The following is a 115,034-nucleotide window of genomic DNA, read 5'->3' on the forward strand; positions in this document are numbered from 1 at the left end:
ACGGCGAAGACGAGGAAGATGATCGCGATCGCCCACCCGCGCTTCACATTGTGCTTGCCGAGCCATTTGATCACCGGATCCAGGCCAAGGGCCGCGAACGCAGCCAGTCCGATGTAGACGAGGATCGTGGCGATGTTGGTCAACGCGATTCCGAAGAGGATCGCGACCAGTCCGCCAAGGGTCAGCAGCAGTCCGACGGTGAAGGGATGGTCCAGGCGCGCCCACAACGGCCGGTCCTGTCCGTTCTCGACGGCGGCGCCGCCGGGCGCCGGCACGACGGCGGGGAGGCCGCCGCCGCTGGGCGGTCCGGCGGCAGTGCCCGCCGCCGGATCTGCGGCGAGCGGCGTGAGATCGTCTGTCCCGTGGGCGCCGGGCGAGATGGACGCGTCAGTCATGGTGACACTCTAGGGCTCGTGCACTCGAACCCGTTCGAGGCCTGCCCGGCGTGACACGTGGCGCCCGGTGGCCGCGCGGTATCGTCGAGGCACGAGGGGGACGCCATGACCGATGCATCACCGTCGTCCGGCGAGGACGATCCGTTCGAGACTCTGCTGAGCTTTCGCGCGACCATCGACAACATCGATGCCGCGCTGGTCTATCTCCTCGCCGAACGATTCCGCGCGACCAAGCAGGTGGGGCGGCTGAAGGCGAAGCATGGGATGCCGCCGTCCGATCCCGCACGCGAGGAACAGCAGCTCGAACGCCTGCGTGCGCTCGCCATCGACGCCGACCTCGATCCGGAATTCGCCCAGAAGTGGTTCACATTCGTGGTGGCCGAGGTCATCCGTCACCACACCGAGGCCGCCGACGGTGTCTGAGGACGCACTTCGCCAACGTGAACTCCCGTTTCGGGACGCAGGACCGGCCTACGGCACCGCGCGCCGGAGGGTGAGGAAGGCGGAGCCGGCGAGCACGACCGCGAGAACCAGCCCCCACAGCGACAGGCCCGTGACTCCCTGGGTGGCGATCCATTCGCCGACCACGCCCCACGCGTCCAGGCGGCCGATCGCCCACAGTCCGAGGACGAACAGGGCGCCGACGCCGACGAGCACGGCTGTCAGCCAGATCGATCCGAACCGCTTGTAGATCGTGGCGCACCAGAACCCGACCACGAAGAACAGCATCGCCAGCACGAAGTTGACGAGGAAGGCGCCGAGAGGCCCGTTCTCCCAGATCCACGGCAGTCCGAAGAACCACCCGTTCACTCCCCACCCATTCGTGGCGCGTTCGATGAGGCCGCCGACGACCGCGATCGCCGCGAGGATGGCGGAGGTCAGGGCTGCCGTGAGGAGCGTGCCGAGGTAGAACTCGCGCCGGCTCACGCTCATCGCCTGCGAGAACGGGAAGGTCAGCGTAAGGGCCTGGATGCCGACGATGCCGAAGTACCACAGCGGAGCCTGGGCGCCGCCCCCGTAGAAGGGACCGGGCACCCCGGAATTGGCAAGGATCACGTAGATCGCCAAGGCGAGGAAGAACGCGCCGCCCAGGATGATGAGCGGGATCCAGATGTAGGTCTGCTTGTTGATCAGCTGCATGCGGACGACACCCAGCGTGCGGTTGGCATGAGTCTGCGCGCCGGGGGTTCGGGGCGGAGCCCCATCGAGATGAGAAGTGCTCATGACAGTGCCCCTTCGTCGATCGCGGTGGCTTGGTCGTGGTCGTCCACGCCCGCCGCCGCGGCGTGCTGGGTGGTGCGGACGATGAGCTGCTGCAGCGACACCGGAGCGACTTCGAGGCCCGCCGCCGCGAGCCGTTCATGGTCAGCGGCGGTGAGTGCACCGAGGACGGTGACGGATGCCACGCGCCCGAGGCTCTCGCGGTGGATGACCTCGCGGCCGGCGACGAAGGCGTCGACGGCGGCGGCGTCGCCGACGATGTTCGCGGCGCGGTCGCGGACGGCATCCGTGTCTTCGTCCATGATGATCCGGCCGCGGTCGATCACGAGCACCTTCTCGATGAGGTTCGCCACCTCGTCGATCAGGTGGCTCGAGAGGATCACGGTGCGCGGGTGCTCGGTGTAGTCCTCGAGCAGCCGGTCGTAGAAGATCTGCCGAGCGACGGCATCCAGTCCGAGATAGGGCTCGTCGAAGAAGGTGATCTCGGCGCGGGAGGCGAGGCCGATGATCACGCCCACCGCCGAGAGCTGGCCGCGCGAGAGCTTCTTGATCCGGCGCTTCATGGGCAGCTGGAAGTCGTCGACGAGCCGCTCCGCAAGCTGCTGGTCCCAGTTCGGGAAGAACAGTCGCGCGGTGGCGAGAGCGTGCGACGGCTTCGCGTCGTCCGGATACTTCTGGCTCTCGCGCACGAAGCACATGCGCTGCAGGACTTTGGTGTTCTCATAGGGCTGCTGGCCGAACACCCGCATTTCGCCGCTCGTGGCGAAGTTCTGCGCGGTGAGTATCGACATCACGGTCGTCTTTCCGGCGCCGTTGCGGCCGAGCAGCCCGTAGATCGTGTCCTTCTCGATCGTGAAGCTCACGCGATCGACCGCGAGTGCGTCGCGATAGCGCTTGGTGAGGTTGGTCACCTCGATCACGCCGGTCATCGCTCGGCTCCTTCCGTGGGGGTGGCGATCGGCGCCGTGGCGGCGCGATCGCGGATGAGGCGGGTGAGGTCATCCGGCCCCAGCCCGAGCTTGCGTGCCTCGGCGAGGAGTGGGTCGACGAAGCGGTCGGCGAACACCGTGCGGCGCTCTTCCAGCAGCAGGTCACGGGCGCCAGGGGCGACGAACATGCCGATGCCGCGCCGCTTGTAGAGCACCCCCTTGTCGACGAGCATGTTGACTCCCTTGGCAGCGGTGGCGGGGTTGATCCGGTAGAAGGCAGCGAGCTCGTTCGTCGACGGCGCCTGGCCCTCTTCGGGCAGGCTCCGTTCGATGATGGAGTCCTCGACGCTCTCGGCGATCTGCAGGAAGAGCGCTCTGCCTTCTTCGATCACTGTCTCTCCGCCTGGTTGGTTAATTACTTGACTAACTAACCATGCAACGGTTCCACCGCGCTGTCAATACCCGATCTGGCGCATGCGGTCCGCGCCGCACATGATGGAGGCAGCCGGACGGCGGAACGGGTGGTGACAGATGGACTCTCCCGTAGCGTTCGTCCTCGGCGGCGGAGGAATCCGCGGTGCGGTGGAGATCGGGATGATCCAAGCGCTCTTGGAGGCCGGCATCCGGCCGGATGTCGTCGCCGGCACATCGATCGGCGCGATCAACGGCGCGCTGGTCGCCGCCGATCCCACACCGACCGTCGTCGACACGCTGATGCGCGCCTGGACCTCGCCAGAGGCGACCGCCGTGTACGGCGACTCGCTGGGCGCACAGGCATGGCGACTCATCAAGACCCAGACGCACCTCAACTCGCCCGCGCCGCTTCAGCGCATCCTCGAGCGCTCCCTCGGAGTTGACGCGCGGTTCGAGGACCTCGCCGTGCCGCTCCGCGTCGTGGCCGCGAACATCGAGCGGGCGGCCGAGCACGTGTTCGACTCCGGTCCGCTCATCCCGGCTGTGCTGGCCTCGGCCTCGGTGCCTGGGCTGCTGCCGGCCACCCGCATCGGAGACGAGCACTTCATCGACGGCGGCGTGGTCAATTCCATCCCGATCGATCAAGCGCTCGCGGCCGGCGCCCGCACCGTCTTCGTGCTGCAGGTGGGGCGGGTCGAGACGCCGCTCGAGGCGCCGACGTCGGCGGTCGGCGCGGCCCGCGTCGCGTTCGAGATCGCCAGACGTCATCGGTTCGCGCGTGACCTGGCGACGCTGCCCGACGGCGTCGTGCTGCATGTGCTGCCGAGCGGCGGCGCGCTCGAGGGGGACGACTCGCTCATGGCGTTCCGGCGCATCGAGACGGTGCATCGCCGGATCGATCAGGCCTACGTCGCCGGCAAAGGGTTCCTGCGAGACCACGGACTCGTCGGCTACAGCACCTCGACCGGTCCGGCGGGCACGGAAACTGGCTCCCGCTGATGCGGCCGCCGCCCCGGTGGGTGAGACGCCTCGTCATCGCGCCGATCGTGGTCGTGCTCGGCATCGTCGCGCTGGTCGCGACACCGCTCGCGTTCCTCATCTTCCTCGCGCTCATCGCGCTGGTGCCCCGTCACATCCGCGCGCTCCGGGTGGTCTGGCTCGCTTTCGTCTACCTGGTGTGGGATGCCGCGGTGCTCGTCGCGCTGTTCCTGCTGTGGATCGCATCGGGGTTCGGGTGGAAGCTGCGCGCGCCCGCGTTCCGGCGCGCTCACTACGGTCTCGCCGGACTGGCGCTACGGGTGCTGTTCTGGGTGTTCGGCTCGTCGCTGCGCCTCAAGATCGAGACTGCGCAGGCGGATGCCCGTGAAGAGGCCTATGCGTCGGTGGCGAGTGTCTTCTCCACCGGGATACCGCTCATCGTGGCGAGCCGTCACGCGGGTCCCGGGGACTCGTTCATCCTGATCCACGTGCTGCTCAACGCGGCGCATCGGATGCCCCGCATCGTGCTCGCGCAGAAGCTCCAGTGGGATGCCGCCATCGACGCGATGCTGAGCCGCATCCCTTCGCGCTTCATCGCGCCTGCAGGCTTCGGGCCCGGCAAGACGGGCGGTGGATCGGCGGTCGAGGCCGAGATCGGCGACCTCGCCCGGGGGATGGCCGCAGACGACGCGCTCGTGATCTTCCCCGAGGGAGGCAACTTCACGACCCGCCGGCGGCGGAGCCGCATCGATCGGCTGCGGGGCGCGGGGCGCGAGGAGATGGCCGAGCGCGCCGAAGCGCTCACTCACGTCATGGCGCCGCATCCCGGCGGTGTGCATGCCGCCCTGTGCGCGAGCGACTCGGACGTCGTCTTCGTCGCCCACACCGGGCTCGAGCGGCTCGTCACGCTCGGCGACATCTGGCAGGCGCTGCCCATGGACAAGCGCATCACGATGCGCGCATGGCGCGTTCCGCGGGCCGAGGTCCCCGAGGGCCTCGACGCACAGGCGGCATGGCTGTTCGACTGGTTCGCGCGCATCGACAGGTGGATCGAGGCGCATTCCGATCCTGAGCCGGGGAACCCTCACACAACGGGCTGAGGACGGCTCAAGGTCGGGGCTTGGGGTGCACCACGCGGCCGGGAGTCGTGTCAGCGCTTCGCGCCGGCACCGGCCAGGGCGCTGCTTTCGAGTCGTGCGGTGTGCTGGATGCCTGCTGAGACGGCGTCGACGGCTGCGGCGGCGTCGTGCTCGGTCGCGGCGGTGAGCTCTGGCCCGTAGGTGCCGGCTTCGAGGTGTCGGATGACGGGGCACCGGGCGTCTGCGGGGCGCTCCGGGTGATCTCGAGCATGACCTGCGACTCGAGCACCTCGATGGCGCCGTCCGAAAGCGAAATGAGACCGTCGAGCTCCTCGCGCACCCGCCGGTACGCGAGCTGGCGCTCCGCCGGGGTGGCCGCCTCGTCGATCGCGACGGTCAGCAGCTGCTTGGCGGTGTCGAGCCGCTTGCGCTCCACCTCGGTGAAGCTCGAGTCCTTGATCCGCCGCGCATCGCGCTCCGCGACGTCGAACGCGACCTCGTAGTCGGCGACCGCATTCCGGTACTCGGCCAGCTGCTCGCGCGTGAGCCGTGCCTTCGCCGAAGCGGGCCGCAGGCCGTCGGCGATCCGCTTCGCTCGAAGGAAGGCGGCCGTCAACGGCTGCCTGCCATCGCTCATCGCGGGAAAGGCGATGGTCTTGGCGACATCCAATTCGTACTCGAGCCAGCGCGAGGTGACCTCGTCATGTGACGCGAACAGGCGTTCGAGCTGCGAGCCGGTGGGGACCGAAGTGGGGTTCTTCCACGGCGTCATGTCGGCCATGAGAGAGTTCTGCGCCGGCGCCTGCTGAGTGATCGGCACGGGGCCGGTGACTCCGCGGGCCGCCGCTTGCGCCGACTTGAGCTCGGCCTTGGCCTTCAGAACTTCGAGCCGCCGACGGTGGCGTCGCCGGGCGCCGCGCTCCCAGGCGCTGCCGACGCTGGCCACCACACCCATGACGGGGAAGATGAGCCACCAGAAGTTCCCGAGGAACGTGAAGAAGGGCTCCACCCTGTCATGGTAACGGGCGTGCGGCGCCGCGGTCTCGGGGAGGTAGCTGAGTGACCGGGCCCGGGGAACCGCGGGCCCGCCGCCGTCAACCCTGTGGTGGCGGCGCGGAGCGCCAGGCGGGTGCCGGCCAGGTGGGTCGGGGAGGCGTCGGCGGGTCGGTGCTCCGCGGCGCGGATGGCGAGGGTGGAGACTCCACGGGGCCGGTCATGGTGCGGAGCATCTCGGCAGCGCGTGGCAGCCACGGCGGGATCGAGATCGTCACCGGCCCCCAGGACAGATCGGAGACGTTGTCGCGGGCGATCCCCAGCGCGTCGCGCTCCGCCTCTTCGAAGGCGGCCTCGGCTGAGCCCACCGCGTCGCGATAGGCGAGATACGTCGTCGGCGTGACTCGATCGCTCGTTGCGGCGCTGCGCAGCTCCTGCGCGTCCCGCTGGGCGCGAAGGAATGCCAGCGTCGTGGGATGCTGCGCATCGAGCATCTGCGGAAAGGCCAGAGCCTTCGCGGGATCCGTCTCATACGAGAGCCACCGTGCCGTCACCGCATCTTGGCGCGCGACGAGCACCTCTATCGGGAGCGGGGCACCGGGGGTTCGGGAGTGATACTGCACCCGCGCCGCCTGGATGCGGCTGCGGGCGGCGCGAAGGTTCAACGACGCGGACCACTCGCGATCCTTCATGGCAGCCGCCCGCCGCCGCGCCTCGGCGAGCACCGAAGCGGGGGCGTCTCGACGAGCCTTCGTGGCCAGCACATCGCCCTTCGCGGCGCGGGAGTCGGCGCGAGCGGCGAGGAGGCTGCGGTAGGCGAGCCGCTCCTCGTACTGCGCAGCGTCGAGTTCGAGTCGCCTTGCCCGGCGCCGGTTCGTCGTCACGGCGCGGTATCCCGCCGCTCCGGCGCCCGCGGCGACCGGTGCGGCCCACCACCATGACTCGACGAAGAGCAGGAAGGCCTCCACCCTGCCATGGTAGCCGCGACGCTCATCCGCTGGCTCGGCTCGAAGACGACTGTCAGCCGAAGAGGAGAGCGAAGACCGTGGCACCGCCGCCGACGATGATCAGCGAGATGATGACGACCCACGCGATGACCTTCACACGCTTCTGCCGGGCCTCGTGGTAGTCGCCGTACTCGTCCTCGTTCGCCATGGTGCAATCCTACGGTCAGGCGGGTTCGACGACCGTCGGCCCGAAGGCCGCGGGCAGCGTCGAGCGTGACAGGCCGCGCAGTTCGGCGAGCGGCACCGTGAACAGGCCCTGCACCTCGAGCGCCGGCTCATCCCCATCAGCGGCGGCATCGGTCACGCCGATCCGCAGCACCGGGTAGCCACGGCCCTCGCACAGCCCGCGGAACTTCACGTCATCCTCACGGGGAACCGACACGATGACGCGTCCGGTGGACTCCGAGAACAGGGCGGATGCGGCATCCACCCCGTCACGGTCCATCAGCTCGGTGAGCCACACTCGCGCGCCGACTCCGAACCGCATGACCGCTTCGGCGAGTGCCTGGGCGAGTCCGCCCGACGACAGGTCGTGGGCGCTCGAGACGAGTGACTGCAGGGATGCCGCGTGCAGCAGCCCGGCGAGACGCTTCTCGTGTGCGAGGTCGACCGCGGGCGGGCGGCCGCCCAGGTGCCCGTGCACCGTGCCCGCCCAGGCGGATCCGCTGAGCTCGGCCGATGTCACGCCCAGGAGGTAGATGTTCTCACCCGGATCCTGCCACCCCGACGGCACGCGACGGGCGACGTCGTCGATGATCCCGAGCACGCCGACCACCGGGGTCGGGAAGATCGGCTGGTCGCCGGTCTGGTTGTAGAACGAGACGTTGCCGCCGGTGACCGGGATGCCGAGCTCGAGGCATCCGTCCGACAGTCCCTCGACCGCGCGCGAGAACTGCCACATCACTTCGGGGTTCTCGGGGCTGCCGAAGTTCAGGCAGTCGGTGACCGCGGTCGGCACCGCCCCCGTGACGGCGACGTTGCGGTACGCCTCGGCCAGGGCGAGCTTCGCGCCCTCGTACGGGTCGAGCTGGCAGAACCGGCCGTTGCAGTCCGTGGCGATCGCGAAGCCCAGGCCGGAGTGCTCGTCGACGCGGATCATGCCGGCGTCGTCGGGGAACGACAGCGCGGTGTTGCCCATCACGAAGTAGTCGTACTGGTTCGTCACCCACGAGGTGTCGGCGAGGTTCGGGCTCGCGACCAGCTGCGTGAACTGCCGGCGGAGCGTATCGGCGTCCACGTCGCGCACCAGCGCGGCCGCGGAATCGTCGCGCAGCGCGTCGATCCAGGTCGGGTACGCGACGGGCCGTTCGTAGACGGGTCCGTCGACGGCGACCGTCGAGGGGTCGACATCCACGATCTGCTCGCCGTGCCAGAAGATCTTGAGGCGCCCGTCGCCGGTGACCTCGCCCAGCACGCTGGTCTCGACATCCCACTTCTCGACCACCGCGAGGAAGGCGTCGAGCTTCTCGGGAGCCACGATCGCCATCATGCGCTCCTGGCTCTCGCTCATGAGGATCTCCTCGGGGGTGAGCGTGGGGTCGCGAAGCAGCACTTTCTCGAGGTCGACGCGCATGCCGCTGCCGCCGTTCGCGGCCAGCTCGCTCGTCGCGCACGAGATGCCGGCGGCGCCGAGATCCTGGATCGCTTCGACGAGTTCACGCTGGTAGAGCTCGAGGCAGCACTCGATGAGCACCTTCTCGGCGAACGGGTCGCCGACCTGCACCGCCGGGCGCTTGGTCGGGCCGGTCGAGTCGAACGAGTCGGATGCGAGAATGGATGCTCCGCCGATGCCGTCCCCGCCGGTGCGGGCTCCGAACAGGACGACCTGGTTGCCGGCGCCGGATGCGTTCGCGAGCTTGAGGTCTTCGTGGCGGAGGACACCGACCGCGAGGGCGTTCACCAGCGGGTTGCCCTGGTAGACGGCGTCGAACACGGTCTCGCCGCCGATGTTCGGCAGGCCGAGGCAGTTGCCGTAGAACGAGATGCCGCTCACGACGCCGTGGACGACGCGCGCGGTGTCGGGATGGTCGATGGCGCCGAAGCGTAGCTGGTCCATGACGGCCACCGGCCGGGCGCCCATGGAGATGATGTCGCGCACGATGCCGCCGACACCGGTCGCAGCGCCCTGGAACGGCTCGATGTAGCTGGGGTGATTGTGGGACTCGACCTTGAACGTGACGGCCCAGCCCTCGCCGATGTCGACGACGCCGGCGTTCTGGCCCATGCCCACCATCAGGCGGGTCTTCATCTCATCCGACACCTTCTCGCCGAACTGGCGGAGGTAGATCTTGCTCGACTTGTAGGAGCAGTGCTCCGACCACATCACCGAGTACATCGCCAGCTCGCCGCTGGTGGGGCGCCGACCGAGGATCTCGCGGATGCGGGCATACTCGTCGGGTTTGAGTCCGAGCGCCGCGTACGGCTGCTCCTTCTCGGGCGTCGCCGCCGCATTGTCGACGGTGTCGGCGGCAGGTCGCGCCGCGGTGGTCTGAGAGGGGGTGGTCACGCGGCTGAGCTCCAGGATCGGGCGGATGCAGAATCGGGTGCCGGACGACATCCATCCTATCTGCGCGGCTCGGTCGCGCCGGGCGGTCGCCCCTTTCGCTGCGTGATGTCCGTCTGGTGTCGCTGTGACGTCAGATAGTGGCATCCGAGGATTGACATGACGTCAGAGTAGTGTCAAAGTGGTGTCATGCAGATCTCATCACACATCGAGGCGCTGCAGCGCCAACTGCTGTCCGCGGCCGCGGCGGGCGGGCCGGAGACCGAAGAGGTCGCGGGCCGCCTGGCCGCCGCTCTCGAGGCGGCCGCGCGGTTGGCGATCCTCGACGCGTTGACCGACGCGGCCGGTGAGATCTCGCGAGACCTCGCTCCAGGCTCGGTCGACGTGCGCCTGCGGGGACGCGACGTCGAGTTCGCCGTCACCTCACCCGCCGTGATCGAGGCCGCTCCGGTGGATCGGACCGCTCCCACGGCGACCGCCCGGCAGCCTTCGGCCGCTGACGCCGTGGACGACGCGGAGGATGCGTCGACGTCGCGCACGACCCTCCGACTGCCCGACGCGTTGAAGCTCCGCGCCGAGGCAGCCGCCGCGAGCGAGGGCGTATCGCTCAACACGTGGCTCGTGCGGGCGATCGGCACGGCGCTCGAGCCCAAGCCGGACCAGCCCGCGTCGCGGTCTTCGCAGTACTCCGGATGGGTGCGCTGACATGACCGTCTATCCGGTCGCCGGCCCCGCCTCGTGCCGCATCGAGGTGCAGATGGGTCGCGTCGAGGTCATCGCCGAACAGCGCGACGACGTGAGTGTCGAGATCGCACCTGCGAATCCGCGCCGCTCGGGTGATCGGAGTGCCGCAGAGGGGGTTCGGGTCACGCACGCCGGCGCCGACGTCAGCATCATCGGACCGTACCGGCTGAATCTGTTCGGGCCGGGCGACTCGGTCGAGGTCGTGGTGCGCGTGCCAGAGGCGTCCGATGCGTCGGTGTCGGTGAAGTACGGCTCGACGCACCTCTCGGGAAGCCTCGGCACCGTGCGACTGGCCCTCGACTACGGCGATGCCACCATCGAGCGCGCGGGGCGCGCCGATCTCGGGCTCGGTCACGGCGAGCTTCGCGTCGAGAACATTTCGGGCGACGCGGATGTGACGCTCAAGTCGGGGCGGGCCCGCATCCGTCATGTCGGCGGGGCGCTGCGGCTCAAAGGCTCGGATGCCGGCATCGACGTCGGCACGGTCGTCGGCATGGCCGACATCGCCACGTCGAGCGGCGTCGTGCAGCTGGGCGACCCCGGTCCGGCGCTGACGGTGCGATCCGCCTACGGACCCGTCCGCATCCGCGAGCTCACACGCGGCGCCGCGCGCATCGAGGCCTCGTATGGCGCGGTGACCCTCGGGGTGCGCCGAGGGACGCCGGTCTGGCTCGACGCATCGAGCAGGCATGGCATCGTGCGCAACGACCTGTCGGCCGACCCCGGACCCGCCGACGGCGAAGACACCCTCGAGGTGCACGCCCGCACCGGCTACGGCGACATCAGCCTGCATCGCGCGTCACCCGGAGCCGCCGAGAGTCTCTGACGCACGCGCTCCACCACCGCCGGGTCACGTGCCCCGTCGGTCTCTCCACCAACCGAAAGAAGGGGAACGACGATGACCGCTGCCATCGAGACGACACGGCTCACGAAGTCGTTCGGCGACCAGGTCGTGCTGGACCGCATCGATCTCGACATCCCGTCGGGCGGCGTGTTCGCTCTGCTCGGACCGAACGGCGCCGGCAAGACGACCATGATCCACATCCTCTCCACCCTGCTGCGACCCGACGCGGGAACAGCACGCGTCGCCGGCCACGATGTCGTGCGCCAGGCCGAAGCCGTCCGCGCCGCGATCGGCGTGACCGGTCAGTTCTCGGCCGTCGACGCCCTCATGACGGGCGAGGAGAACCTGCGCCTCATGGCCGACCTCCGTCACCTCGGACGCAGCGAGGGCAGGAGGCGCGTTGCGGAGCTGCTCGAGCGTTTCGAGCTGACGGATGCCGCGCGCAAGCCGCTCGCGATCTACTCCGGGGGCATGCGCCGCCGACTCGACCTGGCGATGACCCTGATCTCGCGGCCGGCGATCGTCTTCCTGGACGAACCGACCACCGGCCTGGATCCCCGCAGCCGCGCCGAGATGTGGAGCATCGTGCGCGAACTCGTCGCAGCCGGCACGACGATCCTGCTGACGACGCAGTACCTGGAGGAGGCCGACCAGCTCGCCGACCGCATCGCAGTGATGAACGCGGGCACGATCGTCGCCGACGGGACACCGGCCGAACTGAAGCGGGTCGTGCCCGGTGGCCGCATCCGTCTCGAGTTCGACGATTCGGAGTCGGTGGATGCGGCGGCCCGCGCGTTCGCGGACGCCACCCGCGACGACCAGGCGCTGGCGATCGATGTGCCGAGCGACGGCGGGTTCGCCTCGCTCCGTTCATTGATGGACCGCCTCGACCACGACGGGCTCGAGGCCCGTTCGCTCAGCATCCACACTCCGGACTTGGACGACGTCTTCTTCAGCCTGACCGGCCGAGCGGGCGCCGCCGGAACCGCTGAGAAGGAGGTGGCATGATGAACGCCCTGCTGTACACCGTGACCGACGCGCTGACGATGTCGCGCCGCAACCTCGTGCATGCGTTGAGGTACCCGCTCATCGCGTACCTCATCGCGCTGCCGGTCGTCTTCCTGCTGCTGTTCGTCTACGTGCTCGGCGGCACGCTCGGCGCGGGCCTTCCCGGTGCCGGCCTCCCCGCCGGCGGCACGGCGTCGTACCTCCAGTACGTCGTGCCGGGAGTGCTTCTGCTCTCTGTCGCAGGCGGCGCCACGGGGCCTGCGATCTCGGTCTCGCAGGACATGACCGAGGGGATCATCGCGCGCTTCCGCACCATGAACATCTCGCGATCGGCGGTGCTCGGCGGCCACGTCATCGGCAACCTCATCCAGCTCATGCTCGCGACGATCGTGGTGATCGGCATCGCCGTGCTGATCGGGTTCCGCGCACCCGCGAATGTCTGGGGTTGGCTCGGCACTGTCGGCGTGCTCACCCTGATCGCCTTCGCCATGTGCTGGCTCGGGGTCGCGTTCGGCGTCTACGCCAGGGGCGTCGAGAGTGCGAGCAACCTGCCGATGCCGATCATGATCCTGCCGCTCCTCGGCAGCGGCTTCGTGCCGACCGACTCGATGCCTGCGTGGCTGCAGTGGTTCGCCGAGTGGCAGCCGTTCACGCCGTTCACCGAGACGGTGCGGTCGCTGCTGTTCGGCACGCCGATGGAGATGAACGGATGGCTCACGCTGGCGTGGTGCGCGGGCATCGCGATCGTCGGCTGGGTGTGGGCCCGCTACCTGTACGAGCGGAAGTCGGTGCGCCCGTAGCCCACCGATCGCTGAGCCGCAGGCCGGTCGCATCGGCCCTTCGACAAGCTCAGGGACCGGGGATCAGGATGCCGGAGGGGCGGACGTTATCGGCACCGACGGGTCGGGATCCTCGGCGGTCAGCCCACCACGCTCCTGACCCGGAAGCGGACGCGAGCGGCGGCCGTAGATGAGCTCCGACGAGTCGAGCAGCCACGGCACGAGGTTGATCGACACCCCGTGGATGAGCATGAGCTGGTTGGCGATGCGCCGCGAGCGGCGGTTGTGCAGGATCGTCTCCCACCAGTGGCCGACGATGTACTGCGGCAGGTAGACCGTCACGATCGACGATCCGTGCGACGCCCGATATTCGCGGATGAACTGCGCCACCGGACTCGCGAAGGTGCGGTACGGCGACTCGATGATCACCAGCGGAATCGGGATCTCGTGCTTCTGCCACTGACGCTGCAGGGCCTCGGACTCCTCCTTGCTCACTGCGACATGGATGGCGAGAGTCTTGTCGTGCGTCGCGGCCAGAGCGTAGTCGATGGCCTTGATCACCGGCTTCTGCAGCCGATTGACGAGGATGAGGGCGACATCCCCCTCCGACCCGAAGTGCGTCTGGTCGTCTACCGCGATCTCGTGCTCGACGTCGCGGTAGTAGCGGTTCACGCCGATCATCAGGGTCGCGAGGATCGGGATCATGATGAAGACCAGATACGCACCGTGCGTGAACTTCGTGATGGTGACGATCACGAGCACGAAGACGGTGAGCGTCGCTCCGACGGAGTTGATGACGAGCCCGATCTTCGCGCCTCGCCGCTCGCGGCGGATGCCCTGCGGCGAGATGGGCGTGAAGCCAGGCACGGCGCGCGATGCGACGGCCGACGGACCGTCCTGCGGCAGGGTGCTCAGCGAGGTCCAGGCGGCCGTGTCGACGGCGGTCGCGGCGACCTGCTCGGTCGTGGCGAGGTCTCGCAGCAGCCGTCGCCAATGGCGCACCATGCCGATCTGACCCAGGGAGAACGAGATGAAGACGCCGATGATGTAGAGCTGGATGAGAGTGGTGAGATTCGCCTGGAAGATGACCAGGATGCCGATCGCCGCGATGCCCAGGATGACCATGCCGTTCGAGAACACGAGTCGGTCGCCGCGGGTGTTGAGCGCCTTCGGCGCGTAGCCGTCGCGGGCGAGGACGGAGCCCAGCAAGGGGAACCCGTTGAACGCCGTGTTCGCGGCGAGCAGGAGGACGCAGGCCGTCGCCGCCTGGATGACGAAGAACGGGATGGACCCGACGCCGAAGGTCGCACCCGCGACCTGCGCCATGAGGCTCGGCTGCGGCTGATTCTCGCAGTCGAAGCCCTGCAGGTTGCAGGGGTCCTCGGAGTAGTGGACTCCCGAGTACAGCGCCAGGGCGGTGAGCCCGGCGAACAGCAGGACCGCGATCGTGCCCATGAGCACGAGCGTCGCCTGCGCGTTGCGCACCTTCGGCTTGCGGAACGCCGGCACGCCATTGGCCACCGCTTCGACGCCGGTCAGTGCCGAGCATCCGCTCGAGAAGGCACGCAGCACGAGCAGGATGAAGGCGGCCTGGGTCAGAGATTGCCCCTGCACCGTGTAGTCGGCGCTCGACGCCACGGGTGGGTCGCCGAGGGCCGTACGTGCGAGACCGATGACGATCATGAGCGCGACAGACCCGATGAAGATGTAGGTCGGCAGCGCGAACACGAGTGACGCCTCGCGCACGCCGCGAAGGTTCACGATGACGATCACGATCACGAAGCCGACCGCGAGCTCGACCCGCCAGGGGTTCAGCTCGGGCACCGCGGAGATGATGTTGTCGACTCCCGATGCGACCGAAACAGCGACGGTCAGCACGTAGTCGACCAGCAGCGCCGAGGCCACGACCACGCCGGGGATCTCACCCAGGTTCTTCGAGGCGACCTCGTAGTCTCCGCCGCCGGAGGGGTAGGCCTTGATGAGCTGGCGATAGCTGATCACGACCACCGCCAGGACGATGACGACGGCCAGTGCGATCCACGGCGCGAAGACGAGGAACGCAAGTCCTCCGGTGAGGAGGATCATCAGCAGCTCCTGCGGAGCGTAGGCCACCGAGCTCAGTGCGTCCGACGCGAAGATCGGCAGAGCCATCTTCTTCGGCAGCAGCTGGTCGTCGAGTTTGTGCGAGGTGAGCGGGTCGCCGATGATGAGGCGCTTGGCGATCGGGGGCTCATCCCGCGGCTCGCGACTTTCAGTTGTCACGGCGGGCGACACTACGCCTGTCGGGGGCACTGTGCAATCTGGATCGCCGCGAGAGTGAACACATCGCGCAGACGTCCACTGCGGGTGCGCGGGGAACGACGGTGGCGCGGGCTCAGCGCGAGCCCAGGAACTCCCTCGCCGCGACCACGAGCGCGTCGACGCCGCGCGTCAGCGTGGGCTGCAGCACGGGTGCGAAGAAGGGCGAGTGGTTCGTCGGAACGTCTCGCTCGATCGTGCCGGCGGCTGCGGCATCCGCGTACTGCTGCGGGTCGACCCCTCCCCAGAACCAGAAGACGAGCGGAACGCCGGCCTCGCGGGCGAACCACGACACGTCCTCGCTGCCCGTGAACATGCCCGGGTCGATGACGGTGCCGGCACCGAACTCGCGGTCGAACGCGGCCGTCACACGCGCCGTGGCGTCGACGTCGTTGATGGTCGGCGGGAGGGTGTGGTCGACGACGATCACAGGCTGCTCTTCGGCTCCGGATGCCGCGGCCTCCGCCCGGACGACCCGCTCCACCTTGGCCATCACCCGTTCGCGCGCCTCCTCGTCGGGGTAGCGAAGGCTCAGTTCGAGCTTCGCCTCGGCGGGGATGATGTTGTTCTTGAGCCCGGCGTGGATCGATCCCACGGTGACCACCGCGACATCCCGCGGGTCGACCTCGCGAGAGACGATCGTCTGCAGCCGCATCACTGTCGCGGCTGCCATGACGACAGGATCGATCGTGGAGTGGGGGCGTGAGCCGTGCCCGCCGCGGCCGTGAAGCGTGACGGTGAGGCCGTCGGATGCCGCCATCTGGGTGCCGGGGCGGACGCCGATGACGCCGGAGGGCAGGGGTGTGACGTGCTGGCCGAGCACGACGTCGGGCCTGGGGAAGCGATCGAGCACGCCGTCTGCGATCATCGCCTGCGACCCGGCGCCGTACTCCTCGGCGGGCTGGAAGATGGCCACGAGCGTGCCCGACCACTCGTCGCCCACCGCGACCAGGCGTTCGAGCGCACCCAGCAGAGCCGTGACGTGCATGTCGTGCCCGCACGCGTGCATCACGGGCACATCGGTGCCCGAAGGGTCGGTCCCGCGTGCCGTGCTCGCATATTCGAGGCCGGTGCGCTCCTCGACCGGAAGGGCATCCATGTCGGCGCGGAGCCACACGACCGGGCCCTCGGCCCCTGAGCTCGTCGTGCCCTCGGTCCCTGAGCTTGTCGTGGCCTGCCCAGAGCTTGTCGTGGCCTGCCCAGAGCTTGTCGAAGGGTTTCGGATGACGGCGGCGACGCCGGTCTTGCCGATGCCCTCTTCGAACTCGATGCCGAGGTCGGTGAGGTGGCGCGTGATGATCCCCGCGGTCCGCGTCTCCTGGAACGACAGCTCGGGATGCCGGTGCAGGTCGATGTAGAGGGCTTCGAGGTCGATCGTCATGACCCCGAGCCTAACCGCGTGCTCGCCGCGGTTCCGTCCGGCCGGCTCGCCTCACCTCCCCCCCAACCGGTTACGGACGCGACGCGCCGCGGCGCGCACCGCGGCGACGGCGTGTCGCGTCCGTAACCGGTTGGGGGTCAGGGGCGGTGGCGGGCCGTCGAACCCCGCACGGTCAGCTCGTAGGGCAGGCGCGCCGGCTCGACGTGCGGCGCATCGGGGCCGGCGGGCTCGAGCTCCGCGAGGATCGCGTCGGTCGCACGCTCGCCCTGCCGGCGCGGGAACTGGTCGACCGTGGTCAGGCGGAAGAACTCGCCGAGCTCGTGCCCGTCGATCCCCATTACCGACACGTCCTCCGGGACGCGATAGCCCAGCTCTCGGGCGGCCAGGATCGCGCCGATCGCCATCTCGTCGGACGCCGCGAAGATCGCACTCGGCAGTCCCCCGGGCCGGCCCAGCAGCTGCTTCGCGGCACGGAACCCGCCTTCGATCGTGAAGTCGGCGGGCTCGTAGCGAGCCGGTACGGCCGGGATGCCGGCATCCGCCAGCGCGATCTCGAACCCTTGGCGCCTGCGAGTCGGGATGTGGAAGTCGACGTCGAACTCGTGGCTGGCGCCGATGTGCGCGATCTCGCGGTGGCCCAGCGCGAGGAGGTGCTGGGTCGCGAGTCTGGCGACCTCGACATCGTCGACGGTCAGCGTCGTCAGGCGCGCGTTCGGGCCGCCTATCGCGATCACCGGGAGGCCGAGCTCCAGCAGCCGATCGGTCTCGGACTCGCCGAGCTCGATCGAGATCGCGATGACGCCGTCGACTCGCTGTCGGCGCAGGAAGGTCTCGAAGACGGTCTCGCGCTCGGTGCGATCGGCGGTGAGGCTGTAGAGCGTGATGTCGTAGCCACGGCGCATCAGGGCCGCCGCGATGCCGCTGAGCACCGTGCTGAAGAACCAGCGGTCGAGGAACGGCACGAGCACGCCGATGTTGCGGGTACGACCCGAGGCGAGACTCGATGCGGAGGCCGAGACCACATAGCCGAGGGTCTTGGCCGCCGCCTCGACGCGAGCCCGGGTCGAGTCCGAGACAGGGCCGCGACCGCTGAGCGTGCGCGAGACGGTCGCCGTCGAGACGCCCGCGTGACGCGCGACCTCGTCGATGCTCACCACGTACGTCACCCCACTTCGGGCTCGCCCCGCACCCGCGGGCTGCTCAGCCTCGCGCCATCCATACGGTCGTGTCCGCGGGCAACCGACGCCCGGCGAGCGGACCGCTCGCCGCGATCACGATACCGTCAGGCAGCGCGATCGGCGTCGAACCCAGGTTGGCCAACACCGTCACATTCCCGTTGCGGAATGCCACGGCATCCGTTCCGAAGCCGCCCAGCCACGCCACCGTGCCGGCCCCGAGGGCATTGCGACGGCGCTCGAGGAGCAGCGTGCGGTAGAGCGACAGCGTCGACGACGGGTCGGCCCGCTGCGCGTCGCGCGCGAGGCCGGCCCACTCGACGGGCTGGGGGAGCCACGCGAAGCCGCTCGGGCTGAATCCGTACGCCGCGGCGTTCTGACGCCACGGGATCGGCACGCGGCATCCGTCCCGGCCGTAGCGCTCGCCGTTCGTTCGGAACCACGTCGGGTCCTGACGAGCATCGTCGGGAAGATCGATCACTTCGGGCAGCCCGAGCTCCTCGCCCTGATACAGGTAGCTCGAGCCGGGCAGCGCGAGCATGAGCGCGGTGGCCGCCCGTGCGCGGCGGAGCCCCAGAGCGGGGATCGGCTTGCCCGGTGAGGACGGACCGATCCCGTGACCCTGCGGGTTCTCCGCCGTGAGGGCCAGACGCGAGGCATGTCGCACGACGTCGTGGTTCGACAGCACCCACGTGCTCGGGGCCCCGACCGCGCCGTAGGCCGCGAGCGACTCGTCGATGACGGCGCGAAGGGCGCCGGCATCCCACTCGGTCTCGAGGTAGGCGAAGTTGAAAGCCTGGTGCATCTCGTCGGGTCGAACCCACATCGCGGTCTGCTCGGGGGTGGGCAGCCACGCCTCCGCGCACAGTGCGCGATCGCCGTCGTACTCCGCCAGCACGAGATGCCAGTCGCGGTAGATCTCGTGCACGCCGTCGCGGCCCCAGTAGGGCACGCCGGACTCCCCGCCACCCATGGACCCGGCGTCGGTCGGCGGCACGTAGTCCGGCAGACCGTCCTGCTTCACCAGCCCGTGCGCCACGTCGACGCGGAAGCCGTCGACACCACGGTCGAGCCAGAAGCGCAGCACGCGCCGGAACTCCTCGCGCACCTCTTCGTTCGACCAGTCGAAGTCGGGCTGCGACGAGTCGAACAGGTGCAGATACCACTGGCCCGGCGTGCCGTCCGCCTCGACGACACGCGTCCAGGCGGCGCCGCCGAACACCGATTCCCAGTTGTTGGGCGGCACATCGCCGGTCACGCCGTCGCCGTCGCGGAAGAGGTAACGGGCGCGCTCGCGGCTGCCTGGACCGGCGGCCAGGGCCTCCTGGAACCAGTCGTGCTGATCGGAGGAATGATTCGGAACGAGATCGACGATGACCCGGATGCCGCGCGCATGCGCCGCGTCGAGCATCAGGTCGAAGTCGCTCAATGTGCCGAAGAGGGGATCGACGTCGCAGTAGTCGGAGACGTCGTAGCCCGCATCCTTCTGGGGTGAGCGCTGGAACGGGCTCAGCCAGATCGCGTCCACGTCGAGTTCCACCAGGTCGTCGAGATGGGCGGTGATGCCCGGGATGTCGCCGATGCCGTCGCCGCTGCTGTCTGCGAACGAGCGGGGGTAGATCTGGTAGATGACGGCGGTGCGCCACCACTCCCCTCGGGTGGGGTCGGAAAGCAGGTCGGTGCGCTCGGCGAGGTCGGTCGAGGTCATGCGACCAGTGTAAGTGCAAGCGCTTACATGAATTGCCGAGAGGCCATGGATGCGGACTCGGGCAATAGGGTTGGCCGGTGTCCTCGCTTGCGTACGCCGAGTCCCTCATCCGCACGATCCCCGACTATCCCGAGCCGGGCATCGCGTTCCGCGACATCACGCCCCTGCTGGCGGATGCCGGCGCATTGCGCGCCGTGATCGACGCTCTGATCGAGCCGTTCGCCGGAGAGTTCGACGTGGTGGCCGGGATCGAGGCGCGGGGCTTCCTCCTCGCCGGAGCGATCGCGATCGCGGCGGGGGTCGGTCTGGTGCCGATCCGCAAAGCCGGCAAGCTGCCCCGGCCGGCGGCATCAGTCTCGTACGCACTGGAGTACGCCGAGGCGACGATCGAGGCGCACGACGACGTCGCCCCCGGTGCGCGGATGCTGCTCGTGGACGACGTGCTCGCCACGGGCGGCACCCTCGTTGCGGCCCACCGGCTCGCGGCGAAGCTCGCGATCACGGTCGTCGGCACCGCCGTGCTGATGGAGCTCCCCGCGCTCGGTGGCCGCACCCAGGTCGGCGACGTGCACGCGGTGTTCACGGCCTGACGCTCCATGGCTCGGGCGGACCCGTATTTCGGGCTCGTTGCGGCGTGTAAAACCTCTGCGCCAGTCGGGCTGCGGGCCTTCCCGTCGGGTGGCGGGCGCTTCTAGCGTCAGGGCAAGCAATGGTGCGCTCGCTCGCCCGTGCGCCCTCCATCAGGCAGGAGCACGAGATGGCAACGACCGAGAAGTCGCCACGGGCCGACGCGACGTCAGCCCGAAAGGCGTCGCGCAAGTCCGACAACAGCGTCGACGCGATCCCGCCGATCGCCCGGCTCTTCCCCCTCGGACTGCAGCACGTCCTGGCGATGTACGCGGGGGCGGTGGCAGTCCCCCTCATCGTCGGAGGTGCGCTCGGCTACTCAGCGGGCGATCTGGCGTTCCTGATCAGCGCGGACCTGTTCGTCGCCGGCATCGCGACGATCATCCAGTCCGTGGGGTTCTGGAGATTCGGCGTCCGGTTGCCCCTCATGCAGGGCGTCACGTTCGCCGCCGTCGGCCCCATGATCGCGATCGGCCAGAGCGAGGGCATCCAGGCGGTGTTCGGCGCGACCATCGCCTGCGGGCTGTTCATGATCATCGTCGCGCCGTTCTTCTCGCAGCTGCTGCGCTTCTTCCCGCCGATCGTGACGGGCACCGTCATCCTGATCATCGGTCTGTCTCTGATGCGCGTCGCCGCGGGGTGGATCGTCGACAACAACGAGGATGGCGCCCCGCCGATCAACGTCGGCTTCGCCTTCGGCACGCTGCTGCTGATCATCCTCATCGAGCGGTTCGCGCCGCCCGCCCTGCAGCGGGTGTCGATCCTGCTCGGTCTCGTGCTCGGCACGATCGCGGCGCTGTTCGTGCCGGGAATGGTCGATTGGTCGGGCGTCGGAGATGCCGCGTGGTTCGCTCTGGTCACCCCCTTCCACTTCGGGCTGCCGACCTTCCAGGTGGCGTCCATCGTCTCGATGCTGATCGTGGGGCTGGTCATCATGACCGAGACGACCGGCGACATGATCGCCGTAGGCGAGATCGTCGAGAAGCCGGTCTCGCGCAAGCAGCTCGCCGACGGTCTGCGTGCCGACGGCCTGGGCACCGTCATCGGCGGTGTCTTCAACACCTTCCCGTACACGGCGTTCGCGCAGAACGTCGGGCTCGTCTCGCTCACGGGCGTCCGCTCGCGGTTCGTCGCGACCGCGGCCGGAGTCATCCTCATCGTGCTCGGCCTGATCCCCAAGGTCTCGGCGATCGTCGAAGGCGTGCCCAGCGCCGTCCTCGGCGGCGCCGGCATCGCGCTGTTCGGAATGGTCGCGGCATCCGGCATCCGCACTCTCACGAAGGTCAAGTTCAACAACAAGAACGTGCTGATCGTGGCGATCTCGGTCGGCGTCGCGCTGCTGCCCACGGTGGCCCCGACGATCTACGACCAGTTCCCGCAGTGGTTCACCCTCATCTTCGATTCGGGCATCAGCGCCGGTGCGATCACCGCGATCCTGCTCAACCTGCTGCTGAACACCGAGCAGATGCGCGAAGCGCGGCTCTCGGACCCGTCGATCGGCGCTTCGGACGCCGTGCGCGGGCCGGCGGCTGCGGCTCTCGTTCACCCGGATGCCGAGGGCACCGGCCTCATCCCCACCCAGGTGCTCTCCGATGAGCTGGCCGCCGAGCAGGGCGGCGACGGGATGCCCGTCGATGTCTCGCGGATCGAGCTCGCCGAGGAGGACCCGAAGGCCTGAGGGGGCGGGCCGCGGCTCGCCTGGCTCACCTGTCACGATCGGCGGGTGCGACCCGCGGTTTACGACAGGCGAGCGGGGGTTTGAGCTGAGGCGGGCGGGGGTTGCGTGAGGCGAGCTGGGGGTGCGCGGAGGCGAGCGGGGGTGCGCCGCACCGCGGCTAGACGAACGAGGGGAGCCCGAGCCAGGCGTCGGGGGCCGGAGCCGCGCCGTCGCGCGTCACGGTGCCCTCGATGAGCCCGTAAGGGCGGTCGGCTGCGTAGAAGACCTCGCCGGGGTTGTCCAGACCGAACGCCGTCAGGTCGTAGACGAAGTGGTGCTTGTTGGGCATCGCGAAGCGCACCTCGGCGATCTCGGGCCGGGCCTCGATCGCCGCCTTGCCCATCGCGAACAGAGTCTGCTGCAGCGCGAGCGAGTGGACCGTGGCGAAGGTCGACAGCAGCACGCCCAGCACCTCGGTGTAGAGGCCGTTGTAGTCGATGCCGGCATCGACGGCCTCGGGGAGGAAGCGCCACCGGCCGGTCACCGAGGTCGCCATGATCCGGTCATCGGTCTCGATGAGTGTCGTGTACCTGTCGCGGGGGAACCCGGCGAACTCGCTTCCGGTCGACTTGAGCACGGTCAGATCCTTGACCCCGCCGGTGACGTGGGTGGCACCGTCGATCGTCTGCACCGCCGCGAGCCGGGTGCCCTGGCCCTTTCGCACGAAGGAGTGGTCGTGCGGCGTGCCGTCGACCAGAATGCGCTCCCACTCGTACTGCTCGGCCTGCCACAGGCCGCCGTCGATCCAGTCGAACTCCGAGACGAAGTGTGCGCCGAGCTTCAGCAGGTACTCCTCGGGAGACGGGATGCCGTGCTCCTTCGCGAACGCGAACGCCGTGTTCTTCTGCGTGTCGGTGGCGACGACGAGGGAGTTGTCGCCCGTCAGATACGAGTCGACGAGGGCCGCGCCACGCAGCTGGGACGAGACGTTCAGATCCACGATCTCGTGGCGGGCGGTGTCGCGATAGATCCGGACGACGCGGTTCTCCGCCTTGCCGTACTTGTTCGCGCCCAGACTGACTGAGACCATGACTAGCTCCCCCGGTAGGTCGAAAAGGCGAAGGGACTGAGCAGCAGCGGCACGTGGTAGTGCCGACTCGAGCCGTCGTCCGCGACTTCGACGATGAAGGTCACGGTGATGAAGGGGTAGAAGGTCTCGACTCCGCGCGCGGCGAAGTACTCGCCCGTGAGGAAGGTCAGGGTGTAGGTCCCCGCCGGGAGGTGCTCGGGTCCGATGGACAGTCGACCGTCGGCATCGGTCGCTCCGTGCGCGATGATCGCGCCCGAGGTCTCGGCGACGACGGAGTCGCCGGATGCGCCTGCGAGGACGACACCGACGGATGCCGCGGGCGCGCCGGTCGCGGTATCCAGCACGTGGGTGGTGAGGTGACTGGTCATGAGGGCACTCCCGTCTCCGTCGGCGTCGACGTCGACGCCGTCTCGATCACATCGCCGCGTGCCCGAAGGAGCGCGATCTCGGCGAGCTGCGCCAGGGCCTCGCCCACTTCGGCGTCTGGGTCGTTCGAAAGGCGTCGCTTCAGCTCGGCGAGCATCTCCTGCGGCGTCCGACCTGCAGCGCGGATCAGGAACACACGCCCGAATCTCTCCTCGTAGACGCGGTTGCCCGCCGCGATCAACGCCGTGACATCGTCATCCGCGTCGGTCATGCCCGCCTGCTCGGTGCGGGATGCCGCTGCTTCGGCGCCGGTGCCGGCGGGCCGCTCGCCGATCCTCGGGTGATGGGAAAGCGCCGCATCGAGGTCTGCCCGGGTCCAGTCGCGCGCCAGGCCCTCCGCGACGGCGACGAGCTCGTCGACCGTGCGGTACGGACGTCCGTCGACAACGGACTGCACCCACTCGGGAATCGCCGCCCACACGCCGACCACGCGGGCAGACTCGGCCGCATCCAGCGCGTTGAACTCGGCGAGCTCCATGACGACACGCTAGCGGCCGCTCGTTTCACCCGAGTTACGACTTCAGCGCGACGAGCACTCGTCCGCGATGGGTTACAAGACCGAAACGCCGGCGCCTCCCGTGGGAGATCTCGGTGGGACAAGCTGGGAGCGACGAAGGGAGCGTCGGATGGCGCACGCCAGGGCCTCGGTCATTCGCGCCGGTCGCGCATGGATCGGCGGAGCGTTCCGCCCCGCCGACGTCACGATTCAGGGCGGCGTCATCGTCGGCGTCGACGATCCGGGGCGCTCAGCGCGCGGCACGACGCTCGTACCGGATGACGCGGTGCTGCTGCCGGGCCTCGTGGACTCCCACGTGCACGTCAACGAGCCGGGCCGCACGGAGTGGGAGGGATTCCGGTCCGCGACCCTCGCCGCCGCGGCCGGCGGCGTGACGACCATCGTCGACATGCCGCTGAACTCCCTGCCGCCCACCACGACGGTCACTGCGCTCGAGATCAAGCGGGCGGCCGCAGCCCCCTCGGCGTACATCGACGTCGGATTCTGGGGCGGCGCGGTACCCGAGAGCCTCGGCGCGCTCGCACCCCTCCACGAGGCAGGGGTGTACGGGTTCAAGTGCTTCCTGTCGCCCTCGGGCGTCGACGAGTTCCCGCACCTCGATCGCGCCCAGTTGCTCGCGGCGGCCGAAGAGGTGGCGGCCCTCGACTCGCGGCTCATCGTGCACGCCGAAGACCCGGCCCTGCTGCACGAGCACGGTGCGCTCGGCCGAGGGTATGAAGCGTTCCTCGCGTCGCGGCCGCCCGAGAGCGAGGCATCCGCCATCGACACCGTGATCGATGCGGCACGCCGGACCGGGTGCCGGGCCCACATCCTGCACCTGAGCGATGCCCACTCCCTTCCCGCGATCCGTGCCGCCAAGGCCGAGGGAGTCGCGCTCACCGTGGAGACGTGCCCGCACTACCTGACGATCGCCGCGGAGGACATCCCCGACGGGGCGGCCGAGTTCAAATGCTGTCCCCCGATCCGTGAAGCCTCCAATCGCGACCTGCTGTGGCAGGGCGTCGTCGACGGCACCATCGATGCGATCGTCAGCGACCACTCGCCGAGCACGGTCGATCTCAAGAGATCCGGCAGCGGCGACTTCGGACTCGCGTGGGGAGGCATCGCGGGACTCCAGATCGGGCTGTCGGCCGTGTGGACCGAGGCACACAGCCGCGGCATCCCGCTCGAGACCCTCGTCCCGCTGTTCACCACCGGACCGGCCCGCGTCGCCGGCGTCGCACGCGCCGGTGTCATCGAGCCGGGCGTCCCGGCACACCTCACCGTGTTCGGCGTCGACGACCCGCTCGTCATCGACGCGACCCGGCTGCTGCACAAGAACCCGATCACGGCTTACGACCACCGGGTGCTCAGCGGGAGGATCCGCCGGACGTGGCTGCACGGCAAGGCGATGTACAACGTCACCGAGGGTGGCGCGGGCGAGGCGCCGCGGTTCCGCGGCAAGCCGCGCGGACGGCTGCTCTCGGCTGCTTCGGCTCGGGTCGTCTGACCCGCGGACACCTGGGCGAAACCTCAAATGGGCTTGGATGGGGACATGCGGACCGCGTTCGAGATCCTCCAGCCCGGCACGGGAGACATCCCGGGCGAGCACTATCTGCGCTCCACACCGGTGACGGTGATGTGGGGGCGGCTCCCCTGTCAGACGGATGCCGCGGTCCTCACGATCGCCTCGGGCCAGACGGTCACGATCGACACCGTGAGCCACGAGGGCATTCTCGAAGACCAGGGAAAGGATCCGCTCGCGTACTTCGGCGCGCACGGTGTGGATGCGGCATCCGTCCTCGAGGATGCCGTCGCGATCGCGGAGGAGATGTCGCGGGACCCCGCGTCCGCCGGGCCGCACGTCGTCACCGGGCCGATCTTCGTCGAGGATGCCGAGCCTGGCGACCTCCTGAAGATCACGGTGGAGCGGCTGGTGCCGCGCGTTCCATACGGCGTCATCTCGAACCGGCACGGCAAGGGCGCACTCGCGGGCGTGCTGCCCCGCTCCGAGGGGACCGTGAGCGTGTTCACCCCCGTCGAGGACCGGGATGCCGGACGCGTCGGCGTACTGCCGCTGCGGCAGGACGGCGAGCGCGTCGTCGAGTTCCCGCTCGCGCCGTTCCTCGGCACGATGGGCGTCGCCGTCGCATCGGACGAGCGACCCCACTCGGTGCCGCCCGGCTCCCACGGCGGGAACATCGACATCAATCTCCTCACGGAGGGCTCCGTGCTGTACCTGCCGGTGCAGGTGACCGGCGCCCTCGCGTACGTCGGCGACCCACACTTCGCGCAGGGCGACGGCGAGGTGGCGCTCACCGCCCTCGAAGCCTCGCTGCGGGCGACGCTGCGGTTCGAGGTCGTGCCCCGCACCGAGGCCCTCGCCGAGTTCGGAGAGGTCGCCGGTCCGCTGGTCCGCACGGCCGAGTACCTCGTGCCCACGGGTCTCGATCCCGACCTGAACGTCGCGATGCGCAAGTGCGTGCACGCGGCGATCGAGTTGATCTCGGCCCGCTGGGGCATGGATGAGCATCTCGCGTACGCCTACCTCAGCGCCGCCACGGACTTCGACATCTCGCAGGTCGTCGACATCGTGTGCGGCATCCATGCCCGGATCCGGGAAGCAGATTTCGACAGGGCGGGCGTTCGGCGCGCCACTCGATCCGAAGACGTCGCGGGGGTGGACCGTGGCTGAGCCCGACCCGATTCCCGACGACCTCTTCACGGCGTTCGAGGACTACGAGCGCGCCATCCTCTCGAACGACCTCGATGCCCTCGACGCGGCCTTCGCCGCGCGGACGGGCACTCTCCGCGGCGACGGCGCCGGTCTGCTCGTGGGCCATGACGCGATCAGCGCCTTCCGCGGCGTGCGAGGGGGAGTGCCCGCGCGCACGATCGAGCGGGTCGAATACCGCCCGCTCGGTGCGGATGCGGCGCTGCTCGTCTCGGTCTCGCGCTATCTCGGCGGTGGCACCGGCCTTCAGACGCAGGTGTGGGAGCGGATCGGAGGGCGCTGGCTCATCACAGCGGCGCATGTGACGCCCCGGGCGCAGGCGCTCGACCGGTCGGTGTGGCGCACGGTCGGCGATCCGCTGTACCAGGGGGCGTGGGAGGGTCCGCTCGTGGGGCTGAACGTCGCCGTCAAGGACCTGTTCGCCATCAAGGGCTACCGGATCGGCGCGGGCAATCCCACGTTCCTCGATGAGGCGCGCGCCGAGACCACGACGGCGCCGGCGGTCGGCGACCTGTTGCGCGGCGGAGCTTCGCTGCGAGGCATCGCGCGCACCGACGAGTTCGCGTACAGCATCGCCGGCGACAACGTGCACTACGGCACCCCGCCCAACGGCGCGGTGCCCGGAGCGCTCCCCGGTGGCTCGTCGAGCGGACCCGCATCCGCCGTCGCAACCGGGCAGGCCGAGGTCGGCCTCGCCACCGACACGGCCGGATCCGTGCGTGTGCCCGCGTCGTATCAGGGGCTGTGGGGCCTGCGGACGACGCATGGGCTGGTTCCGCGGCAGGGCCTCCTGCCGCTCGCGCAGTCCTTCGACACCATCGGCTGGCTGACGCGAGACGGGGCGACCCTGCAGCGGGTCGTCGACTGGTGCCTCAGCTACGACGGATCCGAATCGACCGAGAGCGTCTACGGCGAGTCGGGCGCCGACCTGCCGTGGCGCTTCCTCGTGCCCGAAGAGGTGCTCGCCGCCGTCGAGCCCGACACCCGGGCGGCGTTCGACACGCTCCTCGTCAGGCTGGCGGCGTCCGACGATCCGCCCGCCTTCGCACGGGTCTCGATCGGAAGCCTCGACGACTACTTCGAGCCCTTCCGCACCGTGCAGGCCGCCGAGGCGTGGCGGAACAACGGCGACTGGGTTCGCGCTCATCCCGATGCCGTCGGCGCCGCCGTGGCCAAGCGCTTCCGGCTCGCAGCCGACGTCACGGCAGAGGCCGAGGCATCCGCTCGCCGCGCCCTCGAGCCGCTTCGGGAGCATCTGCAGCAGTATGTCGGCGGGGCCGCGCTGCTCATGCCGACCGTGCCGGGACCCGCGCCGATGCGCACCCACGGCGGCGAACGCGTCGACGTGGTGCGACAGGCGACGCTCCGGATGACGACACCCGCCGCCGTCGGCGGGCTGCCGGCGATCTCGGTACCGCTGCTGACGGTGCCGTCGCAGCTCGGCCCCGCGCCCGTCGGCGTGTGCCTGGTGTCTCGCGCCGGCACCGACATCGCGCTCGTCCGCCTCGCCCGCCGGCTCGCCCGCCTGGTCGCCGACCCGACCACTCCGGAGGACCAGCTGTGACCCCGCCGGCGTCGCCAACCCACTCGTTCACCTCCGACCCCTTCGGTTGGAGCGCGCCGATCGCGTGGGTTCGGACCGATCGCGTGGGTTCGGCGACACGAGACGGCCGGATGCCGCCCGCCCCGCAGCACCCCGCACGGGTGGCACGCCACCACGAAGGAGGCACCGGATGGTGACGATCCCCGGTCCGATCGACCCGCCACCGCGGCTGCTCATGGGGCCGGGTCCGATCTCGGCATACCCGAGCGTGCTGCGCGCCATGTCGGCGCCGCTCGTCGGGCAGTACGACCCGTTCATGACCGCGGCGATGGCCGAGACGCAGGAGCTCTACCGCGGCGTGTGGGCTACCTCGAACGCGGCGACGCTCCTCGTCGACGGCACCTCGCGCGCCGGCATCGAGGCGGCGATGGTCTCGCTCATCCGCCCCGGTGACCGCGTGCTGGTCCCCGTCTTCGGTCGCTTCGGGCATCTGCTGGCCGAGATCGCCGAGCGGGCGATGGCCGAGGTGCACACGATCGAGACGGACTGGGGGCAGGTGTTTCCGCCGTCGGTCATCGAAGAGGCGATCGTGCGGGTCAAGCCCGCGCTCCTCGGCCTGGTGCAGGGTGACACCTCCACGACGATGAATCAGCCGCTCGACGAGATCGGCGCGATCTGCTCCCGTCACGGGGTGCTGTTCTACTCCGACGCCACGGCGTCCCTCGGCGGCAACGACTTCGAGGCGGATGCGTGGGGGCTGGATGCCGCAACAGCCGGCCTGCAGAAGTGTCTCGGCGGCCCATCCGGGTCATCGCCCATCACGCTGTCGGAACGGGCCGTCGCCGTCATCGAGTCCCGCAAGAAGATCGAGGCCGGCATCCGCGAACCGGGCGATCCGGCCTCGCCCGATTTCGTGCGCTCGAACTACTTCGATCTCGGCATGATCCTCGACTACTGGGGCCCGCGACGACTCAACCACCACACCGAGGCGACGTCGATGCTGTATGCCGCCCGGGAGTGCGCGCGCATCATCCTCCTCGAAGGACGGGATGCCGTCATCGAGCGCCATCGGGTGGCGGGGGCCGCCATGCTCGCAGGCGTCGAGGCGCTGGGCCTCGTGGTGTTCGGCGATGTCGCGCACAAGATGAGCAACGTCGTCGCGGTCGAGATCCCCGAAGGCGTGCCGGGCGACATCGCACGCGCGGCGCTGCTCGACGACTTCGGCATCGAGATCGGCACGTCGTTCGGCCCGCTGCACGGGCGCGTCTGGCGCATCGGCACGATGGGCTACAACGCGCGCAAGGACGCGGTGCTCACGACGCTCGCCGCCCTCGAGACCGTGCTCGCGCGGTTCGGTGTCGCCGTGCCCGCCGGCGGCGGGGTGGATGCGGCGACCGGGGTGTACGCGGAGGCGCCGTGAACGCACGGCTCGATTCCTCTCCCGATCAGCTCGCGGCTGCCGCCCACCGCGTGATGGCGCGCTGCGACGAGCTCGCCCGGGTCTCGTCGGCGCCGGGACAGATCGAGCGCGTCTACCTCTCGCCCGAGCACGCGCGCGTCAACCGGCTCGCAGCGGAGTGGATGCGCGAAGTGGGCATGTCGACAAGGCAGGATGCCGCGGGCAACCAGGTCGGCAGGCTCGACCCCGGCGGCTCCGCCGGGCGCGACGCGCCCGCCCTGCTGATCGGGTCGCATCTCGACACCGTGCCCGATGCCGGACGCTACGACGGGATCGTCGGCGTGCTCATGGCGCTCGAGGTGGTGCGCCTGCTGCGAGCGCCGATCGAGGACGGCGGATGGCGCTCGCCGCTCCGCTTCGCCCTCGAGGTCATCGCATTCTCGGATGAGGAGGGCACCCGGTTCGGCAAGGCGCTGCTCGGCTCGTCGGCGGTTGCGGGCATCTGGGATGACGAATGGTGGACCCTGACGGATGCCGAGGGCACCACCGTCCGCGAGGCCTTCCTCGACTTCGGACTCGACCCCGGTCGCCTCGGCGAGGCGGCACGCCGTCCGTCTGAGCTCGTCGGCTACCTCGAGGCGCACATCGAGCAGGGCCCCGAGCTCGACCGCCGTGGCGAGTCGCTCGCAGTCGTCTCATCGATCGCAAGCGCCCGTCGGTTCCAGCTGCGTGTCGACGGGCTGGCGCGTCACGCCGGTGGCACTCCCTACGACATGCGTCGCGACGCGCTCCTCGGCGCGAGTGAGGCGGCGCTCGCCGTCGAGCGCATCTGCCGGTCGGAGCACCACATCATCGGTACGGTCGGCCAGCTCGAGGCATTTCCGGGCGCGGTGAACATCGTGCCGGGCGAGGCGCGGTTCAGTCTCGACCTGCGCGGCGAGTTCGACGACGAGCGCGACCGGGTATGGCACGCGATCTCACGCGATCTCGACGAGATCATGGGCCGGCGGGGTCTGACCTGGAGCGGGCGGGAAGTGCACAGCGCGCCCGCCGTCTTCTGCGCGCCCCTGCTGCAGGACGTCATCCGCCAGGGCATCCTTTCGACGCTGGATGCCGGGGCGCGCGTCAGCAAGCCGGGGGTTCGGGGCGGAGCCCCATTGAGCACTGACGATCCAGCGACCATCTTCAGCCGGGCGGGTCACGATGGGATGGCGATCGGTGCGGTGACGGATGTCGGGATGCTGTTCCTGCGCAACCCCGACGGCATCAGCCATCACCCCGACGAGGCCGTCTCGACCGGCGACGTCGAGCTCGGCATCCGCGCCCTCGCCGAGGCGGTGCTGCACCTCGCAGCCGAGCCTGCCTCCTGACGTCGCGCCTTTGCCGAGACCCGGCTCTTCCGCCGACACCCGCCCGCACACCGCGGGGTCTCGGCGCGAACGCGGGGTCTCGGCGCGGAGGGCGGGCCCGGCGGATGTGCTCCTCGCGGCGGATCGACCTCGTTCATCGACACGTTTTACGCCCAGGAAACACCAGCGCCAGTGTTGGTGAAATCTGCATCCCCTACTTTCAGGAACAGCGCGGTTCGCCGAGCCCTTGGGCGCGCGTGTACATCCACCCGAATGCACCACCCGCTTCCTGGAGACACAGCCCATGACACATCTTTCCTCTCGGCGCGCGTCGCGCGTCGTGACGGCCCTGGCAGGGGTCACCCTCGCGGCGCTCGCCCTCGCCGGCTGCGCGTCCGCTGAGGGCTCGACTCCGTCCGAGTCCTCCGCCGGAGACGCGGCCGGTTTCGGCGACCTGACGGTCCAGCTCAGCTGGATCAAGAACGAGGAGTTCTCGGGCGAGTTCTTCGCGGACTCCGAGGGCTACTACACCGACGCCGGCCTCGGCACGGTGACGCTGGTCCCGGGACCCTCGACCGGAGCCGCCGAGCTCATCTCGGGCAGCGCCGACGTCGCGCTGTCGGACGCGGTCTCGATCGGCGGGGTCGTCGCATCGGAGGGCGCACCGCTGAAGATCATCGGCACGACCTTCCAGAAGAACCCCTTCACGGTGCTCTCGCTCAAGGACGGCGGTGACATCGCCACGCCCGAGGACCTCATCGGCAAGAAGATCGGTGTGCAGGACTCCAACACCGCGCTTTTCAAGGCGCTGCTGGCGGCCAACGGCATCGACGAGTCCGAGCTGACCATCGTTCCGGTGCAGTACGACCCGGCCCCCCTCACCAACGGCGAGGTCGACGGCTTCATCGCCTACCTGACCAATGAGGCCATCACCGTCGCAGCGTCCGGCGTCGAGACGACGAACCTCCCGTTCGCCGACAACGGCCTCCCCTTCGTCGCCGAAACGATCACGGTGACCGACGACGCCATCGCGAACGACCGCGACAAGCTCAAGGCGTTCCTGCTGGCTGAGATCCAGGGCTGGACGGACGCGGTCAACGACCCGGCGGCCGGTGCCGCTCTGGCGGTCGACGACTACGGCAAGGACCTCGATCTGAACCTCGAGAACTCCGTCGCCGGTGCCACGGTGCAGGCCGAGGAGCTCGTCGTCTCGGAGGAGACCGAGGCCAACGGCCTGTTCACGATCTCGGACGAGCTGCAGGCCGAAACCGTCAAGAGCCTCGCCGGGGCGGGCATCACGCTCGAGGCATCCGATCTCTTCGACCTCTCGCTCCTGAGCGAGGTCTACGAGGAGAACCCCGACCTGGTGGCTTACGCCAAATAGACAGGATCATGCCATGACGCAGCAGCCCACCCTCACGACGGATAATCGTGTCACGGGCGCCGCAGAGATCGGTGCCCAGGGCGATGCCCTGGGCACCGGCCTGCAGATCTCGGGCCTGAACAAGGTCTTCACGTCCGGGCGCAAGAGCGTCGTGGCACTGAAGGACGCCAACCTCCATACGGAGCAGGGCTCGTTCCTGGCACTGCTGGGGCCGTCGGGATGCGGCAAATCCACGATCCTGCGGATTCTCGCCGGGCTCGAGCCGGCGACGAGCGGATCCACGCGCGTCGACGGCAAGAGCCCGAAGGAGCTGCGCAAGGAGAACAAGCTCGGCATCGCGTTCCAGGACTCGGCACTCCTCCCGTGGCGGAGCGTGCTGACCAACATCCGCCTGCCCTTCGAGATCGCCGGCAAGACGGTCGACAAGGACTATGTCAACGAGATGATCTCGCTGGTCGGCCTCAAGGGGTTCGAGAAGGCGAAGCCCGCGCAGTTGTCGGGCGGGATGCGGCAGCGGGTGTCGATCGCACGGTCCCTGATCCTCAAGCCCGACGTGCTGCTGTTCGACGAGCCGTTCGGCGCGCTGGACGACATGACCCGTCAGAAGCTCAACCTCGAGCTGCTGCGGATCTGGACCGAGAAGCCCGCCACCACGCTGCTGGTCACGCACGGCATCTCGGAGGCGATCTTCCTCTCCGACTACGTCGCCGTGATGAGCCCCCGGCCCGGCCGGGTCAAGGAGGTCATGACGATCGACCTTCCCCGCCCCCGCACGCCCGAGATGATGCGCACCCCCGAGTTCCACGCATACGTCGATCAGGCGTCCGAACTGCTGTTCGGCGAGGGCGGCGCTGCGGCCGATGACCACTGAGACCACTCCCAAGCCGGGAGCCATCCTCTGGCAGGACATCAAGCTGCCGGCCTGGGTGACGGGTGTCATCGGGGGATTGCTCATCGTCATCCTGTGGTGGATGGTCGCCGTCTTCTACGTCACGCCGACCGGTGCCCATCCGATCCCCACCCCGCTCGCGGTCGTCCAGACCTACGTCGAGAGCGGCTGGGAGTACTACTGGCGCAACTTCTCCGTGACGCTGACCGAGGCGGCCATCGGCTACTTCTGGGGCAACGCCATCGCCCTCATCCTCGCCGCGGTGGTGCTCGTCATCCCACGTCTCGAGGGCCTGGCGATGCAGCTCGCCATCATCACCTACTGCATCCCCATCGTCGCGGTCGGGATGCTGGCGATCGTCGTGATCCCGGCGCCCGGCGTGGGTCAGCCCAGCGGCACGGCGATTCTGCTCGCGGCATTGTCGGTCTTCTTCACGACCGTCGTCGGGGCGCTGCTCGGTCTGAAGTCGGCCGACAAGTCGAGCCTCGACCTGATCACCGTCTACGGCGGCAGCCGCTTCACCCAGCTGGTCAAGGTGCGTCTGATCGCCGCATTGCCCGCCATCCTCAACGCCCTCCAGATCGCCGTGCCGGCCGCGTTCCTCGGTGCGGTGCTCGGCGAGTTCTTCGGCAAGATCGAAGTCGGCGTGGGCATCGCGATGATCCTCGCCCAGCAGAACTCCAATGCCCCCCAGGTCTGGGCACTGGCCCTGGCCAGCGGCGCTGTCGCGCTGCTCGGGTTCGCGCTGGTGGGGCTGATCGCCCGAGGGATCGCACCCTGGTCGAAGGGAAAGTCGGCATGACCACCATGACCGCGGCGTACGAGCTCCAGAAGACCGCCCCGCCCACCGCCGATCTGAGCGCAGACGTCCGGCGGGCGGCCACGCGCGGTGTGCTGCGAGCGCTCGGCTGGAGCCTGCTCACTTTCGCCCTGACCCTCGTCGCCGTCGTGGCGCTGTGGGTGGGGATCCTGTGGGTCTTCCAGATCTCGCCCCTCATCGCCAAGGGTCCGGTCGATGTCTGGAACTACTTCTTCACCGTCCCCAACGCCGCGGCCAACCGCGAACTGATCATGGGCAACCTCATGGTCACGCTCGGCGACGCGGCGATCGGGTTCGTCGCGGGTCTGCTCGCCGCGATCCTGGCTGCCGCTGTCTTCCAGCTCAGCAAGGGGGCCGAGGCCGCCCTCATGCCTGTCGCGATGCTGCTGCGCTCGGTGCCCCTCATCGCAATGGCGCCCGTCATCATCATGATCTTCCAGCGCGGCTGGGTCACCGTCGCCGTCATCGGCGGAATCGTCGTGCTCTTCCCCGCGCTCGTGAACATCTCGTTCGGGCTGAAGTCCGCATCGCCGCAGATGAACGACCTGGTCGAGGTCTACGGCGGCGGCTCGTGGTCGAAGCTGCGCAAGGTCGCGATGCCGTCGTCGCAGCCCGCGTTCTTCGCGGCCGTGCGCATCTCGGTGCCCGGCGCGATCACCGGAGCGCTCCTGGCCGAATGGCTCGCGGTGGGCGGTGGCATCGGAGGTTCGATCGGCGGCTTCATCCCGCAGGCGCAGTTCACCGCGCTGTGGGCGTCGGTCGTCGCCGTCACCGGGGCTTCCCTCATCCTCTACAACGTCATCCAGATCGTCGAGGACGTGGTGCTCGCCCGCATGGGCATGCATCCGCAGAAGACGCTTTAGGCGAGGTCAGCTCGCGTCGCGCACGGCGCGCCATACCCGGTCGCGCGAGAACGGCTGCTCGAACACGCGCGTGCCGATCGCCCGCGAGATGGCGTTGCCGATCGCCGGTGCGACCGGGTTGTAGGGCGACTCGCTCATCGACTTCGCGCCGAAGGGACCCAGATCGTCGGAGGTCTCGGCGAAGTACACCTCGGTCACCGGCACATCCGCGAACTGCGGCACGCGGTACTGGCGGAACACCGGGTTCACGATCTGCCCGTCCTCGATGAACAGCTCCTCGTACAGCGCGCTGCCGATGCCCTGCGCCGTGCCGCCCTCCACCTGACCGCGGCACTGCGCGGGGTTCATGACGAATCCGGCGTCGGCCGCGTGCACCGACTGCAGGACGCGCACCGTGCCGGTGCCGGGGTCGACCGCGACCCGGGCGGCGTGAACGTTGAAGACCAGCGACCGTTGCGCGCCGAACTCGCGTCCCTCGGCCACGAGACCGTCCTCGGATCGCTCGTCGGCCGGAGCGGCCGAGACGATCCGTGCGAAGTCGACGGTGCCTGTAGGGGTCACCACGCCATCGGCCGTGAGGTGGCACTCGGCGACATCCGCTTCCACAAGGCCGGCCGCGATCTGCAGCATCCGGGTGCGCAGCGCGACGCACGCGCCGTGCAATGCCTTGCCGGCGACCGTGATCCCCGCCGAGGCGAAGGCACCCGTGTCGTGACGCACGGCGTCGGTGTCGGAGCTTCGCAGCACGAGACGCTCGAACGGCACCTCGAGCACCGTCGCCGCGATCTGCCGGTGCACGGTCGTCGTGCCGTTGCCGAACTCGGCCGTGCCTGCCGCGAGCAGGTACGAGCCGTCGGGCCGCAGGGTGGCCGTGGTGTGCGAGATGTGGCCGCCCGGAGCCATGGTCGACAGCATCCCGAGCGCCATGCCCTCGCCGACCAGCCAGCCGGGTGGCGCCGCCACCCCGTTGCCCCGCCGGATCGCGGCCTCGGCGAGGTCGAGGCACTGGTCGAGCCCGTAGCTGCCCCAGATCAGGTCGGCTTCGTACTCGTCTTCGGTCTGGTGCAGCGGGTCGCCCTCCTGGATCACGTTGAGCCGGCGCAATGCGAATGGGTCGATGCCGAGCTCTTCGGCGAGCAGGTCCATCGCGGACTCGATGCCCAGGATCACCTGCCCGAGGCCATAGCCGCGGAAGGCTCCGGACGGGACGTTGTTCGTGTACACCACCTCGGCGTCGACACGCTTGGTCGGGCAGCGGTACACCGCCAACGACTCGGCGCACGCATGGAAGAGCACGCCGATCGCATGGTTGCCGTACGCTCCCGTGTCGCTGAGCACATCGACCTTCATCGCCGTGAGCCGGCCGTCGCGCGAGGCTCCGAGCGAGATCGAGACGCGCATCGGATGCCGCACCGACGCGCGGCGGAACTCATCGGTGCGCGCGAACTCGTAGGCCACCGCGCGTCCGGTGCGAAGCACCGCGAGGGCGACCAGGTCTTCGGTGAAGATCTCCTGCTTGCCGCCGAACCCGCCCCCGACCCGAGCGGCGAACACGCGCACGCGATCGGTCGGCAGATCGAAGAGGTGCGCGATCTCGTCGCGCGTGAGGAAGGGCACCTGTGTGCTCGAGCGGATGACGAGCCGGCCGTCGTCGTCCAGCCAGCCGATCGAACCGTGCGTCTCGAGCTGCGCGTGCGAGACGCGCTGGGTCTGCCACGTGCCGCTCACGGTCACCTCGCTCGCCGCGAGCGCCGTGTCGACGTCGCCCCCGAACCCGTCGTGGAGTGCGGCGATGAGGTTGCGGGAGGCATCGTCCACACGATCTTCGGCGGTGAGCCCCGGATGGATGACGGGCGCACCGGGCTGGCGCGCAGCTTCGGGCTCGAAGACCGCGGGCAGGATGTCGTACTCGACCCGGATCCGCCGGCACGCCTCCTCGGCGGCCGCGCTGGTCTCGGCGACGACCGCCGCGACGCGCTGGCCGATGTGCCGCACGACGTCGTCGAGCATCCGGAGGTCATCGGGATCGTCCTCACGATGCTGATGCCGAGCGGTCGAGTACCGGCCCGCCGGCACATCGTGATGGGTGAACACGGCGATGACTCCGGGCACGCGGACCGCGTCGGAGGTGTCGATCGCCCTGATGCGCGCGTGCGCATGCGGCGAGCCGAGCACCCGCAGCACGAGGGCCTCGGGCACCTCGGTGTCGAACGTGAACGGCTCGAGGCCCTGCACGACACGGCGGGCGGCCTCGGGAGAAACGGATCGGCCGACGCCGTGCTCAGGCGTCGAGATCGGGTCGGGGCGTTCCGTCTCGGCCGCTGCGCTCCCTCGCTCAACGACCGGGGTGTCAGGCCCCTCCCGGTCGTTGAGCGACACGTCGACTCGCCGGCGCTCGCTCAGTTCGGGTCTGCGCGAGACGAAACGCCCTGAGCCATCCTCAAGAGCGGGCCCCGTCTCGCGCACCGGGCCGAGGACTGCCTGAGTGATCGCGTCGCGGATCGGGCGGTACCCGGTGCAGCGGCAGAGGCTCCCCTTCATGCGCCGGTCGAGGTCAGGCAGGTCGTCCCCCGTCAGGGTCGAGGCCGTCACGCTCATGCCGGGTGTGCAGAAGCCGCATTGGAACCCGAAGTGCTCGATGAGCGCCTCCTGCACGGGATGCAGCGCATCGCCGTCCGCGAGCCCTGCCGCCGTGATGACGTGCGCATCCTCGACCCGGACGGCGGGGATGATGCACGAATGCACCGGCTCGCCGTCGAGGATGACGGCGCAGGCGCCGCAGTCGCCGGCGTCGCAGCCCTTCTTCACCTCGTGATGACCGTGTTCGCGCAGGAGCGTGCGCAGGCACTGCCCCGGACGTGGCTCGGCCTCGATCGGCTCGCCGTTGACTGTGATTCTCAACAGGTGATCCTCATGCCGCGAGCTCCTGGCGAATCGCCTCGGCGAGCACGCCCGAGACCCCGCGGCGCCAGTCGGCGACGCCGAGCGGGTCGGTGTAATAGCCCGGTGCGGCGGCGATATCGGCCGCCAGGGTCGCCGAGTCGGGAAGCGCCGGATACCGCAGCACCACCGGCACGAGCGTCGCCGCCGTGACGCCGAAGACCGCGCTCCCGTCCTCGTCGACCCGACCTGTGACGACAGCGCCCGACCGGCCGAGCTCGGCGAGCGCGATCTTGCGCAGAAGCGCTCGAGAGCGCAGAGCGAATGCGGGGAGCTCGACCGCCCGCAGCACGTCACCACGCTTGAGGCTGTTCGTGCCGTTGCCTGTCATGAGCTCCGCGACCGGCAGGCGGCGCTCGCCTCCGTCGGCGGTCCAGACCACGGCCAGGCCGTCCAGGCCCGCGGCCAGTGAGACCATGGCGCCCGCCGAGAACGAGCGGCATACGTTGCCGCCGACGGTCGCGGTGTTCCAGATCTTGTACGACGCGAGGAGGGCGTTGGCGGCATCCGGGATCATGGACGTCGCGGTCCACGACGGGGGCAGCGGCGCGGCATCCGTCGCCGCCCTTCCCTGCGCCCACGCCACGAGCTGCGCGATCGTGCAGGTCGCTCCGATGCGCAGGCCCGCCTCGGTCACTTCGAGGTCGGGCCAGTCGAGAGTCGTCAGGTCTACGAAACCCGTCGCTTCGGGCTGCGGCTCGCTCATCAGCCACGTGCCCCCGGCGAGCAGCACTTCGCCCGGCGCGAGCGCGAGGTCGGCGCGGCCGCGCGCGCGACGGTAGGTGGTGACGGTGTCGATGTCCACGGATGCCCCGGCTAGAGCCGTTCCGCCAGCTCGAGCGAGGCTGCCGCGACCTCTTCGGCGATGACCTGCTCTTCGACGGTGACGAGAGAGCCCTCGACGACGACCGGACGGCCGCCCACGAAGAGGCGGTGCAGGGGCGGCATCGCGCCGAGGCCGAGTGCGGCCACAGGGTCCAGGATGCCGGCATGCTCGACGCCGTCGACCCGCCACACTGCGATGTCGGCGACCTTGCCCGCTTCGAGCGAGCCGATCTCGGTGTCGCGCCCGAGCACCCGGGCACCGCCCATCGTCGCGACCTGCAGGCCGGCGCGCACGCTGAACGAGTCGGCGCCGGTGCGCAGGCGATTCATCAGCACGGCCTCGCGGATCTCGATGCCGAGCTGACCCGACTCGTTCGACGCGGCGCCGTCCACCCCGAGTCCCACCGGCACTCCCGCGCGCAGCAGGTCGCGCACCGGGGCGATGCCCGAGGCGAGCCGTGCGTTCGACGACGGGCAGTGCGCGACGCCGGTGCCCGTCGCGGCGTAGCGCGCGATGGCGACGTCGTCGAGGTGCACGCAGTGCGCCATCCAGACATCGTCGCCGAGCCAGCCGAGGTCTTCGAGGTACTGCGTGGGGGTCTTGCCGAAGCGCTCCGCGCAGTACGCGTCCTCCTCGACCGTCTCGGACGCGTGCGTATGCAGCCGAACGCCGAGCGAGCGGGCGAGCTGCGCCGCTTCGCGCAGCAGATCGGCGGTCACCGAGAAGGGTGAGCACGGGGCGATCGCGACGTGCACGAGCGAGCCGAACGAGGGGTCGTGGTACCGCTCGACGGCCTCCTGCGATGCGGCGAGCGCAGCATCCGTCGTCTCGACGGCGAAGTCGGGCGGCAGACCGCCCTGCGAGGCGCCGAGGTCCATAGAGCCGCGCGTGGCGTGGAGCCGCACTCCGACACGATCGGCGGATTCGACGATCGCCCCGACGATGTCCCCCGAGCCCTTCGGGAAGATGTAGTGGTGGTCGCCCACTGTGGTGCAGCCCGACCGCGCCAGGACCGCCATCGCTCCCGCCGCGCCGGCGCCCGTGAGGCCCGCATCGATGCGCGACCACAGCGGGTACAGGGCCGTGAGCCAGTCGAACAGGATCGCATCCTGCGCGTAGCCGCGGGTCAGCCACTGGTACAGGTGGTGGTGGGTGTTGATGAGGCCGGGGGTGACGAGGCACCCGGTCGCATCGACGATCTCGGCGCCGGGGCGGAGATCGTCGGATGCCGGACCGGCGCCCACCGCCGAGATGACGCCGTCATCGATCACGACGTGGCCCGTGGCGTGCTCGGCACCTGACGGATCGACGGTCGCGACGTAGCCGCCTTCGATGATGGTGCGCACGATGATCCTGTTCTCGGGGGTCAGGCGGACGGGGCCGTCGTCTTGGGGGTGCAGGATGCCGGGGTCCCGGCATCGTCCGCGCTGTTCGATCGGTGGAGGGGTCCTTCGGTCTCGCGCAGGGGTGCCCCCGGCCCGCCGTAGCGTGAGGCGACGATCTCGGCGACGACGGCAACCGCCGACTCGAGCGGGCTCGAGCCGCCCAGGTCGAGGCCGAGAGGTGAGTGCAGTCGTGCGAGGGTCACCTCGTCGACGCCGGCGGCGCGCAGCAGGGTCATCCGATGGGCGACGGTCGAACGCGCGCCCATCGCACCGACGAAGCCGACCGGCAGGCCGAGCGCGACCTTCAGCGCGGGGATGTCGACCCGCTCGTCGTGCGTGAGCACGCATACCGCCGTGCGGGCGTCGAGCGTCGCGGGGTCGAGGTCGGCGAGGTATTCGTGAGGGGGCGCCACGACGACCTCCACGGCGTCGGGGAAGCGTTCGGGGGTTGCCATGAGCTCCCACGTGTCGCAGACCGACACCGCGAACCCGGCCGCGGCGGCGACCCGGCACAGCGCGGCGGCATGTTCACCGGCGCCGAGGATGATGAGGCGCGGACGCGGAGCCTGCGAGAGCACGAGCAGGTCGTCAGGACTCGGAAGGACCCGGCTCTCGCGGTATGCGACGGCGCGACCGAGCGGCGATCGGGCACGTGGGCTGAGCGGATCGACATCGTCGACCAGCGTCACGGCTCCGGACGCAAGGTCGAGGCTGACCGTGACGGCGCGGTCGGAGGCGGCCCCGTCGAGCGCTTCAAGGGCGTCGCCGTCGGCCGCGTTCAGTCGGTGGGCGATCACGTCCACCGATCCGCCGCACGCGAGACCGGCGGCGTGGGCGGCTTCGTCGGAGTAGCCGAATGAGGCTGCGCGGGGCTGACCGGTGGCGAGCACCGCGAGGGCGAGGCTCACTGCCTCGGACTCGACGCATCCGCCCGAGATGGAGCCGATGACGCGACACTCGCGCGTGACCGCCATCGAGGCGCCGACGCCGCGCGGTGCGCTGCGTGCCACGCGCGTCACCGTGACGACAGCGACGTCGGCGCCCGCGCGCAACAGCGGCAGCAGCTCGTGCGCCAGTTCCAGCATCCCGTCACGCTAACCCGGACGTGTTTCCAGCGCACTACGCTGTCGTGAAAAAGCGGTGGGCTGTCGTGAAAAGCAGTGGGCTGTCGTGAAAAGCAGTGGGCTGTCGCGAAAAGCAGTGGGCTGTCGTGAAAAGCAGTGGGCTGTCGTGAAAAGCAGTGGGCTGTCGTGAAAAAGCGGTGGGCTGTCCTGAAAAACAGTGGGCTGTCGTGAAAAGGCAGTAGTGGTGAGTCGCTGCGCCGTCTGGGTCGGAGGATCGATGCGCGTCTGCGGACTCGTCCTCGCCGCGGGTGGCGGGACACGGTACGGGCGTCCGAAGGGCCTCGTGCGCGGTGCGGACGGTGTTCCGTGGGTCGCGAGGGCCGTCGACGTGCTCCGCGACGGAGGCTGCGACGGGGTGGTCGTCCTCGTCGGCGCGGCGGGCGACGAGGTAGCGGCGCTCGTGCCTGAGTGGGCGTCGGTGGTGACCGTCGCGGACTGGGCTGACGGTCTTGCCGCGACGCTGCGGGCGGGTCTCGCCACGGCGTCGACGGAGGGGTGGGATGCCGTCGCGATCACCCCCGTCGACACTCCGGATGCGGCGCCCGCAGCCGTGGCGCGGGTTCTCGGCGCGCTGCGGGGACGTTCGCCGCTCGTGCAGGCGGTGTACGGCGGCGTGCCCGGGCATCCGGTCGCGATTGCGCGCTCGCACTTCGCGCCCCTGGCGGAGGCGCTCGACGGCGACCGCGGCGCCCGCCCGTACCTCGCCGCGCATGGAGTCGTCGAGGTGGAGTGCGCCGACCTCTGGTCGGGGGAGGACGTCGACCGTCCGTGATGCTCCGGTCGCATCGGCTCCGTCCTGAGCCTGTCGACGCGTCCGGCACCCGCTCGATCGCGATCGGGCATCTGCGATTCCTCCCCAGCTGGGCGCTCAGCGGAGTTTCCACAGGATCGGATTGATCCCCTCATCTGGGCCTTTTACGACGCTCGGATGTCGGTGGCCCCGAGCAGAATGGGACCATGACAAACCTCGCCGACGCCCTCGAGAGGATCAGCGGCGAGCTCTCGACGGTGGTGAGCGAGGCGTTCGCGAGTGATGCGGTGAGCGCGATGTCCGACGCCGAGATCCTGGAGATCATGGCGGCGGCCGCGGGGGTCGCTCGCAGCGCGGAGGCGCTGATGATCGAGACGACCGGCGAGGTCGACGAGCGATCGGATCGAGCCACGATCGATGTGCGGATGACGACGCGGTTCGGCTGTCGGTCTGTCATCGAGCTCGTGCAACGCACCACCCGTGTCTCGAAGCACACGGCGAGCGACTTCCTCGCCGCTGGTCGTGCCATGCATCGAAACGTCGCCCCGAGCAGCGGCGAGATTCTGCCGTCCGACCTTCCGCAGATGCGCGAGGCGATGGCGGCCGGTCATGTCGGCCTCGACGCCGTGATGGCGGTCTCCAAGCCACTGCTGCTGTGCTCCGCGGGTCGGACCGCGATTCTCGCCGCCGATGAAGAACTCGCATCGAGCGCGCGCGGCGAGGGAGCGGATGCAGCACCTCCAGCGTGCGCCGACGACCTCCGCGCCCTCGCCACCGTGTGGGCGATGTACCTCGATCAAGACGGCGCCGAACCTCGTGAGAGGCAGGCGATGCGCAAGCGCGGCGTGACCGTCGGTGTGTGCCGGGATCACCTCGTCCCGATCCGCGGCCATCTGCTCCCCGAGGTCGCCGGGCAGCTGCAGCGGATCTTCGACAGCATCCTCAATCCCAAAGCCGACGGTGCTTCGTCGCCGGGCGGCCCGACCTTCGTCGAGTCCGACGTTTCAGATCTCGATGCACCGCGCGTCCCCATCGCCGACACGCGCTCACGCGCGCAGAAGCAGCACGATGCCCTCGCGACCGCATTGACCACGCTGGCCGCGTCCGGAGGTCTTCCCACGCTCGGCGGAGCGGCGCCGACGCTCGTTGTCTCGGTTCGGGCTGAGGATGTCGCCGAGGGCCGCGGGTTCGCGCACATCAGTGGCTGCGACGAACCGATCTCGCTCACGTCTGCGCGCCACATCGCCTGCTCAGGCGCGGTGCAGCGGATCCTCCTCAGCCCTGACGGCCGGATCGTGGCGATCGGCACCATGGAGCGAGTGTTCAACCACCACCAGCGACGGGCGATCGGCGTTCGCGACGGTGGCTGCGTCATCCCGGGCTGCCATGTCAGCGCAGAGTGGTGTGAGATCCACCATGTGACAGGGCATGCGGTGGGCGGCGCCACCGACACCGACAACGGGGTGCTGCTCTGCTGGTTCCATCACCGCACGATCGATTCGAGCGGGTGGCAGATCCGGATGAACCACGGTGTTCCCGAGGTTCGCGGCCCGTCGTGGTGGGATTCGAAACAGCGATGGCGGCCCGTGACGAAGTCGCCGACCCGCATGCGCGAGCGCGTCGCGCGACGGATGTGAAGTCGGACTGTGCACTGGCGCGCATTGAGCACCCGCGGTCGGTCGGCGGCCGCTCGGACGTGGCGACGCTCGCCCCGGCGGCGACTGGTCAGTTGGCCCGAGGTGCGTTCGGTTGACACGCCGCTGCACTGCCTCGAAGAGTCGCGCCGATGTGCACCGCTCCCCGTTGCCGGCGCGCTCGGCTGGTTTCCCGGCGCGGGCGGTTGAGACGCGAGTCCGGCACCGCTCAGTTGCCCCAGAACGACCCGCTCAGTCCGGCGTCGCGAAAGTACGTCGCCGCTTCCACCGGCTCGCGCCGGCGATAGCCCCGGCTCAGCCGGCCGTCGTACCAGTGCGAGGCGAGCCGCCAGAGCGTCGGGATGTCGAAGACCGAGCCCTTCCGAGAGCCGGTGCGCCCGAGCCACCCATCCACGCAGACCTCATCGCAGAAGATGCGCTGGTTCTCACAGGCGTGGATGACGTCGTCCCAGACGTGCGCCATCGGCGTCAGGAAGTGAGCGACCTGCGAACCCTCCGGTGGATGCTCGCGATCCACGTTCCACGCGTGCGCCGCCCCGCAGTTCGGGCACGTCGTGGCGACGAGCGCGGGGGACGCGTGCGGTACGAGGTGAGGAATGGCGAACGAGTCCCACGCGCAGCCGCCCCACCAGAGCGTTCGGTCGCTCTTGACCGAGAATCCGAAATCCCGCGTACCGAACGGATGCGCGAGCTCGACGATTCCGTCAGCCGCGAGCACGAGATGCCGCTGCGCTGCGAGCTCCCCGAGCAGCACTTGGATGTCGGCATCCGTAGAGCTGAACTGAACGGCCAGTGCGCCCACCCCGTCGACCCTCCCCTCGGCGGCGAGCTGCCCATAGATGCGCAACCGCAGCGATTCGGCGTCGGTCACCACGGCATCCTTCGTTCAGCCCCCGATGACCACGTTGAGCGGCGGCTCGCCCGCCAGCATCCGCTCGATCTGAGTGCGCACCAGCCGCGCGATCCGCGGCTGCATCGCTGTCGACGCGCCTCCGACATGCGGCGAGATGAGCACCCCGGGCAGCGTCCACAGCGGGTGATCGGCGGGAAGCGGCTCGGGATCCGTCACGTCCAGCGCAGTGCGGATGCGGCCGCGGCGGATGTGGTCGACGAGCGCATCGGTGTCGATGAGGGGGCCGCGGCCGACATTGACGACGAGCGCACCATCCGGCAGTGCGGCGAGGAATGCGTCGTCGACGATGTGCCGGGTCTCGTCGCCGCCCGGCAGCGACAGGATCACGATCTCGGCGCGACCGAGCAGCTCGGGCAGCTCGTCGATTGCGCGCACCGTCATCCCGTCCTCCACGCGTGCCGTCCGCGCGACCGCGGAGAGCTCCACCTCGAAGGGCAGCAGGCGATCGGCGATCGCCTTGCCCACTCCACCGAACCCGACCAGCAGCACCCGCCGGTCGGCGAGGCTCGTGGCGAACACGGGCGCCCATCGCCCCTCGTCCTGCGCACGGACGAAGGCGGGCAGCTCGCGCTGGGAGGCCAGCGTGAGAGCCACGGCGAGCTCCGCGGTCGACGTCTCGTGCACCGATGCGGCATTCGCGAACGGCAGGCCCGCCGGAAGCAGGTCCTCCACGCCCTCGTAGCCGATCGACTGGCTCTGCACGAGCCGCACGTCGACGTCGGTCAGCCGGTCGAGCACATCGCTCATGGACATGTACGGCGGCACGACGATGTCGATGTGCTCGCGGGGCGCGTCGCCGTCCATCGCCCAGACCAGCAGCTCCGCGCCATCCGGCAGCGGTCCGACATCCTCGGCCAGTTGCTCGGTGGGGACGGTCACTGTCAATCGCGGGATGTCGTGGCTCACCCTTTCACGTTACCGGCGCGGGATGGCCGGTCGGGCGCGACCACGGCGATACGCTCACCGCGAGCGGCGGAGCCGCGCGGAGGAGGCGGTCATGGTCCCCGAGATCAACTACTGGGCGGTGCTGCTCGCGACCGCTTCGAGCATGGTGGTGGGCTCGATCTGGTACACGCCGAAGGTGTTCGGCACGCGGTGGGCCAGGTTGGCGAACGTCGACATGGATCGCCCCGGCGCCTCGGCGCTGTGGCCGATCATCACCACCGTGATCGTCAGCTTCGTCACGGCGTGGGTGCTGGCCGGCGCGACATCGATCTCATGGCACTTCTATGGCGGCGGCTACCTGGCCGGGGCGCTCGGCACGGCGGTCATCCTGTGGGCAGGATTCACGGCCGCGCGCTTCATCACCCACGATGCTTTCGAGGGCCGCCCGACGTCGCTCACGGTGCTCAACATCGCCCACGAACTCGTGACCGTGATCATCATGGCGCTCATCATCGGCGTCTGGCCGCCCGCGGGCACAGTCTGAGAGGGCGCTTCCTCGCTCCGCGACCGCTGAGGTCAGGCCGCTGCCGCAACCACAGCGGCGATGGCGCTCGTGAAGAACGCACGGCCGTCCACGCCGGAGCGCATCGCATCCGCCGTGTCGGGACCGAAGCCCGGCTCGACCGCGTGCTCGGGATGCGGCATCAAGCCGACGACGTTGCCACCCTCGTTGGCGATCCCGGCGATGTCGCGCAGCGACCCGTTGGGGTTCACGCCCAGGTAGCGGAACGCGACGAGACCCTCGCCCTCCAGCCGGTCCAGCTCGTCGTCGGACGCGATGTACCCGCCGTCGGCGTTCTTCAGGGGGATGACGATCTCCTGACCGCGGCTGAAGTCCGAAGTCCACGCAGTCGAGGAATTCTCGACGCGCAGCCGCTGGTCGCGCCGGACGAACTGCTGATGCGCGTTGCGGATCAAGCCGCCCGGAAGCAGGTGCGCTTCGACGAGCATCTGGAAGCCGTTGCAGATGCCGAGGATCGGCATCCCGCCGGCCGCGGCATCCTTCACCTCGGCCATGATCGGAGCGAGTGCGGCGATCGCACCGGCACGCAGGTAGTCCCCATAGCTGAAGCCGCCCGGCAGCACGAGCGCGTCGACGCCCTCGAGGTCGTGCGAGCCGTGCCACAGCGCCACCGGCTCGGCGCCCGCGATGCGGATCGCGCGCTGCGCATCCCGATCATCCAGCGATCCGGGAAACGTGATGACCCCGATGCGCGCGCGTGAAGGTGCGCTCACTCCACGACCTCGATGCCGACCACGTCTTCGATGACCGAGTTCGAGAGGATCTCGTCGGCGATGCGCTGCGCTGCAGCCAGGATGTCGTCGGTGACCTCGCCGTCGACGGTGAGCTCGAACCGCTTGCCGATGCGCACCGACGTGAACTCGTCCACGCCGAGACGCGAGAACGCACCCGAGACGGCCTTTCCCTGCGGGTCGAGCAGCTCGGCCTTGGGCATGACGTCGACGACGATGGTGGGCATATGAGAGCTCCGGATGTCGCGGGCAGGGGTCGTGTTCCAGTCTACGGGCCGAGGCCGCCACGCCGTCGGCGGAGCAACTCGACGCACTGTCGAAACCCACTTACAGGGGTGTAACCAAACCGTGACCAAACCGATGGGAGCGCTCCCTTGACATTCGTGGGAGCGATCCCATACCGTGGGTCCATTCCGTGGGAACGCTCCCATGGACGCACTGATCTCTGGTCAATCACCCGAGATCGACCACCCTGTAAGACACATCCGACCCTGAATCACACAAAGGAGTGACAGTGAATTCACGTGCCTTCCGACGGAGCGCCGTAGCGGTTGCCGCATTCTCGGCCACCGCAATCGTGCTCGCCGGCTGCGCGGGCGGCTCCGGCAACTCGCCGTCTGCCGACCCCGACGAGCCGATCACGCTCACGCTCGCAACGTTCAACGACTTCGGCTACGACGATGAACTCCTCCAGGAGTACATGGACGAGAACCCGAACATCAAGATCGTCCACAACAAGGCTGCCGTTTCGCAGGACGCCCGCACGAACTTCTTCGCGAAGCTCGGAAAGGAAGGCCTCGCCGACATCGAAGCCGTCGAGGTCGACTGGTTCACCGAGGCGATGCAGTACTCCGACCTGCTGGCCGAGGTGCCCGACAGCGCCAAGGGCCGCTGGCTGGACTGGAAGGAAGCCGCCGCGACCGATGAAGACGGTCGTCTCGTCGGGTTCGGCACCGACATCGGACCCCAGGCGATCTGCTACCGCGCCGACCTGTTCGAGGCGGCCGGCCTGCCGACCGACCCGGAGGAAGTCGCCGCGCTGTTCGACGGCGACTGGGACAACTACTTCGACGTGGCGGACCAGTACAAGGAAGCCACCGGCAAGCCGATGATCGACTCGGCTCACTCGGTGTTCCAGGGCATGATCAACCAGATCGAATTCCCCTACGACGAGCCTGACGGCACGGTCGTCGCGACCACGAGCCAGGAGACCGAGGACGCGTATAACGCCGTCGTCGAGCGCGCCATCCCGAACTCGGCCTACGGCCCGCAGTGGAGCGACGACTGGAACGCCTCGATGGCCAACGGTGAGTTCGCGTCGATGCTCTGCCCCGCGTGGATGCTCGGCATCATCGAGGGCAACGCGCCCGAGGTGACCGGCTGGTCCGTCGCCAACGCGTTCCCCAACGGCGGCGGCAACTGGGGCGGTTCGTACCTGACCGTTCCGGCCAACGGCAAGAACGTCGAGGCGGCACTCGCCCTCGCTGACTGGCTGACTTCGGCGGGAACGCAGGAGAAGACCTTCGTCAACGCCGGTCAGTACCCCAGCGTCATCGAGGCGCAGAGCTCGCCGGCGATCGTCGACTCGACGAACGCGTACTTCAACGACGCGCCGACCGGCACGATCTTCGGTGAGCGTTCCGAAGCGGTCACGGTCAACACCTACAAGAGCGTGGACTTCTTCAAGTACAACCAGGCTCTGCAGGATGCCATCACGCGGGTCTTCGACGGACTCGAAGACCAGCAGACCGCGTGGGACACCTACGTGGCGCAGGTCGAAGCGTTCTAGTCGACTGAACAGAGTGGGGGCCGTGCCTCGCCGCGGCCCCCACTCTTCACTTTCCGGAGTCGAAACCCGGTCCCCTTGTCCTCCTCCTCCCCAGGGCTGCTCACCCGGCCCGCACCGCCGATACGGAGCCTCACGTGACTGCGACTGACACACGCGATACGGCGTCGCCGAACTCGCCCGCCCAGAAGACGGCGCGGACTCCCCGTCACATCATGTCTTTCAGCGACAAGCTGAGCCGATGGGACCTCAAGGTCTCGCCCTACCTCTACATCTCGCCGTTCTTCATCCTGTTCGTGATCGTCGGACTCTTCCCGATCGCCTACACCGCCGTCATCTCGTTCCAGGAATGGGATCTCGTGCGCAACACCGGCGAGTTCGTCGGATTCCAGCAGTACATCTGGATCCTCGGCCAGGAGCAGTTCTGGGTCGCGCTTCGGAACACGTTCAGCATCTTCATCCTGTCGTCGGTGCCGCAGATCATCCTCGCGCTCTTCATCGCGGCGATGCTCGACCGCAACATCCGTGCCAAGACCTTCTGGCGCATGAGCGTGCTACTTCCTTTCGTGATGGCGCCTGTCGCGGTTGCGCTGATCTTCAGCAACCTGTTCGGCGACAACCACGGTCTCGTGAACACCGTCCTCACCAACTGGGGACTGCCCGCCATCCCGTGGCACAAGAACCCCTTCTGGAGCCACATCGCGATCGCGACGATGGTCAACTTCCGCTGGACCGGCTACAACGCCCTCATCCTCCTCGCCGCGATGCAGGCAGTGCCGCGCGAGTACTACGAAGCTGCGACCGTCGACGGCGCGGGTCCATTCCGCCAGTTCTGGAGCATCACGCTCCCCTCGCTGCGGCCGACGCTGATCTTCGTGATCATCACCTCGACCATCGGCGGCCTGCAGATCTTCGATGAGCCGCGCATGTACGACCAGGAAGGCAACGGCGGGGCCGACCAGCAATGGCTGACCATCACGCTGTACCTGTACCGGATCGGCTGGGGCGAGTTCAACTTCGGCCGCGCCGCGGCGCTCGCGTGGATCCTGTTCCTCATCATCATGGTCATCGGCCTCATCAACCTCGCCATCACCCGACGGCTGGTCCGCGACGAAGGCGGCCGCGGAGTCGTCAGAACCAGCCGCCGCAAGAAGGGAGCCGTCCAGTGAGCGCCATCAGCACCCCACCCCTCGCCGTCGTCGAAGACAACCTGCCCAACGACGGCCGCCGACGCCGCAATCAGCGCACCACCCGCATCCGCGGCACCCGCCCCGGATTCTGGGTCTACGCAGGACTGGGCGTCGTGATCGTCTCGGCGATCTTCCCCTACTACTGGTCGTTCCTGATCGGCTCGGGCGATGCGTCGACGCTCAACGATCCGAACATGTCCTGGATCCCCGGCGGCAACTTCATCGCCAACGCCCTCACGGTCGTGAACAACGAGGCCGTGAACTTCTGGCCCGCACTGTGGAACTCGATCTTCAGCTCGACCGTGATCGCGGCATCCGTCGTCGTCTTCTCGACGCTCGCCGGCTGGGCCTTCGCGAAGCTCCACTTCCGCGGAAGCAAGGGGCTGCTCATCTTCGTGGTGGCCACCCTCGCCGTGCCGACGCAGCTCGGTGTCGTTCCGCTGTACATCCTGTTCTCGGACCTGGGCTGGACGGGTCAGATCGGCGCGATCATCGTTCCCGCGCTGACCAGCGCGTTCGGTGTCTTCTGGATGACGCAGTACCTCAGCCAGACCGTGCCCGACGAGCTCATCGAGGCGGCGCGCGTGGACGGGGCGTCCATGCTCCGGACGTTCTGGACGGTCGGCGTCGTCGCAGCGAGACCCGCCGCCGCGATGCTCTTCCTCTTCACATTCGTCGGCGCATGGAACCAGTTCTTCTGGCCCTTCATCGTGCTCGACCGCCAGAGCCCGACGCTCCCCGTCGCGCTGTCGCTCCTGCAGTCCAACTACTTCGTCGACTACTCGATCGTGCTCGCCGGCGTGCTGCTGGCCACGATCCCGCTTCTCATCCTCTTCGCCTTCGCCGGCAAGCAGCTCGTGAGCGGCATCATGGCCGGCGCCGTGAAGGGCTGAGTCCGATACCCGCGCTGCTCTACTCAATCCAAGGACGACAGACACAGTGACCATCGAAACGAGAGAGGACTCCGCCCGCATGACCGCTTCCGCGCGCGAATTCCCGTCGAACTTCCTCTTCGGCGCAGCAACCGCCGCCTTCCAGATCGAGGGCGCCGCACACGAAGGCGGACGTCGGGACTCGATCTGGGACGCCTTCTGCCGCGTTCCCGGGGCGGTCATCAACGCCGACAACGGCGACGTGGCGTGCGACCACTACCACCGCTACCGCGATGACGTCGCGCTCATGACGTCGATGGGGCTCCAGACCTACCGCTTCTCGACGTCGTGGTCGCGGGTGCGCCCCGACGGCGGTCCGGTCAACGAAGAGGGCGTGGACTTCTACAAGCGGCTGGTCGACGAGCTGCTGGATGCCGGCATCCTGCCCTGGCTGACGCTCTACCACTGGGACCTGCCGCAGGCGCTGCAGGAGAAGGGCGGCTGGGCGAACCGCGATACCGCGGACCGATTCACCGAGTACGCGCTCGACATGCACGACGCCCTGGGCGACCGCGTGAACGTGTGGACCACGCTCAATGAGCCCTGGTGCTCGTCATTCCTGAGCTACACCGCTGGAGTGCATGCTCCCGGCCATTACAGCGCCGCCGAGGGCATGCTCGCCTCGCACCACCTGCTTCTGGGCCATGGGCAGACGGTTCGCGAGCTTCGCGCGCGTGACGCATCCCTGAACCTCGGCATCACACTGAACCTCACCGTCGCGGATCCGGCCAATCCGAACGAGCCCGCCGACTTGGACGCCGCGCGTCGCATCGACGGGCAGTTCAACCGTTGGTTCCTCGATCCGGTGTTCCGTGGTGCATATCCCGCCGACATCGTCGAGGACTTCCGGGCTGCGGATGCCGAGGCGACGGCAGCTCTCGAGGCCGCCATCCTTCCCGGCGACCTCGCAGCCATCTCGACACCGATCGACACACTCGGCGTGAACTACTACCACGGTGAGATGGTCGGCGGTCGTGCCCCCGAGGTGATTCCGCGCGTCGGCGAGGCACCCACGGATCGCCCCGGCAACTCGCCGTTCCCCTCGTCGGAGAACATCCACTGGTACGAGCGCGGCCTGCCGCGCACTCCCATGAACTGGGAGGTCCAGCCCGAGGGTCTCACGCGGCTGCTGGTGCGCGTCTCGGAGGAGTACGCGGCGCCCGCGGGGGTTGCACTCTTCGTCACCGAGAACGGTGCCGCCTACGACGACGAGCGCGTCATCGAGAACGGCGAAGTCCGCGTCCACGACGATGATCGCGTCGACTTCCTCCGCCTTCACCTCGCGGCGATCCTGGATGCGATCGATGCCGGCGTCGACGTCCGCGGCTACTTCTACTGGTCGATGCTCGACAACTTCGAGTGGGCCTGGGGCTACGAGAAGCGCTTCGGCATCGTGCGCGTCGACTACGACACCCAGCTGCGGACCCTGAAGGACAGTGGGCGGGAATACAGTCGGATCATCGGCGAGCGCGCACTCGACCTGGCGCCGGCGACGGTCGCGCGATAGCAGTCGAGGGGGAAACGGCATGAGCACGGACACGACTCGGGGCACCGTAACGATCGAGGAGGTCGCCGCGGCAGCGGGCGTCTCACGATCGACGGTCTCGCGTGTCGTGAACGGATCGACGGCCGTCAGCCCCGAGGCACTCGAGGCGGTCCGGCGCGCCATCGCCGACCTGAACTACGTGCCCAATCGCGCCGCCCGTTCGCTGGCGAGCCGGCAGACGCACGCCATCGCGCTCATCGTGCCCGAGGACACGACCCGATTCTTCGGCGATCCGTTCTTCGCAGCGATCGTCTCAGGCATCAACGCGCGCCTGAGCCGCTCCGACTACGTCCTGAACCTCTTCATCGCCAGCGACGACCCCGGCGACAAGACGACGAGCTACGTGCGCAGCGGCGCCGTCGACGGCGCGATCGTGGTGTCTCACCATACGAGCGACACGTTCATCGATCGCATCGCGAGCTCGGTGCCGGTCGTCTACGGCGGGCGTCCGTCTCGCGAACGCGAGCGCGACTACTACGTCGACGTCGACAATGTGCGAGGCGGCCGTGACGCCACGACGTATCTGATCGAGCGAGGCCATCACCGCATCGCGACGATCACCGGACCCCTCGACATGCCCGCCGGCATCGACCGGCTGCAGGGTTACCGTGATGCGATTGCGGCGCACGGCCTGACCGAGGGTGCGATCGAGGACGGCAACTTCACGGCCGACGGGGGAGCGGCGGCGATGCGCCGAATGCTCGAGCGCGTCGAGCGACCGGATGCGATCTTCGTCGCGAGCGATCTGATGGCTCGTGGTGTGCTGGCGGTCCTGGGTCGCGAAGGAATCCGCGTGCCGGAGGACATGGCCATCATGGGGTTCGACGACTCGCCGGTCGCGACGACCGTGGTGCCGCAGCTGACCACCATGCGTCAGCCGTCCTTCGCGCAGGGCGAGCGGATGGCGAGCGTGCTGCTCGACCTGCTCGCCGACCGTCATCCCCGGCACGTCACGATCCTCGAGACCGAACTGGTCGTGAGGGACTCCGTCTAAACCGTCTGCGTCGACGCCAGCAGCAGGTTGTTCCAGGGGTCGTCGAAGCTCAGCGTGCGCCCGTCATCCCGCACCTCGAATCCGTGGTGGCGCAGGCGCTCGCCGAGGGCGCCGAGCGCGTCATCGTCGGGAAGGGTCATGTCGATCCGCGCGAGACCGAGCGCGGGCATCCGGGGCCCAGCGCCGCGCGAGTTCCACACGTTCATCGCCATGTGGTGGTGGTAACCGCCGGCGCTGACGAAGACGGCCTGGTTGCCGAGCGCCGCCGTCTCGTCGAACCCCAGAGCGTCGACGTAGAAGGCGCGTGCGGTGGCGACATCCCCCACCGAGAGGTGCACGTGACCGACGGATGCCGCCTCCGCCGCCGTCGCTCCGCCCACGGCCGCTTCAGTGAGGTGTTCACGCAGGAACTCGTTCGGGTCGAGGTGGAGCGTCGCCATCTCGACATGGCCGTGCACCCACGACCACTCGGTGCGAGCGCGGTCCCAGTACAGCTCGATGCCGTTGCCTTCGGGATCGGTGAAGTAGAACGCCCGGCTGACCAGATGGTCGGCCGACCCGGTGAACGTGCTGGGAGCGTGCCGCGCCACGGAGTACAAGGCGGCGGCAAGCGCAGGCTGCGACTCGAACAGGATCGCGGTGTGGAAGAGGCCCGCCGACCCGGGTGCCGCATGGCGCAGCGCGGGGTCGTGCCGCAGCACGACGATCGGGCGCCCGGCCCGGCCGAGACTGACGGTGTCGCCGTCGGCCGCCAGCACCTGGAGAGTCACGACATCCCGGTAATACCGCGTCATGGCGTCGAGGTCGCCGACCATGAGGGTGACGGCACCCATGCCGGTGGCGGCAGCGAGCCGGTCCTCGGATGCCGCGAGCTGTTCATTCATGTGAATATGAAACGCGCGCTCGCCACATCTGATTCCCGAGGCATCCGTGCGCTCCTCGGGTTCCGCGTCGTTCCTCGCCTCACCCCGGCGATGAGTGCTTGCACGGGTGCGGCGGCCGCACCGGCTCGGTAGATTCGGCGTCATGTCCGACCGCCGCGGGACCGAGCACCGTGCCGCCGGCTGGCTGTTGAGGCTCGCAGGGGTGTCGGCGATCATCGGCGGGCTCGGGTTCGGATGGTTCACGATCCCCGCGATGGCCAGTGTGGCGGAGGGGCACGGCCCCATCTGGGTCATGGGTTTCCCGGCTTACGGCTACGGGCCGCTGAGCGCGGCCGGATTCGCCACCACCGTTCCGCTGCTGGCGGTGTTCCTCGTCGCATGCCTCGTCCAGGCCGCCGGCGGGGTGCTGCTGCTGTGGCGGCTGACGGCCGGGGTCGTGGTGACGATCATCGGGATCGCACTCAGCGCAGTCTTCTGGTGGGGATTCGTCCTGCCCCTGGGCTGGGCCGGGGCCGTGGTTCAGCTTGCGCTCATGGCGTTCGGCTGGTCAGGACGCCGTTCGAACGACCTCGTCAGCCCGAGCGACAGCGTCAGCGAGTGAGGCGCTCGAGCAGCTCGCGATAGCGGGCCACGGTCTGCTCGACGATCCCACTCGGCAGCTCGGGTGGCTCGCCGGACCGATCCCAGTTCGCCGCGAGCCAGTCGCGCACGATCTGCTTGTCGAAGCTCGCCATCCGCTCGTCGGGAGTCGTCCCGACCGCCCAGGTCTCGGCATCCCAATACCGTGACGAGTCGCTCGTGAGCACCTCGTCGGCGAGAGTCATGGTGCCCTGCTCGCCGCCGGTCGCGGTGTCGACGCCGAACTCGAACTTCGTGTCCGCGAGGATGAGCCCGTGCCCCTCAGCCGTCCGCGCGGCTCGCTCGTAGATCTCCAGCGACAGGTCCCGCAGCTGCTCGGCGCGATCGGCACCGACCAGTTCGACGGTGCGGTCGAACGAGATGTTCTCGTCATGCTCGCCGGCAGGAGCCTTGTAGGCGGGGGTGAAGATCGGCGCCGGCAGACGATCGCCGTTGGCGAGTCCTCCCGTCAGCCGGATGCCGCACACGGTTCCGCTCTCGCGGTACTCCGCCCACCCCGACCCGGTGAGATATCCGCGCACCACGCATTCGACCGGCATCATCTCGAGGCCTTTGACGACCATCGCGCGTCCGGCGACCGAAGGCGGGATCAGCGAGGCGAGATCGTCAGGCGTGTTCGCCACGCCGTCCGCCCCGAGCCCGAGCACATGCGACGGGACGAGATGGTTCGGGATGCCGCGACCGCCGTCCGCGCCCGCCAGCTGGTCGAACCACCAGAGGCTGAGCGTCGTGAGCAGCTCGCCCTTGCCGGGGATGCCCGGCGCGAGGACGTGGTCGAACGCACTCACCCGATCGCTCGCGACGACGAGCATCCGCTCGGAGCGGTCAGTCTCGCCGTCTGCTGCACCCGCAGTCGGGTCGGGAACGTACAGATCGCGTACCTTGCCCGAGTACACGTGTCGCCAGCCGGGCAGATCGAGTGGGGTCGTCACCCGCCCATTATCCCGGCCGCGACGCGCGCCCACGTCAGGGTGTGATCGAGTCGACGAACGCGTGCGCCTCGCCGATGAGCGGGTGCCAGCGGTCAGATGTCTCCACCGGCACCGTGAGCCACTCGCGCATGGCGCGTTCGCGCATCACCATGCGCTCGATGCCGTGCGCGCCGTCGAGTTCGTCGACCCGCTCCGCGGGGAGCTTCAGCATGAGAAGCCCCTGCGAGGTGAGGCAGGCGAACACCTTGCCGCGTACGCGCAGGCCCTCGCTGCCGAACATCGGCCCGATGTCGACATCCGGCATTGCGAGGAACTCGTCGGCGATCGGATCGAAGATCTCGTGGGCCCGCATCTCGGCGGCGGCATCCGTCATGGGCGCCACGCTATCCCTGCCCGCCGACCTCGCACACCCCTGATGAGGTGTATAGTCCATGTGGACTAATCAATCCGGAGTAAACATGCCAGACGCGGTCGACCGACTCACCCCTCTCGGAGTGGTGGTCCTTGCGCTGCTCGGCGAGGGTGACATGCACCCTTACGAGATGATCCGGCTGATGCGGATCCGCCGCGACGATCGCCTCGTCACGATCACGAACGGCACGGTGTATCACACGGTCTCCCGGCTCGAACGGGCCGGATTGCTCGCCGAGGTGGGCGTCGACCGCGACGGCAACCGTCCCGAGCGCACCACGTACGCCGTGACGGATGCCGGCAGCGCCGCCGTGACCGAATGGGTGCGCCGCGAGCTCGTCCGCGTCGACCACCCCTCCGAATTCCGCATCGCACTCGCCGAAGCGCACAACCTCGATCGCGTCGAGGTCATCGCCCTGCTCCATGACCACCGGGCCGCCCGAGCGGCCGCTCAATCCGAAATCTCCATCGGCCTGCGCGGGGCCATCGCGAAGGGCGTCCCCATCCAGTATCTGCTCGAGCTCGAACGTGAGGAGTCGCTGCAGGCGACAGACCTCCAGTGGCTCGATCGCCTCATCCAGCGACTCGAGGGTGAGGAGTTCCCCTGGGGAGCACACGAGCCCTCTCAGCGCTATCTCGAACAACGAAAGGCCGCACGGCTATGACCGAACCGCGCACTCAGGCACCCGCATCCACCACCCATGAGCGCAGCCCGTGGCCGGCGCTGTGGGCGCTGGTCATCGGGTTCTTCATGATCCTCGTCGACACGACCATCGTCTCGGTCGCGAACCCCGCCATCAAGGCGGCGCTCGACCCCGACACCAACAACCTCGACAACGTCGTATGGGTCACCTCGGCGTACCTGCTCGCCTACGCCGTGCCGCTGCTCATCACCGGCCGCCTCGGCGATCGCTTCGGTCCGAAGCGCATCTACCTCATCGGTCTCGTGGTCTTCACGCTCGCGTCGCTCGGGTGTGGGTTGTCCGGCACCCTCGAGCTGCTGATCATCGCCCGCGCCGTCCAGGGTCTCGGCGCCGCGCTCATGACGCCGCAGACCATGGCGGTCATCACCCGCACCTTCCCGCCGGCGAACCGTGGTGCAGCCATGGGGCTGTGGGGTGCCACCGCCGGTGTCGCGACCCTGGTCGGACCGCTCGTCGGCGGCCTGCTGGTCGACGGCTTCGGATGGCAGTGGATCTTCTTCATCAACATCCCGGTCGGAATCGTGGCGTTCGTGCTGGCCTGGATCCTGGTGCCCAACCTGCAGACGCATCCCCATCGGTTCGACATCACGGGTGTCGTTCTCAGCGCGGTGGGCCTGTTCCTCATCGTGTTCGGGCTGCAGGAGGGCGAGCACTACGACTGGGGCGTCATCTGGGGACCGATCACGGTATGGGGAATGATCATCGCCGGCGTCATCGTCAGGGGCATCTTCATCTGGACGCAGGCGCGCACGAAGAGCGAGCCGCTCGTTCCGCTGGAGCTGTTCAAGGAGCGCAACTTCAGCATCTCGAACCTTGCGATCGCCACCGTCGGATTCACCGTGACGAGCATGTCGCTGCCCCTGATGTTCTACATCCAGCTCGCCCGCGGGCTCACCCCGACCCAGTCCGCGCTGCTCCTCATCCCGATGGCACTCCTGTCGGGCGTGCTCGCGCCATTCGCCGGCAAGCTCCTCGATCGCACGGATCCGCGGTTCCTTCTGATCCCGGGTCTGCTCGCCGTGGCTGGATCGCTGTTCTGGTACTCGACGCTCATGAACGCCGACACCCCGATCTGGATGTTCCTGCTTCCCTCCGCCCTGATGGGCATCGGCAACGCCGGGATGTGGGGGCCGCTCGCGACCACTGCGACGCGAAACCTGCCGATGCATCAGGCCGGTGCCGGCGCGGGCATCTACAACACGACGCGTACCGTCGGCTCGGTCATCGGCTCGGCGGCCATCGCGGCCTTCATGCAGAACCGTCTCGAGGCGAATCTTCCCGGTGCTTCCGAGGCCACGGGCGGATTCGGCGGCGGAACGCTGCCGCCGTTCGTGATCGACGGCTTCTCAGAGGCCATGGCGCAGTCGATCCTTCTTCCCGCCTGCGCGTTGCTGGTCGGCCTCGTGGCGGTGTGCTTCCTGCGGCGCCCCAAGCTCACGTCCTCGACGAACGCGTGGAACGCCGCACGTGCGGAGGCGGTCGCGGAGAGCTAGCCGGTTCAGGCTGCGGTCGGATTCAGATAGTTCGCGATGACATAGTCGGCGATTGCGATCGACGAGGTCGCGGCGGGTGACGGGGCGTTGCGCAGCACCGTGACGGGCCCGATCTGATCGACCGCGAAGTCGTCCAGCAATTCGCCGGCGCGGCCCCACGCCTGGGCGCGTACCCCGGCAGCCGACTTGTGCGTGAGATCCGACATCTCGAGCTCCGGAACGAATCGACGAGCCTTGCCGAAGTACAGCCGCTTGACGAGCGATCCCGAGATCTCGTCGACGCCCATGCGCCAATGCTGTTTCGCGAGCGGCCACGCACCGGGCCAGCTCAGCGAGTCCCATGTGTCCTTCGGCGAGATCGACAGCCAGCCGTAGCCCTCCCTCGCGAGAGCGGGCACGGCGTTCGGGCCCACGTGCACGTTGTCATACACGCCTCGCGTGAAGTGAACGCCGAGAAACGGGAATCGCGGGTCGGGAACCGGGTAGATCATGCCGTTCACGAGCCCCGTCCGCTCGGGCGCCAGTTCCCAGTACTCACCGCGGAACGGCAGGATCTTGGGCGCGGGGTCGGCGCCCACGAGGCGGGCGACGATGTCGGACTGCAGCCCCGCGCAGGCGATCACACGGTCGAACACGTCATCGGACACCGGCGTCAGGACGCGCACCCGGCCGCCCTCGAGACGGATGCCGGTGACTTCGTGTCCGAGACGGATCGATCCGCCCGCGGCTCGAACGTCCTGGGCCATCGCTTCGGTGATGGTCGCGTAGTCCACGACCGCCGTATGCGGCGAATGCACGGCGGCGACGCCCGCGACGTGCGGCTCGATCTCGCGCAGCCGAGCGACGTCGTCGATGCGGTCGAGATCGGGAACCCTGTTCTCGATCGATCGGCGCTCGATCTCGGCGAGAGCCGCGAGTTCAGTTTCGTCGACCGCGACGACGAGCTTTCCGACTTCGCGATACGGAAGGCCCTTCTCGATGCAGAAATCGCGAATCGACGAGCGTCCCGCCGCGCACAGGATCGCCTTGAGCGAGCCGGGCTTGTAATAGAGGCCGGCATGGACCACGCCGGAGTTGTGACCGGTCTGGTGCTGAGCCAGGCGGCCCTCCTTTTCGAGGACGGTGACGTCGTCGCCGCGTGCGGTGAGAGCTCGGGCGAGTGCGATGCCGACGATGCCGCCGCCGATGATCGCGGTGGTTTCGGGCATCAGTGAGTCCTCCAGCCGGTGGAGTCAATCCGCGTGCGCGACTTCTGACCGCTCGCGAGAACGGGCTCGACGGTAGTGCTCACGGATCCTCCACCTCACGACATCGCGCTGTCTCCGCGTGCGCGACCGCACCCATCATGTCAGGCCGAACAGCGCCCTGCCGTTCCGGTGAGCAGAGTGGTGACGCCGGCGCGCGGGACTCAGCCGAACGAAGGCTGGTCGGGGTACATGGGGCCGGGGTCGATCGGATCCTCGACCTCGGAGCGGATCCGATCATCCGACGGATGCCATGTCATGAGCACGCGAAAGTTCGACGTCGTGCCTGCAGAGATGAACGCGCCGAAGCCCACGCTCAACTGGATGCCGAACTCGACCTGGATCTCGTCGGGGTTGTCGGTCTGCTCCCGCAGCTGCGCGATGAGAGAGCGCACCGCGGGTTGAATGCGCGCGAGCGCGCTGTCGAGTCCGACCTCCGCCCGCTGGACCGTGTCGGCGGTGCTCGTGCCGGCGCCCCACCCGCGAGTGACGAGGTCGGGCTGAGCCGCCGCATCCGGGACCTGGATGGTCACTTCCTCGCCATCGCTCGTCGTATATGTCACCAGCTTCATTGAGCTCCTCTGTCACTCGGGCGGGTTGTCGTCCTGGTCAGGTCAGGGCAGTGCGGGCAGGGGGCGGGTGACGGTCGCCACGAAGGCGCCGATGTTGTCACCGACGCCGGAATCGTTCGGACCGAACTCGAGGGCGCCGTCGGCCGGACACGTGATCGAGACCGACGATCCCGCAGCGAACGGGTCGCCCTCTCCGACTCTCGCGATCAGGCCACGGTGGGACGCCGTCGTGAGGACGTTCCCAGGTTGCATCGTCCCGTCCGCCTTGGCCTGAACACCATCCGGACCGGCATCCTGTTCGACCGTCGCGCCCTCGAAGGTGACGATGCCGGTTGCGCTCACGCGATACGAATCACCGGTCACGCACGTGATGCCGGTCGGCGTCCACGCGACCGTGCCGGGCACCTCGATGGTCCTGGCGGCGAGGCTCGCAGCGTCGACATCCGGGCGGGTCGTGACCACCACGTCGAAGCTCCCCGTGTTGTTGTCGAGACCGTCGTCGTTGATGCCGAGTTCGAGTCCATCCTCCGTGTCAGGGCAGATCACAGTGCGCTCGCTGCCGATGAAGAAGGGATCGCCGCTGCCGAGTCGCCCGAGCAGAGCCGCATGCTGGACGTCAGCCAGGACGTTCGAATCGAGGAACGCGGACGTCCAGCCATTCGGCCCGTTGGTGACTCCCTCGCCGGGGACGACCGATCCAGTCGCGGCCACGTCGATCACGAGACCGGGCGCGCAGTCGACCCCGGACTCGGTCCAATCCACCGCTGCCGGTACCGCGACCGGGATACTGGTCGGCGTCGGCGCGACGGACGTCTCGGATACCTGCGGTTTCGCTGTCGCACCGGACCCGTGGTTTCCGGCACCCGCGTTGACGAGGACGATCGCCACCACCGCCCCGGCGGCGAGCAGGACTGCTCCGCCCACTGCCGACAGCACCAGGATTCGCCGGCGGCGTGCGTCGCCCCCGACCGGCGGTGCGCCGCCGGCCGGGGGCTCGCCTCCGGACAGTGCAGGCGGTGCGGGCGGTGAGGTCGGCGGGGTTGCGACGCCGGCGATCGGCGCTTCGGTGGCGATGCCGACCGAGGAGGCCGCGGCCGGACCGACCTGGGTGTGTCCGCGTGCCTCGGGCTCGGCCGTCGCAGCATCGGCCGCGGCGGGGAGGGTCGCCGTCGGTTCGGATGCTCCGGCTGCAGGTTCGGCTTCGGGTGTCGTGGCGTCGACGGTGGCGGGCTCGCCTGGGCTCGGCTCGGGTGTCGACGCCTCGACAGGTGCGGGCTGCGCTGAGGTCCCTTCGGCCTCGGTCGACTCGGGCGCAGCCGGCTCGGCCGGGCTCGGCTCGGCCACGGTGGGTTCAGGCACTTCGGGTTCGACCGGAACCGACCCGACCGGGCTCGGCTCAGGTGTGGTGACCTCCACTGGTGCGGATTCGACTTCGACCGGGCTCGGTTCGGGCGCGGTGACCTCGACGGGCGCGGACTCGAGTTCGACCGGCTCGGATGTGGCACCGACGGCCACCGCGAGGGCCTCCGCCGAGGTCGGCCCGAATGCTGTGGGCTCTGGTGGGGCCGGCTCAACGGAGATGGGCCCGAATGCGCTCGGCTCGGCTGAGACTGGTTCGACGGGAGTCGGCCCGAACGCCGCCGGCTCGGCTGTGACCGGCCCATCCGGGGTGGGCCCGAACGCGGACCGCTCGACTGACGGTGGTGGCACCGGCGGAGGCTCGACCGCCGACTCGCCCACCGGAGGCTCGACGGCCGACTCGCCCACCGGAGGCTCGACCAACGCGGGCTCGACCGGAACCGGTTCGACCACGGCTGGCACAGCACCGGGCGGAGGGACCGGTGGCGCGGCGGTCGGCCGGGCGGCAGGGTCGGGCACCGCGGAGGCGAACGCGGCGGCCCCGACCGTCGTCGGCGCGACGGCAGAGGGCTCGGCCGACCGGGTCGGGATCGCTGCTGACGGATCCAGCAGGCTCGTGTCGTCGCCACCGAGGTAGAGCACCGGGGTGATCCACTCGAGGGTGTCGCGGGTGATCCCGAGGATCCCGATGCGACCGCTCCGAACGGCTTCGTCGATGCGGCGGCCCGACGCGAGTGCGATGTAGAAGCTGCGTGCGAAAGCGAGGGCCGCGTAGTCGCTCACCGCGAACTGCATCGCGACGACGGCATTGATGCCGCTGTGGACGAGAGTCGCAGCGGTTCCGGCGAACAGATCCGACGTGCCCGTCGAGCCCGATTGGCAGGAGTTCAGCACGACGAGACGGGGCGCGCTGCTCGCCTCGTTGAGCAGATCCGCGAGACTGCTCGCTGAAACGAAGTCGGCACGGCCGTCTCGCCCCACGAGCGCGATGAGTCCCTCGTCGGCCGCATCGTCGTATCCCCCATGGCCGATGAAGTGGAGCACGTGCCACTGCCCTGTCAGCAGCTCGCTGTGGAGTCCGCCCCACGAGGTGTCGGCGAGCCAGACGAGTTCGACGCTTCCGTCTTCGAGGTGGGCTGCGAGAGCCGACTCGAGTCGCTGCTTCTCGGCCTCGACGTCGAGTGCCTCCAGGCCTCGCGGTGACGAAACCATTCCGAGGATGCGAAGCGGCGCGCCCACCGGCGAGAGTTTCCCGGCGTAGGGCGATGAGACCCGCCTGACGAGCGGCTCCTTGCGGCTGACATACCGCCCGGCCTCCGAGTCGTAGAGCGCCTCCCAGGGCAGCGCCGCGAGCCGGGGCGCAGTCAGCCGCAGCGTCAGCTGAGGCGTCAGACCGCGCTCCGCCGCGACCGCGCTGCTCGCTCGATAGACCTCGCCGATCCTGCCGGTGAAGACGGCGTCGAAGAGGCGGACCCCGATGCTCTGCACCGCCGATTCACGGATCGACATCACGCGCCGTGCCGACACGGATGAGGCGAGGATGCTCGATTCGATCTGCGGCAGGCTGTCCAAGACATCGTCGATGTCGAGCGAGATCGTCGCGGACGGTTCGCCGCCCGCGATCGACTTCACGACGTGCACGGAGTAGGTGCCTGGTGTCGGTCCGGCACCGAGCTCCAGTTCGATGACCGCGCTCATGAGCCCCCTCTACACGATGATGGCACTCAACGATCGGTGCGTGAAGCCTGGCTGCGCACCTGCGGCGGTCCCCTGTGGTCGATCAGCTCACTGCTCGACGACGCGCTCGGCGATGTCGGTGCGGTGCTGCCCGCCCTCGAGGGTGATCTCCGCGAGGGCGCGGTACGTCCGGTCGCGGGCTTGGGCGAACGTCGTGCCGAGTCCGACGACGTTCAGCACGCGACCGCCGGTCGCGATCAGGCCATCACCACTGACCTCCGTCGCCGCATGGGCGACGTGCACTCCCTCGACGGCGGCTGCGGCATCCAGCCCACCGATCCGACGCCCGGTGATGGGCGCCTGCGGGTAGCCCTCGCTGGCGAGGACGACGGTCACGGCGACAGCATCGGCGAACGCGGGGCGCGGCAGATCCTCGAGATTCCCGGATGCCGCAGCCAGCAGCAGCTCGGACAGCGGATCGACGAGCCTGGGCAGCACGACCTGGGTCTCAGGATCACCGAATCGCGCGTTGAACTCGATGACCTTGACGCCCTGCTCGGTCAGGATGAGCCCCGCGTACAGCAGGCCGATGAACGGCGTGCCCTCTTGATCGAGTCGGCGGATGACGGGCTCGGCGACTTCTCGTGTCACGAGGTCGACGAACTCTTCCTCGCCGCCGAATCGCTCGCTGAGCCACGGTAGCGGCGAGTACGCGCCCATCCCGCCGGTGTTGGGTCCCTCGTCGCCGTCGCCGAGCCGCTTGTAGTCCTGCGCGGGGGCGAGGGGGAGCACATGGTCGCCGTCGCTCAGGAAGAAGAGCGAGACCTCCGGCCCGTCGAGGAACTCCTCGACGAGCACTGATCCGGCCGGCAGGTACGCATCGGCGTGGCCGAGCGCTGCCTCCCGGTCGGTGGTGACGATGACGCCCTTGCCGGCCGCGAGTCCGTCGGCCTTCACCACATACGGTGCGCCGAGGTCATCGAGCGCTGACGCGACGGCGGCTCGGGTCGCGGCGCGAACCGCGCGACCGGTGGGCACGCCTGCGGCATCCATGATCCGCTTCGCGAAGGACTTGGATCCCTCGAGTCGCGCAGCGGCGCGCCCCGGACCGAAGACGGGGATGCCCCGCGACCGGAGCGCATCCGCGACGCCCGCGACGAGTGGAGCCTCTGGACCGATCACCACGAGGTCGATCGCGTGCTCGTTCGCGAAGACCGTGACCGCGGCGGGATCGTTCGGATCGATCCCGATGATGCTCGCGTCTCGTGCGATGCCGGCGTTGCCGGGCGCCGCGAAGACCTCGTGCACGGTGTCCTCCGAGCGCAGGGCGAGGATGATGGCGTGCTCGCGCGCGCCCGAGCCGAGGACCAGGATCTTCACCCGGCCAGCCTATCCAGCACGGTGCGCCCGCACCGGCGGGGGATGACCGGGTTACCGTGGAGCCATGCCCCGCAGGATCTCGACCGACGCCGGTCGCGCCGCGCTCGCGGCGGTGCGCGCCGCAGCGGGCGCTCCGGAGCGCGGCGATCTCGCGACCTCGGTCCGCTACCTGTTGGAGCTGCTCGCAGAGAAGGCTCCCGGTCACAGCGTCGAGGTGCGGGTTCCGCCGTTCGGCGCTGTGCAGGTCGTCGAGGGTCCGCGTCACACCCGAGGCACACCGCCGAACGTCGTCGAGACCGACCCCGAGACGTGGATCGCCCTGGCGCTCGGTGACGAGGAATGGGCGGATGCCGCATCCGCCGGCCGGATCCTCGCTTCGGGCACCCGCGCCGATGTCTCCAGCCTGCTGCCGTTGCGGCCGTGAATCGAGCGAGAAGCCGGCACCGCCCGCGCCGGACGGTGGGACAATGGAGCCATGGGCCCGCACATCGATGATCACGTCGAGAGGGTGCGCGTGCGTCGCGCGCCGAAGTTCTCCGTCTTCCTGCTCGTCGGAGCGGGGCTCGGCATCATCGTCGCCCTGATCCTGACCTTGGCCTTCAGCGGCACGGACGGCATCAGCCCCAACACCGGCCTCATCTACTCGCAGGGTCAGGTGTTCGGCTTCCTGGCGCTCATCTGCATCGCCGTCGGACTGGCGGTCGGCGGGATCGTCGCGCTGATCTTCGACCGCCGCTCATCGCGTCACACGCGTGAAGTGATCGTCGACCATCTGAGGGTGCACCCCGAGGACTGAGCCCCTCGTCGCGCCGATTCGGCGACGGTCACGCCAGTTCGGCGATGATGGGGTGGATCGCGGCGTCGAAGGCGACGACATCCCCCCGCAGGCCATCGGTCACGGCGACCGTGAGTGAACCGATCCACCACACCCCTCGCTGACTGAGGGGCAGCACCTGCACGTTGAGCTCGAACGAGTGCGCGCGCCGGCCCACCTGGCGTTCGTGCTCGGCGATCGCACTCGCGTACGCGCGGTACGCGGTGCCCGAGCCGGCATCGCGCCGATAGCGGGCGTGCGCGGACTGGGCGAATGCGAGCGCCTCCGGCGCGTGGGGGACGATGGCGCTCCGCAGCGCGTCGGCACCTTCGGTCGGAAGTGCGAGGAGCGTCTCGTATCCGTCGACGAGATCGAGCGGCACGGGCGACGGGTGCGCTTGCGGCTCGACCGTCATGGCCCAGTACTCGCGCCACTGGCGCTCGAGGAGAGCCTGAGCGTCTTCGTTGCGATCGTTCGCGCGAGGCGGGATGCCGCGCAGGTGCGGAAGTTCGTCGGGCGAGCGGATGCCGAGCACCTGCCGCAGGAACAGCGCGAGCAGGACGGGCTGACTCGCATCCTCGCGGATCAGCCACTCCGGAGAGCCCGTGCCTCCCATGCCGCCCATGACCCCATTCTAGAACCGCGGTCCGACGTCGTCTCCGGCATCTTCACGCCGCTGACGCCCGCCATCGACGTCGAGCGCCGGCATCGACGCCGACACCGGGCGCTTGCCGCGCGGGTCTCGGTGGAGCCCCCAGGTCTCGACAGAATGCCGCGGACCAATGCCGCGGACCAGGGCCGCGGTCTCGGCCGCTCGGCGTCCGCCCAGGAATGCCGCCGGTAGGCTGGAGCCGTGGCTTCCCCCTCTCGCGACGCCCCCGTGAATCCCTATGCCGAAGCCGGCGTCGATACGGCTGCAGGCGACCTCGCGGTAGAGCTCATGAAGTCCGCCGTCCGCCGCACCCACGGCCCCGAGGTCATGGGTGGAGTAGGCGGGTTCGCGGGACTGTTCGACGCCTCGGCGCTTCGCGCGTACGCCAAACCCCTGCTCGCGACGAGCACGGACGGCGTCGGCACGAAGGTCGCAATCGCCCAGGCGATCGACAAGCACGACACGATCGGGCTCGACCTGGTCGGGATGGTCGTCGACGACATCGTCGTGGTCGGTGCGAGACCGCTCTTCATGACCGACTACATCGCGTGCGGCAAGGTCTTCCCCGAGCGCATCGCAGACATCGTGCGCGGCATCGCCGCCGGCTGCGCCGAGACCGGCACCGCGCTCGTGGGCGGCGAGACCGCGGAGCACCCCGGCCTCCTCGGCATCAACGACTACGACGTGGCGGGCGCGGCGACAGGGGTCGTCGAAGCCGACGGACTGCTCGGGGCCGACCGCGTCAGCGAAGGCGACGTGGTGCTGGCGCTCGCCTCGAGCGGGCTGCATTCGAACGGCTACTCGCTCGTCCGCCACATCGTGGCGCGGGCCGGCATCCAGTACGGCGACAACGCGCCCGACCTCGGCACGACGTGGGGCGAGGCCCTGCTCGAACCGACGCGTCTCTACACCCAGCCGCTGCTGCGCCTCATCACCGAATCCAAGGGCGCCGTGCAGGCGCTCAGCCATGTCACCGGCGGTGGCATCGCTGCCAACCTCGCGCGCGTTCTGCCGCAGGACACCTGGGTGGATGTCGACCGGTCGACCTGGTCACCGCCTCCGGTCTTCCGCGTGCTGGCCGATCTCGGCGGACTCGACCTCACCTCGACGGAGGGCACCTGGAATCTCGGTATCGGGTTCCTTGCCGTGGTCGCCGCCGACAAGGCGGCAGCCGCGGCATCCGCTCTGTCTGCCGACGGGATCGCCGCGTGGCAGGTCGGGGTCGTCCGCAGCGGCGATCGGCCGGAAGGCGACTTCGAACAGGGGGCGAAGGGCGTCGATGGCGGCGCTGTGCGTCTGGTCGGCGCGTACTCGGACGGCTCGTACTCCAACCGCTCGGACTCTAACGGCACAGCCGCGGACGGAGCGAAGTAACACCCATGTGCGGAATCGTCGGGATGGTCGGCCGCGGCGCAGCCAATCAGGAGGTCTACGACTCGCTGCTGCTGCTGCAGCACCGCGGACAGGATTCGACCGGGATCGCGACGGCCGAGCGAAGCGGCGTGTTCCACATCGCCAAGGCGAAGGGGCAGGTGCGCGAGGCGTTCCGCACCCGTGACATGCGGTCGCTGCTCGGAGAGATCGGGCTCGGCCATGTCCGCTACGCGACGAAGGGCACGGCGTCCAGTGAAGAAGAGGCGCAGCCCTTCTACGTCAATGCCCCGTACGGCATCGTCCTCGTCCACAACGGCAACCTCACGAACACCCGCGAGCTGACCGACGAGCTCTTCCACAAGGACCGCCGGCACCTCAATACGAGCTCCGACACCGAGCTGCTCGTGAACGTGCTCGCCAACGAACTGCAGGCATCCATCTCGGGTGTCGACCTCAAGCCCGAGCAGCTATTCCAGGCGGTCTCGCGCGTGCACGAGCGCGTCGAGGGATCGTATGCCGCCATCGCGCTCATCGCCGGCTACGGCCTGCTCGCCTTCCGCGACCCGTTCGGCATCCGCCCGCTGATCCTCGGCACCCGCAAGGCGGATGACGGCTCGTACGAGTGGATCGTCACCTCCGAGTCACTCGTGCTCGAGAACGGCGAGTTCGAGGTCGTCCGCGACGTCATGCCGGGTGAGGCCATCTTCATCGACCTCGACGGGCACCTGCACACGCAGCAGTGCGCGGCCGACCCGAAGCTCGTGCCGTGCTCGTTCGAGTACGTGTACCTCGCCCGACCCGACTCGATCATGAACGGCATCTCGGTCTACGAGGCGCGGCTGCGCCTCGGCGAGCGGCTCGCCGACACCATCGCGAAGTACACGCCCAAGGGCACGATCGACGTCGTCATGCCCATCCCGGACTCGTCGCGCCCCGCCGCGATGCAGGTCGCGCGAAAGCTCGGCCTCGAGTACCGCGAGGGCTTCTACAAGAACCGCTACATCGGCCGGACGTTCATCATGCCCGGCCAGGCGGTGCGCAAGAAGAGCGTGCGGCAGAAGCTCAACGCGATGTCGAGTGAGTTCAAGGGCAAGAACGTGCTCCTGATCGACGACTCGATCGTGCGCGGTACGACGTCTAAAGAGATCATCCAGATGGCGCGGGATGCCGGTGCCAAATCCGTCACGTTCGCCAGCGCCGCGCCGCCCGTGCGCTACCCGCACGTGTACGGCATCAACATGCCCTCACGCCAGGAGCTCGTCGCGCACGGCCGGACGATCCCCGAGATCGCCGAGGAGCTCGGCGCGGACTACATGGTCTACCAGGAGGTCGAAGACCTCAAGGCCGCGATCCTCGAGGGCTCGGATGTCGAGGACCTCGACATGAGCTGCTTCGACGGCCGGTACATCACCGGCACCGTGTCGGAGGAGTACCTCGCCTGGGTCGAGGGCTCCCAGGAGTCCTGACCCTCGACGACCGGATCGGTCCCCACCACCTAGGCTGAGTCGGTGAGCCCCACCCCCTCCCGACCGCTCTGGCAGGGGAGGGCCCTCGCCCTCATCGGCATCGTGCTGTTCGCGTTCTCGCTGCGCTCCGCAGTCGCCTCGCTGTCACCCGTGTACGCGCTCATCGCCGTGGACTTTCCGGTGCCACCGGCGATCATCGGCCTGATCGGCACCGCGCCGCCGGCCTGCTACGCGATCTTCGGCATCCTGACCCCTCAGCTCGAGCGCCGATTCGGGCTCGAGCGGCTCGCTCTGGCGGCGATGGTCGTCGCCGTCGGCGGGATGGTCTGGCGCGGTCTGGCGACCGATTCGATCACGTTGCTGGTCGCGACATCCGTGATCTTCGCCGCCGTCGGCGTCGGTAACATCCTGCTTCCGCCGCTCGTGAAGAAGTACTTCGCCGATCGCATCGGGCTGATGACCACGATCTACTCGACGACCATGGCCGTGGCGTCCTTCACGCCGCCTCTCGTGGCCGTGCCGGTGGCGGATGCCGCGGGCTGGCGCATTTCGCTCGGGATGTGGGCGGTGTTCGCCGTCGTCGCCATGATCCCGTGGATCGCGCTGCTCGTCCATGCGCGGGCGGCGGGACCCGACGAGGAGATCGAGTCTGCGAATCCGCGGGTGTTCCGGCGCATGTGGCGGCTGCCGCTCGCGTGGGCTCTCACGGTCGGTTTCACGGTCTCGGGCGCCATCGCGTACACGTGCTTCGCCTGGCTGCCGACACTGCTCGTCGACACCGCAGGGGTGACACCGGCGGCGGCCGGCGCGCTGCTCTCGCTGTTCGCGGCGATGGGACTGCCGGTCTCGCTGTTCGTGCCGATCCTGGTGGTTCGTTACAACGCCACGCTGGTTCTGTTCGGTATCTCGGTCGCGGCGGGCCTGATCGCGATCGCGGGGCTGCTGTTCGCCCCGGCGGCAGCCGCCTGGCTGTGGGTGATGCTCCTCGGCATCGCCCCGCTGCTCTTCCCGCTGACGCTGGTGCTGCTGGGGCTCCGCGTCCGCACCCACGAGGCCTCGGTCGCGCTCAGCGGCTTCGTCCAGAGCATCGGCTACGGCATCGTCGCACTGTTCCCCATCGGAATCGGCCTGTTGCACGGCGCTACGGACTCGTGGACGCTGCCGCTCATCGTCATGGCCGCAGTCGTCACGGCAGCGATTCCGGCAGCCGCCGTCGCAGCACGCACTCGGACCGTCGAAGACGACTGGGAGCGCCGCTACGGCCCGTGGTGACTCCCAGCGAGTTCGCCGTATGTCTTGTTAGCGTTTCGGTATGACGTCCGAGTCGCAGCCCGGCATCTCCCACCCTCACGTCGAGTCCACGGCGCGCGCCGAGATCGCGGCTGCAGAGCGTCCCGATCAGCCCGTGCGCAGGATGCTCGATCGCATGCGCGAGCGGGTATCGAAGCATCCGCGCCTCGACCTCGGGTACCGCATCATGGTCGGCATCGTCGGCGGATCGCTAGCGCTGCTGGGTGTGCTGCTCGTTCCGCTGCCCGGCCCGGGCTTGCTCGTGGTGTTCCTCGGTCTCGCGGTGCTCGGGACCGAGTTCCATCGGGCGAAGCGCGTCGCGTCGTGGCTCAAGCGCTTGCTCGACCGCTTATGGGCGTGGCTCGATGCCCGTCGCGCCCGCAGGGCGGCGGGGAACGAGAGCGTGAAGACCGCGGCTTAGGGCCTAGGCCTTCTCTCCTTCGTACTCGTCGGCGTAGTCATCCGCCCACTTGTCGACGTACGCGTCCTCGTCGGGATGACCGAGTTCCTTCTCGAGCGCCGAGTAGTTCACACTCGGGCTGTAGGACTTGAGTTCGCGGGCGATCTTGGTGTGCTTCGCCTTCTGACGGCCACGCCCCATGCGAGACCCCCTCAATTCTGAGACGCGGGCCGTTGGCGGGGCCCAGCGCGTTCGCGAGACCGGCTCGGGGCCGGTAAGAGTAGCATTCAGGATAACACGGAGCCGCCGCACCCCGGCGGCTTCACGGGCCGATTCGCACCGCCGCGGAAGGGATCATGACGCATGTCGGATGAGGCATCTGAGGTTTCCGAGCAGGCGGCAGATGAGCCCGCCACTCATGGCGCAGTGATCGTCGGAGTCGTCCCCGACCTGTCATCACGGGTGCTGAAGGAGGGCGCGCGATACGCCAAGCTCCTCGGTGCCCCGCTGCTCGTGGTGCACGTGGATGTCACCCGGTTCGTGACGTACGAAGACCCCGACGGATATGTCCACTCCGCGCCGATAGATGTGAACATCGCGGTCGGCGAGGGCGATCTCTCGATCGTCCAAGCGCAGACGGCGGCGACCCTCGAGGGCCAGGCAGTGGGGTGGAGCGTTCGGCAGCTCGTCGGAGACCCCGCGCTCGCCCTCAAGCATCTCGCCGATCAGGTCGACGCCCGGCTGCTCGTCGTCGGCACGCGCAAGCGCGGATTCGGCGAATCCATCCGGGAGTTCTTCACCGGTTCGGTCGCCGCTCGGCTCGCGCACCGCCAGCACCGCCCGATCCTCGTCGTGCCGCTCGGCGATCCTGTCCCGGACGACGAGGAGATCTGGCCGTCCTGACGGCTCCGCCGGACGACGCGCAACGACGACGACCCGCCCAGGCAGCGAGGCTCGAGCGGGTCGTCATCCGAACGGGTCAGCCTCGCAGCGTCCGGATCAGGTCGCGCGAAAGGCGATCCAGCTCGGACGTGAGGTCGTCGATCGTGGCTGCAGCGAGCTCGCCGCCCCGTGCGACATGTGAGCGCAGATCGCTGCGGATCTTCGCCCGGAATTCGCTGACGGCGGCATCCGCACGGTGGACCTGCTCGCGACTGCTGACGCGGGGATCGTCGGATGCGGGCGGCGGGGTGGCGCTGGACTGCTCCTCGCGGCTCGCCGCTGCGAGGTCGGCGCGCAGGCTCCGCATGGCCTCGCGGACGCTGCCGCGGACTTCGTCGGCGATCAGCCGGACTGAGTCGGTCAGGCTCGCCTCGATGCCCTCGAGGTCGCCGGCCCTCGCCGTGACCTCTGCGTGGCCGGCCGGAGTGATCTCGTACACGGTCTTGCGACCGTCCACCGACTTGGTGACGAGTCCCTCCTCTTCGAGCTTCGCGAGGCGCGGGTAGACCGTGCCGGCGCTCGGCGTGTAGGTTCCGCCGGTGCGATCCGACAGTGCCTGCATGATGTCGTAGCCGTGGCGCGGACCCTCATCGAGGAGGTTCAGCAGGTAGAGGCGCAGATCGCCGTGTGAGAAGACGGGAGTCATCACCACTCCTGCCCTTCGCCGTCGGAGGGCGAGCCTGCCGACGCGGTGGATGCGGCATCCTGCGACGCGATGGTGCGGCGAAGCACTGTGACGCCGCCCGAGACGGAGTTCGCCCGGATGTCGGCGAACGAGCCGGCCAGTTCGCCGACCGAAGACACGTAGTTGGTGGTCGGACCGGTGCCGGTTCCCGAGCGCTTGACGCCGTCGACCTGGACGCGGCCGCTCACGCTGCGGATGACGTAGTTGGCGGGGTAGCCCTCGTCCAGCCGTATCGTCGTGCTGCCGCTCACGGTGTTGAGGGCCACGCTGTGGAGCTCGCCGGTGGAGTCGACCAGCATGGCGCCCGAAACGGTGTCGATGGTCGCTTTGCGCAGGGCTCCGGTGGCCGCCACATCGCCCGAGACGCTGTTGGCAGTGAGGGCGCCGACGAGCTCGCGCACCTGCACGTCGCCCGACACGGCGTTGACGGTGAGGTCGCCCGTAAGTCCGTCGACGATGATGTCACCGGACACCGTGTTGAGGCGGGCATCGTTGCGGATGCCGGACACGAGTGCGCTCGCGCTGACCACGCCGAGCGTGAGGGCGACTGCGCGGGGCACCGCGACACTGATCTCGGCCTTCGGGCCGCTCGCCGTGAAGTTGCGGAACACTTCGAGGAAGTTGTCCCAGCGCAGCTGAGGGTGATCGATCTCGACGTGATCGCCGACGACCTCGATGCGGAGGTCCTTGATGGTGACGCCGTGCACTTCGATGCGGGCGCCCGGCTCGTCGTGGGCGATCACGTCGATCTGTCCGCCGATGAGTCCGACTTTGAGCGAGTGCACGGTTTCGATGTCGATGACGCGCGTCTCGCCGGGGTGGATGATCCACTTCTCGAGGGTCATTGCTTCTGCTCCAGGGGTATTGTCAACACGCGATATATCGCGATATGACCACCATAACACGATATATCGCGAGTTGCCCCGCAACTCAGCAATATTCGATTGACCTTGACGCAACGTCAACCTTTAGCGTGGTGACACGAGCAAGAAAGGGGGAGAAACCCATGGAATGGACCATTCAGCAGATCGCGAAGCTCGCGGGAACGACGAGCCGCACGCTGCGCCACTACGGCGACATGGGTCTGCTCAGTCCGTCGAGTGTCGGCCACAACGGCTATCGGCACTACGACGAATCGGCGCTCGTCCGGCTGCAGCGGATTCTGCTGCTCCGCGAGCTCGGACTCGGACTGTCGCAGATCTCCGAGGTGCTCGAGCGAGAGGAATCCGAAGAGCACGCGCTCGAGGGACATCTCGCGTGGCTCCGGCAGGAGCAGACCAGGCTGGCGCGGCAGATCGCGTCGGTCGAATCGACCATCGATGCACTGAGAGGAGGTGAACGACTCATGGCAGAGAACATGTTCGACGGCTTCGACTACACCCAGTACAAGGATGAGGTCGAAGAGCGCTGGGGCAAGGACGCGTACGCGCGCTCCGACGCCTGGTGGCGCGGCATGAGCGCCGATCAGAAGAAGGCGTGGCAGCAGCTGGTGTCCGACCTCGGTCGCAATTGGATCGCGGCTGCGGAGAGCGGCGTCGCGCCCGACAGCGCCGACGCTCAGGCACTCGCGAAGCGACAGGTCGACTGGCTGACCGGCATCCCCGGCACACCCGCTTCGGCGCCTGGAGGTGACGTCAAGGGCTACGTGATCGGACTCGGCGAGATGTATGTCGCCGACCCGCGCTTCGGGGCCAACTACGCGACGAGCGAGGGAGGCACCGCCGGCGCCGAGTTCGTCCGTGACGCACTGCGCGTCTACGCGGAGGCGAACCTTTAGGCGGGATCGCTTCGACGGGCTCAGCGGCCTGAGGACGACGGATGCCGCGACCGAACGACTCGGTCGCGGCATCCGCGTTCGTGCCTGCCGGCTCTCAACGGTGGGCGTTCGCTGCGGCGCGGGTGAGAGCCGGGATGTCGGCGCGTACCGCATCCCGGGCGCGGGCGACCGCGCCGATCGCGACGACATCCGCGCCGAGGTGGGACGCCACGAGCCGGGGGACGGGCAGATCGAGGTGCGTGGGGCTCACCGCGCGAGTCGCGTCGAGGACGATGTCGGCACCCTCGGAGATGGCGCCCGACACGATCACGAGCGAGACGTCGAAGAGACTGCCGAAGATGCCGACGATCGTCGCGAGGGCAAGGGCGACGCGATCGACGATGCGGCGGGCATCGGCATCGCCCTCCCGGGCGAGGGCCAGCACGGTCGGAGCATCCAGCAGCTCGAGAGGCACGCTGAGCAGCCCCGAATTCGCGGCGACGTCGCCCGACTCGATGGCCTCGCGCGCCCACTCGGCCGCCCGATACCCGAGGCCCCACGCTCCGCCGACGGTCGGGATGTCGTCGAGGAAGACCATTTCGCCGGCACCGCCGTGGGCGCCCCGCAGCAGTCGTCCGTCGATCACGACACCGGCGCCCAGGCGCGCGCCCGCGAGGAGCGACACGTAGTCGGTGCATCCGACCGCCGCACCCCACGCGCCCTCCGCGACGGCGGCGAGCGACGCATCGTTCTCGACGTGGACGATCGGCGCCCACTGCGAGATCAGCTCGGCGAGGTCGGGGTTCATCCGCTTCCAGAACTCATCCGGGTGCGCAGGAGACGCCCCCTCGGCATCGACCGGCGCCGGAACGCCGATGCAGACGGCGGCGACGTCCGATCGTCCGAGTCCCGCCTGCTCGAGCGCGTCGTCGATGGCGGCGGCAAGAGCCTCACGGCGTTCAGCCCACGAATCGTGGGTGACGTCGAGCTCGACGTGGGTGCGGACGATGTCCTCGCCGCGGAGGTCCGCGACGATCGCGGTGATGTGCGCACGGCCGGCGTCGACACCCACGATGGCTGCGGCATCCGCACGCAGTTCGAATCGCCGCGCGGGCCTGCCCTTGCGGTAGTGGCCGGCCTCTCGGGCGTTGGCCAGCTCACGCAGGATGCCGTCCTCGACCAGCTCGTCGATCACGGCGATGGTCGTGGATCGGGTGAGCCCGACGGCTGCCATCGCCTCTGAGGCGGTGAACGCCGTCGCATCCCAAGCGAACCGCGCGATCGCGGCGAGATTGGTCTGCCGTACGGACGCGGCCGCGGACGAACCGAGTGCGAGATCGGACAAGGGTCTTGACCTTCCTTCGGACCTACTGCATTATTACGTGCAGAAAGTTGATTCGCGATGTAAATCTAATCGATGAAGAAACAATTCTCCTCCGACGACGGAGGACGAACGGGAAGGACGAAGGTGTCTGGAACCTCAAGACGAAACACTCGCGCACTGGCGGCGGGACTTGCGCTCGTCCTCGCAGGTGGGGCGCTCGCGGGCTGCTCCGGCTCCGGCGGCGGGGACACGCTCCGATTCGTCTTCAGCAAGCGCGAAGCGATCCCCTATATGACGGAACTTGTTCAGGAGTACAACAGCTCGCAGGACGAGGTGAACGTGGTCATGGACACCTCGGGCGTCGACTCGTTCTCTGCGGCCTTCGTCCGGGGGGATCCGCCTGACATCGCGCTGGCCAACTACAACCAGGAGACCGCACGCTTCATCCAGCGGTGCGCGATGTCGGATCTTTCCGACACTGCGGCGGCGCAGAGTGTCCGGGAGGACCTGACGCCGTTCATGGATCAGTTCGGCGTGTGCCCTGGCCGCACGAGCGCGATTCCGTACTCGATCATGGGCGCTGCGGTGATCTACAACAAGGAGATCTTCGAGCAGAACGATCTCGACGTGCCCGAGACGTGGGATGAGCTCATCGACGTATGCGAGACGCTCCAGGCAGCGGGCGTCACGCCGTTCTACGCGACCTTCGCCGACAACTGGACGATCGGGCAGGGCTGGTACGACTACACCGTGGGCGGCATGATCGACACGGTCGCATTCTTCGACGCGCTGGCCGAGGAAGGCGCGAACGTCGGGCCGAACTCTGCGGTCTCGTTCCAGAAGGATCAGGCCGAACCCGTCGACAAGATGCTCGAACTGGCGCAGTACGTCAACCCCGACGCCGCGAGCCGCTTCTACGGCGACGGCAACACGGCGATGGCGAACGGCGAAGCCGCGATGTACCTGCAGGGGCCGTGGGCGTTCGGCGAGATCGCGAAGGCGGCACCCGACCTCGACCTCGGGATGTTCCCGCTGCCGGTCACCGACGACCCCGGCGACCTGAAGGCGCGCATCAACATGGACCTCGCCGCCTGGATCCCGGAGGGCTCGCGGCACCAGGAAGCGGCACGCGCGTTCCTCGAATATCTCTATCAGCCGGAGATCATCCAGGGGTACAACGAGTCCCAGTTGGGCTTCACTCCGACCAGGGATGCCCCACCTGTGTCGGATGATCGCATCGTCGGTCTGCAGGAGTACATCGACGCGGGCGACGTCTACCAGGGTTCGACGACGCTCGTGCCCCGGGCGATCCCGATCATGAACTACACGCAGGCCATCATCCTCGGCAGCGATCCGCAGCGGATCCTCAGCAACATCGACGCCGACTACGCGCGGCTCGCATTCCGTCAGCAGTGATCCGGGAACGAAGGAGTCTCTCATGACAACCACGACGACCCCGCCCACCACGACGACTCTCGTCACGCAGGGCAAGCGACAACGAGGGCAGGCGCGCTCTCGTCGCCGTATCGAGCCCATCTACTACTGGTTCCTGGTTCCCACCGTGATCCTGTTCACGCTGGCGATCGCGGTGCCCGCGGTGATCGGCATCTTCTTCAGCTTCACCAACTCCATCGGCCTCGGCGACTGGAAGTTCATCGGGCTCACGAACTACATCGCCCTGTTCAGCGACCCGCTGGTCGTCCAGAGCTACCTGTTCACGTTCGGGTTCTCGGCCGTCACGGTCGTCGCGGTGAACATCATCGCCCTGCTCCTCGCGGTGGCGCTCACGTCGCGGATTCGGCTGAAGACGCCGTTGCGCACGATCTTCGTGATCCCGATGGTGATCTCGGCCATCATCATCTCGTTCGTCTTCAAGTTCCTGTTCTCGAATTCTCTGCCGGCGTTCGGCACCATCTCCGGCATCACGTGGCTCCAGGAGAGCATCCTGGCAAACCCGGACTGGGCATGGCTCGCGATCGTCATCGTCACGGCGTGGCAGGCGATCCCCGGTGCCCTGCTCATCTACATCGCCGGCATCCTGTCGATCCCCGGCGAGGTGTACGAAGCGGCGGACATCGACGGGGCGAGCAAGGTCCAGCAGCTCACGCGCATCACGATCCCGCTGATGTTCGGCTACATCGTGATCAACGTGATCCTCGGCTTCAAGGGCTTCCTGAACGCGTACGACGTCATCAAGGGCCTCACCGGCGGCGGTCCGGGAACCTCGACGTACAGCATCGCGATGACGGTCATCTCGGGTCTCACCACCGGCGACTATGCGTACCAGATGGCGAACGCGACGGTCTTCTTCGTCATCACCATCCTCATCGCCCTGCTCCAACTCTCGATCACGCGCGGAAGGAGCGCCCTCTGATGTCTGTGCAGCCAGGTCTCGTCTTCGAATCGATCGAGGCCGAAGAGGTCCTCGAAGGCACCGCTCCCAAACCGTCCAAGGGCCGTTTCGCCATGGAGCGGGTCAATTGGACCGGCACCATCATCCTCATCCTCTGTGCGGTCACGGTCCTGCTGCCGCTGTACGTCACGATCACGATGGCGTTCAAGACGACCGCCCAGTCCGTCGACGGCAACGCGTTCTCGCTGCCCGCCCCGTTCAGCGTCGAAGGCTTCGTCGCGGCGTGGGACCTCATCAACTTCCCGGTCGGGGCGGCCATGTCGGTGTTGGTCACCGCGGGCACCGTCGGCGCGACGATCTTCCTCTCGGCGTTCGCGTCGTTCGCGATCGTCCGCAACTGGGACCACAAGCTCTTCCGCTACTCGTTCTTCTACCTGCTCGCGGCGATGTTCATCCCGTTCCCGGTCGTCGCCCTGCCGCAGGTGCAGCTCACCGGACTGGTCGGGCTCGCCAACCCCTTCGGCGTGATCATCCTCGCGACCATGTTCCAGCTCAGCTTCAGCGTGCTGCTGTTCACGGCGTTCCTGCGCTCGATCCCGTTCGAGCTCGAGGAGAGTGCGCGCATCGACGGCGCGTCCACGTGGCAGACCTTCTGGCACATGATCTTCCCGCTGCTCGCGCCGATGAGCGCGACGATCGGCATCTTCGCGTTCCTGTACGCGTGGAACGACTTCATGATGCCCTCGCTGATCATCGCCGACCCGGCGATGCAGACCCTTCCCGTGCTGAACGCGCTTTTCCAGAACCAGTTCACCAACAACTACAACGTGGCTTTCGCGTCATATCTGATGGCGATGGCGCCCGCGGTCATCGTGTACCTGTTCACTCAGCGCTGGGTGATGGAGGGAGTGACGCAGGGTGCTGTCAAGGGATGACCAGAGCTCGACTCGATCCACCGAGGGGCCCGACTGGTGGCGGCAGGCCGTCGTCTACCAGATCTATCCGCGCAGCTTCGCGGACGGCGACGGCGACGGCATCGGCGACCTCCCCGGGATCACCTCCAGGGTGGACTACCTCGCTGCGCTGGGCATCGATGCCGTCTGGCTGAGCCCCTTCTACCCGTCGGCGCTCGCCGACGGCGGCTACGACGTCGACGACTATCGCAACGTCGATCCACGACTGGGCACGCTCGCCGACTTCGATGAGCTGGTGTCGGCCCTGCATGAGGCGGGCATCCGCGTCGTCGTCGACATCGTGCCCAACCACACGTCGAACCGGCACGAGTGGTTCGAGGAGGCGTTGGCCGCCTCTGCCGGATCCCCCGCCCGTGACCGCTACATCTTCCGCGACGGGAGCGGTTCGGATGGAGCAGAACCGCCGACCGACTGGGAGTCGGCATTCGGGGGCTCGGCATGGGAGCGAACGCCCGACGGCCAGTGGTACCTGCACTTCTTCGCGGTCGAGCAGCCCGATCTCAATTGGCTGAGCGAGGACGTGCGCGAGGACTTCGTCCGCACCCTTCGTTTCTGGGCCGATCGCGGAGTCGACGGATTCCGCATCGACGTCGCCCACATGCTCACGAAGGACATGACCGAGCCGTTGCCGAGCCAGGCCGAGCTGAACGCCCGGCCGAAGGACGGCTCGCACCCGGTCATCGATCGCGACGACGTACAGGACATCTACGCGCAGTGGCGCGCGGTCTTCAACGAGTACGACCCCCCCCGGACGGCGGTCGCCGAGGCATGGGTGGAACGCTCTCGACGCCCTCGGTACGCGAGCGCACAGGGTCTTGGACAGGCGTTCAACTTCGATCTGCTCGAGGCCGACTTCGACGCCGGCCAGTTCCGTCACATCGTCTCGGACAATCTCGAGCTTGCTCGCGAGTCGGGCTCGTCGTCGACGTGGGTGCTCTCGAACCACGACGTCGTGCGGCATGCGACCCGGTACGGCCTCCCGGATCCTGAACGCGGAGCGGACGGTCGGCCGACTCACAAACACGGCAAGGAGTGGCTGCTCTCGCGCGGTAGCTCGCCGGTCCTCGATCGCGAGCTCGGCACACGCCGCGCCCGCGCCGCGACGCTGTTCGTACTGGGGCTTCCCGGTTCGGCGTACCTCTATCAGGGTGAGGAACTCGGTCTACACGAAGTCGCCGAGCTGGATGACGCCGATCGGCAGGATCCGACGTACTTCCGCAGCCCCGGGATCGACATGGGGCGCGACGGATGCCGGGTGCCGCTCCCCTGGCAGACGAGCGGGACGTCGTTCGGCTTCGGCGCGGACGGCGCGCATCTGCCGCAGCCGGAGTGGTTCGGTCCGCTCGCGGTCGAAGAGCAGGTGGACGATCCGGCATCGATGCTGTCGCTGTACCGGCGGGCGCTGACACTGCGCGGCCGTCTGCAGGGGGCGGAGGAACTCGAGTGGATCGATTCGGGTCGTGAGGACGTGTTGTGGTTCCGTCGGCCCGGCGGCTGGGAGGTCGTCACCAACTTCGGCGCGCAGCCGTTCGCGGTCGACGGCTCCGCCGTGCTGACGAGCTCACCCGGCGAGGGGGGCGCTCTCGGAGGGGCGAGCACCATGTGGCTCCGCATGGAAGCCGGGTAGAGCGCCGGACGGGCGGGCGGGGGGCTCGCCCTGGACGGACGGATGCCGCGACCGGAATGGTCGCGGCATCCGTGCTCCCAGGGGGTGGGAGCGCTGGGGTCTGGGGACCCAGGGACCTACGCTCGGCGGTTGCCGCTGATCACTCGGAACAGGAACACGATCAGCGCTACGACACCCACGATGAGTGCGACCCACAGCAGCCAGCTCAACGCAGAGTTGAGACCGCCGAAGATCGCGAGGATGACCGCGATGACGATGATGATGATGAGGGCGAGGTTCATGGGGGGTTCTCCTTCGGGTCGCCGAGTCGTGCGACGTGGCTCGACTCGGATGCCTTGTGGGCACGACGAAGACACTCCCACTGACGGGATGCCGGCGGGAGGGGCTTGACGGGCGCAGAGTTGCGGTGATAGCAGCCGCTCGGCAGGGTGTATCCACGCGTCCGCGGACTGTCAACCCCCAGAGATGAGTGCCCGAGCGCGCATACCCTCTCGGCAAGACCGACGCTTCATCCGCGGTCTGGCCGCCACGTGCGGCACGGGTCTTCGACCTTGAGAGAAGGAGCGATAAAGTGCCTCAGCGACGAGGAGCCGCCCTCCAGGACCGCGAGCTGTATGAGAAGTTGCGCGACGAGGGCGCTTCCAAGGAGAAGGCCGCGCGAATCTCGAACGCCATTGCGACAGAGGGCGCCGCGAAGGTCGGCCGACGGGGAGGCACGTCGGGCGACTACGAGGAATGGACCGTCGACAGGCTCCGCGCGAGGGCGAAGGAACTGGGGATCCGGGGCTATTCCGGCAAGCGCAAGACGGAGCTCATCTCGATGCTCCGCAACCACTGAGTCGGCGGGCACGGCGTTGCCACGACTGGTCCGGGTGCGTCCCGGCGACTCCCCGGGATTTCGACGAACTCGTGCCGGCAACGGCTTCCGCTACGTCGACGCGCACGGCGCGACGGTCGCCGAGGACGATCGCGAGCGCATCCATGACCTCGTCATCCCGCCTGCGTGGGAGGACGTCTGGATCTCCGCCGAGCCGTACGGCCACATACAGGCAGTGGGCGTGGATGAGGCGGGCCGTCGTCAGTACCTGTACCACGAGCAGTGGCGGGCACGGCGTGACCGCGGCAAGTTCGCGCGTGCGCTGGCGCTCGCCGAAGCGCTCCCCCGCGCCCGTGGCCGGGTGACCGCGATCCTCCACCGCGACGGACTCGGTCGCGAGCGGGTGCTCGCGACATCCTTCCGCCTGCTCGACGAAGGGGCGCCGCGGATCGGATCATCCCGATACCTCGAGAGGCACGGCAGCAGGGGGCTCACGACTCTGCAGCGACGGGATGCCGTCGTCACCGACTCGGTCGTCACCCTGTCTTTCCCGGGCAAGAGCGGCAAGCGCGCGCTCATCGAGATCGACGACGACGAACTCGCCGTCGTGATCGCCGAACTGGCGGCGGGCCGACCGCGGTCCTCCCTGCTGTCGTATGAGCGCGGTCGCCGGCGAGTGCCGCTCACGCCCGCCGACGTCAACCAGCACGTCCGGTCGCTGACCGGAGGCGCGTTCACCGCCAAGGACTTCCGGACGCTGCGCGGCACGATCTTCGCGGCCGAGGCCCTGGCCCGCATCGGCACCGTCGACACGCCGAACGATCGCAAACGCGCTGAGCGACTGGCCGTCGCTGCGACCGCGGAGGCACTGGGCAACACGCCTGCGGTCGCGCGGGGGAGCTACATCGACCCGCGGGTGTGGAAGTCGTACGGTCGCGGCGAGCTGCTCGACCTCTCGATCTCGCCGGAGTCCGCGATCCGTCGCCTGATCCTCGGGTAGCCGGGCGGTCCCTGAGCTTGTCGAAGGGCCGCCGGACGCTTCGACAGGCTCAGCGACCGGCTTGCGGCTCAGCGACCGGTTTGCGGCTCGGCGACCGGTTCGCGGGTCAGCGACCGGTTTGCGGCTCAGCGACCGGTTCGCGGGTCAGCGACCGGCTTGCGGCGAAGCGTCGGCTTGCGCCGAGCGGCCGGGTAGCGTGAGCGCGTGAGCAGCGCACCCGTCCGTCGAGCAGGCGCGTCGCACACCGGCGCACTCCTGGGGCTCGTCGTGCTGGGTGGCGCCGTCGGAGTGCTGGCCAGGGCCGCGCTGCTGCTCCCCGTCGACGACCCAGCACTCGTCCCGTGGGTGACGGCCGCCATCAACGCGTTCGGCTCGCTCCTGCTCGGGGTCGTCGTCGGCTGGCTGGATGACCGGCACCCTCGCGCACGCACCTTCTTCGGAACGGGCATGCTGGGCGGATTCACCACCTACAGCGCGTTCGCGGTCCAGAGCGTCGCCACCGGAGCGACCGAACCGTGGTTGGCTGTGGCTCTTATGGTCGCGTCGGTCTCGGCCGGGCTCGTCGGAGGGATCGTCGGCCTGTTCATCGGTCGGCGGATCGCCGATGAGCCCGGCAGGATCGAGTCACCGGAGTCGGCCGAATGAACGTCTGGGTTCTTCTCGCTGCAGCCGCTGCGGGTGGGGTCGGGGCCGGTCTCCGATTCGGGGTCGACGCGCTGGTGATGCGGGGGCGCCGCGAGGCGTTCCCGCTCGGCATCCTGATCGTGAATGTGAGCGGATCTCTCGCTCTAGGAGTGCTGGTAGGCCTCGGCGGTGCGGTCGTTCCGGCGGCCGCGACCGTGGTGGGGACGGGGCTTCTGGGCGGCTACACGACGTTCAGCACCGTGTCGGTCGAGACGGTGCTGCTCGGCGAACGCGGTCGCCGCCGCCACGCAGTGGTAAACGTGGCCGGCACACTCGCGCTGTCAGTGGGCGCCGCGGCTCTCGGCGTCCTCGCCGGCGGTGCCATCGCAGGCCTCGGCGCGGGCTGACGAGCCCTGCCGTTGTCGGCGGATGTCGAGGAAACCACATGGGATACTGAGTCTTCGATACATTCCCGTATCCGCCGCGCTGCGGCATCCACCGGGTCGTCGATCCGGCGTTCACACTGCACCACCCAGCGAAGGCCTTTCCGTGTCGAACCTCGCCGTCTTGAGCCTCAAGAACCGAGCGCTCATCGCCCTCATCACGATCGTCGCTGCGGTGTTCGGTGGTCTGGCGCTCACGAGCCTCAAGCAGGAGCTCATCCCGTCGATCGAGTTCCCGGCGCTCGTCGTCGTCTCGACCTACCCGGGTGCGTCGCCGGAGGTCGTGAACAACGATGTCTCCACCCCGATCGAGAACGCGATCCAGGGAGTGCCGGGGCTGGAATCGTCCACCGCGACGAGCACCACGAACGCGTCGATCGTGCAGGCGTCCTTCACCTACGGCACCGATCTCGCGACCGCCGAACAGAAGATGACGCAGGCGATCAACCGCATCTCGAGCCAGCTTCCGGATGGCGTCGAGCCGAACGTGATCTCGGCGAGCATCGATGACTTCCCCGTGATCCAGGTCGCGGTCACGGGCTATGACGACGCCGAGACCATCCAGGCGCAGCTCGAATCGACGGTGGTTCCCGCTCTCGAGGACGTCGCCGGCGTCAATGCGGCGCAGATCGTCGGAGGTGTCGGGCAGCGGGTGACGATCACGCCCGACAAGGCTGAGCTGGCCGCGGCCGGCTACACGCAGCAGGCGATCAACGACGCCCTCGACCAGAACGGCGTGCTGTTTCCCGGCGGCGACATCACTGAGAACGACGAGACTCTGACCGTTCAGACCGGTTCGAAGATCACGACCGTGGACGAGATCGCCGCGCTGCCGCTCGTCCCGTCGACCCCCGAGCAGTTCGCAGCCGGTGCGGTGACGATCGGCGATGTCGCGACCGTCGAGCAGAACCAGGACCCGATCACCACGATCTCGCGCGTCGACGGCGAGCCGGCGATCACGATCGCGGTGACGAAGCTCCCGTCGGCGAACACCGTGGATGTGTCGAAGGGCGTGCTCGCCGCGCTCCCCGATCTCGAGGACGACCTGAACGGAGCCACGTTCACCGTGGTGTTCGACCAGGCCCCCTACATCCAGCAGTCGATCGAGAGCCTCGCCATCGAGGGTCTGCTCGGCCTCTTCTTCGCCGTGCTCGTCATCCTGGTGTTCCTGCTGTCGGTGCGGGCGACGCTCGTGACTGCCATCTCGATCCCGACGAGCGTCCTGATCACGTTCATCGGCATCCAGGCCTTCGGCTTCTCGCTGAACATCCTGACGCTGGGCGCACTGACGATCGCCATCGGACGTGTGGTCGACGACTCCATCGTCGTCATCGAGAACATAAAGCGGCATTACGTCGGCGATGCCGACAAGAAGGAATCGATCCTGCGCGCGGTGCGCGAGGTCGCAACGGCCGTCACGTCATCGACCATCACGACGGTCGCGGTCTTCCTGCCGATCGCGTTCGTCGGCGACATCACGGGCGAACTCTTCCGTCCGTTCGCCCTGACCATCACGATCGCCATGACCGCCTCCCTGCTGGTGGCGCTCACCATCGTGCCGGTGCTCGCATACTGGTTCCTGCGTCCGGGCAAGCCGTTGCTCGATGCCGAGGGCAACCAGATCGACCCCGAGGCGTGGAATGCCCCACCGAGCCGCCTGCAGAAGGGCTATCTGCCGATCCTGCGCTGGACGCTCCGCCATTCGTGGGTCACGCTCGGGCTCGCCGTGCTCGTGCTGGTCGGCACGATCGCCGCCGCGCCCTTCATGAAGACGAACTTCCTCGGTGACTCGGGTCAGAACACGTTCACAATGACCCAGGACATCGGCCCTGCTCCGAGTCTCGAGGCAGAAGACGCCGCGGCGCAGCAGGTCGAGGACGCGCTCGACGGCATCGACGGCATCCAGACGGTCCAGGTCTCGATCGGATCGAGCGGGTCGGCGCTGCGCGACGCGTTCTCGGGCGGCGGCAGCGGCATCACGTACTCCATCACCACCGATCCGGATGCCGACCAGGTGCAGGTCCGCGAGGACGTGCAGGCCGCGGTCGCCGAACTCGACGGCGTGGGCACGATCACAGTCGCCGGTTCTGGTGGCGGCTTCGGCTCGAGCGACATCGAGATCGACGTCACGGCGCCCGATTCCGGCACGCTGACAGACGCGACGGATGCCGTCGTCACAGCGGTCACGGACGCCGACGGCGTCGGCCAGGTGTCGAGCAACCTCTCGGCATCGCTCCCGTACATCTCGGTGGCGGTCGACCGCGAAGCCGCTGCCGCGATCGGCCTCTCCGAGGTCGCCGTCGGCGCGCTCGTCTCCAACACCATGCAGCCGCAGGGGATCGGGTCGGTCGAGATCGACGACACCACCCTCACGGTCTATCTCGCCGCATCGCAGACGCCGGCGACGATCGATGAGCTGAAGGAGCTCACCGTGCCGTCGGCGACCGGGCCCATTCCGCTCTCGGACGTCGCGGCCGTCGAAGAAAGCGAAGGCCCGACCTCGATCACGACGGAGGGCGGCCAGCGCACCGCCACCGTCACGGTGACCCCATCCACCGACAACCTGCAAGCGGCTACCGCTTCCGTCACGTCGGCCCTCGATGACGCCGACCTGCCCCAGGCGGCCGACGCGACTCTCGGCGGCGTGGTCTCGCAGCAGTCCGACGCGTTCTCGCAACTCGGTCTCGCGCTGCTCGCCGCCATCCTGATCGTGTACATCGTGATGGTCGCGACCTTCAAGTCGCTCCGTCAGCCGCTGCTGCTGCTCGTCTCGGTGCCTTTCGCGGCCACCGGCGCGATTCTGCTGCAGATCGCGACGGGCGTGCCTCTCGGCGTCGCCTCGCTCATCGGCGTGCTCATGCTGATCGGCATCGTCGTCACCAACGCGATCGTCCTCGTCGACCTCGTGAACCAGTACCGGACCAAGGGACTGACCGCGCACGATGCAACGGTCGCCGGTGGGGGACGACGACTGCGCCCGATCCTGATGACGGCGCTCGCCACGATCTTCGCCCTGACCCCGATGGCCCTGGGCATCACCGGACACGGTGGGTTCATCTCGCAGCCGCTCGCAATCGTCGTCATCGGCGGGTTGATCTCGTCGACCGTGCTCACGCTCCTCGTGCTGCCCACGCTCTACAACCTCGTCGAGGGTGCGAAAGAGCGGCGAGCCGCTCGTCGTGCTGAGAAGGCGGATGCCGGCAGCGCGCCGTCTCAGCTCGAGCCAGAGTCGGCGCTCGTCGGCGCCGGCGTCGGCGCGATTGAATCGGGTGCCCTCACGCGCCGTGAGCTTCGCGCGCGAGAGGCCGGATCGGTCGGCACTGCCGCGATCGCGGTTCCGATGCTCGAAGAGGGCCCCGACATCGAGGTGTCCGAGTCTGCGCCCGCGGCGGTCCGTCCGGCTGCCGAGCCGGCCGCGGATTCGGTCGCTGAGCCTGTCGAAGCGTCCGAGCCCGAGCCTGAGCCGGATCTGGTCGACGAGCCGGAGTCGGTCGCTGAGCCGGAGTCGGTCGCTGAGCTTGTCGAAGCGTCCGAGTCCGAGCCGGAGCCGGAGCCGGTCGCTGAGCCGGAGCCGGTCGCTGAACCCGAGTCGGTCGCTGAACCCGAGTCGGTCGCTGAGCCTGTCGAAGCGTCCGAGCCCGAGCCCGAGGCTGAGCCGGATCTGGTCGACGAGCCGGATCTGGTCGACGAGCCGGAGCCGGTCGCTGAGCCCGAGTCGGTCGCTGAGCCTGTCGAAGCGTCCGAGTCCGAGTCCGAGCCCGAGGCTGAGCCGGATCTGGTCGCTGAGCCGGAGCCGGCCGCTGAGCCTGTCGAAGCGCCACAGGATGCGCCCGGGCCCGTCGAGGACGAGCCCACGGATGCCGAAACCGAGCCCGAGCCCACCGATCACGAGGGTTCCGAGCATCCCGAGTAGCCAACCCTGACGTCCGTCCCGTGCTGGCTCACCGAGCCCGCACGGTGCGGACGTCATCCTTGTGCTCGTTCGGCGAGCCAGCACGGGAACGACGCCTACGGCGAGTGGTTGACCTCCCCGCGCGCGACCAGCAGGGCTACTCGCGCTGACCGGCCACGCCGAGGAAGCGGATGAACACCGCGATCCATCCGAAGATGAGCGCGAAGACGATGATCTCGAACGCGGTGAGTGAGAAGTAGGTCGTGATGAACAGCACGACCGAGGCGACAAGAGCGCCCAGGAACGACCAGGCACATACGAAGTAGGTGCGCGGCATCCCGCGCAGGAATCGTGGGCCGCCGATGAGCAGCACCAGGAACATGACGGCCATGCCCGACGCCGAAAGGTTGTGCAGCAGCAGATTCACATCGACCGGGAAGATCCCGACGCAGGCCAGCATCACGCCCATGACGACGAACAGCGTCGACACGGTGCGCGGTGAGGATCGATTCGACAGTGATCCGGCGGCGACCAGGGTCTGCATGTCGTTCGCGATATACACGGCGAACGTGGTGACGAGCAGGCCACCGGCGATGAGAGTCCCGTTGAAGATCCAGCTCGACAGGTCGTCGAAGCTGCCGAGCTGGCTGAAGTGGACCATCCACCACTCTTTGTCAGGGGTTGTCACCATCGCCGAGAGCGTGCCGAGCACGATGAACGCCATGAGCAGGGACGACATCCGCTGGGTGGTCATGCGCGACACCGAGAGGAAGACGATGTATGTCGTCATCCCGAGTGTCACGGCCATCAGCACGGTCGCCCAGAACGTGACCACAGGAAGCCCCACGAAACCGAGCCCGAGGACGAGGAAGACCACATACGTCGCGAGGAATGCGAGCGCCGTATGCACGATGACGACCGAGATCGTGTTCACCGTGAACTTCCACGGGGCGAGCGACCTCCGCCACTCCTGGCCCGGGCGATGACGCGAGCGCCAGTAGCCGATGGCCGCGATCACCGCCGCGACCACGCTCGCACCGATGGCGGCGAGGATGCCGAAAGACCACTCACCGGTCAGCGGGCTCTCCGGGAAAAGGAGTCCGATGATGAGGCCGTAGATGGCTCCCAGCGCGCCGGCGAGGAGGGCGAGATAGACCGCCGCCGACTCGACGCGCAGTGTCGGAGACGGTGGCGCACCGTCAGCAGCACGCGGGGACGAGGCGATGGATTCCGTGCTCATGGCGTCAGTGTACGGCCGCTGACGACGGCTGACAGGCGTCCTCTCAGGCGGCGCGCCGACGGACGGTCAGGAGCCTCGCTGCAGCCAAGGCCGCAGCATCCGAGTCACCCAGGGCAGCACCAGATACGTCATGACCGGCGTCAGCGCGAGGGTCGCGAACAGCACCCGCAGCACCAGAGGCAGTTCGGCGAATCCGGGGATGAAGCCGAGCAGCCACGAGGCGAGCAGGTTCGTCGGGAAGAACCCCAGCCAGATGGCGACCGCCTGCTTCCATCGCCGAGGTGCGGCCGGGATCGGCTGCTGAATCGGACCCGTCGCCGTCGAAGCAGGAAAGGCGCCGCCGGCGTCGCGCGATTCCACGTCCGTGGCGAACGGGGCGTCGAACCAGCCCTCGATGCCGGTCCGGCGCTCGACTCTGACCTCGTCGGCGAACGTACGTCCCGACTCGAGCCACCATTCGCGCTGCGGAGACTGCTCCCACGCTTCGAGGGTCGGGATGTCGCGAAACCGGTAGAGCATGTACCACAGGTCGCTCGCCTCACCGGCCCGCACCCAGCCCGAGCCGAGGAACCCGGCGAACCCGGTCGCCAGGTCGGTGCCCGCCTGCATCCAGCTCGTCGCCTCGACGGTGCGAGCAGGATCGATGCGTCGCTCGATGGCCACGGTAATGGGATGGATGTCGGGCTCTGCCATGCCATCCATTGTCACGGTGGCGCGCTGAGAGATCGGCGTCAGGGCAGCCGCGGCTCGAAGTGCAGTGGCACCGCGACGTCTTGCGGGTCTACGAGATCGTCGGGGTAGGTCGCGGTGGCGACGTGCGTGACGCCGTCCAGGATCAGCTGGACCCGGTAGGTGAAGGGGAAGTCGCCGAGGGACGATGCGCGCTTGGCTTCAGCATCCGGTTCGTCGAAGTAGAGCGACCCGTCTGGCCGGCACTCGCCGTTCGCGACCGCCGGGAAGGTGAGCGCCTGTCCGTTCGACGCGGTCACCGTGATCGTCGCGGAGTACTCGACGGGCGACGCGGCCAGATTGCCGATCGCGAGTTCCAGACCGTACGAGTCCGGCACGCCGTCGTGGTCGACGACAGCGGTGAGGGTCGCGGTCGGATCGGGGAGCGGCTCGTCCCGCGGTGTCATCCAGCGCAGGCTTGCGATCATGTCGCCGGCGCCCTCGCCCGAGGCGAACAGGTCGACCACGTACTCGGCCGCCGGCCCACGTGGGCGCACCGACCACCATCCCTCGCCGATTTCGGCGACCTCCGCCTCCACGCTGCGGCCGACGCACGGGTCGCCTCCCTCGACCTGCCCGACGTGCAGCCGGTCGAACTCTCGGACCGGGACGAAGACGAGCAGCTCCTCGGGCGATCCGACCGACGGCGGGTCATCGTCGAAGCCGTCGGCACAGCCGTTGGACACGCAGTAGGTGTAGGGCTGCAGCCGCAGCTCGGTGAGGTCGTACCGAACGACGAATGGCCCGGGTTGCGCGAGACCCGCATCGTGACGGTCTCCGTGGACGATCGTCTCGGTAGGCGATGGCGCCGTGACCGGCGGAGCGACCGGCCCTGACGCGCAGCCGGCGAGAACCAGGGCTGCAGCGAGCACGGTCCATGAGCGGGCCGCGCGTCGATTCGCTCGGGTCATGCTGCTCCTTCGGGATGACGCTTCCTACCTTGGCAGTGTCGGGGCACCGCTCGTCGTCTCGACGCGGACCGGTGAGTTCCCAGGTCGCTCGGGTAGGCTCGGCAGGTCGGCTCGGGACACTGCGCTTGTTGCGCAGATGGGTTTGTGAGTCCCAGGGGCCGATGGTGGGAGCGATTCCGCTCTGACGACCATCCAGTGAATGGCCCCCGGCCGACAATGTCCGGGTTTGCACCGCGCCGTATGCGCGGGAGGCGTCCCCTTTGTGTGGGATGCCGCCGAGTGCTGTTCTCGCATCGAGACAACCCAGAAAGACACGACGACCATGCCCAAGAGCAGCAAACCGGCCAGCGGCCGCCCGAACTACGAGCCCCGCTACGGCGAGAAGAAGACCTCCTACCAGGACCGCAAGCACCGGCCCGCCGACGGCGCTTCGCGCGGTGCTGCACCCGCTAAGGCAGGCAGCCGCAGCGCCGGTCACCGCGGCCATCGCCCCGCGGAGCAGGATGCCTCGTCGAAGGGCCGCTGGACCGCGCAGGAGCGCGCCGGCCGCGACGAGGCGCGCGGCATCCGCACGCACGCCCAGAACGCTCGCCCCGTCCGTTCGTACGACGACCGTCCGGCGCGTTCGAACGATCGTCCGGCGCGTTCGTATGACGACCGTCCGGCGCGGTCGAGCGATCGCCCGGCGCGTTCGTATGACGACCGTCCGGCGCGCTCGAACGACCGCCCGGCGCGTTCGTATGACGACCGTCCGGCGCGCTCGAACGACCGTCCGGCACGTTCGAGCGGCGCCCGTCCCGCGCGTTCCTTCAGCGACCGCCCTGCGCGCTCTTACGACGATCGCCCTGCACGTTCGTCGAGCGACCGTCCGGCGCGCTCGAACGACCGTCCGGTTCGTTCGTACGACGACCGCCCCCGGCGGGAGCACTCCGGCGACCGACCGAATCGCGACCAGGCGAACCGCCCGGGCCGCTCCGACTGGAATGCCCGCCCCGACCGCACCGCGGCCCAGGAGCAGCACGTCGACGTCGTCCACGAGCGCCTGCAGGCCGAGGCGATCCAGGCCGAGAACGTGTCCGAGGTGACCTTCGGTGCGCTCGGGCTGGGCGACAACATCGTCCGCACGCTCGCCGACCTCGGTGCGGCCACGCCGTTCCCGATCCAGGCGGCGACGATCCCCTCCATCCTGGAGGGGAAGGATGTGCTCGCACGTGGCCGTACCGGGTCGGGCAAGACCATCGCCTTCGGCGCCCCGCTCGTCGAGCGCGTGCTGCGCTCCCAGGCGGGTCAGCGTCGCGAGTTCGGTCGTGCGCCCAAGGCGCTGATCCTCGCTCCGACGCGTGAGCTGGCGCTGCAGATCGACCGCACGATCCAGCCGATCGCCCGCAGCGTCGGCCTCTTCACGACCCAGATCTACGGTGGCGTGCCCCAGGGTCGCCAGGTGGGTGCCCTCAAGAAGGGCGTCGACATCATCATCGGCACGCCCGGTCGCATCGAGGACCTCATCGAGCAGCGCAAGCTCGACCTGCGCGAGGTCAGCGTCGTCGTCATCGACGAGGCCGACCACATGTGCGAGCTCGGCTTCCTCGAGCCGGTGCAGCGGATCCTCCGTCACACCGGCGAGGGCAGCCAGAAGCTGCTGTTCTCGGCGACGCTCGACCGCGAGGTCGCCGCGCTCGTCGACGAATTCCTCGTCGAGCCCGCCGTCTACGAGGTCGCCGGCGAAGACCAGGAGTCGAGCACCATCGACCACCGCATCCTCGTCATCGAGCACCGCGACAAGGCCGAGATCCTCGACAGCCTCGTCGACCGCGAGGGCAAGACCCTCGTCTTCGCTCGCACGCGCGCCTACGCCGAGATGCTCGCCGAGCAGTTCGACGACGCCGGCATCCCTGCCCTCGCCCTGCACGGCGACCTCAACCAGGCCAAGCGCACGCGCAACCTCGAGAAGCTCACGAGCGGGCGCATCAACGTGCTTGTGGCGACGGATGTCGCGGCTCGCGGCATCCACGTCGACGACATCGATCTGGTCATCCAGGCCGACGCGCCCGACGAGTACAAGACGTACCTGCACCGCTCAGGTCGCACCGGCCGCGCCGGTCGGTCGGGCACCGTCGTGACGCTCATCACCCGTCAGCGCCGCCGTCGCATGACCGAGATGCTCGACCGTGCCGAGATCGACGCGCCGTTCGACGAGGTCCGCGTCGGTGACGAGCTGATCGAAGAGCTCGCCGGTCGCGTACCGACCGCTGCGGAGATCACCGCTTGACACCGCACAATCTGATGTGCGCCGGCCCTCTCTCGGGGGTCGGCGCGTTTCGTCCTTTTGGTGGTCGCGGCCGCACGGATTCAACGCCGGTGACTCAGAAGAGGCGAGCGGCCTCCTCCGCTGCTCGCCCGCGCGATGTCGTCACCACGGTCGAGCGGGCGGCCAGCCCCGACACGCCCGCGCTGCGCGGCCGATCCGCGTCGTCCTCCGCGTGGCCGTCGAGTCCGTGCACGCGCAGCAGCGGGCGCACGCGCTTCGCCAGCCATGACCGGTAGGCCTTCGGAGCCGTCGCTGCGGCTCCTGGGTACAGCCCGAGGTACGACGAGACAAGCTCGGGATGCTGCTGCTGCAGCCACAGCATGAACCACTGCTTCGCGCCCGGCCGCAGGTGCAGCGCCCCATAGATGACTCGCGCTGCGCCGGCTGCCCTGATGCGGGTGAGGGCGTCGTCGATCGCGGGGATGGAGTCTGTCAGGTGCGGGAGGATCGGCATGAGGAACACCGTCACCCGGAAGCCGGCCTCGGTCGCCGCGCGCACGGTGTCGAGTCGTGCCGCCGCCGACGGCGTGCCGGGTTCCACACTGTGCTGAAGGTCGTCGTCGAACACCGCGATCGACATGGCGATCGACACGTGAACCGATTCCGCCGCATCCTGGAGCATCGGCAGATCCCGCCGCAGCAGAGTTCCCTTCGTCAGGATCGAGAACGGCGTACCCGATTCGGTGAGCGCCGCCACGATCCCCGGCATGAGGCGATAGCGGCCTTCGGCACGCTGATACGGGTCGGTGTTCGTGCCGAGCATGACGGGCTCGTTCCGCCACGATCCTCGGCGCAGCTCCTTTGCGAGCACGTCGACGACATTGATCTTGACCACGATCTGACTGTCGAAGTCGTGACCTGAATCCAGCTCGAGGTACTCGTGCGTGCCCCGAGCAAAGCAGTATGTGCATGAATGCGTGCAGCCCCTGTAGGGGTTCACCGTCCAGTCGAACGGCATGGCGGATGCTCCGGGCACATGGTTCAACGCACTCTTGGCCATCACCTCGTGGAAGGTCACGCCCGCGAACTCGGGGGTCGTCACCGAGCGGACGAGACCGTTGAGGCGTTCCATGCCTGGCAGGGCCGCGGCATCCGCCACCCCCAGCTCTTGACCCTGCCACCGCATGCATCCATGGGAACAGATGTTCTATGATGTGTCAAGGTGATTCACGGCAACCTAGAACGAAAGGCAGAGCGAACACCGCATCCTCGCGATCTCGGACGCTCGGGGTGACAATGGGGGTGTGACGGTGTCCCGACCGCCCGATTCCCCCCTGTCTCGACGCGCCGCGAGAGCGCTGCGCGAAGAGGCGCGCGGTCGCGCCCGCGAGAGCGAGCTCAGCACACCTGCCGAATCACCCCCGACGACCCTGCCGTTGCCGATCATCGCCGGCGACGGCGCGCCATCCCGGCCGCAACCACTGCCCAGTCGACACGATGCGCGCGCCGCGCAGTTGCTCAGCACGGATGTCGCGCCGGCGCGCCACGCACGTGCACCGCGGGCAGCAAGAGCAGGTGTCGCCATCGGCCTCGCGGCCGCCGCCGCGTTGCTGCTCGGATCCTCCGCCGCGGTGACCGCGCTGATCATGGAACCCTCCACCGTGACGGACGATGCCGGACGTACGCACGCAGCGGCACGGTTCGCGCCGCCGCCGCTGCCTTCGGTCGAGGCACTGCCGGTTCCGAAGGTCGCGCAGACCCTGGCGACCGAGAACATCTGCACGCTGCCCGAGGTGGGCGACGCCCTCGCGGCAGGCGACGACGAGGGCGTGATCAGCGCCGCGGGCGGTGGCGAGGGCTTCCGCGCCGCTGTCGTCAGCGGAAATGCGCCCTGCCTTTCGCTGGCGGATCCCGCCCGCATCTGGGTCGTCGTCAACAAGATGCGCCCCTACGAGCCTCTGCAATACCGCCCCGACGTGCTCGTCATGCCCGACAACGTGCGCAACATCGAAGAGGGCACGCTCCGGCCGGACGCGGCATCCGCTCTCACGGGGATGGCGGCAGCGGCGAGCCAGGCAGGTGCGGGTGAGATCGCGATCGAGAGCGGTTTCCGCTCGTACACGACGCAGCGCTCGTCGTACGGCAGTCAGGTGTCCGACCGCGGAGTCGCCGGCGCCGACCTGGTCAGTGCGCGACCGGGCTACAGCGAACACCAATCGGGCATCACCGCAGACATCGTCGCGTGCAATGGCGGATGCGGCACTCTCGACGATCTCGCCACGTCACCGCAGGGCGCATGGATCGCGGCGCACGCCTGGGAGTACGGGTGGGTCGTCCGGTACGAGGACGGGCACACCGACACCACCGGATACCTGGCCGAGCCATGGCACCTGCGCTACATCGGACCGCAGCTTGCGCAGGCCTACCACGACGGCGGATGGCACACGCTGGAGGAGTTCTTCGGGTTGCCGCCGGCCCCCGGATATCCGGGCTGACCGTGCCCGCAAGGCCGAGTTGAGGCATCCGACAAAGAGCGGTACGCAGTCCCACCCTCCTTAGGACCCAATCTCACATACCGAGCGGTATGTTCGCGTTGCACAGGTAGAATCGACCACGGTCGCCAACCGGATCGTCGTTGACGTATGCCGATGGGCGGGCCGCTCGAAGACGAGAGGAGGCGCACATGGAGCGCGACATCTATGACGAGGACCACGAGGCATTCCGCGATGTCGTCAAGGAGTTCATCAAGCGCTACGTGACCAACGAGGCGCGCGAGCGGTGGGACGCAGCGGGCGAGGTCGACCGTGCCACCATGCTCGCCGCGGGCGAGTCCGGGCTCATCGGACTGTCGGTTCCCGAGGAGTTCGGCGGCGCAGGCATGCTCCAGGACTACCGCTTCCGCGCGATCATCAACGAAGAGGTCATCAATGCCGGTGCCGGCTCGCTCGCGGGAGCATTCGGCATCCAGGATGATCTCGCCGTCCCGTACCTCGTCCACATGGGCACGCAGGAGCAGAAGGAGAAGTGGCTGCCCGGCATGGCCACCGGTGAGATCCTCGGCGCCCTCGCCATGAGCGAGCCCGCTGCGGGCAGCGACCTGCGCGGCATCAAGACGACCGCAAGGCGGGTCGAAGGCGGTTACCTCGTGAACGGCGCCAAGACCTTCATCTCGAGTGGCAAGACCGCCGACGTCATCGTCACGTTCGTGAAGACCGGCGAGGGCAATCGCCCGGACGCGTTCAGCCTGCTGCTCATCGAGAACGGGATGGACGGCTTCGACCACGGCAAGAAGCTCCACAAGATGGGCTTCCAAGGTCACGACACCGCCGAACTCTCGTTCACCGACGTCTTCGTGCCCGCCGAGAACCTGATCGGCGGCGAAGAGGGCAAGGGCTTCGTTCAGCTGATCATGAACCTGCCGCTCGAGCGCCTGTCGATCGGAGTGGCGGCGGCCGCGGCCGCCGAGGCGGCGTTCAAGTGGACCCTCGCGTACACCAAGGACCGCGAGGCGTTCGGCGAGCGGATCATCGACTTCCAGAACAGCCGTTTCCGGCTGGCGGATGTCGCCACCACCGTCGACGCACTCTGGGCGTACACCGACCGCGCGCTGCTCGCCTACCGCGACGGCAAGCTCACGCCCGAAGAGGCCGCGAAGGTCAAGTTCTGGACGACCGAGCGCGAATGGGAGGTGCTCGACACCTGCGTGCAGCTGCACGGCGGGTACGGCTACATCACCGAGTACCCGATCGCCCGCGCGTTCCTCGACGCTCGCGTCCATCGCATCTACGGCGGCACGAACGAGATCATGCGGGAGATCGTGGGAAGGCAGCTGGCCGGCAAGCGTTGAGGATGCCCTCGTTCGCTGATCACGCAGGCGCCCGCACGCGCAATCGCGTGCCACCCTGGTCTGGTGCACCCGCCTGCAGTGTCCGTGATCGAGCAGATCCACGCCGTCGTCCTGGCGGCTGAGGTCCCGGGCATCCGGCTCGTAGGGGTGGATGGGCCAGGCGGGTCGGGCAAGTCGACGATCGCTCGTGAGCTTTCCGACGCGTTCGGCTGGCCGATCGTCGAGATCGACGACTTCCTGTCGTGGGTGAGTTTGGACCGTTGGTGGCCTCGGTTCGAGTCCGAAGTCATCGCTCCGCTGCTCGCCGGTCGCAGCATCCGGTATCAGGTGCGCGACTGGGCCGGGGACGAGTTCGGCGAGGGGCTCGGCGGCTGGAAGGGCCTGGCCTGGAGCCCGATCGTCATCATCGAGGGGATCGGTTCCACTCGGACGGCTGTAGCCGGCTCACTCGCGTGTCGCGTGTGGGTCGACGCGCCCCCGTCTGATCGTCTGGAGCGCGGCCTCGTTCGCGACGGCGAGTCGCATCGAGACCTCTGGGAGCGCTACATGGCGGACGAGACGCGCTTCTTCGCCGCCGACCACACTGTTGATCGCGCGGACGTGAGGATCGACACGGGCCGCCGTTGACCGACGGTCGCGCCGTCAGCGCTGCTCGATCGCCGTCGCCTCCGACACACGCCCGCCCACTTCGATCTGCTGACCGCCGTGCCGGACGTGTGTGTAGAGCAGCGACCCGGCGCCCTGCACGATCTCGAGGTCGAGCCCGAGCGCTGCCGTCAGTCGCACCGCGGCCGCGCCCGTGGCCTCGTCTTCACGGATGCCGAACTCGGGCGCGAACATTCGCGCGCGTACGCGTCGCTCCTCCTCGTCGAGCCATGCCCAGACGTAGAAGAGCCCCTCTCCATACGCTTGCGGGTCGACCGCATCGACTTCCTCAGCAGAATCGAACTGATCGATCTCGAAGTCCGGGCTCCACGCTGGTAGGGCTGCGACGAATACGAATTCCCCATCGACGCGCACGTGCGCACGTCCGGCTGGCACGTCGAGAGTCTTGATCGCGTCCCCGTTCGCGTGAAGCCACGCGGCGAGCCCGACCGTGGGGTGGCCCGCGAAGGGAAGTTCCTGCCGGGGGGTGAAGATCCGCGCCGTCGCCGACCCATCGGCCACCTCGTCGATGAAGATCGTCTCGCTGAAGCCCAGATCTGCTGCGATCTGCTGCTCACGACGGTCCGTCGAGGGGGACGCCCAGACGATGCCGAGCGGGTTGCCGTGCTCTCCGCGTTCATCGACGAAGACGCGGACGACGTTCACAAGGAGGCTCACATCAGCCGATCCTTCCAGTCGCTCGTCTGATGCGCGAGGCAGGTGCTCGGCGACGGCGGCGAGGCGCCCAGGGCAGATCAGTTCGGGTCGGTCTCGTCGCGGGTGCGCGCCGCTGATGCTGTTCGCGGACGAACACCACGATTCCGGTGACGAGAAGGACGATGCCCAGGACCGTGGTGGCGATGTTCACCCGCGCCTCCGCCCCTGTGGGGGAGATTCCCGTCATCCAAACGTAACAATTAAGACTGTTATCGGTAAGTGTCTTTCCTATAACGTGGTGCCCATGCGCTGGGGCATAGCCGTCCGGTGCACCATCCCCTCACCAGGAGTTGAAAGGAACGCCGGAACATGAGACGAGAATTGCGCAAGGCGACGGTCGCGATCGCGGCCGGCGTGGTCGCAGTGTCTGTCGCCCTCGCGGGCTGCTCGCCGTCCTCGCAGTCTTCGGGCAGCGACGACGCGGTGCTTCGCGTCTGGGCAGGCAGCGCCACGCCCATCAATCACAACTTCAACCCTTTCGCGGTCGACACCGCTGTCCACGCGACGTTCGGCGCCATCTACGAGCCGCTCTTCTTCTTCAACCAGCTCTCCAGTGATCCCGCCGCCGGGATGATCGGTGACAGCTACGGGTTCAGCGAGGACGGCAAGACGCTGACCGTGAAGATCAAGCCCGACCTCGAGTGGAACGACGGCGAGCCGCTCACCGCCGACGACGTCGTCTTCACGTTCGGCTACGGCTCGAACAAGAGCGACAAACTCGTCTCGGCCGAAGCGACCGACGACACCACAGTCGTCTTCACGTACACCGAGCCGCAGTTCACGTCGGCATCCCTGCTGCTCGGCTCGACGTGGATCATCCCCGAGCACATCTGGTCGGGCATCGACGACTACATCAGCGAGACGAACCCCGAGCCCGTCGGCTCCGGTCCCTACAAGGTGAAGTCCTTCTCGGATGCCGCCTATACCGTCGAGGCGAACTCGTACTTCCGCGACGGCGAGCCCGCGGTCAAAGAGGTGCAGTACGTCGGACTCGACTCCAACCAGTCCTCGCAGGACCTGCTCACCACCGGCAAGCTCGACTGGGTGGGACAGTTCATCGCGAACCCCGACCCGGTGACCGCCAGCGGCGAAATCGCGACCATGAACAACCAGCAGGACCCCACGACGATCATCACGTGCGCGAACGCCGACCTCGGCTGTACTGGACCGCAGACCGACCCCGCCGTGCGTCGGGCGATCAACCTCGTGATCGACCGGGCTGCGATCGCCGAGAAGGCCTTCGCCGGGCTCCCGGCCGCGAGCAACCCCGCCTTCGTCCTGCTGCCTCGCGACGAGCAGTGGCTGGGGGACCCCGCCAACGGCGAGAGCCCGCAGTCGCCGGATGTCGCGACAGCCCAGTCGATCCTCGAAGAGGCCGGGTACACGAAGGGTGACGACGGGTTCTACGGCAAGGACGGCACCACCATCGAGCTGGACCTGTTCTCGCCCGACGGCTGGACCGATTACAACGACACGGCGAAGCTCATCGCAGAAGAGGCGGCCACCGCAGGTCTGCGCATCAACGCTCGGACGGTGTCGGATGCCGAGTACTGGACGCCGATCTCGAACGGCGACTTCCAGATGGCGCTGTATGGCCTGACCCAGTCGCTCGTCGCGGATCCATTCACGAACTACGACCAGTACTTCTTCGGCAAGTCCACGGCCAAGGTCGGCGAGAGCCCGGTGTCGGGTCAGAACTACTCGCGCTACAGCAACCCCGACGTGGATGCCGCGATCTCGGCTGCAGCCGCGACAGAGGACGAGGCGACCAAGCAGGCCGCGTACGCGACCATTCAGGACCAGATCACGACGGACGTGCCCTACATCCCGGTCGTGCTCAACGCGTCGCAGGCGTTCTTCAACGTGAAGAAGTTCTCGGGCTGGCCGACGGAGTCGGACCTGTACGCGAACCCGCTGCCGTACCTGTCGGTCGCATCGGCGATCGTGTTGACGCACCTCGAGCCCGTCAAGTAGACACCATGACGACATCCCCTGATCGGCGGCGAGAGGAGGCGAGATGAACTTCTACGTACGGCGGATCGCCTTCTACATCGTGACGCTGTGGGCGGCCATCTCGCTGAATTTCCTCCTCCCGCGGCTGCTCCCCGGGGATCCGGCGGCCATCATGCTCGGCAAGCTCCGGCGTGCCAACGGCGGACGGCCATTGTCGGAGGAGACGATTCAGACGATCACCTCCATCCTCGGCGCCGAGAAGGGCATGTCGTTGTGGGACCAGTACATCGCGTACTGGAGCCGGCTGCTGCACGGTGACCTCGGGATCTCGTCGACGCGGTATCCCGCCACCGTCACCGATCTCATCGCCGCAGCCCTGCCGTGGACGGTCGTGCTGGTGGGCACCGCGACCGTGATCTCGTTCGCGATCGGGCTGATCGTCGGCGCGTGGGTGGGGTGGAAGCGGGGAACGGCGCTGGACCACCTCGTGCCGCTGACCACGTTCCTGCAGTCGATTCCGTACTTCTGGCTCGCGCTGGTGCTCGTCGCCGTGTTCTCGGTGCAGCTCGGACTGCTGCCGATCGTCGGCGGATACGACGTGTTCGAGTTCCCCGCAGGGCCGGAGTTCAGCTGGGCGTTCTTCGTGAGCGCGGTCGAGCACGCGATCCTTCCGGCGGCGACGATCATCATCTCGTCGGTCGGCGGGTGGCTGCTCGGGATGCGCAACATGATGGTCTCGACGATGTCCGAGGACTACGTGGTGACGGCCGAAGCGAAGGGCCTGACACCCGGTCGAATCCGCACCCGGTATGCGGCTCGCAACGCCGCAATCCCCAGTCTCGCCGGGTTCGGCATCGCGCTGGGATTCGTCGTGGCCGGGTCAGTCGTCATGGAGCAGGTCTTCAGCTACCCGGGCATCGGAAAGCTGCTGATCCAGGCGATTCAAGGTCTCGACTACGCGCTGATGCAGGGCGTGTTCCTCGTGATCACCCTCACGGTGCTGGCCGCGAACTTCATCATGGACCTGCTGTACGGGCTGATCGATCCGCGGGTGAGACACAATGGCTGAGCCCGTCGAGACCGACCTCGAAGCCGACATCGAGCGCGACATCCCGTTCGGATCGCCCGCCGAGATGCAGGCGGTGCGAGACGTCGACCGCAACGAGCTTGCCGTGGAGGCATCGACCGCCGCCATTGCGACGCGACGCTTCGCAGGCGTGCGGCATCTGCTGCCGCAGTGGTCGGGAAAGCTCATCTGGGGCCTCGTGATCGTCGGCTTCATCACCCTCCTCGGGCTCGTCGGACCACTCATCTCGCAGAATCCGCGCGACTCCGACAACCCGTCGCTGCAGCCGCCGAGCCCCGAGCACTGGCTCGGCACGACCAAGCTCGGGTACGACGTGTTCGCCCAGCTGGTCTACGGCACTCGTGAGTCGCTCTGGGTCGGCATCGTCGCGGGGACGGTTGCGCTGTTCCTCGCGATCCTCTTCGGGATCCTCGCGGGGTACTTCGGCGGCATGCTCGACGAGGTGCTGATGCTGGCCACGAACATCATGCTGGTCATCCCGGGCCTCCCGCTGGTCATGGTGATCGCCGCCTATGTGCAGAACTCTCCCGGTCTCGGACCCCTCGCGCGCACGTCGTTCCTGGTGGCGATCGTGCTCGGCATCACCAGCTGGGCGGGCTCGGCTGTGGTCCTTCGCGCCCAGGCGAGGTCGCTGCGCACGCGCGAGTACGTCGCCGCCGCCCGCGTCTCGGGCGAGAAGCCGATGCGCGTCATCTTCGTCGAGATCCTGCCGAACCTCGTGCCGCTGATCGCCGCGCAGTTCATCTTCGGCATCATCTTCGCGGTGCTCGGCGAAGCGGGCCTCTCGTACCTCGGACTCGGGCCCACGGGATCGATCACCCTCGGCACGATGCTCGCCGACGCTCAGACCGGGCAGGCGGTCGGCAGCGGGGCGTGGTGGTGGTTCGTGCCGCCGGGGCTGGTGATCGCCCTCCTGGGCGCCGGACTCTCGCTCATCAACTTCGCGATCGACGAGGTCGTCGATCCCAAGCTCCGCCTGGCTCCGCAGGCCGCGCGGCGCCAGCGCAGGGCGGTCAAGCGCGCCGACGTCGTCGCAGACGGAGGGGCGTTCGCATGAGCGGCGAACCGGTGCTGACGGCGCACGGCGTCTCGATCCGCTACGAGGTCGACCCGCCGGTCGAGGCGGTGAAGGATGTCTCGCTGACGCTCCACCGCGGCGAGATCCTCGGCCTTGCCGGCGAATCGGGATGCGGCAAGACGACGCTCGCGTACGGCATGACGAGACTGCTCAAGGCGCCGGCCGTGATGACCGGCGGAGACGTCGTCTTCCACGACGCCTCCGGTGAGGACATCGACGTGGTCGCACTCTCCGGCGAGGGACTGCGGCGGTTCCGCTGGAACAAGGTGTCCATGGTGTTCCAGGGTTCGATGAACTCGCTGAATCCCGTGATGAGCGTGCGCAAGCAGCTGCACGACGTGTTCAAGACCCACCGGCGCGGGATGGGCAAGGCCGAGCGCGAGACGCGCAGTGCCGAGCTGCTGCAGCTCGTCGGGGTGGACCCCTCACGGCTGTCGAGCTTTCCCCACCAGCTCTCGGGCGGGATGCGGCAGCGCGTCATGATCGCGATGGCGCTGTCGCTCGATCCCCAGGTCATGATCATGGACGAGCCGACGACCGCGCTCGACGTGGTGGTGCAGCGCGGAATCATCCGCGAAATCATGCGCCTGCGCGAGCGGCTCGGCTTCGCGGTGGTCTTCATCACGCACGACCTTCCGCTGCTCATCGAGATCAGCGATCACATCGCCGTCATGCGCGACGGACGCATCATCGAGCAGGGCACCGCCGAGCAGATCTATCGGCGACCCGCCGACGCCTATACGAAGCAGCTGCTCGCGAGCTTCCCGAGCCTCACCGGAGACCGCGGTGCGTTCATCCGCGGCCGCGAAGAGACCGGCCGATCCATCACGACGGAGGGGGCTGCATGAGCCAGGCGATCGTCAATGGGGCCCGACGCGGGACTCTCGAGGCCCGCGGACTCGTCAAGGACTTCCGGCTGCGCTCGGGCCTCTCGGTATCGACCCTCCACGCCGTCAAAGACGTGTCGTTCACGATCGCGCAGGGCCGCACGATCGCCCTCGTCGGCGAGAGCGGGTCGGGCAAGTCGACGATCGCGCGCATGATCGCGAAGCTGGAGCACCCGACATCCGGAACCGTGCTCTTGGACGGCGTGCCGTCGGCCACGCGCGGCAAGGCACTCGAGGCCTACCGTCGCGAGGTGCAGATGGTATTCCAGGATCCGTTCGCCTCGCTCAACCCGTTCCACACGATCGCCCACCACATCGAGCGTCCGATCCGCATCCACAATCCCAGGCTCTCGAGCGCTGACGTGCGACTGCGCGCGGCTCAGCTTCTCGACCGGGTGCAGCTCGCACCCGCCGCGAAGTTCGCCGACCGGCGCCCGCATGAGCTGTCGGGAGGCCAGCGTCAGCGCGTCGCGATCGCGCGCGCCCTCGCGCCCGGGGCACGGTTCATCGTGGCCGACGAGCCGGTGTCGATGCTCGACGTGTCGATCCGGCTCGGGGTGCTCAACCTCCTCGCCGACCTGCAGCGGCAGGAGGGGCTCGGGGTGCTGTACATCACGCACGATCTCGCCACCGCGCGCCACTTCTCGGACGAGATCCTGGTGATGTACCGCGGCGACATCGTGGAACGCGGAAACGCGGATGATGTCATCCTGAATGCACAGCACGAGTACACGCAGCAGCTGCGCGAGGCCGCCGCCGATCCCGAGCGGCTCGGCGCCCTGCGCGACGAGGTGCGGCGAGACGACGACGTCCGCCGCGCGAGCGCTGCGGTCGAAGAGGAAGGCGCCAGCCGATGACCGCTGTCGATCCCGGCACGCCGACCTGGCTGCGCACCCACAATGACCGGACCGCGTTCCGGCTGCTGCTCGAGCACGGCCCGCTGAGCCGATCGAAGCTTGGCAAGCTCTCGGGCCTGTCGAAGCCGACTGCCGGAGCGATGATCCTGCGGCTCGAGCGGGTCGGGCTCATCGAGGCGATGGGCGAGATCGCCGCGACGCGCGGCCCCAACGCGACGGTCTACGGCGTGCGCCGAGACGTCATGACCGGGGTCGCCATCAGCATCCTCGCCGACACGATCGAGGCTGTGCTGACCGACCCCGTCGACTCCGATCGTCCCGTGGTCGTGCTGCCGGTCGCCGGTGCCGATCGCTCCCCCGAGAACGACATCAACTCCGCGATCGACGCGGCGTGCGCGGCCGCGGGCGTCGCGCGTTCGTCGGTGAGCGTCGTCGCCGTGGGTGTGCAGGCGGCGGTGGATGTCGCGGCCGACGAGCTCTCGTTCACTGACACGCTGCCCGGCTGGCCGCAGACAGGTGCGAGACAGCGCATCGAGCAGGCGACCGGAATGACCGTCATCCTCGACAACGACGTCAACCTGGCCGCGATGGCCGAGCGCGCCCTCGGGGTGACCAAGGATGCGACGAGCTTCGCCTACTTCTGGATCGGCGAGGGCCTCGGAGTCGGCCTCGACATCGACGGCCAGATCCAGCGGGGAACGTCGGGCAGCGCGGGCGAGATCGGATACCTCGAGGTTCCCCGATCAGCGGCGAGCATCGATCCCGCCGCCGCGGACTTCACCGACCTGCTCGGTGGTCCGGCGATCGCCGCGCTGATGGGGTCGCCCGGCGAGCGGCTGCGTGCCGTGCTCGACCATGTCGAGGCGGACGACCCGCTGTGGGGGTCGGTCGCAGACCGCGTGGCGCTCGCGCTGGCGCCGATCGTCGCGCTACTCGACCCCGCGTCCATCGTGCTCGGCGGCCCGACCGGCGTCGCCGGCGGGGGCCGGCTCGCATCGCTGGTGCAGCACCGCATCGACGCCGTGCAGTACCCGAGGCCCGACGTGCGCGGAGCACGTCCGCACATCGCCGTGCGCGCCAGCACGACGGGCAGTGAGTCGATCCTGCTCGGTGCACGCCAAGTGCTCGTCGCGCACATCCGCGCCCGGCTCGAGGCGGCGATCGTCGCATGACCCTCCCCGTTTCGTCCCGCGACCCGCGACGCGCCGGGCCGGTCCAGGTTTCGCCGGATTCCGGCATCCGGAACCTGCGTTTCCTGGACCGCGCACCATTCTGCGGGTCCGGAGGCACCGGGCCGGTCCAGGTTTCGCTGGATTCCGGCATCCGGAACCTGCGTTTCCTGGACCGCGCACCATTCTGCGGGTCCGGATGCGCCGGGCCGGTCCAGGTTTCGCTGGATTCCGGCATCCGGAACCTGCGTTTCCTGGACCGCGCACCATGTTGAGAGGACCCGCATGAAGCTCGCCATCGTCGGCGGCGGCTCGACCTACACGCCCGAGCTGATCGACGGGTTCGCGCGGTATCGCGACATCCTGCCGCTCGAGGAGGTCGCGCTCGTCGACCCCGATCCGCGACGCCTCGAACTCGTGGGCGGAATGGTGCGCAGGATGCTGGCCCGAGCGGGGCACCCGGCGCGGGTGGTCACGACGAGCGATGTGCGGGAGGGGGTCACCGGCGCGGATGCCGTCCTCATCCAGCTGCGGGTCGGCGGACAGGATGCTCGGCACGCCGATGAGACCTGGCCTCACGAGGTGGGCTGCATCGGGCAGGAGACGACGGGTCCCGGCGGGTTCGCGAAGGCCCTGCGCACCGTGCCCGTCGTGCTCCGCATCGCCGACGAGGTGCGTGCGCACGCCGCACCGGGAGCGTGGATCATCGACTTCACGAACCCGGTCGGCATCGTCACCCGCGCCCTGCTGCAGGCTGGGCATCGGGCGGTCGGGCTGTGCAACGTGGCCATCGGCTTCCAGCGGCGCTTCGCGGCGATGCTCGGCGTCGACCCGGACGAGGTCGCCCTGGGTCATGTGGGCCTCAACCACCTCACGTGGGAACGCAGCGTCTCGGTCGCGGGGCGCGACATCCTGCCCGAACTGCTGCGCGATCGACTCGGTGACCTCGCCGACGACGTGCACGCATCGCCCTCGCTGCTGACCCAGCTCGGCGTCGTGCCGTCGTACTATCTGCGGTACTTCTACGCTCACGATCTCGTGTTGGCGGAGCAGCTGGCGGAACCCTCGCGCGCCGAAGCGGTCCGAGCGATCGAGAACGAGCTGCTCACGATGTACGCGGACCCGTCTGTCGATCAGAAGCCCGAGGCGCTCGAGCGACGCGGCGGCGCGTTCTACTCCGAGGCCGCCATCGAACTGCTCGCGGCGATTCGAGGGGCCGACGCGCCGGCGCGTGTCGTGAACCTCCGCAACGGCGGTGTGCTGCCCTTCCTCCCCGACGACCACGTGATCGAGGTGCCGGCCCGGTACGTCGACGGCGTGTTCGTCGCCGAGCCCGTCGCCGCGCTGGATGACGACATCCGGGGACTCGTGTCGACGGTCGCGGGATACGAGCGGCTCGCTCTCGACGCTGCGGTCCAGGGCGGTCGTGACCGGGTCGTACGCGCGATGCGCGCGCACCCGCTGGTGCTGCAGCACGATCGCGCCGAGCGGCTCACCGACCTTCTGCTGCACGAGAACAGGGGGTTCCTGGAGTGGGCGCGGTGACCGGTCCGACGTCTACCGAGGTGATCGTCGCCGTCGACGGCGGGGGGATGAAGACGGATGCCGTCGCCCTGACGATGGGCGGCCGGGTCATCGCGCGCCGGCGCGGCCCCGGCAGCAGCCCGCACTTCGAAGGGCTCGCACGATCGGTCGAGATCGTGGACGAGCTCGTGCGCGACGTCACCGGCGACGCCGCCGTCCGGCATGTCGACCTCTACCTGTCCGGGCTCGACCTGCCCATCGAGATCGAGCGATACCGGGCCGCTGTCGCCGCGCTGCCGTGGGCGCGGGGCGGCCTCGTCATCGACAACGACCTCTTCGCACTGCTGCGAGCGGGCACCGACGAGCCGGATGCGGTCGCGATCGTGTGCGGCAGCGGCATCAACGCGGTGGGCGTGCGCGGCGACGGCGCGGTCGTCCGGTTTCCGTCACTCGGCCCTCTCTCGGGTGATTGGGGAGGTGGCTCGGGGCTCGGTCCCGAGGCGCTGTGGCACGCGGCGCGGGATGTCGACGGCCGCGGCGAGCGCACGAGCCTGACCTCGGCGATCTGCGCGGAGCTCGGCGTGGGCGCGATCGCGGAGCTGATAGAACAGCTGCACTTCGGAGAGCGTGACCAGGCCGACCTCTACGCCCTCGCACCGGTCATCTTCGCCGAGGCGTCGGCGGGGGATGCCGTGGCCCGCCGGCTTGTGGACCGCCAGGCCGACGAGATCATCGCGTTCGTCCGCGCCATCGTCCATCGCCTCGAGCTCGCTTCGCACGCATTCCCGATCGTGCTCGGTGGCAGCATCCTGCAGGGAGGCCACGCCATGCTCGACGAGCGCATCGCCGCCGGGATCTCGTCTGTTGCGCCGCATGCGCGGATCGTGCGGCCGGATGCGCCGCCGATCCTCGGCGCCGCGATCGCGGCTGCCCTGCATGCCGGGGTTCCGCACGACGCGGTTTCGCGGGTGCGGAGCGAATTCGCCGGCGAGGGTGCACCCACGCCGGTGTGACCCGACCTCCTTGCTCGGGCGCAGGTTTCGGCGCGGAGGGGCGGGCTCGTGAATGGCGCCGCTCACAGCCCCCAAGGGAACAGGACGGTGAAGATCGCGGCAGAGGCGATCAGGAACGAGCCGATGAATACCACGTCCCGAGCGCGGAACGGCACGAGGTGCCGCTCGGTGCGGTCGGGATACGCACCGAAAGCGCGCGCGTCCATCGCGAGTGCGACGCGTTCGGCATGGCGGATGGCGCCCGCCATGAGTGGAACGACATATCCGAACCATCGGCCGACCGCTGAGAAGGGACCGCGCCCACCGTGGGTCCCCCGCACGCGATGCGCCTGTCGGATGACCTCGAGCTCGTACCCGAAGCGCGGCACGAACCGGAATGCCGCAAGGGCCGTGTACCCGATGCGGTAGGGCACCCGGAGCTGCTGCACGGATGCGCGCACCGCATCCGGTCCGGTCGTCGACATTCCCGCGATGAGTGCAAGAGCGACGATCGCCGCGATGCGGAGGCCCGTTGCGAGGCCCACCTCGAGCGCCCCCCCGTACAGCATCCACGACCCGATCTGCCAGATCACGACGGACTGGTCGACCTTCGCCGGGTCGGTCCAGAGTGCGAAGCCGAGGCCGATGGCCGCGGCCGCGAGCGGGATCGCGATGAGGAGGATGACGAGGCGCCGGGTGAAGCTGACCCCGACGAGAAGGATCGCGTAGCTCAACGCGAGGAACGCGGCGGGAGTCGCGGCGTCTCGCACGAAGACCAGCAGCGCCATTGCGGGCAGCGGTGCGGCAAGTTTGGCGAGAGGGTTGAGGGCGTACAGGAAGCGAATGGATGACGCCGTCACATGGTCGGCGTAGGGATCGAAGCCCACGGCCGGCTTCTGTCCGGCGAGGACGGGTCCGCCGGCGGTCATGGCGAGCCTCCTGGTGATGCGACGGGCAGGTCGGCGAGCCGTGCGATGCGGGCGAGTTCGGGATGACGGTGCAGCCCTCTGAGGGCGCGTCGAAGGGGCGGCGGCCGAAGACCGGCCCCCTCGATGAGCTCGTCGTCGGCGAAGACGTCGGCGGTCGCGCCGGCGCGGACGACGCGCCCGTCCGCCATCACGATCGTGCGGGCGGCGTACTCCGCGACGAGCTGCATGTCGTGCGTCACCACGAGGATGGTCGTGCCCTCGTCGTTGAGCTCGCGCAGGAGCGCGAGCAGCTCGTCGGCGCGCGCGCGATCCTGCCCGAACGTCGGCTCGTCCAGGACCAGCACAGGCGCACCGGTCACGAGTGCCGTGCCGACCGAAAGCCGGCGCTTCTGGCCGCCCGACAGCAGGAACGGGTGCGAACTCGCCTTGTCGGCGATGCCGAACCGGTCGAGAAGCGCCACGGTGCGCTCGCGCACCTCATCCTCGGCGAGGTGCTGCAGGCGGAGCCCGTGCGCCACCTCGTCGAAGACCGTGTGCGCGATGAACTGGTGCTCGGGATTCTGGAACACGAAACCGATCCGCGACGACAGCGTGCGCGAATCCGCGCGTGACACATCGAGGTCGCCGATGCGCACCGTTCCGCGCGGCGGGGGGATGACCCCTGCGATCGCCTGGACAAGAGTCGTCTTGCCGGCCCCGTTCGCGCCGACGACCGCGGCGAACTCCCCCTGCCGGACGGTGAGCTCGACGTCATGGAGCACGGTGGTGCGACCGCGCCGGAGGGTGAGATCGCGCACCTCGATCAGCGCGGCGAGCGGCGTTTCGGTGTTCGTGGGTACGGACGCTTCGACAGGCGCAGCGACCGGTTGCGGCTCAGCGGCGGCTTGTAGCTGAGCGACCGGTTGCCGCTGAGCGACCGCTCGCGGCTCAGCGATGGCTTGTGGTCCCTGAGCTCGTCGAAGGGTCGCAGGAGACGCCGCGGGTCCGGCCTCCGCGTCGAGCGCCTCATGCAGCTCGGCCGGAGTCAACGGCAGCGGGTCGAGCGTGAAACCCGCGCGCCGCAGGCGCAGCGCCGCGAGTGCGGACACGGGCAGCCAGACGCCCATCGCGTGCAGTTCATCGGCCCGCAGTCGCAGCACCTCGTCGACCGAGCCGTCGGCGGCCAGGCATCCCTGCTGATCGAGCACGACGACGCGGTCGACGAAGCCGGCAGCCGCGTCGAGGTTGTGCTCGACGAGCAGCACCGCCCGATCCCCCTCGGCGATGAGCTCGGCGAGCGCCTCATAGACCTCCTCGATGCCGCGGGGGTCGAGGTTGGCGGTCGGCTCATCGAGCACGAGCAGCGGCGAACCCATGGCGAGCGCGCAGGCGATCGCGAGTCGCTGCCTTCCACCGCCCGAGAGGCGATCGGGATTCTCGCCGCGGCGCTCCCACAGCCCCACCCGGCGCAGCGCAGACTCGGCACGAGCCAGCACGTCCGCCACCGGCATCCGCAGGTTCTCGGGTCCGAAGGCGACCTCATCCAGGAGCGTCCCCGTCACGAGCTGCGCATCGGGGTCCTGGAACACCATGGCGACCCGCCGGCTGAGTTCGGCGACCGAGGTGCGGACGGTGTCGTCGCCGCCGACCTCGACGCGCCCCGAGACCTCGGCCGGCAGGGCATGCGGGATGAGTCCGTTCAGCGCGAGGGCGAGCGTCGACTTGCCCGACCCGCTCGGGCCCAGCAGCAGCACGACCTCGCCCGCGGCGATGTCGAAGGTGACGGATGCCGGAGTCGGCGTGGTCTCGCCGTCGTGAGTGACCGCGAGGTTCCGCACCTGCAGCAGCGGGGTGCCGGATGCGGCGCCGGCCGCCGGCGCGGCAGCGGGGTCGCGCTCGAGTGCGGTCACGTGACTTCCCAGCAGGAGTGAACTAAGTATCTCCTAACTTAGTGCACCCTTACCTGACCGGAGGGAACCTGGAAGAGGTCAGCCACGCCCCTGCCGAGGCACGCCGGCACGTCGCAGCGCGGCAGCGATCGCGAGCCCCGCCGCAGTCCAGAGCACCGGTCCGATGATGAAGAGAGCGATGTAGACGATCTGCGCCCAGAGGGGGAAGCGCGTCGCGTCGGTGGCGAACCAGATCGGCACCGCGACGACGACGCCGACGATGACGGCCGAGAGGAAGAAGCGCCACGGCTCCCACCGGCGGTACCGCCCGAGGGCGGCGATGCCCTCCTGCAGCCCGCCGATCAGCAGTGCGGTGCCGATGTAGCGGCCTATCCACAGCGGCACTACGGCGCTCGCGACGAGCGCGGCGATGAGGTGCGTGATGAGGGCGACCCACGGTTTGCGCAGCAGGTCCTGCGCGACGACTCCGGGCAGGACGTGGACGCCGAGGACGAGACCGTAGACGATCGGCAGACCGGCTGACACCGGGCCGCTCAGCGCACCGGCACCCGCCTGGACCACTCCCGCAGCCACCCCGATCGCGGCGCACGTGAGCAGCGTGCTCGTCGAGAGTCGGGATCGCTGGACCACACGCGCAAGCGTAAGCCCCCACCGGTTACGGACGCGACACGCCGCAACCCCCGGTCGTGACGCGGCGTGTCGCGTCCGTAACCGAACGGGAGGGGGAGGGGGCCCGGGTCACACCCGCCGCCGGCGACGCGTCAGACGCACGGCCGGAAGGGGCGGCGCCGGGATGCGCTCATCGCCGTGGTCGACGACGTGACCGAAGCGAGCGGATGCCGCCTCCCAGTCCTCACGGGCCTGCACGATCTCTTCGTGCGATCGGCCGACGAAGTTCCACCACATCACGATGTCGTCCTCGAACGGCTCCCCGCCGAGGAGGAACAGGGTCGCGCCCATCGTGCTCGCGACCTCCACGGAATCGCGTCGCACCCCGAGGTACAGCAAGTGCTCGGCGTCGAGCGAGACGAACGTCTCGGCGGCCGTCATCACCGTGACGTCGCCATCCACTCCGACGAGAGCGTGCTCCCACGCCTCGTCGAGCCGCACGCGCACGCGGGAGCCTGCCGGGATGCGAAGCTCGGCCCCGACGATCGGCGTGTAAGCGGTGGCAGGCGACTCGGCGCCCCCGAACGAGCCCAGCACCACGGTCGCGTTGCCGTCCGCGCCGTCGACGGCCTCGAGTGGGATGACCGGCAGATCCTCGTGCCGCTCGAACGCCGGCGCACCGTGGCGTCGGCCCTCGGGAAGGGCGACCCACAGCTGCAGCGCGTCGAGGGGAACGGCGTCCTCCCCCACCGAGTACTCCGAGTGGGCGATGCCGGCGCCGCTCGTCATGAGGTTGAGAGCACCGCGGCGGACGACCACATCGCTGCCGATCGTGTCTCGGTGGCGGACCTCCCCGACGAACGGCCACGCCACCGTCTGCAGGCCGATGTGCGGGTGCGGCTCGACCCGCATCCGGGTGACTTGCGGCCCGAACCGGTCGAGGAAGCACCAGGCACCCACCAGCGGCAGGTCGCGCTGCGGAAGGGCGCGCCTCACCGCCATCGCCCGAACGCCGCCGAGCGGCACCTCGCGGGTCTCGAGCAGCAGGGCCTTCGGGCCGTCGCACTCGGACGAGGCCTCCGTGGCGACGGCGTCGTCGGTGTCGAGTCTGGTCATGGCGGGGCCGTCATTCAGGGTGCGGGTGCGTGGGCCAGATCACGTCGAGGCCGGGCACGTCGTTCTTGCGGAGGTAGGCCGACACGACCGGGCAGTGCGGGATGACGGTCTCGCCGCGGCTCGCGACATCCGCCATCGCGCCCGCGACCAGCTGCTGGGCGATCCCACGGCCCCGGAACGCCGGGTCCACCTCCGTGTGCGGAAAGATCAGGCGGCCGCGCGTATCGGCCCGGAACACCGTGTAGCCCGCGAGCACGCCATCGACGTGGATCTCGTAGCGGCCGGCACCGTCATTGCGGGTGACGGACGGGTCTTCGGCGGAGTCTGTCATCGGCATCCCTTCGTCTTCTTCTTCAACGTAGGGGTGTGCCCGGCATTCCGCCACAGCCGCCGACGGTCGGTCGGGTCGTGGCATCGGTGGAAGAGTGGGACGATGCCCTCTCCTCTTCTCGAACACGTTCCCGCGGGCGCGGACGCGGATGCCGTCTACGAGGGCTTCGTCGAGTGGGCGGCCGAGCGGGGCTTCAGGCTCTATCCGGCGCAGGATGAGGCGATCATCGAGATCGTGTCGGGATCGAACGTGATCCTCTCGACGCCCACGGGCACCGGAAAGTCGCTGGTCGCCGTGGCCGCACACGTCGCCTGCCTGGCGCGAGGTGGGCGGACGTATTACACGGCGCCCATCAAGGCGCTTGTCAGCGAGAAGTTCTTCGCGCTCGTCGACATCTTCGGTGCCGAGAACGTGGGCATGGTGACGGGGGACTCGTCGGTCAACGCCGGTGCTCCGATCGTGTGCTGCACGGCGGAGATCCTCGCGAACGTCGCACTGCGACAGGGCGCCGACGTGGATGTCGACCAGGTCGTGATGGACGAGTTCCACTACTACGGCGATCCGGACCGCGGCTGGGCGTGGCAGGTGCCGCTGCTGCTGCTGTCGCGCGCGCAGTTCGTGCTGATGTCGGCGACGCTCGGCGATGTCACCGCGATCGCCGACGACCTCTCGCGTCGCACCGGTCGTCCCACCGCGCGCATCACGGGTGTCGACCGGCCGGTGCCGCTGCACTTCTCGTATGCGCGCACTCCCGTGCACGAGACCGTCGAAGAGCTGCTCGAGACCGGCCAGGCCCCCGTCTACATCGTCCACTTCTCGCAGGCGGCCGCCATGGAGCGGGCACAGGCCCTGTCGAGTGTGCGGATCGTCAGCCGCGAACAGCGCGACGCGATCGCCGAGGCGATCGGCGGGTTCCGCTTCACCACCGCGTTCGGGCGGATGCTGTCGCGCTACGTCCGCGCCGGCATCGGCGTGCACCACGCGGGCATGCTGCCGCGCTACCGGCGGCTCGTCGAGACACTCGCCCAGCGGGGACTCCTGCGAGTGATCTGCGGGACCGACACGCTGGGCGTCGGCATCAACGTGCCGATCCGGACGGTGCTGGTCACGGCGCTCGCGAAATACGACGGGCAGCGGATGCGGCAGCTCAGCGCGCGAGAGTTCCACCAGATCGCGGGACGGGCGGGACGGGCGGGATTCGACACCGCGGGAACCGTGGTCGTGATGGCCCCCGAGCACGACATCGAGAACGCGTCCGCGGTCGCCAAGGCCGGCGACGACCCGAAGAAGCTCCGCAAGATCGTGCGCAAGAAGGCGCCGCAGGGGTTCGTGAACTGGGGAGAGGCCTCGTTCGAGCGCCTGGTTGCGGCCGAGCCCGAGCCGCTCACGCCGCAGCTGCAGCTGACGGCCGCGATGCTCATCAACGTCATCGCGCGCGGCGGCGACGTGTTCGCGAACGTGCGGTCGCTCGTGTTCGACAACCACGAGCCCCGGGCGCGGCAGTACGAATTGGCGCGTCGCGCGCTCGGGATCTTCCGCACGCTCGTCGCCGCACAGGTGGTCGAGCAGGCCGAGGGCGGCGGCATCCGTCTCACCGTCGAGCTGCAGCCGAACTTCGCACTCAACCAGCCGCTGTCGCCGTTCGCGCTCGCGGCCATCGGGCTGCTTGATCCGTCCGATGAACGTTCACACGCGGCGCCGCTCCCAGAGTTCGCCGGAGGCGACGAAGTCCGCAGCGACGTCGCCGATCTCTCCGAATCCCGCGCACATCTGCGAACTCCGAGTGTCGCGCCGGGCAGCGCCGGCACCGGCCATTACGCCCTGGATGTCGTCAGCGTCATCGAGGCGACGCTCGACGACCCGCGGCCGGTGCTGTCGCAGCAGCAGTTCCTCGCTCGCGGCGAGGCGGTCGCGGCGATGAAGCGCGACGGCCTCGACTACGACGAGCGGATGGAGGCGCTCGAAGCGATCACGTATCCCAAGCCGCTCGAGGAGCTGCTCGTGCAGTCCTTCGAGGTCTTCGCATCCAGCCAGCCGTGGGTGCGCGACTTCGAGCTGTCGCCGAAGTCGGTGGTCCGCGACATGTTCGAGCGTGCGCTGTCTTTCGGCGAGCTGATCTCGGTCTATCAGCTCGCCCGCAGCGAGGGACTGGTGCTGCGATATCTCAGCGACGCGTACCGGGCGATCCGGCAGACCGTGCCTGCCGAGGCGCAGACCTCCGACCTGCTCGATCTCGTCGCATGGCTCGGCGAGCTGGTGCGTCAGGTCGACTCGAGCCTCGTCGACGAGTGGGAGGCGCTCGTCAACCCGGCGAGCGACCCTGACGCGCCGGTCGTGCCGCCGGCCCCGCCGTCCGTGCTGACGAACCGGCGGGCGTTCCTCGTGCTGCTGCGCAACGAGCTGTTCCGGCGCGTGCGGCTCGCCGCTCTGCAGAAGGACGACGAGCTCGCCGCCCTCGACCCTGACGTCGATTGGCCGGCGGCGCTCGACAAGTACTTCGACGAGCACGATGAGATCCTTACGGGCGGTCCGGCGCGATCGCCGCGCCTCGTCGAGATCGATGAGACGGATGCCGCCGCCACAGGTGTTTGGCGCGTCGAGCAGACCATCGACGATCCGGACGGCAACCACGACTGGCGGATCCGTGGCGAGGTCGATCTCGCTGCGTCGGAGGAGCTCGGCACCGCCGTCCTTCGCGTCACCGAGGTGCTGCGGCTGTAGGCGGCGGGTGTGAGCGCGCGGCCGGCGACACCGCGTTCGATCGTTCCCGTGCTGGCTCGCCGAAGTTCGATCGTTCCCGTGCTGGCTCGCCGAACCCGCACGTGCGGGGCGCACTTTCCGTGCTCTTTCGGCGAACCAGCACGGGAACGGCGGCTCGCGGCGTCGGCGACTCGGCTCGCGGCGTCGGCGACAACGGCGGCTCGCGGCGTCGGCGACCGGGGTGACTCGAGGCGTGCCGGCGCCCGGAGTGACTCGGGACGTGCCGGCGTCACCGCTCCTCCCCAGCGCCCACCCGAGGCTTGCCCTCCACGGTGCGCTGGCGCGGGCCGACGTGTCGCGGGTCGCGGCTACGCTGGGGCGGGTGAGTCTTCCGACCGGTGATCCCTACGCTGACCTGGCGTGGGATCCCGACGAGTTCGAGCCACCGCCCGACGAGTTCGCCCCTCCGCCCGACGACGTCGTGCCCCGGTCGGGCAACGACCGTCCGTTCTCGACACGCCCCGCAGGGCAACCCGTCGCTCCGACGTGGGCGGGCGCACCGCGCCGCGACTTCACGCGGTCCGACGCCCGTGAGGTGCTCCACGAGGTATACGGGTACGACGTCTTCCGAGGCGAGCAGCAGGAGATCGTCGACCACATCATCGCCGGCGGCGACGCCGTCGTCCTGATGCCCACCGGTGCCGGCAAGAGCGTCTGCTATCAGGTGCCCGCGCTGGTGCGCGAAGGCACCGGACTCGTCGTGAGCCCGCTCATCGCCCTCATGCACGACCAGGTCGACGCGCTCATCGCGAACGGCGTGCGCGCGGCGTACCTCAACTCGATGCAGACTCCGGCCGAGCGTGCGGGTATCGAA

The 115,034-nt window shown here is 68.8% G+C and carries 106 protein-coding genes (2 of these 106 running past the window's edge); 60 read left to right on the forward strand and 46 right to left on the reverse strand.

Annotation, left to right across the window (positions count from 1 at the left end; translation table 11 throughout):
- Positions 1–395 carry the 5' end (the start) of an AI-2E family transporter gene (locus ABD188_RS04180; RefSeq protein ID WP_344058809.1) on the reverse strand. It extends 823 nt beyond the left edge of the window, so the window shows 395 of its 1,218 coding nt (coding positions 1–395); it begins with the start codon at positions 393–395; its stop codon lies beyond the left edge, outside the window.
- Between the two features lie 105 nt (positions 396–500).
- On the opposite strand from ABD188_RS04180, the gene ABD188_RS04185 reads away from it, so the two are divergent.
- Positions 501–818 carry a chorismate mutase gene (locus tag ABD188_RS04185; protein WP_344058811.1) on the forward strand — a complete coding sequence of 106 codons (318 nt, stop codon included), beginning with the start codon at positions 501–503 and terminating at the stop codon, positions 816–818.
- 48 nt (positions 819–866) lie between these two features.
- On the opposite strand, the gene ABD188_RS04190 is transcribed toward ABD188_RS04185, so the two are convergent.
- Genes ABD188_RS04190 through ABD188_RS04200 form a run of 3 tightly spaced genes read right to left on the reverse strand, consistent with a single transcriptional unit; the run spans position 867 to position 2,937 of the window.
- Complete coding sequence (locus tag ABD188_RS04190; protein WP_344058813.1) at positions 867–1,619, reverse strand: hypothetical protein; 753 nt, start codon at positions 1,617–1,619, stop codon at positions 867–869.
- The gene (locus ABD188_RS04195; RefSeq protein ID WP_344058815.1) at positions 1,616–2,545 is read right to left on the reverse strand and encodes an ABC transporter ATP-binding protein; all 930 of its coding nucleotides are present in this window, start codon (positions 2,543–2,545) and stop codon (positions 1,616–1,618) included. Before ABD188_RS04195 ends, ABD188_RS04190 begins: the two co-directional genes overlap by 4 nt.
- Positions 2,542–2,937 (reverse strand): GntR family transcriptional regulator, encoded by a 396-nt coding sequence (locus tag ABD188_RS04200; RefSeq protein ID WP_344058817.1) that lies wholly within the window; start codon positions 2,935–2,937, stop codon positions 2,542–2,544. Before ABD188_RS04200 ends, ABD188_RS04195 begins: the two co-directional genes overlap by 4 nt.
- A 139-nt stretch (positions 2,938–3,076) precedes the next feature.
- On the opposite strand from ABD188_RS04200, the gene ABD188_RS04205 reads away from it, so the two are divergent.
- Positions 3,077–3,958 carry a patatin-like phospholipase family protein gene (locus tag ABD188_RS04205; protein WP_344058819.1) on the forward strand — a complete coding sequence of 294 codons (882 nt, stop codon included), beginning with the start codon at positions 3,077–3,079 and terminating at the stop codon, positions 3,956–3,958.
- A 20-nt stretch (positions 3,959–3,978) separates the two neighbouring features.
- Positions 3,979–5,037: a 1-acyl-sn-glycerol-3-phosphate acyltransferase gene (locus tag ABD188_RS04210; protein WP_344058821.1), complete on the forward strand. Its 1,059-nt coding sequence runs from the start codon at positions 3,979–3,981 to the stop codon at positions 5,035–5,037.
- A 7-nt stretch (positions 5,038–5,044) separates the two neighbouring features.
- On the opposite strand, the gene ABD188_RS04215 is transcribed toward ABD188_RS04210, so the two are convergent.
- The 4 genes from ABD188_RS04215 to purL form a co-directional block, all read right to left on the reverse strand.
- The gene (locus ABD188_RS04215; RefSeq protein WP_344058823.1) at positions 5,045–6,025 is read right to left on the reverse strand and encodes a hypothetical protein; all 981 of its coding nucleotides are present in this window, start codon (positions 6,023–6,025) and stop codon (positions 5,045–5,047) included.
- 85 nt (positions 6,026–6,110) lie between these two features.
- Entirely contained in the window at positions 6,111–6,977 is an 867-nt protein-coding gene (locus ABD188_RS04220; protein WP_344058825.1) for a hypothetical protein, read from the reverse strand.
- Between the two features lie 52 nt (positions 6,978–7,029).
- Positions 7,030–7,164: a hypothetical protein gene (locus ABD188_RS04225; protein WP_344058826.1), complete on the reverse strand. Its 135-nt coding sequence runs from the start codon at positions 7,162–7,164 to the stop codon at positions 7,030–7,032.
- Between the two features lie 15 nt (positions 7,165–7,179).
- On the reverse strand, positions 7,180–9,573 hold the full coding sequence (purL, locus tag ABD188_RS04230; RefSeq protein ID WP_344058828.1) for a phosphoribosylformylglycinamidine synthase subunit PurL: 2,394 nt from the start codon (positions 9,571–9,573) through the stop codon (positions 7,180–7,182).
- A gap of 135 nt (positions 9,574–9,708) precedes the next feature.
- On the opposite strand from purL, the gene ABD188_RS04235 reads away from it, so the two are divergent.
- The 4 genes from ABD188_RS04235 (at position 9,709) to ABD188_RS04250 (ending at position 12,915) form a co-directional block, all read left to right on the forward strand.
- Positions 9,709–10,224, forward strand: coding sequence for a toxin-antitoxin system HicB family antitoxin (locus ABD188_RS04235; RefSeq protein WP_344058830.1), 516 nt, complete (start codon positions 9,709–9,711; stop codon positions 10,222–10,224).
- Between the two features lies 1 nt (position 10,225).
- A complete protein-coding gene (locus ABD188_RS04240; RefSeq protein WP_344058832.1) occupies positions 10,226–11,089 on the forward strand; it encodes a DUF4097 family beta strand repeat-containing protein in 864 nt (287 codons plus the stop codon).
- A gap of 72 nt (positions 11,090–11,161) precedes the next feature.
- Positions 11,162–12,115 (forward strand): ATP-binding cassette domain-containing protein, encoded by a 954-nt coding sequence (locus ABD188_RS04245; protein WP_344058834.1) that lies wholly within the window; start codon positions 11,162–11,164, stop codon positions 12,113–12,115.
- A complete protein-coding gene (locus ABD188_RS04250) occupies positions 12,112–12,915 on the forward strand; it encodes an ABC transporter permease (RefSeq protein ID WP_344058836.1) in 804 nt (267 codons plus the stop codon). The genes ABD188_RS04245 and ABD188_RS04250 overlap by 4 nt, the downstream gene beginning before the upstream one ends.
- A gap of 63 nt (positions 12,916–12,978) precedes the next feature.
- On the opposite strand, the gene ABD188_RS04255 is transcribed toward ABD188_RS04250, so the two are convergent.
- The 4 genes from ABD188_RS04255 to ABD188_RS04270 all read right to left on the reverse strand — a co-directional run bounded on the left by ABD188_RS04255 (position 12,979) and on the right by ABD188_RS04270 (position 19,456).
- Positions 12,979–15,156 carry an APC family permease gene (locus ABD188_RS04255; RefSeq protein ID WP_425561325.1) on the reverse strand — a complete coding sequence of 726 codons (2,178 nt, stop codon included), beginning with the start codon at positions 15,154–15,156 and terminating at the stop codon, positions 12,979–12,981.
- A gap of 112 nt (positions 15,157–15,268) precedes the next feature.
- On the reverse strand, positions 15,269–16,573 hold the full coding sequence (locus tag ABD188_RS04260) for an amidohydrolase (protein WP_344058840.1): 1,305 nt from the start codon (positions 16,571–16,573) through the stop codon (positions 15,269–15,271).
- A gap of 137 nt (positions 16,574–16,710) precedes the next feature.
- Positions 16,711–17,730, reverse strand: a complete 1,020-nt coding sequence (locus tag ABD188_RS04265; protein ID WP_344058842.1) for a LacI family DNA-binding transcriptional regulator — start codon at positions 17,728–17,730, stop codon at positions 16,711–16,713.
- A 43-nt stretch (positions 17,731–17,773) separates the two neighbouring features.
- Positions 17,774–19,456: a glycoside hydrolase family 13 protein gene (locus ABD188_RS04270; protein WP_344058844.1), complete on the reverse strand. Its 1,683-nt coding sequence runs from the start codon at positions 19,454–19,456 to the stop codon at positions 17,774–17,776.
- A 77-nt stretch (positions 19,457–19,533) separates the two neighbouring features.
- Between ABD188_RS04270 and ABD188_RS04275 the strand changes: the two genes are divergently transcribed.
- Both ABD188_RS04275 and ABD188_RS04280 read left to right on the forward strand, forming a co-directional pair.
- Entirely contained in the window at positions 19,534–20,046 is a 513-nt protein-coding gene (locus ABD188_RS04275) for an adenine phosphoribosyltransferase (RefSeq protein ID WP_344058846.1), read from the forward strand.
- A gap of 167 nt (positions 20,047–20,213) precedes the next feature.
- Entirely contained in the window at positions 20,214–21,761 is a 1,548-nt protein-coding gene (locus tag ABD188_RS04280) for a nucleobase:cation symporter-2 family protein (RefSeq protein WP_344058848.1), read from the forward strand.
- 157 nt (positions 21,762–21,918) lie between these two features.
- Here ABD188_RS04280 and pucL read toward each other — a convergent pair whose 3' ends face one another.
- From pucL to uraD, 3 genes are read right to left on the reverse strand one after another with little or no spacing between them, the layout of a single operon-like run.
- Complete coding sequence (gene pucL / locus ABD188_RS04285; protein WP_344058850.1) at positions 21,919–22,830, reverse strand: factor-independent urate hydroxylase; 912 nt, start codon at positions 22,828–22,830, stop codon at positions 21,919–21,921.
- Positions 22,831–22,832: 2 nt separating this feature from the next.
- Positions 22,833–23,198: a hydroxyisourate hydrolase gene (uraH, locus tag ABD188_RS04290; RefSeq protein WP_344058852.1), complete on the reverse strand. Its 366-nt coding sequence runs from the start codon at positions 23,196–23,198 to the stop codon at positions 22,833–22,835.
- Complete coding sequence (gene uraD, locus ABD188_RS04295; RefSeq protein ID WP_344058854.1) at positions 23,195–23,734, reverse strand: 2-oxo-4-hydroxy-4-carboxy-5-ureidoimidazoline decarboxylase; 540 nt, start codon at positions 23,732–23,734, stop codon at positions 23,195–23,197. Before uraD ends, uraH begins: the two co-directional genes overlap by 4 nt.
- A 148-nt stretch (positions 23,735–23,882) precedes the next feature.
- On the opposite strand from uraD, the gene allB reads away from it, so the two are divergent.
- The 9 genes from allB to ABD188_RS04340 all read left to right on the forward strand — a co-directional run bounded on the left by allB (position 23,883) and on the right by ABD188_RS04340 (position 34,733).
- Positions 23,883–25,262, forward strand: coding sequence for an allantoinase AllB (gene allB / locus ABD188_RS04300; RefSeq protein WP_344058856.1), 1,380 nt, complete (start codon positions 23,883–23,885; stop codon positions 25,260–25,262).
- A 45-nt stretch (positions 25,263–25,307) separates the two neighbouring features.
- Entirely contained in the window at positions 25,308–26,447 is a 1,140-nt protein-coding gene (locus tag ABD188_RS04305; protein WP_344058858.1) for an acetamidase/formamidase family protein, read from the forward strand.
- Positions 26,440–28,050 carry an AtzH-like domain-containing protein gene (locus ABD188_RS04310; protein WP_344058860.1) on the forward strand — a complete coding sequence of 537 codons (1,611 nt, stop codon included), beginning with the start codon at positions 26,440–26,442 and terminating at the stop codon, positions 28,048–28,050. Before ABD188_RS04305 ends, ABD188_RS04310 begins: the two co-directional genes overlap by 8 nt.
- Before the next feature lie 169 nt (positions 28,051–28,219).
- Complete coding sequence (locus tag ABD188_RS04315) at positions 28,220–29,449, forward strand: pyridoxal-phosphate-dependent aminotransferase family protein (protein WP_344058862.1); 1,230 nt, start codon at positions 28,220–28,222, stop codon at positions 29,447–29,449.
- Positions 29,450–29,502: 53 nt separating this feature from the next.
- Complete coding sequence (locus ABD188_RS04320) at positions 29,503–30,798, forward strand: Zn-dependent hydrolase (RefSeq protein WP_425561366.1); 1,296 nt, start codon at positions 29,503–29,505, stop codon at positions 30,796–30,798.
- A gap of 283 nt (positions 30,799–31,081) precedes the next feature.
- A complete protein-coding gene (locus ABD188_RS04325) occupies positions 31,082–32,161 on the forward strand; it encodes an ABC transporter substrate-binding protein (protein WP_344058866.1) in 1,080 nt (359 codons plus the stop codon).
- Between the two features lie 13 nt (positions 32,162–32,174).
- Positions 32,175–33,032 (forward strand): ABC transporter ATP-binding protein, encoded by an 858-nt coding sequence (locus ABD188_RS04330; protein ID WP_344058868.1) that lies wholly within the window; start codon positions 32,175–32,177, stop codon positions 33,030–33,032.
- The gene (locus ABD188_RS04335; RefSeq protein ID WP_344058869.1) at positions 33,022–33,852 is read left to right on the forward strand and encodes an ABC transporter permease; all 831 of its coding nucleotides are present in this window, start codon (positions 33,022–33,024) and stop codon (positions 33,850–33,852) included. Before ABD188_RS04330 ends, ABD188_RS04335 begins: the two co-directional genes overlap by 11 nt.
- Entirely contained in the window at positions 33,849–34,733 is an 885-nt protein-coding gene (locus ABD188_RS04340; protein WP_344058871.1) for an ABC transporter permease, read from the forward strand. The genes ABD188_RS04335 and ABD188_RS04340 overlap by 4 nt, the downstream gene beginning before the upstream one ends.
- A 6-nt stretch (positions 34,734–34,739) precedes the next feature.
- Here ABD188_RS04340 and ABD188_RS04345 read toward each other — a convergent pair whose 3' ends face one another.
- From ABD188_RS04345 to ABD188_RS04360, 4 genes are read right to left on the reverse strand one after another with little or no spacing between them, the layout of a single operon-like run.
- Positions 34,740–37,634, reverse strand: a complete 2,895-nt coding sequence (locus ABD188_RS04345; protein WP_344058873.1) for a molybdopterin-dependent oxidoreductase — start codon at positions 37,632–37,634, stop codon at positions 34,740–34,742.
- 10 nt (positions 37,635–37,644) lie between these two features.
- Positions 37,645–38,478 carry an FAD binding domain-containing protein gene (locus ABD188_RS04350; protein WP_344058876.1) on the reverse strand — a complete coding sequence of 278 codons (834 nt, stop codon included), beginning with the start codon at positions 38,476–38,478 and terminating at the stop codon, positions 37,645–37,647.
- An 11-nt stretch (positions 38,479–38,489) separates the two neighbouring features.
- Positions 38,490–39,845 carry an 8-oxoguanine deaminase gene (locus ABD188_RS04355; RefSeq protein WP_344058878.1) on the reverse strand — a complete coding sequence of 452 codons (1,356 nt, stop codon included), beginning with the start codon at positions 39,843–39,845 and terminating at the stop codon, positions 38,490–38,492.
- Between the two features lie 20 nt (positions 39,846–39,865).
- Positions 39,866–40,969 carry an XdhC family protein gene (locus tag ABD188_RS04360; RefSeq protein WP_344058880.1) on the reverse strand — a complete coding sequence of 368 codons (1,104 nt, stop codon included), beginning with the start codon at positions 40,967–40,969 and terminating at the stop codon, positions 39,866–39,868.
- Between the two features lie 256 nt (positions 40,970–41,225).
- On the opposite strand from ABD188_RS04360, the gene ABD188_RS04365 reads away from it, so the two are divergent.
- Together ABD188_RS04365 and ABD188_RS04370 are read left to right on the forward strand one after the other, a co-directional pair.
- On the forward strand, positions 41,226–41,780 hold the full coding sequence (locus ABD188_RS04365) for a nucleotidyltransferase family protein (protein WP_344058882.1): 555 nt from the start codon (positions 41,226–41,228) through the stop codon (positions 41,778–41,780).
- Between the two features lie 185 nt (positions 41,781–41,965).
- Positions 41,966–43,396, forward strand: a complete 1,431-nt coding sequence (locus ABD188_RS04370; RefSeq protein ID WP_344058884.1) for an HNH endonuclease signature motif containing protein — start codon at positions 41,966–41,968, stop codon at positions 43,394–43,396.
- A gap of 226 nt (positions 43,397–43,622) precedes the next feature.
- Here ABD188_RS04370 and merB read toward each other — a convergent pair whose 3' ends face one another.
- Both merB and ABD188_RS04380 read right to left on the reverse strand, forming a co-directional pair.
- Positions 43,623–44,285, reverse strand: coding sequence for an organomercurial lyase (merB, locus tag ABD188_RS04375; RefSeq protein WP_344058886.1), 663 nt, complete (start codon positions 44,283–44,285; stop codon positions 43,623–43,625).
- Between the two features lie 15 nt (positions 44,286–44,300).
- On the reverse strand, positions 44,301–45,233 hold the full coding sequence (locus ABD188_RS04380; RefSeq protein WP_344058888.1) for a 2-hydroxyacid dehydrogenase: 933 nt from the start codon (positions 45,231–45,233) through the stop codon (positions 44,301–44,303).
- 91 nt (positions 45,234–45,324) lie between these two features.
- Between ABD188_RS04380 and ABD188_RS04385 the strand changes: the two genes are divergently transcribed.
- Positions 45,325–45,756, forward strand: coding sequence for a DUF1761 domain-containing protein (locus tag ABD188_RS04385; RefSeq protein WP_344058892.1), 432 nt, complete (start codon positions 45,325–45,327; stop codon positions 45,754–45,756).
- A 32-nt stretch (positions 45,757–45,788) separates the two neighbouring features.
- On the opposite strand, the gene purQ is transcribed toward ABD188_RS04385, so the two are convergent.
- The gene (purQ, locus tag ABD188_RS04390; protein WP_344058894.1) at positions 45,789–46,508 is read right to left on the reverse strand and encodes a phosphoribosylformylglycinamidine synthase subunit PurQ; all 720 of its coding nucleotides are present in this window, start codon (positions 46,506–46,508) and stop codon (positions 45,789–45,791) included.
- A complete protein-coding gene (gene purS, locus ABD188_RS04395; RefSeq protein WP_344058897.1) occupies positions 46,505–46,753 on the reverse strand; it encodes a phosphoribosylformylglycinamidine synthase subunit PurS in 249 nt (82 codons plus the stop codon). Before purS ends, purQ begins: the two co-directional genes overlap by 4 nt.
- Positions 46,754–47,040: 287 nt before the next feature.
- On the opposite strand from purS, the gene ABD188_RS04400 reads away from it, so the two are divergent.
- The 5 genes from ABD188_RS04400 (at position 47,041) to ABD188_RS04420 (ending at position 52,974) form a co-directional block, all read left to right on the forward strand.
- Entirely contained in the window at positions 47,041–48,315 is a 1,275-nt protein-coding gene (locus ABD188_RS04400) for an ABC transporter substrate-binding protein (protein WP_344058899.1), read from the forward strand.
- Positions 48,316–48,527: 212 nt separating this feature from the next.
- Positions 48,528–49,481 (forward strand): carbohydrate ABC transporter permease, encoded by a 954-nt coding sequence (locus tag ABD188_RS04405; RefSeq protein WP_344066865.1) that lies wholly within the window; start codon positions 48,528–48,530, stop codon positions 49,479–49,481.
- Entirely contained in the window at positions 49,478–50,395 is a 918-nt protein-coding gene (locus tag ABD188_RS04410; RefSeq protein WP_344058901.1) for a carbohydrate ABC transporter permease, read from the forward strand. The genes ABD188_RS04405 and ABD188_RS04410 overlap by 4 nt, the downstream gene beginning before the upstream one ends.
- A 79-nt stretch (positions 50,396–50,474) precedes the next feature.
- Positions 50,475–51,941, forward strand: a complete 1,467-nt coding sequence (locus ABD188_RS04415; protein WP_344058904.1) for a GH1 family beta-glucosidase — start codon at positions 50,475–50,477, stop codon at positions 51,939–51,941.
- 19 nt (positions 51,942–51,960) lie between these two features.
- A complete protein-coding gene (locus ABD188_RS04420) occupies positions 51,961–52,974 on the forward strand; it encodes a LacI family DNA-binding transcriptional regulator (RefSeq protein WP_344058906.1) in 1,014 nt (337 codons plus the stop codon).
- Here the strand turns inward: ABD188_RS04420 and ABD188_RS04425 are convergent.
- Positions 52,971–53,858 carry a VOC family protein gene (locus ABD188_RS04425; protein ID WP_344058909.1) on the reverse strand — a complete coding sequence of 296 codons (888 nt, stop codon included), beginning with the start codon at positions 53,856–53,858 and terminating at the stop codon, positions 52,971–52,973. The genes ABD188_RS04420 and ABD188_RS04425 overlap by 4 nt on opposite strands.
- Before the next feature lie 142 nt (positions 53,859–54,000).
- Between ABD188_RS04425 and ABD188_RS04430 the strand changes: the two genes are divergently transcribed.
- A complete protein-coding gene (locus ABD188_RS04430) occupies positions 54,001–54,459 on the forward strand; it encodes a hypothetical protein (RefSeq protein WP_344058911.1) in 459 nt (152 codons plus the stop codon).
- Here the strand turns inward: ABD188_RS04430 and ABD188_RS04435 are convergent.
- On the reverse strand, positions 54,449–55,429 hold the full coding sequence (locus ABD188_RS04435) for a phosphoribosylaminoimidazolesuccinocarboxamide synthase (protein ID WP_344058913.1): 981 nt from the start codon (positions 55,427–55,429) through the stop codon (positions 54,449–54,451). The genes ABD188_RS04430 and ABD188_RS04435 overlap by 11 nt on opposite strands.
- Before the next feature lie 34 nt (positions 55,430–55,463).
- Positions 55,464–55,802, reverse strand: coding sequence for a hypothetical protein (locus tag ABD188_RS04440; RefSeq protein ID WP_344058915.1), 339 nt, complete (start codon positions 55,800–55,802; stop codon positions 55,464–55,466).
- 85 nt (positions 55,803–55,887) lie between these two features.
- Between ABD188_RS04440 and ABD188_RS04445 the strand changes: the two genes are divergently transcribed.
- Both ABD188_RS04445 and ABD188_RS04450 read left to right on the forward strand, forming a co-directional pair.
- The gene (locus ABD188_RS04445; RefSeq protein WP_344058917.1) at positions 55,888–56,505 is read left to right on the forward strand and encodes a PadR family transcriptional regulator; all 618 of its coding nucleotides are present in this window, start codon (positions 55,888–55,890) and stop codon (positions 56,503–56,505) included.
- Positions 56,502–58,037 carry a DHA2 family efflux MFS transporter permease subunit gene (locus ABD188_RS04450; RefSeq protein WP_344058919.1) on the forward strand — a complete coding sequence of 512 codons (1,536 nt, stop codon included), beginning with the start codon at positions 56,502–56,504 and terminating at the stop codon, positions 58,035–58,037. The genes ABD188_RS04445 and ABD188_RS04450 overlap by 4 nt, the downstream gene beginning before the upstream one ends.
- A gap of 5 nt (positions 58,038–58,042) precedes the next feature.
- Here ABD188_RS04450 and lhgO read toward each other — a convergent pair whose 3' ends face one another.
- The 4 genes from lhgO to purD form a co-directional block, all read right to left on the reverse strand.
- A complete protein-coding gene (gene lhgO, locus ABD188_RS04455; RefSeq protein ID WP_344058921.1) occupies positions 58,043–59,245 on the reverse strand; it encodes an L-2-hydroxyglutarate oxidase in 1,203 nt (400 codons plus the stop codon).
- Between the two features lie 200 nt (positions 59,246–59,445).
- A complete protein-coding gene (locus ABD188_RS04460; RefSeq protein WP_344058923.1) occupies positions 59,446–59,853 on the reverse strand; it encodes a CU044_2847 family protein in 408 nt (135 codons plus the stop codon).
- A gap of 42 nt (positions 59,854–59,895) precedes the next feature.
- The gene (locus ABD188_RS04465; RefSeq protein ID WP_344058925.1) at positions 59,896–62,910 is read right to left on the reverse strand and encodes a CHAT domain-containing protein; all 3,015 of its coding nucleotides are present in this window, start codon (positions 62,908–62,910) and stop codon (positions 59,896–59,898) included.
- A gap of 87 nt (positions 62,911–62,997) precedes the next feature.
- Positions 62,998–64,269, reverse strand: coding sequence for a phosphoribosylamine--glycine ligase (gene purD, locus ABD188_RS04470; protein WP_344058927.1), 1,272 nt, complete (start codon positions 64,267–64,269; stop codon positions 62,998–63,000).
- 64 nt (positions 64,270–64,333) lie between these two features.
- Here purD and ABD188_RS04475 point away from each other — a divergent pair, with 64 nt between their 5' ends.
- The gene (locus tag ABD188_RS04475) at positions 64,334–64,693 is read left to right on the forward strand and encodes a sterol carrier family protein (protein WP_344058928.1); all 360 of its coding nucleotides are present in this window, start codon (positions 64,334–64,336) and stop codon (positions 64,691–64,693) included.
- A gap of 51 nt (positions 64,694–64,744) precedes the next feature.
- Positions 64,745–65,065, forward strand: a complete 321-nt coding sequence (locus ABD188_RS04480) for a potassium transporter Trk (RefSeq protein ID WP_344058929.1) — start codon at positions 64,745–64,747, stop codon at positions 65,063–65,065.
- A gap of 28 nt (positions 65,066–65,093) precedes the next feature.
- On the opposite strand, the gene ABD188_RS04485 is transcribed toward ABD188_RS04480, so the two are convergent.
- Positions 65,094–65,699 carry a zinc-binding alcohol dehydrogenase gene (locus ABD188_RS04485; protein ID WP_344066868.1) on the reverse strand — a complete coding sequence of 202 codons (606 nt, stop codon included), beginning with the start codon at positions 65,697–65,699 and terminating at the stop codon, positions 65,094–65,096.
- 237 nt (positions 65,700–65,936) lie between these two features.
- On the opposite strand from ABD188_RS04485, the gene purM reads away from it, so the two are divergent.
- From purM to ABD188_RS04505, 4 genes are read left to right on the forward strand one after another with little or no spacing between them, the layout of a single operon-like run.
- The gene (gene purM, locus ABD188_RS04490; RefSeq protein ID WP_344058931.1) at positions 65,937–67,109 is read left to right on the forward strand and encodes a phosphoribosylformylglycinamidine cyclo-ligase; all 1,173 of its coding nucleotides are present in this window, start codon (positions 65,937–65,939) and stop codon (positions 67,107–67,109) included.
- A gap of 5 nt (positions 67,110–67,114) precedes the next feature.
- Positions 67,115–68,575: an amidophosphoribosyltransferase gene (gene purF / locus ABD188_RS04495; RefSeq protein ID WP_344058933.1), complete on the forward strand. Its 1,461-nt coding sequence runs from the start codon at positions 67,115–67,117 to the stop codon at positions 68,573–68,575.
- A 42-nt stretch (positions 68,576–68,617) separates the two neighbouring features.
- Positions 68,618–69,847 (forward strand): MFS transporter, encoded by a 1,230-nt coding sequence (locus ABD188_RS04500; RefSeq protein WP_344058935.1) that lies wholly within the window; start codon positions 68,618–68,620, stop codon positions 69,845–69,847.
- 40 nt (positions 69,848–69,887) lie between these two features.
- Positions 69,888–70,286, forward strand: a complete 399-nt coding sequence (locus ABD188_RS04505; protein WP_344058937.1) for a TIGR02611 family protein — start codon at positions 69,888–69,890, stop codon at positions 70,284–70,286.
- Positions 70,287–70,289: 3 nt separating this feature from the next.
- Here the strand turns inward: ABD188_RS04505 and ABD188_RS04510 are convergent, their stop codons facing one another.
- A complete protein-coding gene (locus ABD188_RS04510) occupies positions 70,290–70,466 on the reverse strand; it encodes a DUF3073 domain-containing protein (protein WP_344058939.1) in 177 nt (58 codons plus the stop codon).
- A gap of 162 nt (positions 70,467–70,628) precedes the next feature.
- Here ABD188_RS04510 and ABD188_RS04515 point away from each other — a divergent pair, with 162 nt between their 5' ends.
- Entirely contained in the window at positions 70,629–71,168 is a 540-nt protein-coding gene (locus tag ABD188_RS04515) for a universal stress protein (protein ID WP_344058941.1), read from the forward strand.
- Between the two features lie 76 nt (positions 71,169–71,244).
- On the opposite strand, the gene ABD188_RS04520 is transcribed toward ABD188_RS04515, so the two are convergent.
- Both ABD188_RS04520 and ABD188_RS04525 read right to left on the reverse strand, forming a co-directional pair.
- Entirely contained in the window at positions 71,245–71,853 is a 609-nt protein-coding gene (locus ABD188_RS04520) for a PadR family transcriptional regulator (protein ID WP_344058943.1), read from the reverse strand.
- A complete protein-coding gene (locus ABD188_RS04525; protein ID WP_344058945.1) occupies positions 71,853–72,737 on the reverse strand; it encodes a DUF4097 family beta strand repeat-containing protein in 885 nt (294 codons plus the stop codon). The genes ABD188_RS04520 and ABD188_RS04525 overlap by 1 nt, the downstream gene beginning before the upstream one ends.
- 161 nt (positions 72,738–72,898) lie before the next feature.
- Here ABD188_RS04525 and ABD188_RS04530 point away from each other — a divergent pair, with 161 nt between their 5' ends.
- Entirely contained in the window at positions 72,899–73,669 is a 771-nt protein-coding gene (locus ABD188_RS04530) for a MerR family transcriptional regulator (protein WP_344058946.1), read from the forward strand.
- Between the two features lie 94 nt (positions 73,670–73,763).
- Here ABD188_RS04530 and ABD188_RS04535 read toward each other — a convergent pair whose 3' ends face one another.
- Positions 73,764–74,993, reverse strand: coding sequence for an ROK family protein (locus ABD188_RS04535; RefSeq protein WP_344058948.1), 1,230 nt, complete (start codon positions 74,991–74,993; stop codon positions 73,764–73,766).
- A 123-nt stretch (positions 74,994–75,116) separates the two neighbouring features.
- On the opposite strand from ABD188_RS04535, the gene ABD188_RS04540 reads away from it, so the two are divergent.
- The 4 genes from ABD188_RS04540 to ABD188_RS04555 all read left to right on the forward strand — a co-directional run bounded on the left by ABD188_RS04540 (position 75,117) and on the right by ABD188_RS04555 (position 79,926).
- Positions 75,117–76,388, forward strand: a complete 1,272-nt coding sequence (locus ABD188_RS04540) for an ABC transporter substrate-binding protein (protein ID WP_425561327.1) — start codon at positions 75,117–75,119, stop codon at positions 76,386–76,388.
- Between the two features lie 22 nt (positions 76,389–76,410).
- The gene (locus ABD188_RS04545) at positions 76,411–77,346 is read left to right on the forward strand and encodes a carbohydrate ABC transporter permease (protein WP_344058952.1); all 936 of its coding nucleotides are present in this window, start codon (positions 76,411–76,413) and stop codon (positions 77,344–77,346) included.
- Between the two features lie 92 nt (positions 77,347–77,438).
- Entirely contained in the window at positions 77,439–78,260 is an 822-nt protein-coding gene (locus ABD188_RS04550; protein WP_344066871.1) for a carbohydrate ABC transporter permease, read from the forward strand.
- Positions 78,244–79,926, forward strand: coding sequence for a glycoside hydrolase family 13 protein (locus ABD188_RS04555; RefSeq protein WP_344058954.1), 1,683 nt, complete (start codon positions 78,244–78,246; stop codon positions 79,924–79,926). Before ABD188_RS04550 ends, ABD188_RS04555 begins: the two co-directional genes overlap by 17 nt.
- A gap of 116 nt (positions 79,927–80,042) precedes the next feature.
- Here ABD188_RS04555 and ABD188_RS04560 read toward each other — a convergent pair whose 3' ends face one another.
- Positions 80,043–80,207 (reverse strand): hypothetical protein, encoded by a 165-nt coding sequence (locus tag ABD188_RS04560; RefSeq protein WP_344058956.1) that lies wholly within the window; start codon positions 80,205–80,207, stop codon positions 80,043–80,045.
- Between the two features lie 290 nt (positions 80,208–80,497).
- On the opposite strand from ABD188_RS04560, the gene ABD188_RS04565 reads away from it, so the two are divergent.
- From ABD188_RS04565 to ABD188_RS04585, 5 genes are all read left to right on the forward strand, one after another.
- A complete protein-coding gene (locus tag ABD188_RS04565; protein ID WP_344058958.1) occupies positions 80,498–80,764 on the forward strand; it encodes a DUF7218 family protein in 267 nt (88 codons plus the stop codon).
- 16 nt (positions 80,765–80,780) lie between these two features.
- Positions 80,781–81,743, forward strand: coding sequence for a DNA topoisomerase IB (locus ABD188_RS04570; protein ID WP_344058960.1), 963 nt, complete (start codon positions 80,781–80,783; stop codon positions 81,741–81,743).
- A gap of 204 nt (positions 81,744–81,947) precedes the next feature.
- Positions 81,948–82,388 (forward strand): fluoride efflux transporter FluC, encoded by a 441-nt coding sequence (locus tag ABD188_RS04575; protein WP_344058962.1) that lies wholly within the window; start codon positions 81,948–81,950, stop codon positions 82,386–82,388.
- Positions 82,385–82,774: a fluoride efflux transporter FluC gene (locus ABD188_RS04580; protein WP_344058964.1), complete on the forward strand. Its 390-nt coding sequence runs from the start codon at positions 82,385–82,387 to the stop codon at positions 82,772–82,774. The genes ABD188_RS04575 and ABD188_RS04580 overlap by 4 nt, the downstream gene beginning before the upstream one ends.
- Before the next feature lie 142 nt (positions 82,775–82,916).
- Positions 82,917–86,723, forward strand: a complete 3,807-nt coding sequence (locus ABD188_RS04585; RefSeq protein ID WP_425561328.1) for an efflux RND transporter permease subunit — start codon at positions 82,917–82,919, stop codon at positions 86,721–86,723.
- A 136-nt stretch (positions 86,724–86,859) separates the two neighbouring features.
- Here the strand turns inward: ABD188_RS04585 and ABD188_RS04590 are convergent, their stop codons facing one another.
- The 3 genes from ABD188_RS04590 to ABD188_RS04600 all read right to left on the reverse strand — a co-directional run bounded on the left by ABD188_RS04590 (position 86,860) and on the right by ABD188_RS04600 (position 89,582).
- Positions 86,860–87,942 carry a DUF998 domain-containing protein gene (locus tag ABD188_RS04590; protein ID WP_344058966.1) on the reverse strand — a complete coding sequence of 361 codons (1,083 nt, stop codon included), beginning with the start codon at positions 87,940–87,942 and terminating at the stop codon, positions 86,860–86,862.
- A 66-nt stretch (positions 87,943–88,008) separates the two neighbouring features.
- On the reverse strand, positions 88,009–88,635 hold the full coding sequence (locus ABD188_RS04595; protein ID WP_344058968.1) for a putative antibiotic biosynthesis monooxygenase: 627 nt from the start codon (positions 88,633–88,635) through the stop codon (positions 88,009–88,011).
- 38 nt (positions 88,636–88,673) lie between these two features.
- Positions 88,674–89,582, reverse strand: coding sequence for a hypothetical protein (locus ABD188_RS04600; RefSeq protein ID WP_344058970.1), 909 nt, complete (start codon positions 89,580–89,582; stop codon positions 88,674–88,676).
- A 322-nt stretch (positions 89,583–89,904) separates the two neighbouring features.
- Between ABD188_RS04600 and ABD188_RS04605 the strand changes: the two genes are divergently transcribed.
- Positions 89,905–91,851, forward strand: a complete 1,947-nt coding sequence (locus tag ABD188_RS04605) for a DEAD/DEAH box helicase (protein WP_344058972.1) — start codon at positions 89,905–89,907, stop codon at positions 91,849–91,851.
- Positions 91,852–91,945: 94 nt separating this feature from the next.
- On the opposite strand, the gene ABD188_RS04610 is transcribed toward ABD188_RS04605, so the two are convergent.
- On the reverse strand, positions 91,946–93,016 hold the full coding sequence (locus tag ABD188_RS04610; RefSeq protein ID WP_344058974.1) for an Rv2578c family radical SAM protein: 1,071 nt from the start codon (positions 93,014–93,016) through the stop codon (positions 91,946–91,948).
- 118 nt (positions 93,017–93,134) lie between these two features.
- On the opposite strand from ABD188_RS04610, the gene ABD188_RS04615 reads away from it, so the two are divergent.
- From ABD188_RS04615 to ABD188_RS04625, 3 genes are all read left to right on the forward strand, one after another.
- Positions 93,135–94,325 carry a D-alanyl-D-alanine carboxypeptidase family protein gene (locus ABD188_RS04615; protein WP_344058976.1) on the forward strand — a complete coding sequence of 397 codons (1,191 nt, stop codon included), beginning with the start codon at positions 93,135–93,137 and terminating at the stop codon, positions 94,323–94,325.
- A 188-nt stretch (positions 94,326–94,513) separates the two neighbouring features.
- Positions 94,514–95,677 (forward strand): acyl-CoA dehydrogenase family protein, encoded by a 1,164-nt coding sequence (locus ABD188_RS04620; protein ID WP_344058978.1) that lies wholly within the window; start codon positions 94,514–94,516, stop codon positions 95,675–95,677.
- A 63-nt stretch (positions 95,678–95,740) separates the two neighbouring features.
- Positions 95,741–96,304 (forward strand): uridine kinase family protein, encoded by a 564-nt coding sequence (locus ABD188_RS04625; protein WP_344058980.1) that lies wholly within the window; start codon positions 95,741–95,743, stop codon positions 96,302–96,304.
- 15 nt (positions 96,305–96,319) lie between these two features.
- On the opposite strand, the gene ABD188_RS04630 is transcribed toward ABD188_RS04625, so the two are convergent.
- Positions 96,320–97,000 carry a PhzF family phenazine biosynthesis protein gene (locus ABD188_RS04630; protein WP_344058982.1) on the reverse strand — a complete coding sequence of 227 codons (681 nt, stop codon included), beginning with the start codon at positions 96,998–97,000 and terminating at the stop codon, positions 96,320–96,322.
- A gap of 348 nt (positions 97,001–97,348) precedes the next feature.
- Between ABD188_RS04630 and ABD188_RS04635 the strand changes: the two genes are divergently transcribed.
- From ABD188_RS04635 to ABD188_RS04670, 8 genes are all read left to right on the forward strand, one after another.
- On the forward strand, positions 97,349–99,013 hold the full coding sequence (locus tag ABD188_RS04635) for an ABC transporter substrate-binding protein (RefSeq protein ID WP_344058984.1): 1,665 nt from the start codon (positions 97,349–97,351) through the stop codon (positions 99,011–99,013).
- Between the two features lie 43 nt (positions 99,014–99,056).
- Positions 99,057–100,061: an ABC transporter permease gene (locus tag ABD188_RS04640; RefSeq protein ID WP_344058986.1), complete on the forward strand. Its 1,005-nt coding sequence runs from the start codon at positions 99,057–99,059 to the stop codon at positions 100,059–100,061.
- Positions 100,054–101,136, forward strand: a complete 1,083-nt coding sequence (locus tag ABD188_RS04645) for an ABC transporter permease (protein WP_344058989.1) — start codon at positions 100,054–100,056, stop codon at positions 101,134–101,136. Before ABD188_RS04640 ends, ABD188_RS04645 begins: the two co-directional genes overlap by 8 nt.
- The gene (locus tag ABD188_RS04650) at positions 101,133–102,005 is read left to right on the forward strand and encodes an ABC transporter ATP-binding protein (protein WP_344058991.1); all 873 of its coding nucleotides are present in this window, start codon (positions 101,133–101,135) and stop codon (positions 102,003–102,005) included. The genes ABD188_RS04645 and ABD188_RS04650 overlap by 4 nt, the downstream gene beginning before the upstream one ends.
- Positions 102,002–102,901 (forward strand): ABC transporter ATP-binding protein, encoded by a 900-nt coding sequence (locus ABD188_RS04655; protein WP_344058994.1) that lies wholly within the window; start codon positions 102,002–102,004, stop codon positions 102,899–102,901. The genes ABD188_RS04650 and ABD188_RS04655 overlap by 4 nt, the downstream gene beginning before the upstream one ends.
- The gene (locus ABD188_RS04660; protein ID WP_344058996.1) at positions 102,898–104,073 is read left to right on the forward strand and encodes an ROK family transcriptional regulator; all 1,176 of its coding nucleotides are present in this window, start codon (positions 102,898–102,900) and stop codon (positions 104,071–104,073) included. Before ABD188_RS04655 ends, ABD188_RS04660 begins: the two co-directional genes overlap by 4 nt.
- 282 nt (positions 104,074–104,355) lie before the next feature.
- Positions 104,356–105,615 (forward strand): family 4 glycosyl hydrolase, encoded by a 1,260-nt coding sequence (locus ABD188_RS04665; protein ID WP_344058998.1) that lies wholly within the window; start codon positions 104,356–104,358, stop codon positions 105,613–105,615.
- Positions 105,612–106,607, forward strand: coding sequence for an N-acetylglucosamine kinase (locus tag ABD188_RS04670; protein ID WP_344059000.1), 996 nt, complete (start codon positions 105,612–105,614; stop codon positions 106,605–106,607). The genes ABD188_RS04665 and ABD188_RS04670 overlap by 4 nt, the downstream gene beginning before the upstream one ends.
- A 62-nt stretch (positions 106,608–106,669) precedes the next feature.
- On the opposite strand, the gene ABD188_RS04675 is transcribed toward ABD188_RS04670, so the two are convergent.
- The 5 genes from ABD188_RS04675 to ABD188_RS04695 form a co-directional block, all read right to left on the reverse strand.
- Positions 106,670–107,515 carry an energy-coupling factor transporter transmembrane component T family protein gene (locus ABD188_RS04675; RefSeq protein WP_344059001.1) on the reverse strand — a complete coding sequence of 282 codons (846 nt, stop codon included), beginning with the start codon at positions 107,513–107,515 and terminating at the stop codon, positions 106,670–106,672.
- Entirely contained in the window at positions 107,512–109,404 is a 1,893-nt protein-coding gene (locus ABD188_RS04680) for an ABC transporter ATP-binding protein (protein ID WP_344059003.1), read from the reverse strand. The genes ABD188_RS04675 and ABD188_RS04680 overlap by 4 nt, the downstream gene beginning before the upstream one ends.
- Before the next feature lie 78 nt (positions 109,405–109,482).
- On the reverse strand, positions 109,483–110,034 hold the full coding sequence (locus tag ABD188_RS04685; RefSeq protein WP_344059005.1) for an ECF transporter S component: 552 nt from the start codon (positions 110,032–110,034) through the stop codon (positions 109,483–109,485).
- Positions 110,035–110,142: 108 nt separating this feature from the next.
- On the reverse strand, positions 110,143–111,129 hold the full coding sequence (locus tag ABD188_RS04690) for a pirin family protein (protein WP_344059007.1): 987 nt from the start codon (positions 111,127–111,129) through the stop codon (positions 110,143–110,145).
- Between the two features lie 10 nt (positions 111,130–111,139).
- Positions 111,140–111,460, reverse strand: a complete 321-nt coding sequence (locus ABD188_RS04695; RefSeq protein ID WP_344059009.1) for a GNAT family N-acetyltransferase — start codon at positions 111,458–111,460, stop codon at positions 111,140–111,142.
- A gap of 102 nt (positions 111,461–111,562) precedes the next feature.
- On the opposite strand from ABD188_RS04695, the gene ABD188_RS04700 reads away from it, so the two are divergent.
- Together ABD188_RS04700 and recQ are read left to right on the forward strand one after the other, a co-directional pair.
- Entirely contained in the window at positions 111,563–114,181 is a 2,619-nt protein-coding gene (locus ABD188_RS04700) for a DEAD/DEAH box helicase (protein WP_344059011.1), read from the forward strand.
- 361 nt (positions 114,182–114,542) lie between these two features.
- Positions 114,543–115,034 carry the 5' portion of a DNA helicase RecQ gene (gene recQ, locus ABD188_RS04705; RefSeq protein WP_344059013.1) on the forward strand. It continues 1,536 nt past the right edge of the window, so only the first 492 of its 2,028 coding nucleotides appear in the window; the start codon lies at positions 114,543–114,545; the stop codon falls past the right edge of the window.

It is taken from the genome of Microbacterium pumilum, assembly GCF_039530225.1.
Classification (GTDB): domain Bacteria; phylum Actinomycetota; class Actinomycetes; order Actinomycetales; family Microbacteriaceae; genus Microbacterium; species Microbacterium pumilum.

Excerpts from the sequence above, each read along its gene's own strand:
- pucL (WP_344058850.1), bottom strand. The coding sequence starts at position 22,830 with ATGGTCTCAGTCAGTCTGGGCGCGAACAAGTACGGCAAGGCGGAGAAC.
- purS (WP_344058897.1), bottom strand. The coding sequence starts at position 46,753 with ATGCCCACCATCGTCGTCGACGTCATGCCCAAGGCCGAGCTGCTCGAC.
- ABD188_RS04665 (WP_344058998.1), top strand. The coding sequence starts at position 104,356 with ATGAAGCTCGCCATCGTCGGCGGCGGCTCGACCTACACGCCCGAGCTG.
- ABD188_RS04335 (WP_344058869.1), top strand. The coding sequence starts at position 33,022 with ATGACCACTGAGACCACTCCCAAGCCGGGAGCCATCCTCTGGCAGGAC.
- ABD188_RS04550 (WP_344066871.1), top strand. The coding sequence starts at position 77,439 with ATGGAGCGGGTCAATTGGACCGGCACCATCATCCTCATCCTCTGTGCG.
- ABD188_RS04445 (WP_344058917.1), top strand. The coding sequence starts at position 55,888 with ATGCCAGACGCGGTCGACCGACTCACCCCTCTCGGAGTGGTGGTCCTT.
- ABD188_RS04430 (WP_344058911.1), top strand. The coding sequence starts at position 54,001 with ATGTCCGACCGCCGCGGGACCGAGCACCGTGCCGCCGGCTGGCTGTTG.
- ABD188_RS04385 (WP_344058892.1), top strand. The coding sequence starts at position 45,325 with ATGGTCCCCGAGATCAACTACTGGGCGGTGCTGCTCGCGACCGCTTCG.
- ABD188_RS04530 (WP_344058946.1), top strand. The coding sequence starts at position 72,899 with ATGGAATGGACCATTCAGCAGATCGCGAAGCTCGCGGGAACGACGAGC.
- ABD188_RS04195 (WP_344058815.1), bottom strand. The coding sequence starts at position 2,545 with ATGACCGGCGTGATCGAGGTGACCAACCTCACCAAGCGCTATCGCGAC.
- ABD188_RS04245 (WP_344058834.1), top strand. The coding sequence starts at position 11,162 with ATGACCGCTGCCATCGAGACGACACGGCTCACGAAGTCGTTCGGCGAC.
- ABD188_RS04545 (WP_344058952.1), top strand. The coding sequence starts at position 76,411 with ATGACAACCACGACGACCCCGCCCACCACGACGACTCTCGTCACGCAG.
- ABD188_RS04205 (WP_344058819.1), top strand. The coding sequence starts at position 3,077 with ATGGACTCTCCCGTAGCGTTCGTCCTCGGCGGCGGAGGAATCCGCGGT.
- ABD188_RS04360 (WP_344058880.1), bottom strand. The coding sequence starts at position 40,969 with ATGCTGGAACTGGCGCACGAGCTGCTGCCGCTGTTGCGCGCGGGCGCC.
- ABD188_RS04250 (WP_344058836.1), top strand. The coding sequence starts at position 12,112 with ATGATGAACGCCCTGCTGTACACCGTGACCGACGCGCTGACGATGTCG.
- ABD188_RS04425 (WP_344058909.1), bottom strand. The coding sequence starts at position 53,858 with ATGAATGAACAGCTCGCGGCATCCGAGGACCGGCTCGCTGCCGCCACC.
- ABD188_RS04190 (WP_344058813.1), bottom strand. The coding sequence starts at position 1,619 with ATGAGCACTTCTCATCTCGATGGGGCTCCGCCCCGAACCCCCGGCGCG.
- ABD188_RS04580 (WP_344058964.1), top strand. The coding sequence starts at position 82,385 with ATGAACGTCTGGGTTCTTCTCGCTGCAGCCGCTGCGGGTGGGGTCGGG.
- ABD188_RS04370 (WP_344058884.1), top strand. The coding sequence starts at position 41,966 with ATGACAAACCTCGCCGACGCCCTCGAGAGGATCAGCGGCGAGCTCTCG.
- ABD188_RS04525 (WP_344058945.1), bottom strand. The coding sequence starts at position 72,737 with ATGACCCTCGAGAAGTGGATCATCCACCCCGGCGAGACGCGCGTCATC.
- ABD188_RS04690 (WP_344059007.1), bottom strand. The coding sequence starts at position 111,129 with ATGACCAGACTCGACACCGACGACGCCGTCGCCACGGAGGCCTCGTCC.
- ABD188_RS04510 (WP_344058939.1), bottom strand. The coding sequence starts at position 70,466 with ATGGGGCGTGGCCGTCAGAAGGCGAAGCACACCAAGATCGCCCGCGAA.
- ABD188_RS04695 (WP_344059009.1), bottom strand. The coding sequence starts at position 111,460 with ATGACAGACTCCGCCGAAGACCCGTCCGTCACCCGCAATGACGGTGCC.
- ABD188_RS04475 (WP_344058928.1), top strand. The coding sequence starts at position 64,334 with ATGCCCCGCAGGATCTCGACCGACGCCGGTCGCGCCGCGCTCGCGGCG.
- ABD188_RS04330 (WP_344058868.1), top strand. The coding sequence starts at position 32,175 with ATGACGCAGCAGCCCACCCTCACGACGGATAATCGTGTCACGGGCGCC.
- ABD188_RS04405 (WP_344066865.1), top strand. The coding sequence starts at position 48,528 with ATGTCTTTCAGCGACAAGCTGAGCCGATGGGACCTCAAGGTCTCGCCC.
- ABD188_RS04260 (WP_344058840.1), bottom strand. The coding sequence starts at position 16,573 with ATGACGATCGACCTCGAAGCCCTCTACATCGACCTGCACCGGCATCCC.
- ABD188_RS04505 (WP_344058937.1), top strand. The coding sequence starts at position 69,888 with ATGACGTCCGAGTCGCAGCCCGGCATCTCCCACCCTCACGTCGAGTCC.
- ABD188_RS04270 (WP_344058844.1), bottom strand. The coding sequence starts at position 19,456 with ATGACCTCGACCGACCTCGCCGAGCGCACCGACCTGCTTTCCGACCCC.
- ABD188_RS04515 (WP_344058941.1), top strand. The coding sequence starts at position 70,629 with ATGTCGGATGAGGCATCTGAGGTTTCCGAGCAGGCGGCAGATGAGCCC.
- ABD188_RS04235 (WP_344058830.1), top strand. The coding sequence starts at position 9,709 with ATGCAGATCTCATCACACATCGAGGCGCTGCAGCGCCAACTGCTGTCC.
- ABD188_RS04655 (WP_344058994.1), top strand. The coding sequence starts at position 102,002 with ATGAGCCAGGCGATCGTCAATGGGGCCCGACGCGGGACTCTCGAGGCC.
- ABD188_RS04280 (WP_344058848.1), top strand. The coding sequence starts at position 20,214 with ATGGCAACGACCGAGAAGTCGCCACGGGCCGACGCGACGTCAGCCCGA.
- lhgO (WP_344058921.1), bottom strand. The coding sequence starts at position 59,245 with ATGCCCGAAACCACCGCGATCATCGGCGGCGGCATCGTCGGCATCGCA.
- ABD188_RS04420 (WP_344058906.1), top strand. The coding sequence starts at position 51,961 with ATGAGCACGGACACGACTCGGGGCACCGTAACGATCGAGGAGGTCGCC.
- ABD188_RS04605 (WP_344058972.1), top strand. The coding sequence starts at position 89,905 with ATGCCCAAGAGCAGCAAACCGGCCAGCGGCCGCCCGAACTACGAGCCC.
- ABD188_RS04460 (WP_344058923.1), bottom strand. The coding sequence starts at position 59,853 with ATGAAGCTGGTGACATATACGACGAGCGATGGCGAGGAAGTGACCATC.
- ABD188_RS04560 (WP_344058956.1), bottom strand. The coding sequence starts at position 80,207 with ATGAACCTCGCCCTCATCATCATCATCGTCATCGCGGTCATCCTCGCG.
- purF (WP_344058933.1), top strand. The coding sequence starts at position 67,115 with ATGTGCGGAATCGTCGGGATGGTCGGCCGCGGCGCAGCCAATCAGGAG.
- ABD188_RS04650 (WP_344058991.1), top strand. The coding sequence starts at position 101,133 with ATGAGCGGCGAACCGGTGCTGACGGCGCACGGCGTCTCGATCCGCTAC.
- ABD188_RS04465 (WP_344058925.1), bottom strand. The coding sequence starts at position 62,910 with ATGAGCGCGGTCATCGAACTGGAGCTCGGTGCCGGACCGACACCAGGC.
- ABD188_RS04315 (WP_344058862.1), top strand. The coding sequence starts at position 28,220 with ATGGTGACGATCCCCGGTCCGATCGACCCGCCACCGCGGCTGCTCATG.
- ABD188_RS04645 (WP_344058989.1), top strand. The coding sequence starts at position 100,054 with ATGGCTGAGCCCGTCGAGACCGACCTCGAAGCCGACATCGAGCGCGAC.
- ABD188_RS04700 (WP_344059011.1), top strand. The coding sequence starts at position 111,563 with ATGCCCTCTCCTCTTCTCGAACACGTTCCCGCGGGCGCGGACGCGGAT.
- ABD188_RS04635 (WP_344058984.1), top strand. The coding sequence starts at position 97,349 with ATGAGACGAGAATTGCGCAAGGCGACGGTCGCGATCGCGGCCGGCGTG.
- ABD188_RS04620 (WP_344058978.1), top strand. The coding sequence starts at position 94,514 with ATGGAGCGCGACATCTATGACGAGGACCACGAGGCATTCCGCGATGTC.
- ABD188_RS04640 (WP_344058986.1), top strand. The coding sequence starts at position 99,057 with ATGAACTTCTACGTACGGCGGATCGCCTTCTACATCGTGACGCTGTGG.
- ABD188_RS04595 (WP_344058968.1), bottom strand. The coding sequence starts at position 88,635 with ATGGCAGAGCCCGACATCCATCCCATTACCGTGGCCATCGAGCGACGC.
- ABD188_RS04415 (WP_344058904.1), top strand. The coding sequence starts at position 50,475 with ATGACCGCTTCCGCGCGCGAATTCCCGTCGAACTTCCTCTTCGGCGCA.
- ABD188_RS04485 (WP_344066868.1), bottom strand. The coding sequence starts at position 65,699 with ATGGGAGGCACGGGCTCTCCGGAGTGGCTGATCCGCGAGGATGCGAGT.
- ABD188_RS04240 (WP_344058832.1), top strand. The coding sequence starts at position 10,226 with ATGACCGTCTATCCGGTCGCCGGCCCCGCCTCGTGCCGCATCGAGGTG.
- ABD188_RS04590 (WP_344058966.1), bottom strand. The coding sequence starts at position 87,942 with ATGAGCACGGAATCCATCGCCTCGTCCCCGCGTGCTGCTGACGGTGCG.
- ABD188_RS04320 (WP_425561366.1), top strand. The coding sequence starts at position 29,503 with ATGGCGCGCTGCGACGAGCTCGCCCGGGTCTCGTCGGCGCCGGGACAG.
- ABD188_RS04365 (WP_344058882.1), top strand. The coding sequence starts at position 41,226 with ATGCGCGTCTGCGGACTCGTCCTCGCCGCGGGTGGCGGGACACGGTAC.
- ABD188_RS04600 (WP_344058970.1), bottom strand. The coding sequence starts at position 89,582 with ATGACCCGAGCGAATCGACGCGCGGCCCGCTCATGGACCGTGCTCGCT.
- ABD188_RS04440 (WP_344058915.1), bottom strand. The coding sequence starts at position 55,802 with ATGACGGATGCCGCCGCCGAGATGCGGGCCCACGAGATCTTCGATCCG.
- ABD188_RS04305 (WP_344058858.1), top strand. The coding sequence starts at position 25,308 with ATGCGGACCGCGTTCGAGATCCTCCAGCCCGGCACGGGAGACATCCCG.
- ABD188_RS04520 (WP_344058943.1), bottom strand. The coding sequence starts at position 71,853 with ATGACTCCCGTCTTCTCACACGGCGATCTGCGCCTCTACCTGCTGAAC.
- ABD188_RS04675 (WP_344059001.1), bottom strand. The coding sequence starts at position 107,515 with ATGACCGCCGGCGGACCCGTCCTCGCCGGACAGAAGCCGGCCGTGGGC.
- ABD188_RS04225 (WP_344058826.1), bottom strand. The coding sequence starts at position 7,164 with ATGGCGAACGAGGACGAGTACGGCGACTACCACGAGGCCCGGCAGAAG.
- ABD188_RS04610 (WP_344058974.1), bottom strand. The coding sequence starts at position 93,016 with ATGCGGTGGCAGGGTCAAGAGCTGGGGGTGGCGGATGCCGCGGCCCTG.
- uraH (WP_344058852.1), bottom strand. The coding sequence starts at position 23,198 with ATGACCAGTCACCTCACCACCCACGTGCTGGATACCGCGACCGGCGCG.
- ABD188_RS04325 (WP_344058866.1), top strand. The coding sequence starts at position 31,082 with ATGACACATCTTTCCTCTCGGCGCGCGTCGCGCGTCGTGACGGCCCTG.
- ABD188_RS04480 (WP_344058929.1), top strand. The coding sequence starts at position 64,745 with ATGGGCCCGCACATCGATGATCACGTCGAGAGGGTGCGCGTGCGTCGC.
- ABD188_RS04450 (WP_344058919.1), top strand. The coding sequence starts at position 56,502 with ATGACCGAACCGCGCACTCAGGCACCCGCATCCACCACCCATGAGCGC.
- purL (WP_344058828.1), bottom strand. The coding sequence starts at position 9,573 with ATGTCGTCCGGCACCCGATTCTGCATCCGCCCGATCCTGGAGCTCAGC.
- ABD188_RS04660 (WP_344058996.1), top strand. The coding sequence starts at position 102,898 with ATGACCGCTGTCGATCCCGGCACGCCGACCTGGCTGCGCACCCACAAT.
- uraD (WP_344058854.1), bottom strand. The coding sequence starts at position 23,734 with ATGGAGCTCGCCGAGTTCAACGCGCTGGATGCGGCCGAGTCTGCCCGC.
- allB (WP_344058856.1), top strand. The coding sequence starts at position 23,883 with ATGGCGCACGCCAGGGCCTCGGTCATTCGCGCCGGTCGCGCATGGATC.
- ABD188_RS04340 (WP_344058871.1), top strand. The coding sequence starts at position 33,849 with ATGACCACCATGACCGCGGCGTACGAGCTCCAGAAGACCGCCCCGCCC.
- ABD188_RS04185 (WP_344058811.1), top strand. The coding sequence starts at position 501 with ATGACCGATGCATCACCGTCGTCCGGCGAGGACGATCCGTTCGAGACT.